Source organism: Rhodococcus globerulus NBRC 14531 (genome assembly GCF_001894805.1).
In the GTDB taxonomy this organism is placed as follows: domain Bacteria; phylum Actinomycetota; class Actinomycetes; order Mycobacteriales; family Mycobacteriaceae; genus Rhodococcus_F; species Rhodococcus_F globerula.
On record NZ_BCWX01000002.1, the window covers coordinates 1,268,156 to 1,383,498 of the forward strand.

At 62.0% G+C, this 115,343-nt stretch carries 100 protein-coding genes and 1 riboswitch (2 of these 101 running past the window's edge); of the genes, 36 read left to right on the top strand and 64 right to left on the bottom strand.

Annotated elements, in window-relative coordinates; genetic code table 11:
• From RG2_RS14400 to RG2_RS14430, 7 genes are all read right to left on the bottom strand, one after another.
• A protein-coding gene (locus RG2_RS14400) for an alpha/beta hydrolase (protein WP_033231999.1) crosses the window boundary here: on the bottom strand, positions 1-908 show its 5' portion. 235 nt of this gene lie to the left of the window's left edge; the window shows 908 of its 1,143 coding nt (coding positions 1-908); its start codon is at positions 906-908; the stop codon falls past the left edge of the window.
• A gap of 2 nt (positions 909-910) precedes the next feature.
• Positions 911-1,486 carry an NADPH-dependent FMN reductase gene (locus tag RG2_RS14405; protein ID WP_051730319.1) on the bottom strand — a complete coding sequence of 192 codons (576 nt, stop codon included), beginning with the start codon at positions 1,484-1,486 and terminating at the stop codon, positions 911-913.
• Complete coding sequence (locus RG2_RS14410) at positions 1,483-2,259, bottom strand: ABC transporter ATP-binding protein (protein ID WP_033231998.1); 777 nt, start codon at positions 2,257-2,259, stop codon at positions 1,483-1,485. Before RG2_RS14410 ends, RG2_RS14405 begins: the two co-directional genes overlap by 4 nt.
• On the bottom strand, positions 2,252-3,055 hold the full coding sequence (locus RG2_RS14415) for an ABC transporter ATP-binding protein (RefSeq protein ID WP_045067796.1): 804 nt from the start codon (positions 3,053-3,055) through the stop codon (positions 2,252-2,254). The genes RG2_RS14410 and RG2_RS14415 overlap by 8 nt, the downstream gene beginning before the upstream one ends.
• Positions 3,052-4,176: a branched-chain amino acid ABC transporter permease gene (locus RG2_RS14420; RefSeq protein WP_051730318.1), complete on the bottom strand. Its 1,125-nt coding sequence runs from the start codon at positions 4,174-4,176 to the stop codon at positions 3,052-3,054. The genes RG2_RS14415 and RG2_RS14420 overlap by 4 nt, the downstream gene beginning before the upstream one ends.
• 3 nt (positions 4,177-4,179) lie before the next feature.
• Entirely contained in the window at positions 4,180-5,061 is an 882-nt protein-coding gene (locus RG2_RS14425; protein WP_033231997.1) for a branched-chain amino acid ABC transporter permease, read from the bottom strand.
• A 93-nt stretch (positions 5,062-5,154) separates the two neighbouring features.
• Positions 5,155-6,402 carry an ABC transporter substrate-binding protein gene (locus tag RG2_RS14430; RefSeq protein WP_165826282.1) on the bottom strand — a complete coding sequence of 416 codons (1,248 nt, stop codon included), beginning with the start codon at positions 6,400-6,402 and terminating at the stop codon, positions 5,155-5,157.
• Between the two features lie 1,355 nt (positions 6,403-7,757).
• Here RG2_RS14430 and RG2_RS14435 point away from each other — a divergent pair.
• Positions 7,758-9,065: an MFS transporter gene (locus RG2_RS14435; protein ID WP_230590026.1), complete on the top strand. Its 1,308-nt coding sequence runs from the start codon at positions 7,758-7,760 to the stop codon at positions 9,063-9,065.
• 1,062 nt (positions 9,066-10,127) lie between these two features.
• On the opposite strand, the gene phtC is transcribed toward RG2_RS14435, so the two are convergent.
• The 8 genes from phtC to RG2_RS14480 all read right to left on the bottom strand — a co-directional run bounded on the left by phtC (position 10,128) and on the right by RG2_RS14480 (position 16,844).
• Complete coding sequence (phtC, locus tag RG2_RS14445) at positions 10,128-10,853, bottom strand: 3,4-dihydroxyphthalate decarboxylase (protein ID WP_033231994.1); 726 nt, start codon at positions 10,851-10,853, stop codon at positions 10,128-10,130.
• Complete coding sequence (locus tag RG2_RS14450; protein ID WP_033231993.1) at positions 10,853-12,055, bottom strand: NAD(P)/FAD-dependent oxidoreductase; 1,203 nt, start codon at positions 12,053-12,055, stop codon at positions 10,853-10,855. Before RG2_RS14450 ends, phtC begins: the two co-directional genes overlap by 1 nt.
• Positions 12,052-12,249, bottom strand: coding sequence for a ferredoxin (locus tag RG2_RS14455; RefSeq protein WP_033231992.1), 198 nt, complete (start codon positions 12,247-12,249; stop codon positions 12,052-12,054). Before RG2_RS14455 ends, RG2_RS14450 begins: the two co-directional genes overlap by 4 nt.
• A gap of 39 nt (positions 12,250-12,288) precedes the next feature.
• Positions 12,289-13,071 (bottom strand): 3-(cis-5,6-dihydroxycyclohexa-1,3-dien-1-yl)propanoate dehydrogenase, encoded by a 783-nt coding sequence (gene hcaB / locus RG2_RS14460; RefSeq protein ID WP_033231991.1) that lies wholly within the window; start codon positions 13,069-13,071, stop codon positions 12,289-12,291.
• Positions 13,068-13,379 (bottom strand): hypothetical protein, encoded by a 312-nt coding sequence (locus RG2_RS14465; protein WP_033231990.1) that lies wholly within the window; start codon positions 13,377-13,379, stop codon positions 13,068-13,070. The genes hcaB and RG2_RS14465 overlap by 4 nt, the downstream gene beginning before the upstream one ends.
• Positions 13,376-13,963 carry a 3-phenylpropionate/cinnamic acid dioxygenase subunit beta gene (locus RG2_RS14470; protein WP_033231989.1) on the bottom strand — a complete coding sequence of 196 codons (588 nt, stop codon included), beginning with the start codon at positions 13,961-13,963 and terminating at the stop codon, positions 13,376-13,378. The genes RG2_RS14465 and RG2_RS14470 overlap by 4 nt, the downstream gene beginning before the upstream one ends.
• Positions 13,964-13,966: 3 nt before the next feature.
• Entirely contained in the window at positions 13,967-15,394 is a 1,428-nt protein-coding gene (locus RG2_RS14475; RefSeq protein WP_051730317.1) for an aromatic ring-hydroxylating oxygenase subunit alpha, read from the bottom strand.
• A 286-nt stretch (positions 15,395-15,680) separates the two neighbouring features.
• On the bottom strand, positions 15,681-16,844 hold the full coding sequence (locus RG2_RS14480) for a sensor histidine kinase (RefSeq protein WP_033231988.1): 1,164 nt from the start codon (positions 16,842-16,844) through the stop codon (positions 15,681-15,683).
• An 87-nt stretch (positions 16,845-16,931) separates the two neighbouring features.
• Here RG2_RS14480 and RG2_RS14485 point away from each other — a divergent pair, with 87 nt between their 5' ends.
• The 3 genes from RG2_RS14485 to RG2_RS14495 are packed head-to-tail and all read left to right on the top strand — an operon-like array spanning position 16,932 to position 20,561.
• Positions 16,932-17,672, top strand: a complete 741-nt coding sequence (locus RG2_RS14485) for a TSUP family transporter (RefSeq protein ID WP_267951586.1) — start codon at positions 16,932-16,934, stop codon at positions 17,670-17,672.
• 4 nt (positions 17,673-17,676) lie between these two features.
• Positions 17,677-19,203 carry a TldD/PmbA family protein gene (locus RG2_RS14490; RefSeq protein ID WP_033231986.1) on the top strand — a complete coding sequence of 509 codons (1,527 nt, stop codon included), beginning with the start codon at positions 17,677-17,679 and terminating at the stop codon, positions 19,201-19,203.
• Complete coding sequence (locus RG2_RS14495) at positions 19,200-20,561, top strand: metallopeptidase TldD-related protein (RefSeq protein WP_033231985.1); 1,362 nt, start codon at positions 19,200-19,202, stop codon at positions 20,559-20,561. The genes RG2_RS14490 and RG2_RS14495 overlap by 4 nt, the downstream gene beginning before the upstream one ends.
• Positions 20,562-20,951: 390 nt before the next feature.
• On the opposite strand, the gene RG2_RS14505 is transcribed toward RG2_RS14495, so the two are convergent.
• Both RG2_RS14505 and RG2_RS14510 read right to left on the bottom strand, forming a co-directional pair.
• Complete coding sequence (locus RG2_RS14505; RefSeq protein WP_033231983.1) at positions 20,952-22,442, bottom strand: hypothetical protein; 1,491 nt, start codon at positions 22,440-22,442, stop codon at positions 20,952-20,954.
• A gap of 141 nt (positions 22,443-22,583) precedes the next feature.
• Positions 22,584-23,378 carry a beta-propeller domain-containing protein gene (locus RG2_RS14510; RefSeq protein WP_033231982.1) on the bottom strand — a complete coding sequence of 265 codons (795 nt, stop codon included), beginning with the start codon at positions 23,376-23,378 and terminating at the stop codon, positions 22,584-22,586.
• 278 nt (positions 23,379-23,656) lie between these two features.
• On the opposite strand from RG2_RS14510, the gene RG2_RS14515 reads away from it, so the two are divergent.
• The gene (locus tag RG2_RS14515) at positions 23,657-24,148 is read left to right on the top strand and encodes a hypothetical protein (RefSeq protein WP_033231981.1); all 492 of its coding nucleotides are present in this window, start codon (positions 23,657-23,659) and stop codon (positions 24,146-24,148) included.
• Positions 24,149-24,913: 765 nt separating this feature from the next.
• Positions 24,914-25,786, top strand: coding sequence for a TIGR03620 family F420-dependent LLM class oxidoreductase (locus RG2_RS14520; protein WP_033231980.1), 873 nt, complete (start codon positions 24,914-24,916; stop codon positions 25,784-25,786).
• A gap of 7 nt (positions 25,787-25,793) precedes the next feature.
• Here RG2_RS14520 and RG2_RS14525 read toward each other — a convergent pair whose 3' ends face one another.
• A complete protein-coding gene (locus RG2_RS14525) occupies positions 25,794-26,348 on the bottom strand; it encodes a hypothetical protein (protein WP_033231979.1) in 555 nt (184 codons plus the stop codon).
• 151 nt (positions 26,349-26,499) lie between these two features.
• Here RG2_RS14525 and RG2_RS14530 point away from each other — a divergent pair, with 151 nt between their 5' ends.
• The 3 genes from RG2_RS14530 to RG2_RS14540 all read left to right on the top strand — a co-directional run bounded on the left by RG2_RS14530 (position 26,500) and on the right by RG2_RS14540 (position 31,777).
• The gene (locus RG2_RS14530; protein ID WP_230590025.1) at positions 26,500-26,973 is read left to right on the top strand and encodes a carboxymuconolactone decarboxylase family protein; all 474 of its coding nucleotides are present in this window, start codon (positions 26,500-26,502) and stop codon (positions 26,971-26,973) included.
• A gap of 711 nt (positions 26,974-27,684) precedes the next feature.
• Entirely contained in the window at positions 27,685-30,909 is a 3,225-nt protein-coding gene (locus RG2_RS14535; protein ID WP_051730316.1) for an HAD-IA family hydrolase, read from the top strand.
• A gap of 13 nt (positions 30,910-30,922) precedes the next feature.
• Positions 30,923-31,777, top strand: coding sequence for a DUF1206 domain-containing protein (locus RG2_RS14540; RefSeq protein WP_051730315.1), 855 nt, complete (start codon positions 30,923-30,925; stop codon positions 31,775-31,777).
• Here RG2_RS14540 and RG2_RS14545 read toward each other — a convergent pair whose 3' ends face one another.
• The 3 genes from RG2_RS14545 to RG2_RS14555 form a co-directional block, all read right to left on the bottom strand.
• Positions 31,778-33,607 carry an AMP-dependent synthetase/ligase gene (locus RG2_RS14545; protein WP_371851318.1) on the bottom strand — a complete coding sequence of 610 codons (1,830 nt, stop codon included), beginning with the start codon at positions 33,605-33,607 and terminating at the stop codon, positions 31,778-31,780.
• 47 nt (positions 33,608-33,654) lie between these two features.
• Positions 33,655-35,064, bottom strand: a complete 1,410-nt coding sequence (locus tag RG2_RS14550) for an aldehyde dehydrogenase family protein (RefSeq protein ID WP_033232195.1) — start codon at positions 35,062-35,064, stop codon at positions 33,655-33,657.
• A 244-nt stretch (positions 35,065-35,308) separates the two neighbouring features.
• Positions 35,309-35,689, bottom strand: a complete 381-nt coding sequence (locus RG2_RS14555) for a PPOX class F420-dependent oxidoreductase (protein ID WP_033232194.1) — start codon at positions 35,687-35,689, stop codon at positions 35,309-35,311.
• Between the two features lie 191 nt (positions 35,690-35,880).
• Here RG2_RS14555 and RG2_RS14560 point away from each other — a divergent pair, with 191 nt between their 5' ends.
• Positions 35,881-37,515: a GMC oxidoreductase gene (locus tag RG2_RS14560; protein WP_033231977.1), complete on the top strand. Its 1,635-nt coding sequence runs from the start codon at positions 35,881-35,883 to the stop codon at positions 37,513-37,515.
• 6 nt (positions 37,516-37,521) lie between these two features.
• Here RG2_RS14560 and RG2_RS14565 read toward each other — a convergent pair whose 3' ends face one another.
• Positions 37,522-38,322 (bottom strand): hypothetical protein, encoded by an 801-nt coding sequence (locus tag RG2_RS14565; RefSeq protein WP_033231976.1) that lies wholly within the window; start codon positions 38,320-38,322, stop codon positions 37,522-37,524.
• A gap of 39 nt (positions 38,323-38,361) precedes the next feature.
• Positions 38,362-41,982, bottom strand: a complete 3,621-nt coding sequence (cobN, locus tag RG2_RS14570) for a cobaltochelatase subunit CobN (protein WP_033231975.1) — start codon at positions 41,980-41,982, stop codon at positions 38,362-38,364.
• Positions 41,983-42,021: 39 nt separating this feature from the next.
• Positions 42,022-42,152, bottom strand: a riboswitch (cobalamin riboswitch).
• 51 nt (positions 42,153-42,203) lie between these two features.
• On the opposite strand from cobN, the gene cobG reads away from it, so the two are divergent.
• The 3 genes from cobG to cobJ are packed head-to-tail and all read left to right on the top strand — an operon-like array spanning position 42,204 to position 45,473.
• Positions 42,204-43,346 carry a precorrin-3B synthase gene (gene cobG / locus RG2_RS14575; RefSeq protein WP_033231974.1) on the top strand — a complete coding sequence of 381 codons (1,143 nt, stop codon included), beginning with the start codon at positions 42,204-42,206 and terminating at the stop codon, positions 43,344-43,346.
• A gap of 19 nt (positions 43,347-43,365) precedes the next feature.
• Positions 43,366-43,992: a precorrin-8X methylmutase gene (locus RG2_RS14580; protein WP_033231973.1), complete on the top strand. Its 627-nt coding sequence runs from the start codon at positions 43,366-43,368 to the stop codon at positions 43,990-43,992.
• Positions 43,989-45,473, top strand: coding sequence for a precorrin-3B C(17)-methyltransferase (cobJ, locus tag RG2_RS14585; protein WP_033231972.1), 1,485 nt, complete (start codon positions 43,989-43,991; stop codon positions 45,471-45,473). Before RG2_RS14580 ends, cobJ begins: the two co-directional genes overlap by 4 nt.
• Before the next feature lie 25 nt (positions 45,474-45,498).
• On the opposite strand, the gene RG2_RS14590 is transcribed toward cobJ, so the two are convergent.
• From RG2_RS14590 to dprE2, 7 genes are all read right to left on the bottom strand, one after another.
• Positions 45,499-46,002 carry a DUF1990 domain-containing protein gene (locus RG2_RS14590; protein WP_230590024.1) on the bottom strand — a complete coding sequence of 168 codons (504 nt, stop codon included), beginning with the start codon at positions 46,000-46,002 and terminating at the stop codon, positions 45,499-45,501.
• Positions 46,003-46,020: 18 nt separating this feature from the next.
• Positions 46,021-46,662 (bottom strand): ScbR family autoregulator-binding transcription factor, encoded by a 642-nt coding sequence (locus RG2_RS14595; RefSeq protein ID WP_033231970.1) that lies wholly within the window; start codon positions 46,660-46,662, stop codon positions 46,021-46,023.
• Between the two features lie 155 nt (positions 46,663-46,817).
• Positions 46,818-47,720 (bottom strand): HAMP domain-containing protein, encoded by a 903-nt coding sequence (locus RG2_RS14600; protein ID WP_230590022.1) that lies wholly within the window; start codon positions 47,718-47,720, stop codon positions 46,818-46,820.
• A 163-nt stretch (positions 47,721-47,883) separates the two neighbouring features.
• Complete coding sequence (locus RG2_RS14605) at positions 47,884-48,639, bottom strand: cobalt-precorrin-6A reductase (protein ID WP_033231969.1); 756 nt, start codon at positions 48,637-48,639, stop codon at positions 47,884-47,886.
• A 2-nt stretch (positions 48,640-48,641) separates the two neighbouring features.
• Positions 48,642-49,391: a precorrin-4 C(11)-methyltransferase gene (gene cobM / locus RG2_RS14610; protein WP_033231968.1), complete on the bottom strand. Its 750-nt coding sequence runs from the start codon at positions 49,389-49,391 to the stop codon at positions 48,642-48,644.
• The gene (locus tag RG2_RS14615) at positions 49,388-50,665 is read right to left on the bottom strand and encodes a bifunctional cobalt-precorrin-7 (C(5))-methyltransferase/cobalt-precorrin-6B (C(15))-methyltransferase (protein ID WP_033231967.1); all 1,278 of its coding nucleotides are present in this window, start codon (positions 50,663-50,665) and stop codon (positions 49,388-49,390) included. Before RG2_RS14615 ends, cobM begins: the two co-directional genes overlap by 4 nt.
• Positions 50,662-51,423: a decaprenylphospho-beta-D-erythro-pentofuranosid-2-ulose 2-reductase gene (gene dprE2 / locus RG2_RS14620; RefSeq protein WP_033231966.1), complete on the bottom strand. Its 762-nt coding sequence runs from the start codon at positions 51,421-51,423 to the stop codon at positions 50,662-50,664. The genes RG2_RS14615 and dprE2 overlap by 4 nt, the downstream gene beginning before the upstream one ends.
• Before the next feature lie 30 nt (positions 51,424-51,453).
• On the opposite strand from dprE2, the gene RG2_RS14625 reads away from it, so the two are divergent.
• Complete coding sequence (locus RG2_RS14625) at positions 51,454-51,885, top strand: PPOX class F420-dependent oxidoreductase (RefSeq protein WP_033231965.1); 432 nt, start codon at positions 51,454-51,456, stop codon at positions 51,883-51,885.
• On the opposite strand, the gene RG2_RS14630 is transcribed toward RG2_RS14625, so the two are convergent.
• The gene (locus tag RG2_RS14630) at positions 51,882-53,015 is read right to left on the bottom strand and encodes a M24 family metallopeptidase (protein ID WP_033232192.1); all 1,134 of its coding nucleotides are present in this window, start codon (positions 53,013-53,015) and stop codon (positions 51,882-51,884) included. The two genes, RG2_RS14625 and RG2_RS14630, sit on opposite strands and share 4 nt — an antisense overlap.
• Before the next feature lie 37 nt (positions 53,016-53,052).
• Here RG2_RS14630 and RG2_RS14635 point away from each other — a divergent pair, with 37 nt between their 5' ends.
• On the top strand, positions 53,053-54,018 hold the full coding sequence (locus RG2_RS14635) for a 5'-3' exonuclease (RefSeq protein WP_033231964.1): 966 nt from the start codon (positions 53,053-53,055) through the stop codon (positions 54,016-54,018).
• Positions 54,019-54,022: 4 nt separating this feature from the next.
• On the opposite strand, the gene RG2_RS14640 is transcribed toward RG2_RS14635, so the two are convergent.
• From RG2_RS14640 to pafA, 7 genes are all read right to left on the bottom strand, one after another.
• A complete protein-coding gene (locus tag RG2_RS14640; RefSeq protein WP_033232191.1) occupies positions 54,023-54,790 on the bottom strand; it encodes a DUF4333 domain-containing protein in 768 nt (255 codons plus the stop codon).
• 105 nt (positions 54,791-54,895) lie between these two features.
• A complete protein-coding gene (locus tag RG2_RS14645) occupies positions 54,896-57,622 on the bottom strand; it encodes a DEAD/DEAH box helicase (RefSeq protein ID WP_033231963.1) in 2,727 nt (908 codons plus the stop codon).
• Between the two features lie 85 nt (positions 57,623-57,707).
• Positions 57,708-58,739, bottom strand: coding sequence for a twin-arginine translocase subunit TatC (gene tatC, locus RG2_RS14650; protein ID WP_033231962.1), 1,032 nt, complete (start codon positions 58,737-58,739; stop codon positions 57,708-57,710).
• An 89-nt stretch (positions 58,740-58,828) separates the two neighbouring features.
• Complete coding sequence (gene tatA, locus RG2_RS14655) at positions 58,829-59,095, bottom strand: Sec-independent protein translocase subunit TatA (protein ID WP_033231961.1); 267 nt, start codon at positions 59,093-59,095, stop codon at positions 58,829-58,831.
• 123 nt (positions 59,096-59,218) lie between these two features.
• Positions 59,219-60,196: a helix-turn-helix transcriptional regulator gene (locus RG2_RS14660; protein ID WP_033231960.1), complete on the bottom strand. Its 978-nt coding sequence runs from the start codon at positions 60,194-60,196 to the stop codon at positions 59,219-59,221.
• The gene (locus RG2_RS14665) at positions 60,196-61,206 is read right to left on the bottom strand and encodes a helix-turn-helix transcriptional regulator (protein WP_033231959.1); all 1,011 of its coding nucleotides are present in this window, start codon (positions 61,204-61,206) and stop codon (positions 60,196-60,198) included. The genes RG2_RS14660 and RG2_RS14665 overlap by 1 nt, the downstream gene beginning before the upstream one ends.
• Before the next feature lie 43 nt (positions 61,207-61,249).
• Positions 61,250-62,608, bottom strand: a complete 1,359-nt coding sequence (gene pafA / locus RG2_RS14670; protein WP_181317503.1) for a Pup--protein ligase — start codon at positions 62,606-62,608, stop codon at positions 61,250-61,252.
• A 143-nt stretch (positions 62,609-62,751) separates the two neighbouring features.
• On the opposite strand from pafA, the gene RG2_RS14675 reads away from it, so the two are divergent.
• Entirely contained in the window at positions 62,752-64,173 is a 1,422-nt protein-coding gene (locus tag RG2_RS14675; RefSeq protein ID WP_165826369.1) for a bifunctional phosphatase PAP2/diacylglycerol kinase family protein, read from the top strand.
• Positions 64,174-64,183: 10 nt separating this feature from the next.
• Here RG2_RS14675 and prcA read toward each other — a convergent pair whose 3' ends face one another.
• From prcA to dop, 4 genes are all read right to left on the bottom strand, one after another.
• Positions 64,184-64,972 carry a proteasome subunit alpha gene (gene prcA / locus RG2_RS14680; RefSeq protein WP_033231956.1) on the bottom strand — a complete coding sequence of 263 codons (789 nt, stop codon included), beginning with the start codon at positions 64,970-64,972 and terminating at the stop codon, positions 64,184-64,186.
• Positions 64,969-65,847 carry a proteasome subunit beta gene (gene prcB, locus RG2_RS14685; RefSeq protein WP_033231955.1) on the bottom strand — a complete coding sequence of 293 codons (879 nt, stop codon included), beginning with the start codon at positions 65,845-65,847 and terminating at the stop codon, positions 64,969-64,971. Before prcB ends, prcA begins: the two co-directional genes overlap by 4 nt.
• Positions 65,844-66,038 (bottom strand): ubiquitin-like protein Pup, encoded by a 195-nt coding sequence (locus tag RG2_RS14690; protein WP_033231954.1) that lies wholly within the window; start codon positions 66,036-66,038, stop codon positions 65,844-65,846. Before RG2_RS14690 ends, prcB begins: the two co-directional genes overlap by 4 nt.
• Positions 66,039-66,182: 144 nt before the next feature.
• Positions 66,183-67,682 (bottom strand): depupylase/deamidase Dop, encoded by a 1,500-nt coding sequence (dop, locus tag RG2_RS14695; protein WP_033231953.1) that lies wholly within the window; start codon positions 67,680-67,682, stop codon positions 66,183-66,185.
• 57 nt (positions 67,683-67,739) lie between these two features.
• Between dop and RG2_RS14700 the strand changes: the two genes are divergently transcribed.
• Positions 67,740-68,312 (top strand): NUDIX hydrolase, encoded by a 573-nt coding sequence (locus tag RG2_RS14700; protein ID WP_033231952.1) that lies wholly within the window; start codon positions 67,740-67,742, stop codon positions 68,310-68,312.
• A 169-nt stretch (positions 68,313-68,481) separates the two neighbouring features.
• On the opposite strand, the gene arc is transcribed toward RG2_RS14700, so the two are convergent.
• Positions 68,482-70,257 (bottom strand): proteasome ATPase, encoded by a 1,776-nt coding sequence (gene arc, locus RG2_RS14705; protein WP_033231951.1) that lies wholly within the window; start codon positions 70,255-70,257, stop codon positions 68,482-68,484.
• Between the two features lie 192 nt (positions 70,258-70,449).
• On the opposite strand from arc, the gene RG2_RS14710 reads away from it, so the two are divergent.
• Positions 70,450-70,968, top strand: coding sequence for a WKL family lipoprotein (locus tag RG2_RS14710; RefSeq protein WP_033231950.1), 519 nt, complete (start codon positions 70,450-70,452; stop codon positions 70,966-70,968).
• 71 nt (positions 70,969-71,039) lie between these two features.
• On the opposite strand, the gene RG2_RS14715 is transcribed toward RG2_RS14710, so the two are convergent.
• Positions 71,040-72,053, bottom strand: coding sequence for a tRNA (adenine-N1)-methyltransferase (locus RG2_RS14715; protein ID WP_045067830.1), 1,014 nt, complete (start codon positions 72,051-72,053; stop codon positions 71,040-71,042).
• Between the two features lie 87 nt (positions 72,054-72,140).
• On the opposite strand from RG2_RS14715, the gene RG2_RS14720 reads away from it, so the two are divergent.
• A complete protein-coding gene (locus RG2_RS14720) occupies positions 72,141-73,031 on the top strand; it encodes a RecB family exonuclease (RefSeq protein ID WP_080711627.1) in 891 nt (296 codons plus the stop codon).
• Positions 73,031-73,840, top strand: a complete 810-nt coding sequence (locus RG2_RS14725) for a thioesterase family protein (protein WP_033231949.1) — start codon at positions 73,031-73,033, stop codon at positions 73,838-73,840. Before RG2_RS14720 ends, RG2_RS14725 begins: the two co-directional genes overlap by 1 nt.
• A 208-nt stretch (positions 73,841-74,048) precedes the next feature.
• On the opposite strand, the gene RG2_RS14730 is transcribed toward RG2_RS14725, so the two are convergent.
• From RG2_RS14730 to metH, 11 genes are all read right to left on the bottom strand, one after another.
• Positions 74,049-74,636, bottom strand: a complete 588-nt coding sequence (locus tag RG2_RS14730; RefSeq protein WP_033231948.1) for a GTP-binding protein — start codon at positions 74,634-74,636, stop codon at positions 74,049-74,051.
• Positions 74,617-74,991: a DUF742 domain-containing protein gene (locus RG2_RS14735; protein ID WP_033231947.1), complete on the bottom strand. Its 375-nt coding sequence runs from the start codon at positions 74,989-74,991 to the stop codon at positions 74,617-74,619. The genes RG2_RS14730 and RG2_RS14735 overlap by 20 nt, the downstream gene beginning before the upstream one ends.
• A 5-nt stretch (positions 74,992-74,996) precedes the next feature.
• Positions 74,997-75,413: a roadblock/LC7 domain-containing protein gene (locus RG2_RS14740; RefSeq protein ID WP_033231946.1), complete on the bottom strand. Its 417-nt coding sequence runs from the start codon at positions 75,411-75,413 to the stop codon at positions 74,997-74,999.
• Entirely contained in the window at positions 75,410-78,232 is a 2,823-nt protein-coding gene (locus tag RG2_RS14745; protein ID WP_230590021.1) for a HAMP domain-containing sensor histidine kinase, read from the bottom strand. The genes RG2_RS14740 and RG2_RS14745 overlap by 4 nt, the downstream gene beginning before the upstream one ends.
• Positions 78,233-78,572: 340 nt before the next feature.
• Positions 78,573-79,367, bottom strand: coding sequence for an MHYT domain-containing protein (locus RG2_RS14750; protein ID WP_033231944.1), 795 nt, complete (start codon positions 79,365-79,367; stop codon positions 78,573-78,575).
• 993 nt (positions 79,368-80,360) lie between these two features.
• The gene (gene hisG, locus RG2_RS14755; protein WP_033231943.1) at positions 80,361-81,212 is read right to left on the bottom strand and encodes an ATP phosphoribosyltransferase; all 852 of its coding nucleotides are present in this window, start codon (positions 81,210-81,212) and stop codon (positions 80,361-80,363) included.
• Positions 81,213-81,284: 72 nt separating this feature from the next.
• Positions 81,285-81,548, bottom strand: coding sequence for a phosphoribosyl-ATP diphosphatase (locus RG2_RS14760; RefSeq protein WP_003944933.1), 264 nt, complete (start codon positions 81,546-81,548; stop codon positions 81,285-81,287).
• A gap of 58 nt (positions 81,549-81,606) precedes the next feature.
• Positions 81,607-82,521, bottom strand: a complete 915-nt coding sequence (locus RG2_RS14765; protein WP_033231942.1) for a pseudouridine synthase — start codon at positions 82,519-82,521, stop codon at positions 81,607-81,609.
• Between the two features lie 4 nt (positions 82,522-82,525).
• Positions 82,526-83,386 carry an oxygen-dependent tRNA uridine(34) hydroxylase TrhO gene (gene trhO, locus RG2_RS14770; RefSeq protein ID WP_033231941.1) on the bottom strand — a complete coding sequence of 287 codons (861 nt, stop codon included), beginning with the start codon at positions 83,384-83,386 and terminating at the stop codon, positions 82,526-82,528.
• Between the two features lie 15 nt (positions 83,387-83,401).
• Entirely contained in the window at positions 83,402-84,100 is a 699-nt protein-coding gene (locus RG2_RS14775; RefSeq protein ID WP_033231940.1) for an HAD family hydrolase, read from the bottom strand.
• Entirely contained in the window at positions 84,093-87,662 is a 3,570-nt protein-coding gene (metH, locus tag RG2_RS14780; RefSeq protein WP_072782539.1) for a methionine synthase, read from the bottom strand. The genes RG2_RS14775 and metH overlap by 8 nt, the downstream gene beginning before the upstream one ends.
• Before the next feature lie 51 nt (positions 87,663-87,713).
• On the opposite strand from metH, the gene RG2_RS14785 reads away from it, so the two are divergent.
• From RG2_RS14785 to RG2_RS14815, 7 genes are all read left to right on the top strand, one after another.
• A complete protein-coding gene (locus tag RG2_RS14785) occupies positions 87,714-88,661 on the top strand; it encodes a PAC2 family protein (RefSeq protein ID WP_033231939.1) in 948 nt (315 codons plus the stop codon).
• The gene (locus RG2_RS14790) at positions 88,658-89,839 is read left to right on the top strand and encodes an MFS transporter (RefSeq protein WP_033231938.1); all 1,182 of its coding nucleotides are present in this window, start codon (positions 88,658-88,660) and stop codon (positions 89,837-89,839) included. The genes RG2_RS14785 and RG2_RS14790 overlap by 4 nt, the downstream gene beginning before the upstream one ends.
• A 147-nt stretch (positions 89,840-89,986) precedes the next feature.
• The gene (locus tag RG2_RS14795) at positions 89,987-91,072 is read left to right on the top strand and encodes a helix-turn-helix domain-containing protein (RefSeq protein WP_033231937.1); all 1,086 of its coding nucleotides are present in this window, start codon (positions 89,987-89,989) and stop codon (positions 91,070-91,072) included.
• Between the two features lie 33 nt (positions 91,073-91,105).
• A complete protein-coding gene (locus RG2_RS14800) occupies positions 91,106-92,614 on the top strand; it encodes a TIGR02677 family protein (RefSeq protein WP_051730313.1) in 1,509 nt (502 codons plus the stop codon).
• Positions 92,611-94,041, top strand: a complete 1,431-nt coding sequence (locus tag RG2_RS14805) for a DUF2398 family protein (protein ID WP_033231936.1) — start codon at positions 92,611-92,613, stop codon at positions 94,039-94,041. Before RG2_RS14800 ends, RG2_RS14805 begins: the two co-directional genes overlap by 4 nt.
• Positions 94,038-98,213 (top strand): TIGR02680 family protein, encoded by a 4,176-nt coding sequence (locus RG2_RS14810; protein ID WP_033231935.1) that lies wholly within the window; start codon positions 94,038-94,040, stop codon positions 98,211-98,213. Before RG2_RS14805 ends, RG2_RS14810 begins: the two co-directional genes overlap by 4 nt.
• A gap of 104 nt (positions 98,214-98,317) precedes the next feature.
• Complete coding sequence (locus RG2_RS14815; protein ID WP_033232187.1) at positions 98,318-98,722, top strand: hypothetical protein; 405 nt, start codon at positions 98,318-98,320, stop codon at positions 98,720-98,722.
• A gap of 57 nt (positions 98,723-98,779) precedes the next feature.
• Here RG2_RS14815 and mshC read toward each other — a convergent pair whose 3' ends face one another.
• Both mshC and RG2_RS14825 read right to left on the bottom strand, forming a co-directional pair.
• Positions 98,780-100,021: a cysteine--1-D-myo-inosityl 2-amino-2-deoxy-alpha-D-glucopyranoside ligase gene (mshC, locus tag RG2_RS14820; protein ID WP_033231934.1), complete on the bottom strand. Its 1,242-nt coding sequence runs from the start codon at positions 100,019-100,021 to the stop codon at positions 98,780-98,782.
• A gap of 10 nt (positions 100,022-100,031) precedes the next feature.
• On the bottom strand, positions 100,032-102,161 hold the full coding sequence (locus tag RG2_RS14825) for an MMPL family transporter (RefSeq protein ID WP_033231933.1): 2,130 nt from the start codon (positions 102,159-102,161) through the stop codon (positions 100,032-100,034).
• Positions 102,162-102,248: 87 nt separating this feature from the next.
• Between RG2_RS14825 and RG2_RS14830 the strand changes: the two genes are divergently transcribed.
• A complete protein-coding gene (locus RG2_RS14830) occupies positions 102,249-102,692 on the top strand; it encodes a MarR family winged helix-turn-helix transcriptional regulator (RefSeq protein ID WP_033231932.1) in 444 nt (147 codons plus the stop codon).
• 11 nt (positions 102,693-102,703) lie between these two features.
• Here the strand turns inward: RG2_RS14830 and RG2_RS14835 are convergent, their stop codons facing one another.
• From RG2_RS14835 to RG2_RS14850, 4 genes are read right to left on the bottom strand one after another with little or no spacing between them, the layout of a single operon-like run.
• A complete protein-coding gene (locus RG2_RS14835) occupies positions 102,704-103,510 on the bottom strand; it encodes an SCO1664 family protein (RefSeq protein WP_033231931.1) in 807 nt (268 codons plus the stop codon).
• A gap of 3 nt (positions 103,511-103,513) precedes the next feature.
• The gene (locus RG2_RS14840; RefSeq protein ID WP_033231930.1) at positions 103,514-104,113 is read right to left on the bottom strand and encodes a DUF3090 domain-containing protein; all 600 of its coding nucleotides are present in this window, start codon (positions 104,111-104,113) and stop codon (positions 103,514-103,516) included.
• A gap of 54 nt (positions 104,114-104,167) precedes the next feature.
• A complete protein-coding gene (locus RG2_RS14845) occupies positions 104,168-104,863 on the bottom strand; it encodes a histidine phosphatase family protein (RefSeq protein ID WP_033231929.1) in 696 nt (231 codons plus the stop codon).
• Positions 104,864-104,921: 58 nt separating this feature from the next.
• Complete coding sequence (locus RG2_RS14850; RefSeq protein ID WP_080711626.1) at positions 104,922-105,767, bottom strand: undecaprenyl-diphosphate phosphatase; 846 nt, start codon at positions 105,765-105,767, stop codon at positions 104,922-104,924.
• 242 nt (positions 105,768-106,009) lie between these two features.
• Between RG2_RS14850 and RG2_RS14855 the strand changes: the two genes are divergently transcribed.
• The 5 genes from RG2_RS14855 (at position 106,010) to RG2_RS14875 (ending at position 110,702) form a co-directional block, all read left to right on the top strand.
• Positions 106,010-106,945, top strand: coding sequence for an aldo/keto reductase (locus tag RG2_RS14855; protein WP_033231928.1), 936 nt, complete (start codon positions 106,010-106,012; stop codon positions 106,943-106,945).
• 94 nt (positions 106,946-107,039) lie between these two features.
• A complete protein-coding gene (locus tag RG2_RS14860; RefSeq protein WP_033231927.1) occupies positions 107,040-107,723 on the top strand; it encodes a biliverdin-producing heme oxygenase in 684 nt (227 codons plus the stop codon).
• Entirely contained in the window at positions 107,720-108,730 is a 1,011-nt protein-coding gene (locus tag RG2_RS14865) for a heme/hemin ABC transporter substrate-binding protein (protein WP_033231926.1), read from the top strand. Before RG2_RS14860 ends, RG2_RS14865 begins: the two co-directional genes overlap by 4 nt.
• On the top strand, positions 108,727-109,812 hold the full coding sequence (locus RG2_RS14870; RefSeq protein ID WP_033231925.1) for a FecCD family ABC transporter permease: 1,086 nt from the start codon (positions 108,727-108,729) through the stop codon (positions 109,810-109,812). Before RG2_RS14865 ends, RG2_RS14870 begins: the two co-directional genes overlap by 4 nt.
• Positions 109,809-110,702, top strand: a complete 894-nt coding sequence (locus RG2_RS14875; protein ID WP_051730311.1) for a heme ABC transporter ATP-binding protein — start codon at positions 109,809-109,811, stop codon at positions 110,700-110,702. The genes RG2_RS14870 and RG2_RS14875 overlap by 4 nt, the downstream gene beginning before the upstream one ends.
• Here RG2_RS14875 and RG2_RS14880 read toward each other — a convergent pair.
• A complete protein-coding gene (locus tag RG2_RS14880) occupies positions 110,683-111,084 on the bottom strand; it encodes a hypothetical protein (protein ID WP_033232184.1) in 402 nt (133 codons plus the stop codon). The genes RG2_RS14875 and RG2_RS14880 overlap by 20 nt on opposite strands.
• 187 nt (positions 111,085-111,271) lie before the next feature.
• Here RG2_RS14880 and RG2_RS14885 point away from each other — a divergent pair, with 187 nt between their 5' ends.
• Genes RG2_RS14885 through RG2_RS14895 form a run of 3 tightly spaced genes read left to right on the top strand, consistent with a single transcriptional unit; the run spans position 111,272 to position 113,684 of the window.
• On the top strand, positions 111,272-112,297 hold the full coding sequence (locus RG2_RS14885) for an NHL repeat-containing protein (RefSeq protein WP_033231924.1): 1,026 nt from the start codon (positions 111,272-111,274) through the stop codon (positions 112,295-112,297).
• Positions 112,298-112,299: 2 nt separating this feature from the next.
• Positions 112,300-112,569, top strand: a complete 270-nt coding sequence (locus tag RG2_RS14890; protein ID WP_033231923.1) for a DUF5703 family protein — start codon at positions 112,300-112,302, stop codon at positions 112,567-112,569.
• Between the two features lie 44 nt (positions 112,570-112,613).
• Positions 112,614-113,684 (top strand): quinone-dependent dihydroorotate dehydrogenase, encoded by a 1,071-nt coding sequence (locus tag RG2_RS14895; RefSeq protein WP_033231922.1) that lies wholly within the window; start codon positions 112,614-112,616, stop codon positions 113,682-113,684.
• A 51-nt stretch (positions 113,685-113,735) separates the two neighbouring features.
• Here RG2_RS14895 and RG2_RS14900 read toward each other — a convergent pair whose 3' ends face one another.
• Both RG2_RS14900 and RG2_RS14905 read right to left on the bottom strand, forming a co-directional pair.
• Positions 113,736-114,272: a YbhB/YbcL family Raf kinase inhibitor-like protein gene (locus tag RG2_RS14900; protein ID WP_033231921.1), complete on the bottom strand. Its 537-nt coding sequence runs from the start codon at positions 114,270-114,272 to the stop codon at positions 113,736-113,738.
• A 43-nt stretch (positions 114,273-114,315) separates the two neighbouring features.
• Positions 114,316-115,343 carry the 3' portion of a M20/M25/M40 family metallo-hydrolase gene (locus tag RG2_RS14905; protein ID WP_033231920.1) on the bottom strand. Its footprint extends 325 nt past the window's final position, so only the last 1,028 of its 1,353 coding nucleotides appear in the window; the start codon falls outside the window, past its right edge; the stop codon is at positions 114,316-114,318.

The following is a 115,343-nucleotide window of genomic DNA, read 5'->3' on the forward strand; positions in this document are numbered from 1 at the left end:
CGGCACTGCGATTCTTCGAGACTCCACATGTGTAGCCAATTCCGCAGCGTGCTCCCGGCACCGATGCCGCGGTCCTCGCGGTTGGCTACCGAAGTCGGGCCGCGGTAGCACTCGCCTGCCGGCCGACTGCTGGGCTCGAGCGTCGCGTCCACCATCCGGGGGTCAGCCCACGTACGCGGGACTCCGAAGTGCCGGTCGTTGTAACCCGCGGCGGTAATCCGAGCCAGCTCTTCCTGCGCCCATGCGGTGATCCGGTGGTTGCGGGCAACCTGCGCAGCGCGGTACCGCTCGATGAATTCCGCGGAGTACGGCGGACCGTTCTCGGGGTTGAACAGATCAAGTTCGGGGTCGGTCAGAGTCGGGTCGTTTTCGTCGACGACTGCTGCGTCCAGCCACGCGGTCAGCACGTCGGGCCGACCGCCGTGCGCGGCGAGGGAGATGTAGGCAGCTCCGGGGATGAGGTCGTTAATTCCGACTGCGGGTTCCATGTCGCGGGCGGGACGGATGCACGGCGAGGTCGCTTGCGCCTGGTAGGCCGCCATCAGCGAGCCGCCTCCGGAATTGCCGAGCAGGATAACCTGATCCACACCTGCGTGCTCCTCGAGCCAGCGCACACCCACACCGATGTCGACCAAAGCCTGGTCGAGATTGAACAGCTCCTCGTAACCGCGGTAGCGAGTATTCCAACCCAGGAATCCAATACCTCGCGCAGCCATGAACTCGGCGATGTAATGCTCCGAGAAATCAATCTGGTAATGCGTAGCGATCATTGCGATGCGCGGCTTCTTACCGGCCGGCGTGTAGTAAATGCCCTGACACGGGTAGCCGCCGGCACCCGCGCGCTTAGCGCCTGGTGACTCGCTGCTGACAAATTCCTTGTGGACGGTCGGGCTGGTGGTGCCGGTCATGGTTAGACAACCTCGTATTCGTTGAGACTTGCGTATTTCTTCAGGTGCGTGAACATCAACTCGACCCGCTCGAGGACGATGGGATCCGTCAATCTGCCTTGCTCGTCAAAGTGATTGGGGGCAAAGCTGAGGAGAATCTCCGGCCCGGGCAACACTGGGGACCGGGAGAAGACGAAGGTGTGACGCAGTTCGAATTGGCTGCGCGCTGTGCCGAGGCGGCCAGGCGTCGCGCCCATCAGCGCCACCGGCTTACGCTCGAGCACCGAGCGTCCGAGTGGAAGTGAGAGCCAGTCGAGTGCGTTCTTCAGAACACCAGGGATGCCGCCGTTGTATTCGGGTGTCGCGATGAGCAGGGCATCAGCGGCTTCGACCTCGGCGCGCAGAGCATGGACGCTGTTCGCCTCGTTACCGAAATCGTCTTCGTTGAGCATCGGGATCTCGCCCAGCAGCTTCGTGATCCGCACCTCGACGTCGACCGGCGCCATTGCCGCCGTCGCCTCGAGAAGTTTGCGATTCCACGAGTCTGCGCGGAGACTGCCTGCAATCGCGCAGATTACAAATTTTCCGTCTTTCATCATGCAGCTCCCAGATAGGCCGCGACGACAGCGTCGTCGCGGATAACGTCGGCGGGCTTGCCGAGGGCGATTCGTTGACCGAAGTTGAGAACACAGACGCGGTTCGAGATGCCCATGACCATCTTCATGTCGTGCTCGACGAGCAAAATGGCAACGCCGAGATCTCGGTTCACCTGCACAATGGTCTCCGTCATCTCGGCGGACTCGTCGTGATTCATGCCGGCGACGGGCTCGTCGAGCATGATCAGCCGCGGTTCCATCGCTAGTGCCCGCGCCAACTCGATTCGCTTCTGCGTGCCGTGCGGTAGTGATCCGACAGGGGTGTCTGCCAGGTGCTCGATGTTCATCAGCGCAGCGACCTCGCGAACCTTTTCCACCGCGGCCTTCTCCTCCCGCGCTGCGCGGCCCAGCCACAGCATGTTCTCCAAGGCTCCCGCGCGCATCGCGTTGTGCCGCGAAAGCAAGAGGTTGTCCAGCACCGTCATCGCGGGAAAGACCTCCACGTTCTGGAAGGTCCGGGCGATGCCCTTTTTCGCGATCTTGTGAGCCGGCAAGCCCAGGATTTCGGCTCCCGCGAAGCGCACGGAACCGGACTGTGGTGCGTAGACACCGGAGATGCAGTTGAACAGCGAGGACTTGCCCGCACCGTTCGGGCCGATGACGGAGAACAGCTCGCCCTCAGCGATCGAAAAGCTCACGCCGTCAATGGCTTTTACCCCGGCGAAGCTCAGGGCCAGATCGTTGATCTCCAACAGATCGGCACGCGGATCAGACATGCTGGATCACCCCTTCGGTATCGATTCCCGTGGCCTGTGCCGGCGGCTCAGCTGCGCCCACTGCCGAAGCACCCAGGTACAGCTCTGCGATTTCTGCGTCGCCGCGCAGGTCCTCCGCCTTGCCCTCCTTGACGACGCGGCCACCTTCGAGGACATATCCGTACTGCGCAATTGCCATTGCCATGGCCGCGTTCTGTTCCACCAACAGGATGGATGTCCCTTCCTTGTTGATGTCGACGATCACGTCTCGGACATCAGCAACGATTTTCGGTGCCAGGCCGAGGCTCGGCTCGTCGAGAAGAAGCACCTTCGGCTGGGACATCATCGCCCGACCGATCGCGAGCATCTGCTGCTCTCCGCCCGAGAGGTAACCGGCTTTGCGCTGCATCAGGTCACCCAGACGCGGGAAGTGGTGCAGCACCCGCTCACGCGCTTCGAGTTCCTGGGCCTTGCGATAGCGACGGACAAAAGCGCCGCTCGCGAGATTCTCGGCAACGGTGAGTCCAGGGAACACCTGCCGACCCTCGAGGGCCTGCGCGAGGCCGAGTTTCACGCGCTTCGACGAGCGCTCGTTGGTGACGTCGTTGCCCAGCAGTTCGACCCTGCCCGAGGCAACGGTGCCGCCGTGCACGCCGAGCAGACCCGACACCGCCCGCATCAGCGTCGACTTGCCCGCACCGTTCGGCCCGAGGAGGCTGACGATCTGGCCTTGGGGAACCGTCAGGCTCACGTCCTCGAGCGCCAGCGAGGCTGCGCCGTAGCGGACACTGAGGCTGTCGATGACCAGCGAGTTCATTTGCTACCTCCGGAGATTCGGGCTCGGATCCAGTCGATGGGCCGCTTGAAGAGCGCGAGCAATCCTTTGGGCTCGAAGATGAGGACCAGCACGATCACAAGGCCGTACAAGAACTGTGAGAGCAGAGGCGCGGTAACGCCGCCGTCGGCGCTCGCGTCCTTCGAGACAAACGGAAGGTACGGCGACAGCACATTCACCATCTCAGGCATCGCCTTGATGAAGAATGCGCCGAGGATCGCGCCCGCGACCGTGCCCATACCACCGATGACAACCATCGCGATGAAGTCGACGGAGACCATCATCGTCCACTGACTCGGCGTGAAGTAGCCCATGTAGGACACGAGCAGCGCACCGGAGACACCGGCGAACGCCGAAGAGATGACAAAGGCCACGACCTTGGTTCTGGTCACAGGTATGCCGGCAACGCCCGCCGCGATGTCCCGGTCACGGACCGCCATGAAGGCGCGACCTAGGCGCGAACGCTTGAGGTTCCACGTCAGCACAGTGACGATGAGCAGCACTGCCAGGGCGAAATACCACCACGCCTGGAACGAGGTCAGGATCTCCTCGCCTCCCGACGACCAGTAGCCGTCCAGCAGGTCTTGCCCGTTGATCTCCACCGCAGGGGCCGTCCGACCATTGACTCCGCCGCTCAGGCTGGTCCAGGTTTCCCAGACATAGGTGCCGATGAAAATCAGGGCCAACGTCGCAACCGCCAGGTAGAGCCCGCGGATTCGGACTGCCGCCGGAGCGACCACCCCACCGGCGAGTCCGGCAACTACAGCGGCTGCGGGCAACCACACCCAGACTGGGAGTCCCTCGTCGACTCCGAGCCAGGCCGAGGTGTAAGCGCCGATCGCCATGAATACCGCGTGGCCCATCGAGATCTGACCGGCAAATCCGGTGATGACCTGCATGCCGAGTGCGCCGACCGCCGCGATCAGCGCAAAGATTCCCACGCCCATCCAGAGATCGGACTGCACCACCCACGGCACAACGAGCATCGCCACTACCCACACGGCAACCCACACCCGCGTGCTTCGCTTCTTGGTCCGCACGACTTCGGAGGGAACACCTGCGGTGTCGTCGTCGATGGGTGCGGGTTCGAGAGTTGTTGTCATCGGTCAGACCCTTTCAATGCTTTTACTGCCGAAGAGTCCGTAGGGCCGGACCACCAGCACGGCAAACATGACGATGTAGGGCAAGACCTCATGGAGTCGGCCGCCCCCGATGTCCGACAGGTAGTAAGAACCCATCACCTGAATCAGTCCGACGATCAGGCCGCCGACAATCGCACCTACCAGCGAGTCCATTCCGCCGATCACGATCGCGGGAATAGCAAGCAGCGCAACGATACCCAATGCCGGAGACACAACCCGAGGGAACGACGCCAAGAAGACACCGGCCACCACGGCAAGGAACGCCGCAAGTCCCCACGAGAGTGCGAACATCCGTCGCACATCGATTCCCTGCGCCAGTGCCGCTTCCTGGTGACTGGCGGTCGCACGAAGCGCCAGACCGTACGGTGTCTTCTGGAAAAAATAGGCCAGCCCCGCGAGAACCACCACGGAGGTGCCGATTGTCGCAATGCCACTCCACGGCAGCACTACCGAGCCGACAGTCACCGTGCCTGAACCGACAGGACCGGCCGAGCCATGTGTGCCGACGCCCCAGATCATCAAGATCGCCTGGTGAAGCATGATCGAGATACCCAGCGTCGCGAGAACCACGGTGGTAACAGATTTTCCGACCATGCGGCGCAAGAAGACCGCCTCGATCAGGACCGCGAGAACCACCATGATGACGACCGCGAAGAGGAACGCCAGCCCCCAGGGCATGAAGGCCATCAAGGCCAGCACCGTGTAGGCGCCTAGCGCCACGATCTCTCCGTGGGCAAAGTTGAATGTGTGTGAGCCCTTGTACATGATCACGAACCCGAGGGCGATCAGTCCGTAGACCATTCCTAGGGCTATCCCCTGGAAGCCGAGCTGCAAGAAGAGCGCCATAGCCCCTTCTACTCCTTTAGTCGAACAATAATTGTCCTGATGCGCCGCCAAGGCGCCCGCCGCCGTCCTGTAACGGGCGCCGAAGTGCGTCGATCAGAAACCGTTTGCCTCGCCCCAGGCGCGAGCCTGATCGGTCTCGGCCCAGTCAGTGGTGGGGATCAGCAGACCCTCGGCATTTACGGTGTTCATCCGGCTCTGGTAGCTGACGATCGAGTCGCCGGTACCGAGGTTGACTGTCGGCAGGATGCCACCGAAGTCGATGTCGAGATCCTGCATCGCGGCCAGAACACCTTCACGGGTGAGATCCTTGTTCGCGCAGGCCTTTTCCAGCACCGCCGCGGTGGCAGTGCCGCTCAACCAACCGGCAACCTGGAAGTTGCTCGGCTTCTCGTTCGGCGCGTACTGCGCCAGAGCGGCATTCATGTCCTTGATGCCCTGAACGTCATCGTTCAGCGCTCCGTAGCTCGCCGAAACGTAGAAGTTGTCGGTCAAGCCGGCCAGCGGCTTTGCCAGCGCGGCGTTCCAGGCGCCCGAGTAACCGATCCACTGCGGCGAATAACCGAGCTGGGCGGACTGTCCCACCAGCCCCGCGGTCTGGGCCATGGTGTTGGCCAGGATCACGACCGTGGCGCCGGAGTTCTTCAACTCGGTGGCCTGAGCGGTGAAGTCGTTGTCAGCGGGGCTGTACGTCGGGCTGGCGACGACCTCGACGCCGGGGATCTGTTCCGCGGCAAACTTGACGGAGTCTGCGTATCCCGTGCCGTACTCGTCCGCCGGTGCGACGACGGCGACCTTGAGCGGGTTGGTAGCGCTTGCACCCGCCTTCTGCGCGGCCCAGACCAGGCCGTTGATCAGCTCGACCTCGAAGGGCGGGGTGTAGATCGCGACATCCTCGAGCTTGAGCGCTGCTGTGTTGAGCGATGCCGAGAAGGTCGGCAGGTCGTCTTTCGCGATGCTGTCCTTGACCGCCATCAGCGAGGACGTGCCGATCAGCTGCGGGATCATCACAACCTTGTTCGCGATGGCGCGATACTGCTGGGTGGTGACCTGAGGGTCGTATTTGGTGTCCATCTTGTGCAGGACGAGTTGACGCCCGCAGATCCCGCCCGCGGCGTTGACCTGGTCCAGCTTGATTTCCAAGCCGATCGAACCCGAGGTTGCGGGCTGGGCAAGTGGCCCGGAGTAGTCGGTGAGGATCGCAAGATTGATCTCGCTGTCGCTGACGCCCTTTCCGGTCTTGACCCCATCCGCACTTGCGGAGTCTCCACTGGCCGACCCGCCGCAAGCAGTCAACGTGAGCATTGTGGCGATTGCGAGGGCTGGAGCAGCTTTCCTCAACATCTTCAGTACGTCCCTTCGGGGTTGTGACCTGACCCACATTGAAACTGTGGTCCTGAGCATTGAACAGGCATACATGGCGTCGAGTCAAGGGCAATCTATCGATCGCTAAGCCAGAAACGCAATCTCTTAAGCTGCGCTAATAGTAGAAACTTTCTCTCTGCAGAGACATGTTCTGCCGAACACGCAGGTACGGCACGCGGAATGAACGAGGTCGGACCGGCGCCGAAGCCGAGCCAGTTTCGGCGATTGACGAGAAAAAATACCCGAGGTGACGTCCGTCCAATCGCCCGCGAGGCCCATGAAACAGGCCATGCATCGACCAAGACCATAACGAGGTACATCCAGGCCTCCGCTCGGTCAAATTGTACACAATCAGCCGAAATTTCTCGATACTGATTGCAATAATTCGCTTTTCTGCATACAAAGACCTGAACCATCGTCACGCGGACTGCAGCCCTCGATCGAAGCTGCCCGGACATCGCTATCGACATCGCTGCCACCGGTCGGTCGATACACAGTCGACTTCTGCCCGATCCCGAAACATGCACTTCCAACGGCTACCAGCGCGCGCAACGTCCTCAGCGCCCTATCAGTTCCCGAGGCACTAATCCTGTGGTCACCAATCAACACATACCCTCAGAGTTCGGGAGTTGTTGCATGAGAAGCAATGTCGATGAATTGGTATCGGCACACATCGAGACGGACCGATATTGCAGACGGAGCCATTGTCGGTGGACTTCGCCACTGATCATGGCTGGACCCGCGTCGCCGACGAAATCGACCTGCCGATACCGGCGGGTCGATTGTCCGTATCGCAGGAGACTCCGGTCCGGCAAGGCGGTGACTCCTCTTGCGTGCGAGGGGATTACTGCCCTTGACGACATCGACGGCGCTGGGTCGATCCAGGTTGCAGGGCGGGATCGACTTCCAGTATCGGGCGACAATTGGCGAGCATCCGAACGTCGCAGGTCTTACGCTTCTCTTCCCAGAAGAACTTACTTCTGCTAACATAATCTCGAGTGATGCGGATCACCCGACGCGAGTGGGTGTTAATGGCCGGCGGGGACACTTCAAATGGTCCCTGAGGCCCGTTTGGGAGAACTGGCCGATCGCCCGTTAGCGGCCAAGTGAGCCTGCGGCTTTGGTGGAGTAGCTGTGATTACTCGGTTGATTCTTGAATCGGCCGCTCCTCATGCATTCGACGTTCTCACCAAGTCCAATTCTGACCATGACCCGACACTGCCTTGCATCCGGAACTGATCCAATTCCGTACCCATGCGGTCGAGCTATTGGCCGATCTACAGCCGAGCGCCGAAGCCTAAAATGTCAAAGCGCCTGTCCAAAGGAACGTCAAGATGACCACTGATCAAATACCTAACCCTGCCACCGTCAAGGCGGCAGTAAATATTAGAACAGCCTGGGGCATGACTGGACTAGTCGTATTCCTTTATGTTGTAAACTTTGCAGATAAAGCAATCCTGGGCATCATTGCGCAACCACTGAAACGTGAATTAGGGCTTACCTCCACGCAGATAGGAATGGTTGGATCGCTCTTCTTCCTAACTTTTACGATCGGCGGATTCTTGGCCGGTCCGATCAACAAGTACATGACTCTGCGTTGGGGGCTTCTACTCCTGGCAGCTATGTGGTCGGTCACTCTATTGCCACTCGTCATATCTGCGAGCATAGTGACACTCATCGCTGGCCGTATGGTGCTGGGCTTCGCCGAAGGGCCTAGTTCTGCGCTCATGCATACGGCGGCATACTCCTGGCATCCGCCGGCGAAGCGCGGACTGCCCGGGGCACTCCTGATGGGATCGGGGTCAATTGGAAAAATCCTACTCGCTCCAATCCTGACCGCGATTTCTGTTACCTTCGGCTGGCGATATGCCGTCATCACATTGACAATTCTTGGTCTTGCCTGGTCAGTCTGCTGGGCGATCGGCTGGAGGGAAGGACCCTTCACAGGTCGGACCCCGAAGACTCCGCACGCCGACCTGGTGAATATGGAGCCAAGCGTTCCCTGGCGAACAATTTTTCTGTCTCGTACCTTTGTTAGCTGCTGCATCTTGACCATCGTGGTTTATGCGCTGACAACGGTCGTTCTTACTTGGCTTCCGTCATATTTTGAACTCGGCCTCGGATACTCGGCAATGCAGGCTGGATCAATGTTCGCGATCCCATCAGTTATCGCACTCATCTTGATGATTGGGTCGAGTGTGACAACTGACCGCGTATTGTTGCGTGGTGGAAAGTCTCGGACATCGCGGATTATCGTTCCGTGCATCGGAGTGTTCATTGGTGGCACAATCTTGGCCGTGCTACCAATGATTAACGTGCCAATCGTCGCAGTGGCTGTTGTATCGGTTGGGTATGCCGCGGTAAGTATGGCATTTCCCCTTCTTAATGCTGCTATCTCAGAAATTTGCCCGCCCCAGCAGATTGCCGGCACCATGGGTGTATATCTCGCCGTGATGGCCATCGGCGGACTAATCGCTCCTTACGCAACCGGTGTAATCGTTGATAATGCAGTTAGTCCGGCCGTAGGGTACGGGCAGTCATTTCAGGCTATAGGAATTCTTGCATTCCTGGCCGCTATCGTGGTACTAATATTCGCTAATCCTGACCGCGACCGCGCAGCAATCCGGGGTGATATGCCCTAACATTAGCAATATCTGACCCTTGCCGATTTTAAGCTACTAATCCTAAGTTATCGGAAAGTGGACGTAGCGGCGAGTCGTTTAGGGCAGTGCCGTCACCAAAAGAAATCTGCTGTCACGTCGGCACAATCTGCGTGGACTTCCGATATCTGATGGTGATTGCACTGACGTCAATCTTTCATGAGGCGCCTCTGCCGGTCTGATCGGTGAAAGATCAGACCGGCAGAGGCTGACCCGGATATGGGCGTGATCGGTCGCCCATGTGTGCAGTTGAAACGCTGCCGGATTCCAATACTCCAGCGAGGTAGTCTTCCGCTCATGGCAACAAGTTCGATGTAATTCACATGGAAACCGTTAACGCCTCGAGGCCTTCGAACGTCGACGTGATCAGATTGAACCCTCCATCAGGCGCAGACCATTCCGGTCTTCGAAAATCGGGGGTGGAGGAATTTCGACTCCAGCCGGCCATCTGTGCAGGTCTGTATCTGCTGACCGAGCGCGGCGACCATGGGGATCCGGCGGATTGTGCTCGGCAGTGGGTTTTCGCCACGACTACATCCGTTCTGCCACGGCGGTGTCAGGCCGGTTTTTGGCGAATCGGATCAGCGTCGCATTCCGCCGTCGGACATGAGTACATTTCTGGTCGTGGCGCCTGAGAGTTTCGTCAACTTCCTCAGCGACAAACCGCCCACCTATTTCGATCAGAAGGCAAGCAGCACTATATTTTTCGGGATGCCGCGTCTGACGTGCGGTTGTTGACCGGTTGACGACAGCAAAGTCATTCCAGAGGACTTCAGGACAAGGGGGTCATGTACGCCGGGAGTTCAGTCGTCAACTGCTGCCCGCAGTACTCTCGTTCGGGAATCCCCCGCTACTCATGCGGTGCACCTTGGTCCTCAGTGGTTCAAACATTCGACCCTCGCAACGTCCACGCTCGCCGAACTGACCGCCCGCCTTCGCCACTCCTCCCAGGATTCACCTGGGCCAAGACCGTCACCGGGACTTTCCTATCCCAGATGCCGCACAAATCGCCCTTTCGGCACCAGTAGTAGCTGCAATCGCCTGCTACTGAGAGCCGAGCAGAGAAACCTCGTGGCGCCACGCGGCACCCAGATTGAGACCGGCACCAAGATTCGGCAAGTCGGCCAGATCCTCGGCACCGATCGGTTTCAACGTGCCGCCCGCCGAGACGATGGACAACGATAGTGACGCGATCGTGTCGACGGAGATTGCGCGAAGAACCGCCTCCTGCACCGAGGTGCCGGTGGACGTGAGTCCGTGTCCGCGCATGAGGACCACTGGCCGCTCGCCCAGGGAATCAGCGACATCGTCGCCAAGCGCAGAGTTGTGAATCAAAGCGGCCCTGGGGAATACAGGCACTCCCCCGTGCGCCAGTACGGCCCCGGGGATGTCATAGGCGCCGACAATGGGCAGGATAGTCAGCCCGGCGAGATCGGCTGCCACTACGTTGGCGGGATGCGCGTGCACCACCGACATGACATCGGGGCGACGCATGAGAATCCGGCTGTGAAGAGGCAGCTCGTACGGCACGGTATAGCCGTCGAGTTCGCCGGGAGCGCCTGGCTCACCAGTCAATTCGACCAACCGAATATCTTGTGGCGTCGTGTGCGCCAGCCCGCGCTCTTGGGCGCCGCGGCACCGAACCAGCAGCCTGGTCTCGTCGATCCGGTAGCTGATGTGCCCGAGAATGCCGGGCGCTAATTGACGAGCCGCCAAAACTCGGCAGCCCTCCGCCACCAGATGCCGTAGTTCATCCAATTCCCCGGACATCATCGCTTCACCGCCGGAGTCGAAAGCTGCGCGTGCACCGCATCGGCGGGTCCGCCGGCAGCGATAGTCCGCCGCAGCTGGACCGACGCCTTGGGCCAGTTGACGGTAAAACCGCCGCTTGCCCGGCCCTCGGAGTCCTGCCAGATCGCTGCCAAACGTAGCGGGTCGGACTGTTCCACCACTAGCGGGTCTGCCGCAACGTCACGGGTTCCGAACAACTGAATCTTCCAGTCGTACTGATCGCTCCACACATAGGCCACCGGGTCGTGCGCGAGCAGATCATCCGCGTGAACAATGTTGTGGGCCACCGTGTTTGCTTGCTCGACAGCGTTGGTCCAGTGTTCGACCCGCGCCGACGTGCCGAGCCGCGGTTGGTACCACTTCGAAATGTCACCGACAGCGTGGATGTTCGCAAAGTCGGGAGTGCGGCCGTATTCGTCACACACGACACCGTCGTCGAGCGTCAGGCCTGACGACTCCAACCACCCGAGTTCCAGAACCGCACCAATTCCCACCACGACAGCGTCGACGGGAAATTCTGAGCCGTCGGAAAGCGTCGCGCGCAGACTGTCGTCTACGCAGTCGAGTGCGCTGACGGTGGTGCCGAATTTGGCCTCAACACCATGCGCCCGATGCAGGTCCGACAGGCGTTCTCCCAGTTCAGTGCCGACAATACGGGCCATCGGGACAGGCGCGGGATCGACAATCGTGACGTCGATGCCCTGCTTGCGCGCGAGTGACGCGACTTCCGCACCGATGAACCCGGCACCGACGACGAGGAGACGGTTCGCGCCGTGCAGACTCTCGCGCAGCGCGCGAGCGTCGGCAAGAGTGCGAAGTACATGGATACCAGGGCCGCTCCACGGCGAGGGCCGAGCCGCGGCACCGGTAGCGATCACCAGCTCGTCGTAGTCGAGAACTGTGCCGTCGGCGAGTGCCAGCTGGTTGGCCTGCGCCCGCACTTCGATTGCGACAGCGCCTAACCTGAGCTCGATGTCGAGCTCTCGTGCCTCCGCCGCGGTGAGCAGTGGCACGTGCGCGTCGCCGTCGAGCGGAACCTTCGACAGCGGCGGCTTGTCGTACGGCAAGTGCGGCTCGGCCTCGACAACTGTTACCGCCCCGGTGTAGCCCTCATTGCGCAACGCCCGGGCCGTACGGATACCGCCGACCGAGCCGCCGACGACGAGAACCCCGCCGCTCACTCTTCCTCCAGCCAGAGGGCGTTGGCGGGGCAGCTCTTCGCTGCGGTCTCGACGCGCTGGCGGTCGGACTCGTCCACTCGGGTTTTGAGCAGCACCACGAGGCCGTCGTCGTCCATGTCGTAGACGTCGTCCGCCGCGACCACGCAGTTTGCATAGCCCTGGCACAGTTCGAGGTTCGCTTTGAGGATTGCCATTTCCAAGTTCTTCTTTCGGTAGGTCGCGCGGTGCGACTCTTAAACTTTGATGCCCATGCCGCCATCCGAGTGGACGACGCGGCCGGAAATGCCGCGTGATCGGTCGGAGGCGAGGAAGACGTAGCTCCACGCGTGGTCGATGCCGGAGAGTGCGACGCCCAACGGGTTACGGCCGGCGAGTTCCTTCGCGCGGTCCGGGCCGTCGAGTCGGTTCTCGGTCAGTCCCAGCGTCGTAAGCCCGCTCAGATCGGTGCCCAGGGTGCCGCCAGGGGCCACGCCGTTGACGCGGATGTCCGGTGCCAACTCGTACGCGAGGGTGGTGACCAATCCTCGTACGGCGAATTTGGAAGCGACATACAGGGTTCCGCCGCGGCCCGGGTAGTAGGCCGACGTCGACTCTGTGAGCACGATCGACCCACCCGACTCACGCAGCGCCGGCGTCGCGGCCTTGACGCTGTGCAGGTGCGACTTGACGTTAATTGCGAACATCTCGTCGAACGCCTGATCCAGCATGTCGGCGTCGATGCTCTCGAGCTTGCGGTAGAAGTCGAAGACGCCGACGCAGTTCACCAGAATATCCAGGCCGCCAAAGCGATCCACGACGGCAGAGACCGCAGCCTCATTCGCGGCAGCCTTGGTGGCGTCGCCCTGCACAACTTCGACCTCGGGGTGCTCGGCCGCAAGTGCCTCACACTTGGCAGTGTCGAGTTCGAGGACGCCGACCTTGGCGCCCTCGGAGAGGAAGGCGTCGACCACACCGCGCCCGATGCCGGAGCCCGCCCCGACGACAAGCGCACGCTTACCGTCGAGCCAGCCGGTCACGAGGCGTCCTCGGTGCCGAGGAGCGACTGGAACGGTTTCCCGACCATCGCAGACAGCGTGGTTTCGTTCTGCCACGTCAGCGCTTCGAGCTCGAGAGCGTCGAGAGTGATCCACTGGCCGGACTTCGGCGATTCGATGAGCAGCCGAACGCCGTTGCGGGTGTGGACCTTCGAAATTCGCATGTCGGCGAACTCATTTGCGACGACGATGGTCTCACCGTCGCGCTGGTCCTGCAGCACACCGAGCCGGGAACTCGCCCGGGCTGCCGCTGCGGCGTCCTCGGCTTCACCCTCCCATGCGAGCTTCACAGGAAGACCGCCAAGTTCTGCATGCGCAAAACCGACTCGTCGGCGGCGATGTGCCGACGGGCCAGGCGCCAGACGTCCTCCTCGAGACGCAGCAGGTCGACGCGACCAACCGAGAGCAGCGAGGGCTCCAGCACGTCACCGCGGCTGCGGAACAACAGGACTGCCGACTCGACGACGAGTTCGTTCTCGTTCTCCGTCGCGAAGGTGCGGACGTTGGACAGGTGGTGACGCAGTCGTGAGGGCGGATCCTCTGCCCACGCGTGGCCCGTGTCGAAACGCGCGACGCGACGGCTCAACGAGTACTTGTCCTCGTCGAAGTGCGCCATGTCCTTGGCCGTGTCATAGCCGGTTCCCAGCGCCGTGGTGACGCGGATCGGCATGAAGTAATGGATGTCCTCGGCGAGGGTATCGAGCCAGGCGTCGTAGTCCTGTCGATCGAGAATGTAGGTCTCCTCCACGAGCCAGCGATTCGCGGTCAGGTGCCGCGGATCGTCGAATGCCAGTGAGGAGCCAACGGCGGTGGTCTTCGACGCGGCCTGACCCAGCGGGGAGCTGGCGGAGTCGATGGGGATGTAGGTGCTCATGAGTTATACCTCCGCCTTCTCGCTGCTGCACTGCGCTGCCGTGTCACTGCTGCACTCACCATCGACATTGGGAGCACCGACGTGAATGTTCTCCGTCACCGGCGCCGGCTTCTCCAGATAGTCGGCCCACTCGTTGAGAAGGTGCCGCTGGTTGTATTCGCCGTAGCCGACGTGCGCCACGCCGGGACCGCAGAACTCGTCCTCCGTCAATGGCTGCACTACCGGGCTGTCGTCGTGCAGCATGCCCATGCGGCCGTTGAGCAGCAGGCGGCGAGCCATCGACCCACCGGCAGTGTTGGTCAGAGAAACCCAGTTCTCGACGTCATCCTGCTCGAACATGCCGCTGGAGCCGAAGCACATCAGGTAGGCCTTGTAGGAGAGCTTCTTGAACTCCTCCGGGGCTTCCTTGTCTACGACGAACCAGGACAGGACCTCGGTCTCGTCGGCGCTGATCGGCTGCCACTGCCGGATGGAGATGAAGGGCAGGACGTCGTCGCCTTCAGCGACCTTCGGCCAGTTGTGAACCAGGCTGATGTTCGGGAAGACCGAAGCGGCCGAGATCATGAAACCGTCGCGTCCGATGACGTCGACCTGCTCCTGGGACCACTGCTCCTTCATGCGCTCGACCATTTCGTCGGGGTAGCCCACGTAGTTCATCTTCTCTTCGAAGGTTCCCGGGGGCAGCTTGTACGTGGTGCCGCCGCCTTTGCCCGCCCAGTATGTGTTGCCGTCCTTACGCTTTTCCGCCTTCGGCTCGCGAAACAGGCCGATCTCGACGACGCTCGTGTGGGTCTGCGGCGTGTGGTACATGTCGCCGGCGAAGTTCTCGGCACCGATCTTCCAGTTGGCCTTGACTCGCCAGCGCTGGGGTCCGCGAACCTCGACGCCGCTCGCGCTCTGCTTGGTGTAGTAGTCGAGGTAGAACTTGAAGTCGCCGAGGAAGTCCTCCAGCGGCTCGGCGTCCGGGTCCATCGACACGAAGATCAGCCCGTTGTAGATGCCCAGACTGGGCGCCGGCAGCAGTCGCTGTCCCTTACGCGCGAAGCCCTCCTCGCCGCCGTATGCCTCCTTGTGGAACGGCATACCGACGATGCGGCCGTCGTTCTTGTACGACCAGCCGTGGTAGGGGCAACGGAAGTGCGAGGCATTGCCCTGCTCGGCGCGGCACACCTGCATACCGCGGTGCAGGCACATGTTGAACATCGCGTGGATCTCGCCGGACTGGTCACGGCTGACGATGAACGAATTCTCCATGACGCGGCGCACAACGTAGTCGCCAACCTGCGGCAATTCCGACTCGTGCGCAACAAACATCCATGCACGGCTGAACAGCCGCTCCTTCTCAGCCTCGAAAACCTCTGCGTCGTTGTAGATGTGCGCAGGGAGCATGCCTCGTCGGACGTTCGCTATAACGCCATCCGCGTCACGCATGAGAAGCCTCATTTCGATAGTTTTTCTGATGTACAGAAAGTTATTCTGCGTTCAGGAAGGAGCGATGTCAACCGTCGATTCACCGCACGGTTCGTTCAGCTTCACGGACTCGAATCTCCGCATAGAAGAATTATGGTCTGTTCAGCAGAGGTAATGTGGTGCCCAAGCAGCACAAATGCACCGGCCAGCCCGGTTGAATGCGAAACCCGTCGCGTCACGTTGTGCAGGTGAGCCTGGACAACTTCAGCCGGTGTCGGAAGTCGGAAACCGCGCCTGGCCCGGTCGGTCAATCCTGGATCGCGAGGGGAAGCTCGGCGTACACGCGCCAGCTGCCGTCCGGGCGTCGACCGGTCTCGAGAGTTCCCTGCAGAACTGCGACGCGCTCACGCATTCCGACCAAGCCGTTGCCGGAACCACCTGTGAAAGCAGACGTCGCCGTCCCCTTGTCGATGACTTCCACCAGGACTGCGGTGTCGGTGCGGCGCACGGTAACTCGCGCTTTCGGACTGTCACCGCCGTGACGCAGCACGTTGGTCAGTGACTCCTGAACGATCCGGTGAATACCCAAACTCACGGACGGCGTGATGTCGTCGAGTTCACCTGTCAACTCCAGTCGCACGTTCAAACCCGTCGCGCGCATCATCTCCACGACCTTTGCGATGCCGGCGGACCCGTGCTGCGGCATCGCGTCGTTGTTGACTTCGGTGCGCAACAGCGAGACCGTGCGTCGTAGTTCCGCCAGCGCGTCTCGCCCTGTGCTCGAGATGTTGCCAAGCGCTTTCTTCGCTAGCGCCGGATTCGTGTCGACGGCATAGCTCGCCCCGTCGGCTTGGACGATCATCACGCTCACCGCGTGGGCAACGACGTCGTGCAATTCGCGCGCGATGCGTGTTCGCTCCGCGGCAACGGCTTCCTCGGCCCGGCGGTCGCGGTCGTATTCGGCCACCTCCAGACGTGCCGCCACTTCTTCGTCATACGCGCGTCTGGCACTGACAAATTCGGCGCTGATCCAAGCCAGGGCGAACAGCATTGCGGTAACGATGAGATCCAGGACGATGTCTGTTCGCACCACAAGTATCGCCAGAGTCGAGTCGATGAGGAGAAAGCCGAGGTAAATCGCGGCGGTGCGCCGGTCCACGTACACGACCAGCGTGTAGAGAGCTACGCCTAGCGCCAGCAATCCGGGATGTTCGACTGATGCATTCCCACTCATCCACATGAGAAAAGTACTGGTGAACGACATCAGGAGGATCGCCACCGCAGACACTCGCGGGTACTTACGACGCCAGAGGACGGGAAGGCAGATCAGGAATCCGAGCGCCAGCTGTTGCCAATGTTCCTCGCGCTCAGAGCCTATGTACGAGACGATCTCCAGGGCAAAGAACAGCAACGCCAACGCGCCGTCGGCGATCATCGGCTTGCCTCGCAGCCACAGGCTGAACCTCCTCATGCGATCAAGACTCCCACACCGTCACCGCATCACCGCTCACTCTGTGAGAGAGTCACCGCCGTGGATATTGCGGACTGGGGCCTGCTCATGACGGCGGCGACGGCGGCCGGATGGGTTGATGCCGTTGTCGGCGGCGGCGGGCTGATTCTGCTGCCGGCACTGTTCCTGGTTGCACCCCAGTTGACGCCGCAGGCCGCATTGGCTACCAACAAGCTCACCGCGTTCACCGGGACCAGCGCTGCGGTGTGGACGTTCTCACGCCGAATTCCGATGCAATGGCGACAGTTGATCCCGGCGGCGATCTTGGCCGCGATTACTGCAGCGTGTGGCGCGGCAGCAGTGTCGTTGATCGACAAAAAGTACTTCATTCCGATCGTGATGGTTGTCCTGGTGGCCGTCGCCGTGTTCGTCACGATGCGTCCGAGCCTGGGTACGACGCTCGCCACGCACCGCCCGACTCAACGCAAGTCGGCTCTGGTGATCTTGCTGTCAGCGGGACTCATCGGGCTTTACGACGGTTTACTCGGCCCAGGCACGGGCACGTTCCTGATCATCAGCTTCGCGACGTTCCTCGGAACGGAGTTCGTCCGCAGCGCGGCGATGGCCAAGGTCATCAATCTCGGTTCCAATTTCGGCGCTTTGACGTACTTTGCCGTCACCGGCCACGTGTGGTGGAGCTTGGGATTGGCGATGGCCGTGTGCAATGTTCTCGGCGCGGTCGTCGGTTCGCGTATGGCACTGAGTAAAGGCTCCGGTTTTGTCCGGATCACACTGCTTGTTGTTGTGATTGCCATGGTGATTCGCCTGGGGTGGCAGCAGTTCGGCTAGCGTCATGACGGTGACCGTCACCCGAGATGTCGATACAGATTTCCTCGCCCTCCCTCTGAAGGCAGTAGCGGACGCCGCGCTGTCCGCAGCGCGCGCCGCCGGAGCCGAGCACGCGGATGTACGTGTGCACCGGTTGCTCACTCAGTCGATCCGGTTGCGCGACGGCAAAGTTCAATCGGTTTCGGACAGCGACGAAGTGGGTGTGGCTGTCCGCGTGATCGTGGACGGAACCTGGGGGTTTGCCTCCCACGCGGAGGTGTCACCCGCTGTTGCGTCGTCGTTGGCACGGCAAGCCGTCGAGGTGGCGAGGGCGTTGCGATCACTCAATCGCGATCCGGTGACTCTTGCCGACGAACCGATCTACGCCGACGCCACGTGGGTGTCTCCGTACGAGATAGATCCGTTCACCACTCCGACGTCCGACAAGGTCGATCTTCTCCTGGACTACTCGGGCCGACTTCAGGCGTCCGACGGCGTCGACCACGTCACCGCTGGGGTTCTCCAGGTCAAGGAGCAGACGTTCTACGCCGATATGGCGGGCTCGTCGATCATCCAGCAACGGGTGCGACTGCATCCCGAAATCGAGGCAACAGCCGTCGACAAATCAGCGGGCAGCTTCGAGTCGATGCGTACTTTGGCGCCGCCGGTCGCGCGGGGTTGGGAGTATCTCGGCACCGGTAGCACGTGGGACTGGGCTGAGGAGCTGGCGCAGATCCCGCAGTGGCTCACCGAGAAGGTCAAGGCGCCGTCGGCCACACCTGGCCCGACAGACCTCGTGATCGACCCGACCAACCTGTGGCTCACCATTCACGAATCCATCGGGCATGCAACCGAATACGATCGGGCAATCGGATACGAAGCCGCCTATGCCGGCACCTCCTTCGCGACCCCCGACAAGCTCGGCACACTGAAGTACGGCACCGACATCATGCACGTCACGGCCGACCGCAACGTCGCACACGGACTGGCCAGCGTCGGCTATGACGACGACGGCGTCGCCGCCCAGCGCTGGGACTTGGTCGCAGACGGCACGCTGGTCGGATATCAACTCGACCGCGCGTTTGCCCCGCGTCTGGGCCTGGAGCGCTCCAACGGGTGCTCGTACGCCGATTCGCCGCACCACGTTCCCATCCAGCGCATGGCCAACGTTTCCCTCTCCGCCGATCCGGAGACCGACACGTCGACGGCCGACTTGATCTCGAGAGTCGAAGACGGCATCTACATCGTCGGAGACAAGTCGTGGTCAATCGACATGCAGCGCTACAACTTCCAGTTCACGGGTCAGCGGTTCTTCAAAATCCGGGACGGCAAACTCGACGGCCAGGTCCGCGACGTCGCTTACCAGGCCACCACCACCGACTTCTGGGGCTCGATGGAAGCTGTAGGCGGAGCGTCGACGTGGAAACTCGGCGGCGCATTCAATTGCGGCAAGGCACAACCCGGGCAGGTCGCCGCTGTCAGTCACGGATGCCCGTCCGCTTTGTTCCGCGGCGTCAACATCCTCAACACCCGTTCGGAGGCCCAGCAGTGATCACGGCGCAGCAGGTAGTGGACCGCGCGCTGGCCGCGCGAACCGTCGACGAGTCGATCGTCATCGTCACCGACGCCAGCGAAGCGTCGTTGCGGTGGGCCAACAACTCCATGACCACGAACGGTGTCTCACTGTCTCGGACCTGGACCGTCATCTCGATCGTTCGGGACGGTGACACCGCCCGTGTCGGGACAGTGAGTTCCAGCAGTGTCGATCCCGCGCAGATCGAGACTGTCGTAAAGGCAAGCGAGGACGCCGCCCGAAGTGCAACACCCGCCGACGACGCCTCCGACCTTGTACCGGCAGGTCCAGCAGATTCTGAATGGGAATCCGGCCCTGCACTGACCGACATCGCTGTCTTCAGCCGCCTTGCTGCCGACCTCTCCGCCGGCTTCGACGGACAGGATCAACTGTTCGGCTTTGCGCATCATCAACTGCACACCACGTGGCTCGGAACCTCTACCGGCCTTCGCCGCCGCACCGTTCAGCCCACCGGCTCAGTCGAGATCAACGGCAAACGCGGCGACGCCAGCGCCTGGGTCGGATCCGGGACGGTCGACTTCAGCGACATCTCCATACCCAATCTTTTGTCCCAGTTGACTACTCGTCTCGACTGGGCAAAAAACTCGGTCGCGTTGCCGGCTGGACGGTACGAAACAATTCTTCCGCCGTCCGCGGTTGCAGACCTCATGATCTACCTGATGTGGACCATGGAAGGCCGCGGAGCCGAGGAAGGCCACACCGCACTGTCGAGGACAGGTGGCACGCGAATCGGGGAAACCCTCGGAACACTGGGATTGACTCTGACCTCGGACCCGGACGCCGACGGCTTGAAATCCGCGCCGTTCGTGGTGACCACGTCGTCGAGTGAATCCGTCTCGCTCTTCGACAACGGTATGGACATCGATCGTGTCGACTGGATCAAAGACGGCACGATCTCAGCCCTCGCGTATCCGCGTCATGCTGCCCGCGAATTCGACCGACCGGTTGCCGTGCCAGGTGACAACCTGATCCTCACCGGCGGCGATGACACCGGCATCGAGGACATGATCGCGAAAACCGAACGCGGTCTCCTCCTCACCACACTCTGGTACATCCGCGAGGTGGATCCGACAACGCTGCTGCTCACCGGGTTGACCCGCGACGGTGTGTACCTCATCGAGAACGGCACGATCGTCGGCGCGGTCAACAATTTCCGCTTCAACGAAAGCCCGCTGGACCTCCTTCGCCGTGTCACCGAAGCCGGACGAACCGAGATCACGCTCCCTCGCGAATGGAAAGACTGGTTCACCCGCACCGCCATGCCACCGCTGCGCATTGCCGATTTCCACATGTCGTCGGTCAGCGCGGCGCAGTAGAAACGTTTCCCTCCCACCCACTCTGGGTAGGCCGTCGATAGGACTACACGAAGAAGTTTTGTAATGGAGAAGTACAAGATCACCCTCCCGGAAGGCACCTCGACAGTTGGGGAATTCGAATCCGACCGGGATGCTATTGCCCACGCAGTGAAGTTGAATCACGGTTGCAGCGACAGTGTTTCGGTATCGAGGATCGACAACACCGGAAAACTGATACCGACCATGCTGCATTGCGATTCCTCCCCTCAGGCAGAGAATCATCGAAGGTCATCGAATTCCGCGCAGCACGCGTGAGATTGCCTGATACTGGGTGCCGAGACGCCGGTTACAGATGCACGGCTGTGCCCTTGCCGATAGTGGTGCAGAGTGCGTCGAGGTCGGCGGGCTGTGCTACCCGTCGACTCGGATTACTCCACTGATCGTCCCTTGAAGGTAGTCACCACTCGAATTGATCAGCGCGGACATCTGCAAGGTGTCGTTGACGATGGTTCCGGGTAGATCGCGCGACGCAAGCACCTCCCCGGTGTTCGGATCGATCACCGTGAACGCAAAGCCGTCGAGCGGGGTGGTGCTGTCGGATGAAAGCGGAAGCCCTTGACGAACGACGGTGTACAAATTTCCGTCGGCAGTCGACAGATGCGGCACGGCAGAACTACGAGCGTCGTTGTCCCACACTGTGTGGCATCCGGTTCCAGCATTATCGACATCGACTCGCGTCATGCCGCCGACAAACGGTGCACTCGCGGGTACCGCGGGCCCGGCGCCTTCGGGCACCGTCGGGTAGGGATAGCCGTACGTGCCGGCCACGAACACCGAGTTGCCGATACCAATCGGCGAGTTCTCGCTGCCTGGCCCTGCGGTACTGAGAACTTTTTGACTGCAGACCATTTCACCGGTCGCAGCTCGGTAGACCAAGAGATGCACCTGAGTGTCGGCATTGTCGACGATCGTCACGTAGTCGTCTCCGTTTGGGCCGAAATAGGTTGGCGTGGAACCGGTTCCCCAGCTGAGTTGACCTGGCTTGCGGGCACTGCCACGGTCGTACGGTGCACGCCAATCTATTGTCGGGGTGCCGTCCTGCGCGGCGCTGAGCTGGTACAGCGCGTGAGTAGTCGCGACGGCGGTGCCGAACGCCGAGGTAGAGATGCTGTTCTGCACTTCCTCGCCGGCCGGCAATTGCAGTGTGCGGGCGACTCCTCCCCCGTCGACGCTACCGACGCGACCGGCACCAGTCGCAAACCACACGTTGCCTTGCCAGTCCGGTGCGAGGCCGGTGACATTGTCGCCGTCGGGAATTGACGAGGTCAGATCAACTGATTGGTCGACGAAGAGTCGCCAACCGCCGTTTGGCTTCTGTTCGTGCTGCACCCGCACCAGCATGCGGTTACCATCCACCGCAACAAGCCGGTTGTCGTTGTCCAGGTACGCATAGACACCGCCGAGCAAGCTGCCTTTCGCAAGTTCAAGTTGCGCAACGGAAGCAGCAGGTGAGAATGATCCGACTGACGAACCCGCCGATCCGGTGCCGAGCGCCGACGTGTCGATCAGGTGCACCGTCGGAGTCTGGCCGAGGATGCTGGTACACAGCGCAAGAACCAATCCATCGGATCCCTCGAGCAGTGTCGGGCATGCTGCAGCCAAGGGAAGCGGATCAACGGTTAATTTCCCGGTGCCCGGACCGCTGAGTGGTGTCGCATCGGAGGAACCGGCGTCACCGTGCATCGTCGAGGTACCCGCGGGTCCGAGGAACGGGTTGGGAGCGGCGAGTGGACCCCAGGATGTGGGCTGAGCGGATGCGATGCCACCGCCTGTTGCAATCAGTACCGCGGTCAGAGCTGTCAGAACCAGTCGGCCCCTCGTCCCACTCGGCACCTTCTGCATCGCATCTCCGTTCCCCGTGGGAGTGTTTTTCGCGGACGACAGACAGAGACCCGCGCTATGTGCGGTTCGAGTCGACCACACATTTGTTTGCGGCCAGGCCTATTCCCGAAAAATTGCGACAATTACCCCAAAAGGTTGACGTTACGCATATCCGCCCCAACTGGGGGCTTGAGCGATCAGCGATTTCGAGGTCAACAGCCGTGGTTCGCTGCCGTCTGGGTTCATGACCCAGATACCCACCAGGGTGCGAGGTTCAGCTACCCCGTGCGTGTAGACGATTTTCGAGCCGTCTGGCGAATACACGGCTCCGACATCATGTTCCGTCGTAAGTGCGCGAATGTCCTTACCGTCGGCTGTCATCACATATGTCTCGGATTGGTTCTTCCCGCCACGGTTGCTCGAGAAGACGATCGTCGACCCATCCGGCGAATAGGCGGGATCGGAGTTCCAGTACTGGTCACGCAGCACCGGGAACCATCCGGTGCCGTCAGCCGAAAACCCTGCAATGTAGCCGTTTTCGTTGAAGATGATCTTCGTTCCGTCCGGGGAGAACGAAGGAAAAGACCTACTCGGGATGCTGCGATCGTCATTCACCTCCGGTGAGAGTTGTTGCCGATCGGAACCGTCAGCATTGATCAGGCAAATCCCGCCGACGCAGCCGAATACGATTTTCGAACCATCCGGCGAGAAATTGGGGGAACCGCCGCGGTCGGTCACGGTCGTCTGCTCGGTTCCGTCGACGTTCATCACCGCGATCCCAGATCCGCGGGTGTAAGCAATCTTGCTTCCATCCGGAGCGACAGCAGGGTCGGACGCGTATTCAGAGTAGTTGTCGTCAGTGATGGTGGTGGTGAGCTGGCGAAGGCCGCTCCCGTCCGGCTTCATCGTGTAAATCGAACCGTCGCCATCTGCAAAGGCAATGATTTCTGTCGCCACGTCATGTTCGGGTTCAGGGCTGCTACAAGCCGCGACGAAGAACATGGTAAGAGCCGCAACAACGAGGACTCTTGATTTGCTCGATCGAAGCCAACCGTAATTTCTGCGAACTCTCATCATCGACCTCAGCTCCCTAACCGTGAGGACCAGGAACCTGGCCAACTATTACTGCGAGTGTGCCAGGGCCGACGGGCCCTCAAGTCCCAGACAGCAATGACAACCCGACGATTTCTTGCCGCAGTCACGACGCGCGCAGGGCCAACTGCTCTAATCAACCAATGACGATCACGGGATTGATAGAGGTCGGGCACCACACGTTTCTCATCTCGGCGGCCGACGCCGATCCCACCGACACCTACACCACCGGCCAAGTTTTCGACGCCGGCAACCACCTCATCTCCGTTCACACCGGAATCGCCTACGGTCCCGTCAATGTCACACTTGAACTGTTGTCCGGTGAAGACCACATTTTCGAAAACGGTGGACCTTATATCGATCTCGACGCGTGGGACAACATCGAAGAAGTCACCGTGGTGTGCCGCGAACCCATGCTTTTCATCACCTTGGCAAACGAGATCGTCGAAGAATTCGGGAAGCTCACCTCCCACCGAGGTGCTCGGCACTTCCGCATCGCCACCCGTGGACGAGCATCGCACTGGGACCTCGACGTCGACACCCCCACCGAGGACTACCTCATCCAGACCTGGCCCACAGGCGGACCTTCGATGATCCGCGAGATCAAAGCCACCGATGGCGTCTGGAAAGAATGAGCGCATGCAGATTCGATCGCGGTTCGGCTTGCGCGAACTGAGACCGCTCTATGTTGTTCCGTCGCTGTACACGTCGGACCTCAAACGCAGCACCCAGACCGCTCGCCCTACCGGCGACAGTTCGGAATCGAGCTGCTTCTTCTCTCTGCTCTGCGTGAGGCGTATACCCCCCATAGTGGGTTGTGACGTCGCCGAGTTCGCTCGCCGATTATGCACACGCGCGGATGATCCCGCCTGCGCGTGCACAATTGCCACGCGGCGGTCGACCGGGTGATCTGTACTTTCGAATCGCGCCGGAAAGCTGTATCCAACGGTGACGGCCTGGATGCTGGACTCGGACCCGGCGCTGCGCCGGTGTCGGTGCCGACAAGATATCCCGTAGTCGACCGGATAGACGGCGTGGGGAATGCGCGGATGGGCATCGCTATCGTCTGGACTGAGGGCCGACAACGAGGTCAACGAGCTTCTCGATATCACACGCCGGTTCACTGTGTTGCGAAACTGCTGCAAGGCGAATTGGGGATACCAAGGCTGCAAGGACAGTGTCCGCCACCAGAGAGTTCCACCTACGCGAGATCGCCCCGGCTACCTATCTACTGACCTATCCACTCCAGCAAGACACCAAGCTCACACGCAGGGCAACTATTTGGCAACGGCGCGAACGTGATTGGACGGTCCTCTATCACCACGGAACTCTCGTCTCCGACCCAACACTGAACGTGGTGATTCATCACCCTCGAGTGGATCAATAGCTAGGCTCACGTTATGACACGACAAGTAAGTGCATGGGGTGGCGCGCTCTGGCTGAGTCCGCAACATCGCGAGGCAGCACTCGACGCAGCTCGCGAACTCGACGAGTTGGGTTACACGCGGTTGTGGACGTCAGGCGGTTTCGGAGAAGGCCTGCCTGCCGTGTACGGCGAAGTGCTATCTGCGACAACGCGAATCGGTGTCGCCAGCGGCATTGCCAGCATCTGGCATGCTGACCCCGCCGAAACCGCCCAAGCCGTCAGCGCCCTCGAGCGCGACTACCCTGGCCGCTTTCTCCTGGGAGTAGGAACCAGCCACGCACCGATCGTCGATGCGAAGGCGCAGCACACCTACACCAAGCCTTACACCCACATGGTCCAGTACCTGGACGCTTTGGACGCCGCACCTGAACCGGTCCCCGCTGGTCGCCGAGTCCTGGCAGCCCTCGGCCCTCGCATGCTGAAGCTGTCGGCTGCCAGATCGGCCGGAGCACACCCCTACTTCGTCCCGCCAGAACACACAGCGCTTGCCCGCGAGATTCTCGGAGCCGAGCCACTGCTCGCACCTGAAGTTGCCGTGGTCCTCGAAGAAGACGAAACCGCTGCCCGCGGGATCGCCCGCGAATACATGCGCGGCTACCTGTCGTTGCCGAACTACTCGGACAACCTCCGCCGTCTGGGGTACACCGACAAGGATTTGTTGGACGGAGGTAGCGACGCTCTGATGGACACGCTGATTCCGTGGGGTGACCTCGAACGTGTCTGTGCCGGCATCGAAGCGCACTACGAAGCGGGCGCCGACGAAGTAGCAATCCAAGTGCTCACTGCAGACCCGACTTCCTTCCCAGCGGCAGAATATCGGGATCTTGCCACGGCACTGATCGCCTGACAGGCACCTAGAACACTTGCACGAACGTGTACCAATCACCGTCGAATTCCTGGTAGCCGATGTCGCCGTCATGTCTGGGAACGCCGAGATACGGCGCCCCGCCCGGCAGGTACGCCAGACCAATCGAATTGATCAGCCCGCCTTCGATGAAGAACAGACACCCGTGCTCAACTGACTCGATCCGCCTGACCTGATACACACCTATTCGACGGTCAGTCGCCGACGTCGAGCATTCCTGGGCCTCGGCAGCCAGTGAGTCCTTCGACGCCATGAACGCAATTCGCGACGGCACCGACAGCGCTACAAGTGCACATGTGAGGAGAACGAGCGCCGGTGCAATCAAACTCCAGCGCCAGGCTCGAAATTTGAACCACCCAATCAGGCTGAGTATCAACCACACTGCACCCAGGGCAGCGAGCACGGCCATGGCGAGCGCGAAGTACACATACGAAGCGAGTGGCACAGCACTCCACAGGGCAACACCACAAGCGCCGGCAACGAGCAGCGCTGTGATCCCGACGAGCACAGTCCACCAAGCCTCAGGGCCCACCGCTTCGCTCATCTGGCGACTCTGGCCATACGACGATGCGCACGGTGCCGAAACAGGACACACCACTCGAGCGCCAGCGGTGTAAAAAGCAATTCCTCGTCACTAACGTGGAACTCGGAGCGATCACGGCTCGCTCCCCCAGCAGACGCAAAAGGAGGACCACGTGAGCACCATCGAAAGTCGACCCCACGCCACCCAACGACTGTCTGTCACCGACATAGACCCCGAGGCGTACAAAGGCATGCTGGCCATCGAGAAATATGTCCACGCCGGCGACCTCGAATCGAAAACACTCCATCTCCTGAAAATCCGTGCCTCGCAGATCAACGGCTGCGCCTACTGTCTGGACATGCACACAACCGAATCCCGAAAAGACGGCGAGGATCAACGCCGGCTGGACGTATTAGCGGCCTGGAGAGAAGCGTCGTCGTGGTTCAGCGAGGCCGAGCAGGCCGTGTTGGAATTGACGGAAGAAGTGACGCTCATCGGGAAAGGTGGCGTCTCGGATGAAGTCTGGGCGCGAGTGAAGGCGTCGTACTCCGAGAATCAGATCATTCGCCTGTTGATGGCAATCTCAGCGATCAACACTTGGAATCGGCTCGCCATCTCAACCCATCAGGAGCTCGCCCCGCTTTAACACTATGCGGACAAGGAATAGAACGGGACTGCATTCCGGGATGCAGATAATTTGATGAATAAATAGATTTCGTATTCAATCAGAGTCGAATACATGGTCGGCGCTGCACGTTCCGCAAACGACAGTTGGTGCTGCGTACGCACCCTAATAGGGCGTACGCAGCACCTTTCGTCACTTACATTATTCCACGGTCTCCGGCGAGTCCGATGAGAATGAATCCACGAATGCGATCAACTTTTGCAGCACTGCCGAGATATCGAAATCTTCCAAACTACCCATTTCAATCTTCCCTTCCGTGGTGAGGTTGAATCAATCCTTGCAACACCGAATGTAGATCATGTTTTGTCATCGCGCACAGCATCTCCACCGAAGAGTCGAAAATACGACAATCAGCAAGACATGGGTTAATTTCGCGTATACAGCCTGCTCAACCGACTGTAATGCGCATATTAATCCCACCTGAAATGCTGGTGAAAAAATTCAAGCTAATCTTCGGAAAAGTTATCGGAACCCGCGTGGCGAAATATTTTGCACACCAACACGCGATGGCATGCTGCGCATCGCCACTCTCTCCTGAATATCCGATACCGTGAAGGGAGCCGCATTTCCGAAGGGAGCGAGATTGGTAATCCACGTAGGCACTTCTAGTTTCGACGCGAGCGAAGCCCTCCCTACCTCGATCCATTCGCCCAGATCACCAGCGCTACTGCCATGACGATCTGGCGAGCAGATGAAACTCTTCGGGCGTCGATCGTCATCGACGGCAAGGTCTTGCGAGCCGTCTTGTTCGACATGGACGGTGTGGTCACCGACACCGCGAAAGTTCATCTCGCGGCCTGGCGGCGACTTTTCCACTACCTGACCGAGCGAGGCGAGGTCGGCGATGTGGAACTCAGCGACAACGACTACCGACGATATATCGACGGCAAAGCACGAGCTCAGGGCCTGCAGTCGTATCTCACGTCGCGCGATGTGGTTCTCCCGCTGGGAAATTCGGAAGGCTCCCCGAATGCGGTCACCATCACCGACCTTCTCGGGCGCAAGAATACGTACTTCCTCGAAGAGCTTGGTCGACACCGTGTCGAAGTGATTGTTCCCACGGTCCGGTGGATTCAGCAGTTGCGCTCGGCCGGCGTCCACACAGCGATTGTCTCGGCAAGCAGAAACGCGAAGTTCGTACTCGACAGCGCCCACTTGGCAAACCTCTTCGATATCCGCTGTGATGGCATCGACGCCGCAAAGCGCGGCCTTGCAGGGAAACCGAACCCCGACACCTATCTGGAAGCTGCAGCGCGCCTGTCAGTCCCACCATCTGAGTGTGTTGTCATCGAGGACGCGACCGCCGGAATCCGCGCTGCCAATTCCGGCGGCTTCGGCCTCAGTATCGGACTGGGCCCGGCGGAGAACGTTGCAGACCTGATCGGCAGCGGAGCCGACTTCGTGGTGTCCGACGTCAGCGAAATCGATTACCACTTCGTCACCTCTGCCTCGGCAGAGGGCGACAACGACGATGCTGCGTGCGAACTGTGTACCGACGGCGCCGACCCGTCCTGGTCCCTCGAATACCGCGGCCTCAGCCCCGACACTGCTGGGCTGCGGGAAACACTGTTGACACAGGGGAACGGCTATTTCGCCACCCGCGGAGCGCTCCCGGAATCACATGACGACGGCGTGCACTACCCCGGCACATACATCGCCGGGTGCTACAACAGATTGACTTCGGAGGCAGCGGGTAGGTCTCGCGACGACGAAAGTGCCGTCAATATTCCGGATTGGACGGTATTCACCGTGGCCGGACCCGACGGCCAGTGGCTTGGGAGCGGGTCCCATCTGATCGATCATCACCATGAAGAATTCGATCTACGCTGCGGGACGGTTCGGCGTGAGACGACTTTCCGCGACATCACCGGCCGAGTGACCAGAATTCGTCAACAACGATTCGTATCGATGGACGATCCTCACCTCGCAGCAATCTGCACGACGATCATCCCCGAGAACTGGGACGGCACTGTCCATGTGCGCTCGGGAATCAATGCAGCCGTGTCCAACAACAACGTCCCGGACTATTCCTTACTGGCGAATCACCACCTCACCGTCATTTCCGCAGAAGCGGTTGATCACGAACGTGTTTCGACGACAGTCGAAACGTCGACCTCACATATCCGTGTGTCGCAGTGTGAACGGTTGAGAGTCCGGTTCGATGACGGGTCGACGCCGCAACACACACGGCGCGTGGACGTCAGCGAAAATTCCGTCGCACAGTTGGTCACATACACGGCAACATCGGGTCAGCCCGTAGTTTTCGAAAAAACCATGTCGCTCTTCACATCTCGTGACCACGCAATAGCGGAACCCGACCATGCTGCACGGGAACACGCAATCGATGCGGCCGACCATCGCGAATTGTTCCGCCGGCATTGCATCGCGTGGGAGCTTCTGTGGCACAAATTTGCCATCACTCTGGGCTCCGATGTCACAACATCTTTGGCCGCCAACGTCCAGCTCGTTCACGCACTGCAGACCCTGTCCGCGCACACCATCGATCTCGACGTGGGCGTTCCGGCGCGAGGACTACACGGCGAGGCCTATCGCGGGCACGTGTTCTGGGACGAATTGTTTGTCACGCCAATCCTTACTCTGCGCCTACCCGAATTGACACGATCATTGCTGCTGTATCGAAGTCGCCGACTTCGACAGGCAAAGAGCAATGCCGGAAAGACAGGACACGATGGCGCACTGTTCCCCTGGCAGAGCGGTAGCGATGGGCGCGAGGAAACGCCGACTGCACTGTTCAATCCGCGATCCAAGCGCTGGATGCCCGACAATTCCCGACGTCAGCATCACGTGAACCTCGCCGTCGCATACAACGTATGGCACTACTGGCAAACAACCACCGACCTCGAATTTCTCAGGAATCACGCGGTCGAACTTCTAGTCGAAAATGCGCGCTTTTGGATCAGCCGGGCTGACTACGACGCCACCGATGACCGATACGACGTCCGGGGCATCATGGGCCCGGACGAATTTCATGACGGCTATCCAGGTCGCCCTGGCGAAGGCATCGACAACAATACGTACGTCAACATCATGACGGAGTGGTCACTGATGCGAGCGCTCGACGCCGTCGAGATTCTCGGCCGCACAAGCCGATCCATCACCGAAGACCTCGAGGTCACAGAATCCGAGTTGGCGGCCTGGGACAAGATGAGTCGTCGTCTGCGCCTCACCTTCCTTCCGAATGGCCTGCTCGCGCAATTCGAGGGTTTCGATACCCTCAAAGAACTGGATTGGGCAGACTACCGATCCCGGTACCTCGATATCGGTCGGCTCGATCTCATCCTCGAAGCTGAAGGCGACTCGACCGTCCACTACAAGGCATCCAAGCAAGCAGACTTACTCATGCTGCTGTATGTATTTTCCGCGGAGGAACTGACCGATCTGATCGCACGGTTGGGTTACCACTTCGATCCGTCGTCGATTCCGTCCATGATCGATTACTATCTGTCCCGCACCACGCACGGATCGACTCTCAGCCGAATCGCGCACACCTGGGTGCTCGTCCGCGGTAATCGTTCGCAATCATGGGACATGCTTCGCAGCGCGCTCGCGTCGGATCTCTCGGACTCCCAGCATGGCCGTACGCGAGAGGGCATTCACCTCGCTGCGATGGCGGGCGCGATCGATATTCTCGAACGCTGTTACACCGGCCTCGACTTCCGTGACGATGTTGTGTGGTTGCATCCGCAATTGCCGATCGAACTGAGCGAACTTGCCTTCACGATCTACTACCGTGGCCATCGATTGCAGATCCAATGCACACATTCTTCAGTGACCGTATCGTCGGAGACGAAAGATGCTGCACCGATCGAACTTTCGATCGACGGCAGCAGTCACATAGTATTACCAGGATCGTCCGTAACCGTTTCCGCCCAGTAACTGGAGATCCAACATGCCTCACACCAACCCGGACGATCCAAATTCCGCGTCGACGGGATACAACAACTCATCCTCTACCGCCGGCCAAGTCGCCCAGAACAGCATCTTCGAGCGTATTGCCCGAGCAGGCTTCGTCGGGAGCGGCATCGTTCACCTGATCATCGGCTACATCGCCATCCGCCTCGCTCTCGGGGGCGGCGGCGGAACCGCAGACCAGTCCGGGGCGATGACAGAACTGGCGAACAAGCCGGGTGGCGGCTTGGCGCTCTGGATCGGCGTCGTCGTATTTGCAGCTATGGGCCTGTGGCGGGTGGTTGAAGGTGTACTCGGCAGTTCGTCCAGGCCCGATGCCAATAAGAAATTGTCGCGGATATTCGATCGAATCAAGGCGTTCTCCCTGGCCGCGGTCTACTTTGCATTTGCGTTCACCGCGTGGGGTTTTGCACGCGGAATCGGCAAATCCAGCAGCAGCCAGAGCACCGGGATCACCGCGCGTCTGATGCAATCCGGTGTCGGTTCGGTCGCACTCGTTGTCGGCGCTCTCGTCATTGTCGCGATCGGCGGTTACCACGTGTACAAGGGAGCCAGCCAGAACTTCCTCGACGACCTAGAGGGGCCCACCAGTGATCTGGTTCGACGCCTCGGCACGGTTGGGTATATCGCCAAGGGATTGGCCATTGCGGCAGTGGGTGTGCTTGTGATCGTTGCGGTGATCCAATCGGCCCCCGATAAGTCCTCCGGCCTCGACGGTGCCCTGAAAACCCTCGGCGCCCAACCTTACGGAGTCGCACTCCTGGTGGCCGCGGGACTTGGCATCATCACCTACGGTCTCTACTCCTTCGCTATGGCCCGATCGGCCAAGATGTGATCAACCCACGTTGATGACACCGTCATTCCTGCGTTCTGCGTAGAGTGCTTTGATCGTGTCAGCATACTTACTCGCGATCGGTGTGCGCCGCAACTTCATCGTCGGCGTCAGTTCATCACCGCCTGGAACCCACGCCGATGGAATAATCGAAAAGCGTTTCACCTGTTCAACTCTGGATAATTTTGCGTTTCCAGCCCTGACTGCCAGTGTTGCCTCTTCCACGATCTTCGGGTGTGCTGCCAAATCCGCGAGTTGCGCTCCGGGCACCCCTAGAGCCTCTGCTCGCAGATCAGTGACGTCCGGATCCAGCGTCACCAGCGCGGTGACGTACCTCTGGTTGTTACCGATCGCGACAACTTGAGCGATCAACGACGAGGATGCCTTGACAGCATTCTCGATATTGTTGGGCGCCAGGTTCTTTCCCGACGAATTGACGATGAGTTCTTTCTTGCGGTCGACGATGGTCAGGTTGCCGTTGTCATCGCACTTTCCGATATCGCCAGTCGCCATCCAGCCGTCCGAATCGATTGTTTCAGCGGTCTTCTCGGGCTGATTGCGGTATCCGCGCATCACGATCGGTCCTCGTACCAGAACTTCACCGTCAGCTGCGAGTCTGATTTCTACGCCCGTGACGGGTTTACCCACTGTCCCGATCTTCAGATTGTCGGCTGTGGTCATCGCACCGAGGCCGATAGTTTCCGACATCCCCCAGATCTCGAGCAACGGGATACCCAAGCCGGTGAAGTACTCGAGGATCTCGACAGGAATAGCCGCTGCGCCTGTGAAAGCCAACCTGAGCTGATCGAACCCCAACGCGGTCCGCACCTTCGAAAACACCAAGGTGTCGGCGACCCGGTATTGCAGTTGCGACGCCCGCCCCCGTGGTGTCCCGTTCAGAGTCGCTCTCGCCGCTCGCGCACCCACAGCGAAAGACCACGCCGCCAACTTAGACGTGATCGGGTTTGTTTCCGCTGCCAGCTTTGCCTCAATTCCGGCCTTGATCTTCATCCAGACCCGTGGGACACCGACGAATGTGGTCGGCCGGACATCGGACAGCGCGGACATCAAGTCGCGCAGATCTCCGACCGCCGTGATTTGCACACCAAAGATCTGGTTGGCGCCGTGCGTGGAAATCCGATCCGCAATGTGCGCCGACGGCAGGTACGAGATCGCCCGGTCCTCGAACCCGAGGTCGAAGCCGGCTATCGCCCTGGCGGCAGCGATTGCGTTGCGCTGCGTGACCTCCACACCTTTAGGGGGACCGGTGGTGCCCGAGGTGTAGACAAGGGTCACCAAATCGTCCGGTCTCACCGCTCGCCACGACGCCTCGAAATCGAAGTTCGCGGCCGGATTCGATTCGATCTCCGCCAACTCGAGTGCTCCATCCGCCGGGCCGTCCACGGTGACGATGTGCTCGAATGTCACGCGAGATGCTGCGATCGGCGCCAGGAACACCTGCTCGGTGACGACCACCTTGTTGCCCGCATCGGTAAACAGAAATTGGAGTTGTTCTGGCGCGCTGGTGTTGTACACCGAAAACGGAATAGCTCCTAGATGCGTGATTGCAGTATCAACGAGATTGAATTCCGGCCGGTTGGTGAGCATGAGCCCGACGGTGTCGCCGCGCCGAACGCCTAGTTCGGCCAGTCCACCGGCGATGGCCTCGACACGCCGCGCGTATTCACGCCAGGTCACCTCCTGATGTCCGCCAGGAGTCCGCAACGCGACTTTGTCGGGGTGCATCCGCGCGGTGTGCTGGAACGCCTCTACTGCGGTACGCACTTCGTTTCCCGACGGATGGACAAGAACTATGTCATCGGTGCCATCGATCATCACTTCTCCTGCCGACATCGAAATCGATTGCCGAAGTCGAGGATTCAGAACAGTCTGCGCATGATCTTCACGGAACGCGCGGAATACGGAGGATAGACGAACTTCAGATCAGGCTTGAATGGCTTGACCAGCACAGACTTACGATGACTGAACGCTTCAAAGCCCCACTTTCCGTGGTAGGCGCCCATCCCGCTGTCACCGACACCACCGAACGGCAATTGCGGCACCATCGCGTGCACGGTCACATGATTCACCACTGCCCCACCAGAACTGATCGCATTGACCAGCTTCGTCGCCACGGTTCGCGAACTCGTGAAGTAATACGCAGCAAGTGGTTTGGGTCGCGCGTTGACGAACGTGATCGCCTCGTCGATCGAATCCACGGCGAGCACAGGAAGAATCGGCCCGAAGATCTCCTCCTGCATCACTGCGTCGTCAGGATCGGGGTCGATGATCACCGTCGGTTCTATCGTGAGGGCATCACGATCCGATCCACCCCCGAACACGATCCGCCCGGAAGTGTCGGCCAGGCTTGCAGCGAGCCTGTCGAACTGCCGCTCGTTGACGATCTGCAATCCCTGGCCGTGCTGATCGGCGCGAAACTGCGTGAGAGTGTCGATGATGCGATGCACCAATTGTTCGTGGATCGACCGTTCCGCGAGCACATAGTCGGGCGCAAGGCATGTCTGTCCCGAGTTGAACAACTTCGCCCACGCAACGCGTCTGGCTACGACATCCATTTCGGCGTCGGCAGCGACGACGACCGGGCTCTTGCCACCAAGTTCGAGCAGTACCGGCGTCAAGTCCGGCGCCGCTCTTGCCAGGATCTTGCGCCCGATCTCGGTACCGCCCGTGAACAACACCTTGTCAGGGCCTTGGGACAACAGTTCCTGCGTCACCTGTGCATCGCCTTCGACAACCACAACGGCCTCTGGATCGACGTACCGCGGCAGCCAATGAGCCAGCAGTGCGGACGTCGCAGGAGCCCCTTCCGACGGTTTGACGATGACTACGTTGCCCGCAGCAAGTGCTGCAACAAGTGGGACGAGAGTGAGATAGACGGGATAGTTCCAGGCTCCGATCACCAGCACGACACCGCGCGGCTCGTACTGGACCCAGCCGACTGCCGGCAGTTGGTTCAGCGGGAGCGGTTGTGGTCGCCGACGCATCCACCAGCGCAGACGTTTTCGCGCGTAGGTCGCCTCTGCCTTGACGAGTGCGACGTCAGCGAGCCACGCCTCCATCTCACTGCGTCCGAGATCTGCCGCAAGAGCCGCCGCTATCTCCTGCTCGCGTTCGTCGAGAAATCGTTCGATTCCCTCGATCTGGCCTTTGCGCCAGTCTGCTTTACGGGTCCGGCCACCTGCATACACTTCCCGAAGCTGAGCCACGATAGGCGCGACATCAGATTCTGCGGACGAACCCTTGGAATGTGATTGATTGGTGAGTGTCATGGGAAACTCCGTCAGATCGAAGATCTGGACATGCCGATGAGGGAGAGCACCCATTGTGATGGTGCGTCTGTGCTGGTGCGTCGCACACACCGACATGTCCAGCGTATCGACCCGAGCCACACCATTCGATGGCTAGGAATGGATCTCCACATTCGCTACACTGCGGCACGTTAGCCGTCAGCTCGATTGATCAGTTCATCCAATCATGTTGTCCACAAACACTATTCATCGAATAGACACCCGACTATGTTTCGGAAATCGCGATTCCGACAGTTCCGGTCTTGCCGCGACGGAGGAGACTGCCCTTCATGGTGAGCCAGCCGATGATTCCGTAGCGACGAGCAATCGCATCGCGGGCATGATCGGTTCCAGGCCCGTCGAGGATTTCTGCCTTCGCGGCGACCGGGTCACCCTTGGGGTTTCCGCGAGCATCGCACACTACAACGGTCACGGACGGGTTCCGCCTGATCCGCTTCACCTTGTAGGAATCGGTCACCGTCCACACCAGCAACCGCTCACCGTCGAGGGCAGCCCATAGCGGCGTTGCGACGGGTGTGCCGTCTTTACGGAATGTGGTGAGCAGGACGTACTTGGATTCTGTCACTCGCTTGAAGTCTGGGGTCACCTGTCGAGGATAGGTGCGAATCGTGGTTATCACGCGGCCGGCATTTCAGACACCGTTCCGCGATCAATCAATATGTCCGGATTGCCGCACTTTAGGGGCTCCAAGCTATGCATGATCCCCAACCGAATTCTCACTCGAGCTATTCTGTCGTTACCTATGTCTTCGAGGTATCGGGAGTTGAGCTTTTCATCATGCAGCGTCGAAGTTTCTTGAAGGCGGCCGGTGTTGGCGCAGCGGTTGCCGCCACGACAACGGTGACGTCCACTGCCGTGAGCCACGCGACGCCGCGGCACACCCTCCCGATGGGCATGGACCACTACCGCAACCTCGTTCCCGAACTATTTGACCCCTCACCAGTCCCCCAGCAGCATTCGGAAGCCATTGTCATCGGCTCCGGATTCGGTGCCAGTGCCACCGCGCTTCGACTCGCGCAGAGCGGGACTCAGGTCACGGTATTGGAACGGGGACTTCGATGGCCTCATGATCCGTATCGCGAAATCCATACCTCGGACCTGCTCGCTGACGGCCGAGGCGTGTTTCGCCGGACGTCGTTCACCAACCTCACCGGGATTCCCGTTGCGTGCGATTACTTCAGTGGAGTTCTCGACGCCACCGATTACGAAAACATGTCGGTATGGCGCGGAGCCGCAGTCGGCGGCGGGTCCGTCATCTTCACCGGCGTGATGATCGCACCCGAACGTAGATTCTTCGACGCCGTGTTCGGCAACTCGTTGAACTACGACGAGATGTCCGCTACCTGGTACCCCAAGGTCCGCCAGATGTTGCGCCTGAGCCCGCTGCCCGAGGATCTCTACCGAACGGCGAACTTCGGGCATTCGCGTCGGTGGGATCAGGATGCCCGCCGTGCCGGCTTCGATCCGCATCGCATCGACGGCATCTGGAACTGGGACGTCGTTCGCTCCGAACTGAGCGGCGGCTCCCGCCCGTCCGCAACCGTGGGCGACACCAACATGGGCAATTCCAACGGAGCAAAATTCGATCTCACTCAGAACTACATTCCTGCGGCTGAAGCCACGGGCAAGACCACGGTGTGCTTCGGGCATCAGGTGTTGAGCATCGGCCGCGAGAAGGACGGACGATACGTTGTCGACGTCGAATCGAGTGATCCCACCGGCGCCGTGCTGACCAGGCGCACCATTACGTGCGATCGTCTTTTTCTCGGCGCTGGGTCGATCGGAACGTCCGAACTGCTTGTCCGCGCGCAGGCGACCGGCGCCCTGCCGAAGCTCAACGAACACATCGGTAAAGGGTGGGGCACCAACGGCGACGGCGCGATGGTGCGATCCTTCGGGTTCAGCGACGGCTCAGCGCAGGCAGCACCTTCCGCATCGCGCATCGTCGACGAAACGGGACTGCCTCTGTCTCTCGAGAACTGGCATGCGGCAGGAGTTCCGGTGAACATCGGCATGCTTGCCAGCCTGGGTATGACCCTCGATCCGCAGCGCGCCGATTTCAGCTTCGACGCGCGCGCAGACCGTGTTGTTCTCAACTGGCCGCACAATGGCAGCGCGGCCACGATCGAGGCCTTGCGTGCTGTGCAGAACAAAATGGCCTTTGCAGGTTCGACGCTGCCGTCGGCATTGCCGTTTGCGCAGGACGTCAACTGCTCGTTCACAGCGCATCCACTCGGCGGCGCAGTCTTGGGCAAAGCCACCGACGGTTACGGCCGGGTCAAGGGGTACGACGGTCTGTACGTCATGGACGGAGCGGCGATCCCCGGAAGCACAGGCACGGTCAATCCGTCGTTGACCATCACAGCTCTGGCCGAGCGAAACATCGCGGAGATCATCAACTCGAAGCGCTGAGGCGATCTACCTGCTGAACGGATGGTCCCGGACCCCGATCAGCACACGGCAATCAGGTGAGACCAGCCAGAAATTGTTGTCAGCCTGGATTTCGAACAGCCCTTCATCGATGCTGACCAGCGTCCGTGGGTCCCATTGCGCGAGGGACTGCCGAATTGTGGTGTCGACGTCGGAAGTCAGCGCATGGAAACGCGCAAACGCCTGACGGACCCGCACCGTCAGATGCACGGAAGCCGGGTCGAAGGTGTTGGCAAAGTCCTCCGCCAACACCGGCGGACCGATTTCCGGGCGTGGCACTCCCGGACCGCCATGACTACGACCCGAGAAACGCGACTTGACCCCGCTCTTGACCTGCTCCCACGTCCGCTCACGGTGGATCGTCGAATATCCCGTAATCGTGCCTCGATCGGGCGAGAGCACGACGTCGAAACCGTTGCGCGAGAGCCGCAGGTAACCGCCACTCGACGGTCTGCGAGCAGACTTCAGCAGGAAATCCTCGAGCATGTTGCGCAGTTGAAACTCCGCTGCCCGCTCGTCTCCGCCGTGGTGGTAGCGAAAGCTGTCCGTGGCGCGCACCGTAACCCGCACGTCGTGGACATCCTCGACCGAGATGTCGCCGACCGGCAAGTCTCGAGACATGCGGATGTGTTTGGCCGTGCCGTGTGGAACACCGACCGATTCGGGCGCGCCAGACTGCTCGGCCCGCAGAAATCCGTCACACTCATCCGCGCGGCACCAACCGTCGACGTACTCGGTCTGGTTGGTGCAGCGGACGCCGTCCCGTCGGAAACGTGTGCAAACTGACATTCCGCCATTATGGGTCGAAGGACCGACAAACTCGGGTAACTACTCCCCTTCGAGCTCACCTTCAGTTTCGAGATACACCTGACGCAACCCGTCGAGCGTCTTCTGCTCCGGATGCTCCCACATCTTGCGCTCAGCAGCTTCGAGAAGTCGTTCGGCGATACCGTGCAATGCCCACGGATTGGACTGCGTCATGAACTTCTGGTTCTGCTCGTCCAGGACGTAGGTTTCGGCCAGCTTCTCGTACATCCAGTCCGCAACAACATTGGTGGTGGCGTCGTATCCGAAGAGGTAGTCGACGGTGGCTGCCATTTCGAACGCACCCTTGTAGCCGTGACGGCGCATCGCGTCGAGCCACCGCGGATTGACAACGCGAGCGCGGAACACGCGCGCCGTTTCCTCCGAAAGTGTTCGTGTGCGAACCGATTCCGGGCGGGTGCTGTCGCCGATGTATGCCTCGGGCGACTTTCCGGTCAGCGCACGCACGGTTGCGACCATGCCGCCGTGGTACTGGAAATAGTCGTCGGAATCCGCGATGTCATGCTCACGCGTGTCAGTGTTCTTGGCCGCCACGTTGATTCGACGGTACGCGCTGCGCATGTCGTCGGCGGCGGGGATCCCGTCGAGGCCGCGGCCGTACGCAAAGCCGCCCCACGTGGTGTACACATCGGCCAGGTCGTCGTCGCCGCGCCACGTCTTGGAGTCGATGAGTTGCAGCAGACCAGCGCCGTAGGTTCCGGGCTTGGAGCCGAAAATACGCGTGGTTGCACGTCGCGCGTCTCCGTGTTCGGCGAGGTCTGCCTGGGCGTGGGCGCGGATGTAGTTCTGTTCATCCGTTTCGTCCAGCGCTGCGACCAACTGGACAGCGTCGTCGAGGAGCGCCAGGACGTGTGGGAACGCGTCGCGGAAGAAGCCGGAGATGCGGACTGTGACATCGATGCGCGGGCGGCCGAGTTCTTCGAGATCGATGACCTCGAGGCTGACGACGCGTCGGCTGGCTTCGTCCCAGACGGGGCGAACACCGAGGAGTGCAAACACTTCTGCGATGTCGTCGCCTGAGGTACGCATGGCGGCGGTACCCCACACGGACAGCCCCACCGAGCGCGGGTACTCGCCGTGATCGGCCAGGTAGCGCGCGGCGAGAGACTCCGCCATTGCCTGGCCGGTCTCCCACGCCAGTCGCGAGGGAACTGCTTTGGGATCGACCGAGTAGAAGTTGCGACCAGTGGGGAGCACGTTGATCAATCCGCGCAGCGGTGAGCCACTCGGACCGGCCGCGATGAAACCGCCGTCGAGCGCGTGCAGGACCTGCTTGATCTCGTTGTTCGTCTGTCGCAGCCGCGGAACCACTTCAGTGGCGGCGAACTGAAGGATCTTCACGACGGTGGGGTCGTCGCTGAGTCCTTCTGCGGCAGCTGGATTCCACTCGGCGTCCGACATCGCGCGGACCAGAGCGTGCGCCTTTTCTTCGATGTCGTCGACGCGATTACGTGATTCGTCGCCGTCTTCGCTGAGTCCGAGAGCCTCGCGCAGACCTGGGACGCTCTGCTCGCCGCCCCACATCTGTCGTGCCCGCAGCATTGCGAGGACCAGTTCGATCTCGGCGTCGCCCTCGGGTGCGCGGCCGAGAATGTGCAGACCGTCGCGGATCTGGACGTCCTTGATCTCGCACAGCCAGCCGTCGACGTGCAGGAGCATGTCGTCGAACACGTCTTCTTCGGGACGTTCGGCAAGTCCGAGGTCGTGGTCCATCTTGGCGGCACGCATCAGGGTCCAGATCTGCTGGCGGATGGCCGGGAGCTTGGACGGGTCCAGCGCGGAGATGTTGGAGTGCTCGTCGAGTAGTTGTTCGAGGCGGGAAATGTCGCCGTAGCTTTCGGCGCGGGCCATCGGTGGGATCAGGTGATCGACGAGCGTCGCGTGCGCCCGACGCTTTGCCTGGGTTCCCTCCCCCGGGTCGTTGACCAGGAACGGGTAGATGAGGGGCAGGTCACCGAGAGCGGCGTCGGTGCCGCAGTTGCTGGACATGCCGAGCGTCTTGCCTGGCAGCCATTCGAGGTTTCCGTGCTTGCCCAGGTGAACAACAGCGTCGGCACCAAATCCGCCGTTGTCCGCGCTTGCAGCGATCCAGCGGTACGCGGCGAGGTAGTGGTGGCTCGGCGGCAGATCCGGATCGTGGTAGATCGCGACGGGCTTTTCACCGAATCCCCGAGGCGGCTGGACCATGAGCACGATGTTGTTGAATCGCAGTGCCGCGATGACGATTTCGCCGTCCGGGTCCTGCGAGCGATCGACGTACAGCTCGCCGGGCGCTTCGCCCCAGTGCTCCTCGACACCACTGCGCAGATCTTCAGGCAGGGTGGCGAACCACTCGCGGTATCGCGCCGCCGAAATGCGGATCGGGTTGCCCTCGAGCTGCTCGGCCGTGAGCCAGTCGGGATCCTGCCCGCCCGCGGCGATCAACGCGTGAATCAGCGCGTCGCCATCCTTGGCGGCCAACCCGGGAACCGAGTCCGGTCCGTCAATGGGTCCGAGATCGTAACCAGCGCTACGCATTTCGGTGAGCAGGTCGATCGCGCTGGCTGGTGTATCGAGGCCTACGGCATTGCCGATGCGAGCGTGCTTGGTGGGGTACGCCGACAGCATCAACGCAACACGGCGCTCCGGCGTCGGAATATGACGCAACTTGCCGTGACGCACCGCGATGCCGGCCACGCGGGCTGCGCGCTCCGGATCAGGCATGTACGTGGACAGTCCGTCGGAATCGATTTCCTTGAACGAGAACGGCACCGTGATGATGCGTCCGTCGAATTCGGGGACCGCAACCTGCGTCGCGACATCGAGCGGCGACAATCCGTCGTCGTTGGCATCCCAGGTGGCGCGGCTGCTGGTCAGGCACAGTCCCTGCAAGATCGGAACGTCCAAAGCGGCGAGTGCTGCCACGTCCCACGCTTCGTCGTCGCCGCCCGCCGATGCGGTGGCCGGCTTCGTTCCGCCGGCCGCGAGAACCGTCACGACCATGGCGTCGGCGCGGCGAAGTGTGGTCAGCAATTCGGCTTCGGCGCTGCGCAGCGAGGCGCAGTAGATCGGGAGCGCGGTGCCGCCGGCATCGGCAATCGCGTCGCAGAGCGCCTGGACGTAGCGGGTATTCCCGGCGAGGTGCTGGGCGCGGTAGTAGAGAACCGCGATGACGGGACCACTGTTGTCGCTGATGTCGGGGGCAAATTCAGCGATTCCCCACGACGGCAGCCGCGTCGGGGCCTCGAAGCCGTGACCGGTGAGCAGCACTGTGTCGGACAGGAAGTGGTGCAGCTGCGCCAGGTTGTCTGCGCCGCCCTCGGCCAGGTAATTGTGCGCTTCAGCCGCAACGCCCGGGGAGACAGTCGAGCACTCCATGAGGTCGGCATCAGGCGCGTGTTCGCCGCCGAGCACCACGACGGGCAGGCCACTGGCCAGGACCATGTCCAGACCGTCTTCCCAGCTCCGACGGCTGCCGAGGATGCGCACGATCACAAGATCGACGCCGTCGAGCAAGCCGGGTAGATCCTCGGAAACCAGCAGCCTGGACGGGTTTGCCCAGCGATATGAAACGCCGTCTCCGTTGTCCTGGCTTGCGCGAGCGCTCAGCAGATCGGTGTCGGACGTCGAGAGCAGAAGAATCACAGGTGAAACCTTCCTGGGGTTTCGCGCCCCGTGAAAAAGATCTTTCATGGACAGCAGTTGAGGGTCTGACTCGTGTTTACGAACGGAAACACTTCCGCTTGTACACACTCACAGTGGCGCGACCGCACCGGAATCTCACCGGTTTCCTCACCTGCTGTCACTGGTTGACCGTGATGCTACCGGTCGCGGGTCCGTGCTCTGCACGGTCGTACCCTTGAACCATGTCCACAGACCGTTCTCAGCCAGACGCGTGCCCTGGAGCGCTGCAGGTCCACCAGGCCGCAGACGGCCCGTTGGCGCGCGTGCGCCTACCCGGCGGCGCTTTGGCTCCACACCAGTTGCTGACGTTGGCCGAGGCTGCCCGCGACGTGGGCAACGGCCAGATGGAACTCACCTCACGTGGGAATATTCAACTCCGAGCCGTCAAGGACCCCCACGTATTTGCCGAACGGATCGCGTCCGCTGGTTTGCTCCCCTCGGCAACGCATGAGCGGGTTCGCAACATTCTGGCGTCGCCGCTGTCCGGCCGAATCGGGGGTGTCGCCGATGTGCGTGAGCTGGTTCGCACTCTTGACGCGGCGGTGCAGTCGGACCCCGCGTTGGCGCAGCTGCCAGGACGAACACTTTTCACACTCGACGACGGCCGCGGCGACATCAGCGGTCTGCACGGCGATTTCGGACTACACGCCCACAGCGAATCCGAGCACTCACTCGTCCTCGCAGGGCATCGCACGAACCACCTCGTCCACGTCGACGACGCTGTGCCGTTGCTCCTCGGCGCTGCGCACGCGTTCCTGAATCTTCGAGACAAGCACTGGCGACTGGCCGAAGTGCCAGACGGAATCGCTCGAACCATCGATCATCTGGGCCTTTCGGCGGAATTTGCCGGTGCCGTCGACCTCGCCCCGGATGCGGGGCCGTCGATCGGATGGCTCGAACAACGCGACGGAACCGTCGCATTGGGCGGCGGACTCCGCTTCGGACTCCTGGATGCACGACTCGCCGAATTCCTCGCCGCAATCGAAAAGCCCGTGGTCGTGACGCCGTGGCGCTCGATCATGATCTTCGATCTCGACGAAGGCGCAGCCGAGCAGGTGGTGCGAGTTCTCGCTCCGATGGGCTTGATCTTCGACGAGAATTCGCCGTGGCTCGACGTCACAGCCTGCACCGGAAGCCCTGGATGCGAGAAGTCGCTCGCCGATGTCCGGGCGGACGCCATCGAAGCCGTCGAGCAGGGCTCACTACCGATCGAAGGCCGGCAGCACTGGGCGGGCTGTGACCGTTCCTGCGGGCGCCCCCGCGCGAAAGTAGCCGACGTGATTGCGACGACCGACGGTTACCGGGTGAATCAGACCGATCGGTGATACCTCTATCCTGTGCCCCATGATCGAGTACATCCGTGACGGCGCAGAAATTTATCGCCAGTCCTTTGCCACAATTCGGGCCGAAGCCGACCTGAGCCGTTTTCCGGCGGATGTCTCGCAAGCTGTTGTGCGGATGATCCATGCGAGTGGTCAGGTCGACCTGGTCGACGACATCGCGTTCACACCGAACGTCGTCACCGTCGCGAGGGCTGCCCTGCGAGCGGGTGCGCCGATCTTCTGTGATGCGAACATGGTCGCCGCCGGCATTACCCGTAAGCGTCTGCCCGCCGACAACGACGTGATCTGCACACTGCGCGATCCGCAGGTTCCCTTGCTGGCGAACACAATCGACAACACACGCTCTGCGGCGGCTATCGAACTGTGGGGCCCGAAACTCGAAGGCGCCGTGGTCGCGATCGGCAATGCGCCGACCGCGCTGTTCCATCTCCTCAACCTGATCGAGGCGGGCGGACCGCGGCCTGCTGCTATCGTCGGCGGACCCGTGGGATTCATCGGATCCGCAGAATCCAAAGAAGCGCTGATCGGACACCCCAGCGGCATAGAACATTTGATACTGAGAGGCCGACGCGGCGGCAGTGCCGTCACCGCGGCTGTCGTCAATGCGATTGCGAGCGAACAAGAATGAGCGAAGGCAAGTTGTGGGGAGTCGGCATCGGACCCGGCGATCCGGAGTTGGTGACCGTCAAAGCTGCCCGAGTGATCGGCGAGGCCGACGTCATCGCATTCCATTCCGCGCGGCACGGTAAGAGCATTTCCCGCGGGGTTGCTGCTCCGTACATGCGCGAGGGCCAGATCGAGGAACACCTCGTGTATCCCGTCACGACCGAAACCATCGACCATCCGGGTGGGTACCAGGGTGCGATGGACGAATTCTACGAAGCCGCAGCCGAAAGGTTGGCCGTCCACTTGGCAGCCGGACGCACTGTGGCACTACTCGCCGCGGGCGACCCGCTGTTCTACAGCTCGTACATGCACATGCACAAACGCCTGGCGGATCGTTTCGAGGCCGAGGTCATCCCCGGTGTCACCTCCGTCAGTGCCGCGTCGGCCGCACTCGGAAAACCCCTGGTCGAAGGTGACGAAATCCTCACCATCCTGCCCGGAACCTTGCCGCAAGCGGAGCTCACGCGACGCTTGAAGGAAACAGACGCCGCAGCGATCCTCAAGTTGGGCCGCACCTTCCCTCCGGTTCTGCGCTCACTCGAGGACGCCGGCCGACTCGGCGAAGCGCACTATGTCGAGCGAGCCAGCACACCTCGCCAGCGCGTCGACGCTGCCGCCGACGTCGATCCAGCGGGCGTGCCGTACTTCTCCATCGCCATAGTTCCCAGCCCGTCGAACAATGCAGCGACGCGCGAAAACACCGCGGGTGAAGTGGTTGTCGTCGGCCTCGGACCTGGCGACACGGCATGGACCACACCTGAAGTGGCGCATGAACTTTCACTGGCCACAGACCTTGTGGGATACGGCCCGTACGTCGACCGCGTGCCAACCCGCCCCGGACAGCGCCGCCATTCCAGCGACAATCGCGTCGAATCGGAGCGGGCAGCGATGGCCCTCGACCTCGCCAAGAACGGCGCCCGCGTGGCCGTCGTCTCGTCCGGCGATCCCGGTGTATTTGCCATGGCTGCAGCGGTACTCGAGGTGGCAGCCGAAGATCAGTGGAGCGGCGTTCCCGTCCGAATCCTGCCCGGCATGACAGCGGCAAATGCCGTGGCCAGTCGCGTCGGAGCCCCCCTGGGTCATGATTACGCCGTGCTCTCCCTCTCGGATCGGCTCAAGCCCTGGGAAGTGGTGTCGCGTCGCATCTCAGCGGTCGCCGCGGCAGATATGGCTTTTGCCGTCTACAACCCGGCGTCAAAATCCCGAACGTGGCAGGTCCAGGCCATGAAGGATTTGGTACTCGAGCACCGCTCCCCCGAAACTCCGGTCATCATCGGCCGAGATGTTGCCGGTGCGGAGGAATCGGTGCGCATCGTCACGCTCGGCGATCTCGAACCGTCCGAGATCGATATGCGCACGTTGCTGATCGTCGGATCGTCCATGACAAAGGTTGTGGATACCGGTTCCGGCCGACAGGTGTTCACGCCGCGTCGCTACCCCTAACCTGATTGTGAAGGATTTTGTTCGCTCAGCGAACAGAATCCTTCACAATCACTGCGCGGATGTAGCGCCGGGTCACCCATCCCTGCACCAGACGCCCGATCGGAGCACCCAAGCGCACCCACCAAGTACCGGGCTTGGAGAATGCCGTGATCTCGAGGCGAACCTGATTGCCGAGTTCGTCGAAATGGACAATGAACGACTCTTCACCGCACTCGGGATGACCACGGCGCGTGCCGTACGCAAATCCGGCCCGGTTCGGCTCGTCGACCACGTAAACAACGCGGACGGGCACCAATATCGGTCCGAAACCGAAAGTTGCGTCTTCGCCGGTCCTGGCGGTGTCACCGGCAGCTTTCACCGTCAATCCAGCGCCGCGATGCATCCCCCACGTCATGACAGTATTGGCCGCTGCCTCGAAATCGGCGCGGGTAGTACCGACCACCGCACGCTCGCGCACGTGGTGATAGCCAACGGGCAGTAGGCCACCTGTTGCTCCGATTTCGGAGTAGGTCAGCGGTTCCTGGTCCACGTCAGCAGTGTGGCACAGCTAGGCGGCAGCGGGTTCCCATCGCGCCTTCACGAGTCGGTCGATGTCACCAACGGCCGGCCCGGACACGATTCCCGGTAGGAGCAACTGCCACATCTCATCGACACGTTCGGTGAGATCAGTGCGCCGGGTGATCACGTTGGACACCAGTTGAACTCCGGTGAACGCAGCCGGAATGAATCGCCCCAAAGCGGCGACGTCCACCGACGGCTTGATCTGACCGCTGTCCTTCGCTTGCTGCACGAGTTCGGTGCATGCATTGATCCAGTCTGCGTACGGCTCGACGGGACCTTCGAATGTGCTCAGTTCCAAGGTCAATCGAATTCCGGCTCGGACGATGGGCTCCTCGACGATCTGCCGTGCCATCTCATGGGTGAGCATGACCGTTTTTTCGAGTGGCGTCGCCGACGTTGCGGATATCGCCTCGACCGACTCGATGGACATGCGGTGCTGTTCTGCGATGACAAACTGTGCCAGTTCGTCTTTCGATGCAAAGTGGAAGTACAGGGCGCCCTTCGTGGTGCCGGCGCCCTCCACGATGTCACTCATGCTTGTGCTGCCGTACCCGGTCTTTTCGAATTGTGCTGCCGCGCCGGCGACGATCTGCTGCCGCGTCAGCTCGGCGCGTGCTTGCTTGACCACGAGAACTCCTCTCTCACTCGAGGGTCCCCCGCAAACCCTCTTCCGGTTTGCACCCCAATCGGGCTATACCCAGAATGATCTCAACTCCCCCAACTAACCAGCAGTGAATTGTCAGAAAATATTTCGCAAATACATAACTCCAGGTGAGGGATGAATCACAGGTGAGATTCGATTCGTCCGGAAGCGCTTTCGTCAACCCGGGCACGGTCGACAAGCTCGCCGACCAGGGCAGTCAATTCCATCATCTGATGTGTAATCTCGTCTCGCAGTAGTGCTGTCTCGGCTTCCGACACAGTTCCGGAGGCGGTGTCGATCGACATCAACAGTTCGATATTCGTTCGCAATGCCGTCAGGGGTGCCAGCAAATCCTGTCCGGCATCAGTGATCAATCTACGCTGACGCGCCCGTGATTCCGACAGGGTGCCCAGCATTCGGTTGAAACTGACAGTCAGCGAGGCCAACTCGTCGTCGCCCGTGACTGGTATCGGTGTGAGATCGTCCGTTGCGGCAACACGTTGTGTCGCCGCGGTCAATCGTGCGATCGGCCGTAATCCTGTGCGCGCCACAGCATCTCCTGCGGCATAGGCCAACGCGATACCCGCGGCACCGAGCGCAGCCAGCACTACCGCAAGTCGCTTCAAGACGGAATTTGTCGGCCCGAGCGATTGCGCGACGATCAAAGTCTGACCCGCGACCGACGGCGTAACCAACACCCGATACGAATCCAAGGTCGCAATGGTGGACCCGGAAGCTTTGTGGGCCAGGGATTTGATTGCCTCACCGCTGGTACTGAATGGTGGCAATCCCGGTGTTGCCGTCACCAATGCTCCATCGGTCGTCACCAATCCGACAGCTTGGATCACTGCGGTATCGGCGCCGGCTGTCAGTCCCAAAACCGGTGTGACACCACCGAAGTTGACGGTATCGGCAATTGCGTCGGCTGTTCGCTCCAACTGACGATCGACGTTGCCTTGAAGGTAGGCGTTGAATACGAAATACACCGAAGCAGCAGACGCGATCACAGCAATCGCCACCAAGCCCGCAGTGAGTACTTTCACGCGGGCGTGGAGAGTCCGGACACGAATTGTCGAACGCTTCCGACGCCCGAGTGCGGGGACGGACACCCTCATAGGCACCCTCGGCGTGTTGGACGCGTTCCTGACATAGGTCCAGTATGTTCCGCGAACCTTAGACGAACCTGAACCGCGTGCCCCCGAACTTTCACGTTACTGTCGATTCGAGCCACGCTGCGGCGGCAGAAGGCGAGTTGAAGCTTTCCACGCCCTCCGGTGCCGGTGGGCGCTCCACCACGATCACCGGCAAGCCCAGTTGCCGAGCGGCAACAATCTTGGCGTACGTCTGGTCACCCCCGCTGCTCTTGGTCACTACAACGTCGATACCGCGGCGGCGCATGAGTTCGCGCTCCGATTCGACGTCGAACGGCCCGCGCGCCAGGATCAGTTCGTGGGGCGCAGGCATGGCGCCCGTCGGTGGATCAATGGACCTCACGAGAAAACTCACGCCGCTGACCTCGGCAAACGCAGAAACTCCCTGCCTACCAATGGTCAAGAACGCTCTAGTGCCCAACACAGGGACCAATTCCGCAGCATGGCTGAGATCGCGAGCCGGAAACCATCGGTCCTGTGGGTGCTGCGCCCACGACGGCCGCTGGCAGACAGCAAACGGAATCTCGCAGGTGCGAGCCGCCAGATGAGCATTAGCCGTGATGCGGGACGCAAATGGGTGCGTCGCGTCGAGCACGGCACGAATATCGTTTTCCGCTAACCACCCCGCGAGGCCCTCGGCGCCACCGAAGCCCCCGACGCGAACCTCGCCCTCAGGCCAGCGCGGGTCGCGGACTCGGCCGGCGAGCGACGTGACCACCTCGAGATCCACCGAATCCGCGAGGCGGGCGGCAATCTCGCGTCCCTCGCCGGTTCCTCCGAGCACAAGAACGCGGGGGCGGGCGTTGTGCACGGTCAGTGTGTGACCCGCTCACGTGCGGCCGAGTACAGGTAACTATCCGGGAACCCCTCGGCTGTGAGCACGCGTCCGACGATGACTACGGCAGTCTTTGTGATGCCGGCCTCGTGAACCTGACGCACTATTGAACTCAACGTTCCACGCACCACGATCTCGTCGGGGCGCGACGCAAATGCGACCACCGCGACCGGGCAGTCGACCCCGTAGTTCTCGGCAAGCTCGTCGGCGATCTGCTCGATGCGGTGCGCGCCGAGATGAATCACCATGGTCGAACCACTGCGTCCGAGTGACCGGAGATCCTCACCTTCGGGCATCGCTGTCGACAGCGTCGACACTCGGGTCAGCACGATGGTCTGCGATACGCCTGGAACCGTCAATTCACGGCCCAGTGCGGCCGCTGCCGCGGTAAACGCCGGAACACCCGGCACCATGTCGTATCGGACTCCGGCAGCATCCAGCCGTCGCGCCTGCTCGGCTACCGCACTGAAGATCGACGGGTCACCGGAATGCAACCGTGCTACGTCGTGTCCCGCCGAATCCGCTGCGACGAGCAGCGCGGTGATTTCGTCGAGGCTCAATCGAGCGGTATCGACCACCTGCGCGCCGGCCGGGCAGTATTCGAGCAGTTCCGCGGGGACGAGGCTGCCCGCGTACAAGCACACCGGACTTGCCGCGATGATGCGCTGGGCGCGCACCGTGATCAAGTCGGCAGCACCGGGACCAGCACCGATGAAATGAACGGTCATTGAGCGTCTTCCTCTGTGTGATCGGCATCTGCACCGGCAGTTGCCTCCGTTTTTGTGACCGACCACTGCACGACGGGCAGTTGGGGTCGCCACACGTTGAATGTTCCCAAGGGCTCGGCCCGCTGGATCTGCAACCGACGCAACGTGCCGCCGAATCGGGTGAACCACTCCAGGAGCAACGCTTCCGATTCTGCGGTGACGGCGTTGGCCACCAGTCTTCCGCCGGCCTCGAGGTGATCCCAGCAGGCGTCGAGCATTCCGGGTTGCGTCACACCTCCGCCGATAAAGATGGCATCGGGTGTGCGGGTCACCTCGGCAAACGATTCGGGCGCGCGCCCGAGGACATCGAGGCTCGGCACACCCAAGGCCCGCGCGTTACCCACGATTTGGGAGATCCGCGATGCCGTCTGCTCGAATGACGTTGCGGTGCAACGTGGGTGGGTGCGCATCCATTCGATCGCGACAGTGCCGGACCCGCCGCCGACATCCCACAAGTATTCACCGGGAGCCGGGGCCAGCGCGCAGATCGTCAGCGCGCGGATCTCCTGCTTCGTCATCTGACCGTCACCACTGTATGCCGCGTCGGGCAATCCGGGAACGCGCGTCAGACGGTGCGGAGCGCCCGACACAACACATTCCACGGCAAGAACATTCAACGGGTCGACATCTGCGGCGTCGACATCCCACTGGTCAGCCCTGGCAACGGTTCGTGATTCGTGCGCTCCACCCAACTGTCCGAGGACAGTGATCATGGACCGACCGAAACCGGTGGAGGTCAGTATTTCTGCCACCTCACCGGGTGTGGCCCTGCCGTTACTCAGCACCAACAACCGCGCACCGTTGGTGACGGACGGCAAGACGGTGGTGGCATCACGGTTGACCAGGCTCACCAACTCCGCATCGGCCGACGCCCATCCCATGCGAGCACTCGCCAGAGCAATCGACGACGGGTACGAGATCACCCGAAGGTTGTCAGCACCCAACACACGCACGAGTGTGGCGCCGATCCCGTGGAACATCGGATCGCCGCTGGCCAGCACGCAGATACGGCGGCCCGCGTGAGCGTCGAACAGTCCGGGGAGCGCCGGGAGCATCGGTGTGGGCCAGGCGATCCGATCGGCCGAGGAGCCGTCTACCAATGGGATCAGGTCCAGTTGACGCGAGGAACCCATCAACACCTGAGCGCCGAGCACAGCGCTCTTCGCCGAGTCCGACAAGCCCTCCCAACCGTCAGCGCCGAGACCGACGACAACAACGGGTTCGTCGGCGGTCATCGCGGCATCCGCCGCCAGATCGATTGTGGGAGAAGTCGCATCATGAAGAAAACTGGTTGGAGGATTCGCGGAACCCACACCCGCGTTGCGCCGGACTGCAATCCCCGAACTACCGCGTCGGCGACCTGCGCCGGTGTGCTCGACATCGGCGCCGGCTTCATGCCCTCGGTCATCGAGCCGATCACAAAACCAGGCCGGACAAGCAGTAGTTGAATTCCGCTGCCGTGCAACGCATCTCCGAGGCCGCTGGCAAAGCCGTCCAGGCCGGCCTTTGCAGAACCGTAGACGTAATTTGCGCGGCGCACCCGGACACCGGCCACGGACGAGAAGACAGCGATCTTGCCGCGGCCTTGTCGTTTCATCAAGTCCGCGAGAAGAGTCAGGATGCTGACCTGCGCCACGTAATCGGTGTGAACAATTGCAACGGCATGAGCGGCGTCGGTTTCCGCGCGGGCCTGATCACCCAGGATTCCGAACGCCAGCACCGCGACGTCGATCCGGCCGTGCGCTCGGGCAACCCGTGCGAGGAAGTCTGCATGAGTGTCGGTTGCATCGGCATCGAATTCGACGGCTGTCACGGCTAGGGCGCCCGCGTTCGTCAGCATCGTGCGTTGCTGTTCGAGGTCGTTGCTGCGCCGCGCCGCCAGCACGATTCTTCTGCCGGGGGCCAACCGGACGGCAATCTCCAGACCGATTTCGCTTCGCCCTCCCAGCAGGAGGACCGTCTCGGCATCTTCAGTGTTCGCACCCGCAGTCACTGCACTAGTGTCCTCGATTACCGTCGTGGCATGACCATCACCCCCTCCGCACCCGCCGCGCTCTCCGACGACGGTCTGGCGTTCGTGCGCGAATACCATCTCGCCACCCTGACAACTCTGCGCCCGAACGGCACACCGCACGTCGTGGCCGTGGGATTCACGTGGGATCAGGAAGCAGGAAAAGCACGTGTCATCACCAGCGGCGGATCACAGAAAGCCGTCAACGCCGCCCGGGGTGGTTACGGCGCCATCAGTTCTGTCGACGGTGGACGCTGGCTCACCCTCGAAGGTCCGGCGCGCGTGCTCGACGACCCTGAATCCGTGGCCGACGCCGTTCAGCGCTACGCCGAGCGGTACCGCCAGCCACGGATCAATCCGGCGCGGGTGGTCATCGAAATCGACGTCACCCGCATTCTGGGAACGGCCGCATTCAAACCTGCGGCCGAAGAGCTGACCAGCTAAAGGATCGTCAAACCGTGCGGACGGTTGTTGAACGACTCGCAACCGTCCGCGGTGACAACAACGATGTCCTCGATCCGGGCACCCCAGTTGCCCCGGAAATAGATTCCCGGTTCGATGCTGAAAGCCATACCCTCGGCCAGTTCGATGCTGTTGCCCTCCACGATGTACGGCTCCTCGTGGACCGACAAGCCGATCCCGTGGCCTGTGCGGTGAACGAACACCTCGGCCAACCCTTGTGCAGCGAGCACGTCGCGCGCAGCGGCATCCACGAATTCCGCCGACACGCCGGGGCGAACAGAGTCCACAGCCGCCTGCTGAGCCGCTTCGAGCACGGCAAACTGGGCAGCAACCTCGATTGACGGCTTCCCCATGCTGTACGTGCGAGTGGAATCGGAGTTGTATCCGGGCTCCACCGGCCCGCCGATGTCGATCACCACAATGTCGCCGCTCTCGATCACCCGATCGGATACCTCGTGATGCGGATCGGCGCCGTGCGGACCCGACCCCACGATGACAAATGCCGCCTCGGTGTGACCTTCCTCGAGAATCGCTGCTGAAATCGCCTCGCCGACTTCGGCTTCCGTCCGTCCCACAACGAGAAACTCGGCCATCCGTGCATGCACACGGTCGATGGCCTGACCGGCGCGACGGAGCGCGTCGACTTCCGCGGCGTCCTTGACCATCCGCAGCTCACGCAGCACGCCCGTAGCAAGAATCGGCAACGAACCCACAGCATCCGCCAACGGAATCAAATGCAGCGCGGGCATCGCATCCGTGACCGCGACCTTCGCCCCCGTCGGCAATTGACCAGCGACAATGGCATACGGATCAACACCGTCCACCCAGTCCAGCACGTCGAGACCAAGATCCCCGACCGCCGATTCCTTCAACGACGCCAGTTCCAGCCGAGGAAGCACCACCGACGCCCTTGCTCCGTCGGCAGCGATCACCAGGGCCGTCAACCGTTCGAACGAATCCGCTCGGGAGCCCGTCAGATAGCGCAAATCCGGCCCCGGCGTGACCACAAGACCGTCCAGACCAGCCGCGCTCGCCAACTCTGCGGCGCGGGCAATACGAGATTCGTAGACGGCTGAGGGGAAACGTGAACCATATTCGGCGGGAGAGGTCATGGCTTCCAGATTAGTGCCGACTGGCAGGATGGTGACCATGAGTGGGCCTTTGCTTCTCCTTGACGGTGCCAGCCTGTGGTTTCGTGCGTTCCACGCACTACCCGAGTCCTTTGTCGGCGATGACGGCAGACCCGTCAACGCTGTCCGCGGATTCACCGACATGGTCGCGTCGCTGATCACCAAGCACCAACCGAGTCGCCTCGCCGTATGCCTGGATCTGGATTGGCGACCGCAGTTCCGCGTCGACGCCATCCCCACCTACAAAGCTCACCGCGTTGCCGAGGGATCCGACGGTTCGTCCGAGGAAGTGCCCGATACCCTCACCCCGCAGGTCGACATGATCATGGATGTCCTCGCGGCAGCGGGAATCGCCACCGCCGGTGCGGTCGGTCTCGAAGCCGACGACGTCCTGGGCACGCTGGCCGCCACGGAACGCGATGATCTCACCGTCGTGGTCAGCGGAGATCGCGACCTGTTGCAGGTTGTCACCGACGACTACGTTCCCGTTCGCGTTCTGTACGTCGGCCGCGGGTTGGCCAAGGCCGAACTCTTCGGGCCGGCCGAGGTAGCCGAGAAATACGGTGTGCCCGCCGATCGCGCCGGTGACGCCTACGCGGAACTGGCTGCGCTGCGCGGAGATTCGTCCGACGGACTTCCTGGCATCAAGGGGGTCGGCGAAAAGACCGCGTCGACGCTCATGCTCAGGTATGGATCGCTCGACGGCATCCGCACGGCTGCCGAAGATCCCGAATCCGATATGGCCAAAGGTCTGCGAGCGAAACTGACGTCACCCGAGGCGAAGGCATACCTCGACGCCGCGTTACCCGTTGTGCGTGTCGTGCGTGACGCAGATGTGCAGTTCTCGAGGTCCGACGTACTTCCCGACGCACCGATCGATCAAGCCCGCTTCGACGAACTGGCTGAAACCTTGAGAATCGAGCGTTCGGCCGGCCGTCTTGCCGCGGCACTCAAAGCTGCGGCAAGCCGACCGGCTGACAACTGACAACTCAGCTGGGGCGCGAGACTTCGTAGGTTCCGGTGTCGTCGACAAACGTCAGCGTCACCGACTTCTTCTCACCCGAGACGGAGAGGGTGCACGTGAACTTTGCACCGGACTTGATTTCCTGACCCGACGGGCAGGAAACGTCGCTGACGTTCTTGGCGCCGTACGACTCGGTGACGATTTTCTCGACACCCTTGGCCGCAGCATTTGCGTCCAGCGTGTCCTTCGACGTGAATACGAAGAGGCCGATGACGACGGCTGCCAGAACGACCAGTACACCGATCGCACCGAAGATCAGCGGCTTCTTGGACTTTGCACCCTGCGGCGGTCCCTGATTCCACTGAACCGGCGCGCCGGGCTGAACACCGGGCTGCGCGCCCCACGCCTGTTGCGGTTGCTGGGCCGTTGGCTGCCCCCAGACCTGAGTCTGGTCGCCGCCTGGCTGTTGACCCCACTGCTGCTGACCCGGCTGACCGGGCTGCTGAGGCTGACCCCACGGCTGCTGACCGTATCCGGGCTGACCGGGCTGCCCCTGTGGCTGGCCTGGCTGGCCGTATCCGGGTTGCCCGTACGCAGGCTGGCCTTGAGGCTGGCCTGGCTGGCCGTATCCGGGTTGCCCGTACGCAGGCTGGCCCTGTGGCTGACCGTAACCCGGTTGCCCCTGGGGCTGACCCGGCTGCCCGTATCCAGGCTGTCCCCACGGCTGCTGCGGTGGTTGTTCACCGTTGCCCCACTGCCCATTCGGATCATTCGGTCCGTAAGGCCCGCTCATCTTCGCCTCCACTCGAAACACCAGTCTTCAGTTACCGCGTACGTCACGCATGCCAGATGCCGCGTGCACACGCAACTCCTGGGAATCCAACCACACAGTCCGCGCTCAAGCTGCGTCGAGAGCGACCACTCCGCGACGAATCGACCCCACAGCCTTCGCCGCGACCTTCGCGACGACGGGATCCGTAGCCGTCAGCCGCACCTGATCGAGGAGATCGATTACCTGTCGGCACCAGCGGACAAAATCGCCCGCCGACAACGCGCGCCCCTGCACACCGGCAGCCAGCAACGCTTCGACCAGCGAATTGTCGCTCGCCCAGTGATAGACCGCCGTGACAAAACCCAGATCAGGCTCACGCGTCGGCGGCAATTTGTGGCGAATTTCGTCCGCTCGCAGTTCACTCCACAGCCGCTGGGTGTCTGTGAGCGCATGACGGATCGCCTGCGTCGGCACTCGACTCGTCGTGTCGCCGTCCCTACGGGATTCGTACACGACCGAGGACACGACCGCCGCAAGCTCGGGCGGAGTCAGACCCTGCCACGCACCAGTACGTAGGCACTCGGCCACCAGCAAGTCGCTCTCGCTGTAGATCCGGCTCAGACGTTGCCCGGCTTCTGTCACTTGGGGCACGGACTCGGCGCTCATGTAACCGCGCTCCTTGAGCAACGACACGATGCGGTCGAACGTACGCGCCAAGGAATTGGTGGTGGCTGCCGCTTTTTGTCGCAGTGCCTGTGTTTCCCGAGCCAGCCGGTTGTACTTCTCCCCGATACGACCGAGATGGTCACGATCGGGCCAACTGTGGCACGGGTGCGACCGAATCGCGCGACGCAACGACGCCACCTCGGCGTCCTCGGACGCGCCGCCCTTGTGCCGCTTCTTCCGGCGCGGCGCGGTGAATCCGGTGCTGCGCAACGCCGACGCCAGATCGCGCCGCGACCGTCCGGTGTGGTGATCGACGAACTTCGGCAACCGCATCACACCGAGCGTTTCGGCAGCTTCGGGGAAATCCGCGGCGGACAGCTTTCCGGCCCACTGATCTTCGGCGAGAACCAACGGCCGTGGATCCTTCGGATCGTTGTCCGGCACAAGCACAACGGCGGTACCCGAATGCCGTCCGATCGGAATCGCGATGACGTCACCGCGTCGCAGCGTCCGCAGCGACGCGACGGCCTGATCGCGGCGATCCTCACGACTTTCTCGTTCGAGTTTGCGTTCCCGATCGCTCAGTCGATCACGCAACGACGCGTACTCGTAGTACTCACCGTCTGGACCACCGAGCTTGTCCTGCAACGCTTTCAGCGCGGTCTCGTTGCGTTCGATGCTCCGCACCACGCCTACCACGGAGCGGTCCGCCTGGAATTGGGCGAACGAGCGCTCGAGCAGCGTGCGGGATTCCTTGACGCCCATGCGATCCACCAGATTGATCGACATGTTGTATGACGGCCGAAAAGAGCTGCGCAGCGGGAATGTTCGGGTGGACGCCAAGCCGGCGACGTCGGTCGGTTCGACACCTGGCTGCCACAGGACGACTGCATGCCCCTCGATATCGATGCCGCGTCGGCCAGCTCTACCGGTGAGCTGTGTGTACTCACCCGGCGTCAGCTCGGCGTGAGTTTCGCCGTTGTACTTGACCAGCCGTTCGAGAACCACGGTGCGGGCCGGCATGTTGATGCCCAGTGCCAGAGTTTCAGTGGCGAATACAGCGCGGACGAGGCCCTTGACGAACAACTCCTCGACCGTCTGCCGGAAAGCGGGCAGCATCCCGGCGTGGTGGGCTGCCAGACCGCGCTGCAACGCCTTACGCCACTCCCAGTAACCGAGCACCTCCAAGTCCTCTTTGGGGAGGCCACCGATGTGTTTGTCGATGATCGTGTCGATCTCGCGCACCTGTTCGGGAGTCGTCAGATCCAGCCTCGAGCGAACGCACTGAGTCAGCGCGGCATCGCACCCGGCGCGCGAGAAGATGAAGGTGATTGCCGGCAGCAAACCTTCCTTGTCCAGTTGTGCGATCACGTCAGGCCTGGGAAGTGGCCGGAAATCGTTGGCACTCTGGTAGCGACTACGGCCACGACCGCGCGGCTGCCAGCTTTCCACCCGGTCGAGGGCCTGACGTTGTTTGACATGCCGAACCAGATCCTGGTTGACAACAAACTTCGAGGGTCCGGCCGAAGGATTGCTACGGCTGTCGAAGAGATCGAAGATCCGGCGCCCCACCATGATGTGCTGCCACAACGGAATCGGCCGCGTCTCGTCGACCACAACGGTGGTGTCGCCGCGGACAGTCTCCATCCAGGCGCCGAATTCCTCGGCATTGCTCACGGTGGCGGACAAACTCACCAACCGCACGTCCTCGGACAGGTGCAGGATCACTTCTTCCCACACTGCGCCGCGGAAACGGTCGGCCAGGTAGTGAACCTCGTCCATGACAACGTGTGACAGACCGCGCAACGCCTCCGAATTGGCGTACAGCATGTTGCGAAGCACCTCGGTGGTCATGACAACAACAGGAGCGTCCGAGTTGATGCTGGTGTCTCCGGTGAGCAAACCGACTTCACTGGGGCCGTATCGCTCGCTCAGTTCGGCGTACTTCTGATTGCTCAATGCTTTGATGGGCGTGGTGTAGAAGCACTTTCGCCCAGCAGCCAACGCCAGGTGGACGGCGAATTCGCCGACCACAGTCTTTCCCGCACCTGTCGGCGCGCACACCAGCACACCGTGACCCTCTTCGAGGGCGCGGCAGGCGTTGATCTGGAACGGATCGAGGTCGAACTTCAGCCCCGAAGCAAATTTGCTGAGCTCAACATCAGAACTCGTTTCACTACTACTCATAACCACCTCGTCAGCGTGTCACACGCCGGCGACACGGGAACCCCAGCACCCTGGAGACACGCCTCACAAGGTACCGGGGAACGCCTCACAGGGTGTCGGTAAAGTCCTGGCCCGACGTGTTGCCGGCAGCACCGGAACCGGCTTCGGTCGCGGCAGTTGCCTTCGCCTTCGACTTCCGGCCGAACAATCCGCGTGACTCCGCCTTCGGCTTCGCGGGTTCATCCAAAGCTTCGTTCAAGTCGGTCGGCGCCGAGATCGACGACGCTTCCTCGTCCGACAGCGCGCCCCAGTCTTCGCCGGACTTCCTGGCCTTGCGCTTGTCGTTGATGCGCGCAATCTGCACTGCGAACTCGAACAGCAGAGTGAGCGAGAGCGCAAGCGCGAGCATCGAGAACGGGTCCGAACCCGGAGTTGCGATGGCCGCGAACACGAACAAGCCGAAGATCAAGCCGCGACGCCACGCCTTGAGCCGCTCGTAGGTAAGGATTCCCGCAAAGTTCAGTACGACGACCAGTAGCGGAATCTCGAAACTGACGCCGAAAATCAGCAGCAGGTTGATGATGAATCCGAAGTACTCGGAACCACTGAGCGCGGTGATCTGAACGTTGTCACCGATGGTGAGAAGGAAGTGCAAAGCCTTCGACACGACCAGGTACGCAAGAACGGCACCGAGGATGAAGAGGCCGGCACCGGCGGTGACAAACGCCACGGCGTAGCGGCGTTCCTTCGAATACAGGCCCGGAGTGATGAATGCCCACAACTGGTACAACCAGATCGGACTGGCAAGCACGATTCCCGCGGTGAGGGCCACCTTGAATCGCAGCATGAACTGCTCGAACGGACCGGTTGCGAGCAAACGACACGCATCGTCGACGCTGAGGTTTGCGCGGCTTTCGACCGGAAGCTCACAGTACGGTCCGCGCAATAGGTCGCCGAGGCTTTCGATCCCGAAAATCGACGCGGAGTACCAGAAGAATCCGAAGGCGGTGGTAATGATGACACCGAGGAACGCGAACAGCAGTCGAGTTCGTAATTCGTACAGGTGGTCGATCAACGACATGGTGCCGTCGGGGTTGACCTTCCGCTGGCGGTTACGCGGGTCTAACGGAATTCGCACTGGTACATCCTGCTCTTGGCAAACTGGTTTTGGTCAGCACACAACCGGGGTGAATACAGATTTCACCCCGGTTGGACAGCGGCATGTAGCTAGAGCGGCTTAACTTCGGTCGGCTGCGCGATCGGAGCAGCAGCGCCGGTAGCGGTCACCTGTGCGGTCGGCAGCTGAGCCGGGGCCTGAGCAACGACGGGCGCAGCAGGAGCCGCGTCGTCATTCTGCATTTCCTTGACTTCACTCTTGAAGATGCGCAGTGAACGGCCGAGTCCTCGAGCTGCGTCGGGCAGTTTCTTCGACCCGAACAGAATGACAACGACAACAGCAACAATCAGCCAATGCATCGGCTGCATTGCACCCATAATGACCTCCCATGATCAGATTCCTCGATGCTACCGGACACAACCGGCGTAAGGAGGCTTCCAAGTCCTTACTTCAGCTACCGTTTACCTGTTTGTTTCATGCGCGGTTGCTGTGAAGCCCGCTCACGATCCGATCGTGTCGTAAGCGTCCAACGCCGTCACCGCCCGATTATGCACTTCGGCAACCAGTTCCGGCGGTGCAAGCACCCGAACACCCTCGCCGAACCCGAGAACCAACCGTGCCATCCACTCGAGTGTCCCGAAACTCATTGTTGCCTCGACGGAACCGTCGTCGTTCACCTTCTGGACGTCCATCGGGTAGTAATCGAGCATCCAGACACAGTTCTGAGCTACGAACAATCGGGCTTCGGGCAGTGATCCGTCGCCACTGAACAATTCCAGACTGGAATCCTCGTCGAGCGCGTGCGGTGGCGGAGTGGACGGCTCGTCGAGTTCGATTGCCGCATCGATCCGATCGAATCGGAACAACCGCACACCCTCGGCCTGGCGGCACCAGCCCTGGAGATAGCTGAAATTGTCGACCAACACGATTCGCACCGGATCGACCACCCGCTCGGACACCGCGTCCCGCGAAGCCGAGTAGTAGGTCAGCTTCAGTGCGCGCCGATCAGCCAGCGCCGACCGGACCGTCGCCGTTACCGGATCTTCGGCGACGTCGTCTTCCGGTTCGGCCTCATGCCCGTTACCCGTGGCGCGCGCTGCCGCAGAGCCTGCCGCCGCTTCGATCTTGGCAATTGCTCGTTGCGCCGCGGACGGATCGACCATGCCCGGCATCTCCACCAGCGAGCGCAACGCGATGAGCAACGCGGTCGCTTCGGTCGACGTCAACCGAAGGGGGCGGTCGATACCAGCGGAGAACGTGACGTCGATGCTCTCCTCGGAAAATGACAGGTCGATCAGATCGCCCGGGCCGTACCCGGGCAGCCCGCACACCCACAACTGATTGAGATCGTTCATCAACTGCGTTGTGCTGACACCGAGTTCGGCGGCAGCCTCCGCGGCGCTCATTCCAGGGTTCGCGATGAAAAACGGAACAAGATTCAGCAATCGAGCAAGCCTCGACGACAGGCGATTGTTCATCAGTGAGTTTCCTTCTGCTCGGCAATCTCCGAGCGTGCCGCAGCACCTTGAAGTTTGGTGATCACGTCAGCCCGCAGGTCCGGCGGATCAAGCACCAACGCATCTGCCCCGTGTCCGGCGATCAATCTGGCAGTCCACTCCCACGATCGAACCGGGATCGACAGAACGCTTCCCTCGCGTTCGGTCAGCGTCCGATCCGTCATCGACGACGCCAACCTGCGCAGCTCGTGTGCGCGGTTCGCCGCCACCCAGACAGTCGCGGTACCGGTCACGACACCGGATCCGGTTACTCGGTCCACAACCTCGCGAAGATCAAGACCCTCCGGTTTGTGCACCGCGCCGGCTGGGCCGAATTCGCGAACATCGTCACCGATGCGGGACAGGCGGAACGTGCGGACAGCGTCCCGATCGACATCATGACCGACCAGATACCACTTGCCGTTATGCGTGACCACGCCCCACGGCTCCACTGTCCGCTCGATGAACGGTTCGTTGAGCGCAGCGCGATGCTGGAAATGAACGGCCCGGCCCGCGTCGACTGCGGCGAGCAGCTTCCCGAGAGCCGGTTCGGAACCACGTGAGCGAGCCGGAATCGCGGTAATCGGCGCGGCGGAAACATCCCCGTCGACCTGTACACCGGCAGCACGCAGTTTGAGCAAGGCACTCTGTGCGGCGGAAATCAGCTCGGGCGATTCCCACAGCTGCACGGCAACGGCAACGGCCGCCGACTCTTCGCTGGTCAAATCGACATCAGGAAGCTCATACGCATTGCGATTGATCCGATATCCCTCGACCGTCGAAAACCGCCCAGCCGGTCCCGTCTCCAACGGAACTCCGAGGTCACGAAGCTCGTTCTTGTCCCGCTCGAACATCCGGGAGAACGCCTCGTAGTTGGCGGAATCGCTGTAACCGGCTACTGAATCACGGATTTTCTCCGCAGTGAGGAACTGCCTGGTGGAGAGCAATGCAATCACCAAGTTCATCAACCGCTCGATTTTCGATGTCGCCACGCCGAAATCCTAGTGGCTCTGCGGTTGCCGACACGTCAGCGCACTACATCGACGCGATGAGTCGCTCAACTCTCTCGTCGACCGAACGGAACGGGTCCTTGCACAGGACTGTTCGCTGAGCTTGATCGTTGAGCTTGAGATGCACCCAGTCGACGGTGAAGTCACGCCCCGCGGCCTGCGCTGCAGTGATGAAATCGCCGCGAAGTTTCGCGCGTGTCGTCTGCGGTGGGTTGTCGACGGCGTCGTCGATCGTTTCGTCCTCCGTGACGCGCTTGACCAAGCCCTTCTTCTGCAACACGTCGAACACTCCGCGCCCACGCTTGATGTCGTGATACGCAAGATCGAGCTGCGCGATCTTCGGGTCGGACAGATCAAATCCGTGACGATCCTGGTAGCGCTGGAACAACTTACGCTTGATCACCCAGTCGATCTCGGTGTCGACCTTCGCAAAATCCTGGGCTTCGACGGCGTCGAGCATGCGGCCCCACAAATCGACAACTTGCTCTACCTGCGGATCCGGTTCGCGATTGCGCAGGTGCTCCACAGCCTTCGAGTGATACTCACGCTGGATGTCGAGAGCACTGGCCTGGCGGCCGCCGGCCAACCGGACCGGACGCTTTCCGGTGACGTCGTGGCTGACCTCTCGGATGGCACGAATCGGATTGTCGAGGGCGAAGTCGCGGAAGGAGACTCCAGCCTCGATCATCTCGAGCACCAAGGCGGCAGAGCCGACCTTCAGCATCGTGCTGGTCTCGGCCATGTTGGAGTCGCCCACGATGACGTGCAGGCGACGGTACTTCTCGGCGTCGGCATGAGGTTCGTCGCGGGTGTTGATGATCGGACGCGAACGTGTGGTGGCCGACGAGACGCCTTCCCAGATGTGCTCGGCACGCTGGGAGAGACAGAACGTGGCTGCCTTCGGTGTCTGCAGAACCTTTCCGGCACCGCAGATCAACTGACGCGTCACGAGGAACGGCAACAGCACGTCGGAGATGCGGGAGAACTCGCCAGCTCGCGCGACCAGGAAGTTCTCGTGGCAACCGTACGAGTTTCCGGCGGAGTCGGTGTTGTTCTTGAAGAGGTAGATGTCGCCACCGATTCCCTCTTCTGCCAACCGCTCTTCCGCATCGATGAGCAGTTCCTCGAGAACTCGCTCACCGGCCCGGTCGTGGTTGACCAGTTGGATGAGGCTGTCGCACTCGGCGGTTGCGTACTCCGGATGAGAACCAACATCCAAGTACAGGCGCGCTCCGTTGCGGAGGAAGACGTTGGAACTACGACCCCACGACACGACACGACGGAAGAGGTAACGAGCAACCTCGTCGGGGCTCAGTCGCCTGTGCCCGTGAAAGGTGCAGGTAACGCCGAATTCCGTCTCGATACCCATGATTCGTCTCTGCACACTTCGACAGTACAACCAGAATGCCCGCTTCACCCGTGTTGACGAACTCCCGTGGCGTCACGACTCGACAACATCTCGAGTCGGCATAGTGTGGCGGGGTGAGCTACCTGCACCGAAAACTTGTCCGAACCGACGTCAAATGGATGGAAAGCACTGGCGCACTGAAGCCTTCCACGCTCGATTCCGTGATGCGGCGGCTCTCGCGAGCAGCCAACCACGGGTTCCTGTGGATGGCTATCGCCGGTGTCCTCGCGCTGATCGGCGGACAACCGCGCCGCGCGGCTGCCCGCGGAATGCTCGCATTGGCCGGATCGAGCGCACTGGCAAACGGTGTGTTGAAACCGCTTTTTCCCCGTCGGCGCCCACCCGTTCGCGCGTGGATCAACCCGAAGCGCGGAGTCGAGTTCCCGACGTCCTCGTCGTTCCCGTCGGGTCATAGCGCCTCCGCAGCCGCATTCACTACCGCGGTAGCAATGGAATCTCCGACAACCGGCGCAGTACTCGCTCCATTGGCCGCGGCCGTCGCCTATTCACGCGTGCACAACGGGGTGCACTGGCCTTCGGACGTGTTCGCCGGAATAGCCGTCGGAGGTGCCGTGGCAGCGGGAACGCGCAGGTGGTGGGCAGTACGCGACGAAGAACCCGCGGATCTTGGTCCCGAGTGTGTGGTACCTGCGCTGCCTGGAGGCGACGGACTGGTTGTCTTCACCAATCCCGGATCCGGCAGCGAAGACGACGGCATCGTGGATGCGATCCGGGAAGCCCTGCCCGCAGCAGTCATTATCGAATTCAACCCGGACATAGATTTCGACAAGCAGATCGAAGCGAAGCTTCGTGAGTCGAAACCGCGAGCGGTAGGTGTGTGCGGCGGCGACGGCACCGTCGTCACGGTCGCGGACGCGGCAACACGACACAATCTTCCGCTCGCAGTTTTCCCAGGTGGAACCCTCAACCACTTTGCCCGCGACGTCGGTGTCGCGGACGTCGCTGAAACCGTGACGGCGGTCGAGTCCGGACAAGCAGCGTTTGTCGATCATGCCGTGGTGACAACCGATACCGGGGTTACCGCTCGTTTTCTCAACACAGCCAGTCTGGGCGGCTATCCGGATGCGGTACGGCTACGTGAAAAGTGGGAACCGCGATTCGGCAAGTGGCCGGCGGCCGCCGCGGCGATGATCCGCGTGCTAGCCGCCGCAGAGCCGATGAGTGTCACCATCGACGGCACCAAGGCTAGTATCTGGATGCTCTTCGTCGGAAACGGCCGGTACTCCCCCGGCGACCAGGTCCCGATGTCGCGGCCCGAACTCAACCGTGGGCTGCTCGACGTCCGGTACTTGCGAGCCGACCGGAAATTCTCCCGCGCCCGGTTGCTGTTTGCCGCTGCCACAGGAACATTGGGCAGCTCACCGGTCTACATCCACTCCCTGGCGCCGACGCTCTCGGTTCAGGTGAATGCTGAGTCTGTAGCGATTGCCACCGACGGTGAAGTTGTGGCAGACGCGCGCCGGTTCGATTTCACCACCGAACCGGCCGCGGTTGCCGTCTACAGAATTTCGAAGGACTGAAAAACAGTTGCTATTGGGGTGCGTCGCCGTTTGACGGCGGCGCATCCTCAGTCTTCTCAGCCTTGCTCTGTGGCTCTGCTGCCGATGGCAGCATGGCTTCGAGTGCTGCTCCCGAGATTCGCTTGAACGCACGGCGCGGACGGTTGTTGTCGAGAACTGCAACTTCCAGTGCCTCGACAGTCAGCACCCGGGGCTCGGCCTCGGTTGTTCCGACGGGCGCCGGCCCACCCTTCTGCAATGCTCCAACTGCGATACGTACAGCGGACTCCAGATCGAGGTCTCGCTGATACGACTCGCGCATCGCGGTAACGATTGGCTCTGTGGTGCCGCCCATGACCACAAATTCCTGCTCGTCGGCAATCGAACCGTCGTACGTGATCCGATACAGCTGAGCCGGCGTGTTGCTACCGAAGCGGCCGATTTCCGCAACGCAGATCTCGACCTCGTACGGTTTGGGTTGCTCGGTGAAAATTGTGCCCAGAGTCTGGGCGTACGCATTGGCGAGCGAACGGCCTGTGACGTCACGACGGTCGTACGAGTACCCACGCATGTCCGCGTGCACAATGCCCGCACGACGGAGATTTTCGAATTCGTTGTACTTGCCGACGGCCGCAAAACCGAGACGGTCGTACAACTCACTGACCTTGTGCAACGCCGTCGACGGATTCTCCGCGACAAACACCACACCGTCGCGATACGTCAGTACGACGACGCTTCGTCCACGGGCAATTCCTTTGCGCGCCAATTCCGAACGATCGCGCATGATCTGTTCGGCTGATGCGTAATACGGCATCGTCATAGCGCAGAACCCCCTTCCGGATTACCGAGCGCCGTACGCGCCGCAACAATGTCCCTGGCGATTTCGGCCGCCCGCTCCGTGGACAGTTCCACGGCTCCTGCTGCGGTGATCGTGACTGCGGTCGGATAAATTCCGCGCGTAACGTCTGGTCCACCAGTCGCCGAATCGTCGTCGGCGGCGTCGTACAGAGCCTCTACCGCCAAACGAAGCGCAGTGGCCTCGTCGATGCCCGGTGAATACAACTTCTTGAGCGCCGACTTCGCGAACAATGATCCCGATCCGACAGCGTGATAGCCGGCACGTTCCTCGTACCGCCCACCCACGACGTCGTACGAGACGATGCGACCCGCCGTCGTAGGGTCGACGGCGTCCACGTCGTAGCCGACCAGCAGCGGTACAACTGCGAGTCCCTGCATTGCGGCGCCGAGATTGCCACGCACCATCGACGACAGACGATTTGCCTTGCCGTCGAACGTGAGTGAAACGCCTTCGATCTTCTCGTAATGCTCGAGTTCAACCGCGAACAGGCGCACCAGTTCGATCGCGATGCCGGCGGTCCCGGCAATCCCCGCAGCCGAGTAGTCGTCCGTGATGTACACCTTCTGCACGTCACGGCTGGCGATAAGATTGCCCATGGTCGCCCGGCGATCGCCGGCAAGCAACACGCCACCGGCGTAACTGATCGCGACGATGGTGGTCCCGTGCGGAGCAACATCACCCCCGCCCATGGTTACACCTCCCCTGTCAGCGAATCGGTTCTGCGGAAGATGCTCCGGTGCGTGCACTCGAAGATATTCCGAGAATGACGACAGATTGGAGCCGAAGCTCAACCGTGTGTCCCCGTCGGTTATCCGGGGCGCGCGATCCACCGTCACTGGCCGCCCTTCTGCACGTAAGCGCGGACGAAGTCCTCGGCGTTCTCTTCCAGCACGTCGTCGATTTCGTCGAGTAGGTCGTCGGTTTCTGCAGCGAGCTTCTCGCGACGTTCCTGGCCGGCACTACCGTCGCCGCCAGTGGTGTCGTCGTCTTCGCCGCCACCGGCACGCTGCGTCTGTTCTTGAGCCATCGCCGTCGACCTCCTTGTGTGAAGGGAGCTCTCACGAGCATCCTGTTCTGCCCAGCAGTCTCGGTTACTGATCCGCTCGGACCTTTACCCTACCGAGCGACACCGTCACGCGCCGGGAGACTCGGCCGCGATTCGGCACCAAAATCAATGTGTCAGCTGATCCACCAACTCCGCAGCGCTGTCGACGGAGTCGAGCAGAGCACCCACATGAGCCTTACTGCCGCGCAGTGGTTCCAGGGTCGGTATCCGGATCAGCGATTCACCACCGAGGTCGAATATCACCGAATCCCAGCTGGCAGCAGCAATATCGCCACCGAATCGCCGTAGGCATTCACCACGGAAATACGCACGCGTATCGGTGGGCGGATTGGACACCGCGTCGAGCACCTGTTGCTCGGTGACCAGTCGTTCCATCGATCCGCGGGCAACCAATCGGTTGTACAAACCCTTGTCCAAACGGACATCGGAATACTGCAAATCGACCAAATGCAGGCGCGGAGCCGACCACGCGAGACCTTCGCGGTTGCGGAAACCTTCGAGCAGGCGCAGCTTTGCCGGCCAGTCCAGGATGTGTGCGCAGTCCATCGGATCGCGTTCGAGAAGATCGAGAACCATGGCCCACTTGGACACGATGTCGTCGGCGCGCGCATCCCGATCAGTTTCCCGATCGAGGAACTTGGCGACGCGTTCGAGGTAAATACGTTGCAGCGCAAGCCCAGTCAACTCGCGCCCGTCGGACAAGGCGACGGTCTTGCGCAGGGTCGGATCATGGCTGATGTGGTGAACCGCGGTGACGGGGCGCGCCAACTGCAGATCCGTCAGATCGACGCCCGCTTCGATCAGATCGAGAACCAGCGCCGTGGTCCCCACCTTGAGGTACGTGGACATCTCCGCAAGGTTCGCGTCACCGATAATGACGTGCAGACGGCGGTACTTGTCCGCGTCGGCGTGCGGTTCGTCGCGGGTGTTGATGATTCCGCGTTTGAGAGTCGTCTCCAGCCCGACCTCGACCTCGATGTAATCGGCTCGCTGCGACAGCTGGAAACCTGCCTCGTCCCCGGACTGGCCGATGCCCACGCGACCGGAACCGCAAATGACCTGGCGTGACGCGAAGAAGGGCGTCAAACCGGCAACGATGTCCGTGAACGGGGTCGCCCGGGAGCACAGGTAGTTCTCGTGGGTGCCGTACGAGGCCCCCTTGCCGTCGACGTTGTTCTTGTACAACTGCAGGCGCGGCGCGCCGGGAACACTCGAGGCGTGGCGAGCAGCTGCTTCCATGACCCGCTCACCGGCCTTGTCCCAGATCACCGCGTCGAGTGGATCGGCCACTTCAGGTGCCGAATACTCGGGATGTGCGTGATCGACGTACAAGCGGGCACCGTTGGTGAGAATCATGTTTGCCGCACCGATTTCGTCGGCGTCGATCACCGGAGCCGGCCCGCTGAGTCGCCCCAGGTCGAACCCACGGGCGTCACGCAGGGGCGATTCCACCTCATAGTCCCAGCGTGTACGCCTCGCTCGGGGTACACCCGCGGCGGCGGCGTACGCCAGTACCGCCTGGGTTGATGTGAGTATCGGATTCGCCGAAGGCTCACTGGGTGAAGATATTCCGTACTCGACCTCGACACCGATAATCCGCTGCATACGTTCGAGACTATGCGATCGAGCGTCAGTACTTGCAGTGGTGGCACAGTAGGAGGAATGCAGCATCCACCTGACACCGACACAAAACGATCAGATGAGGTTGTTGCGGTATACGACCAGTTCGGTAAACCGATCGGCCAGGCGCCTCGCAGCCTTGTCTATCGAGACGGACTCTGGCACGCCAGTTCAGGAGTTCTCGTGCGCTCAACGGACGGCGAGCGCGTGTACGTTCATCGCCGCACTACAAGCAAAGCGGTCTTCGGTGGCCATCACGACTGCATCGCCGGCGGCGTCGTCGACCCCGGTGAATCACCACTCGACACGGCTGTGCGTGAAGTGGGTGAAGAACTCGGAATCTTCGGCACCGAGGACACTCCGTTGGCGCTGACGGAAATCGCCAGAATCTCCTGGGACGGAGAATGGGGCGGTCACGCATTGCGATGTCATTTGTTTGCATTCGAGCTCCGCTACGACGGTCCCGTCATACATCAACCGAGCGAAATTTCCGACGGAGGGTGGTGGACCCTGGCTGAGCTCGACGCGCATCTGAAGGACCCGTCGTGGCCCTTCGTGCCCGATACCCGGGTGTTGTTGGCCGACTACCGATGGAGCCAACTCAGCAGCGAATGATCGGGACAGGTTCGGGTTGGGCGTGCGTATCGGCACACGACCAGCGCTGAGATGTCACATCTGGCCATTTTCGACGCGGTTGTGTGCAGTCAGGATCGAGTTGGCATGCGCTCGAATACAGATCGGGCCGGCACTCTTGCGAGTGCCGGCCCGATTCTGCTGCGGCGTCCTACAGGTACTGGCCCGTGTTGGACTCGGTGTCGATAGCGCGGCTGGCACTGGCGTTCTTGCCGGTGACAAGGGTGCGAATGTAGACGATCCGTTCACCCTTCTTACCCGAAATGCGGGCCCAGTCATCAGGATTGGTGGTGTTCGGCAGGTCTTCGTTCTCGGCGAACTCGTCGACGATCGAATCGAAGAGATGCTGAACCCGCAATCCCGGTGCACCGGTATCGAGTACCGATTTGATGGCGTACTTCTTCGCCCGGTCGACGATGTTCTGGATCATGGCACCGGAGTTGAAGTCCTTGAAGAACAGGACTTCCTTGTCACCGTTTGCGTAGGTGACTTCGAGGAAACGGTTCTCCTCGCTCTCCGCGTACATGCGATCCACAACGCGAACGATCATCGCCTTGAGGCATGCTGCGCGATCGCCACCGAACTCGGCGAGGTCGTCGGCATTGATCGGCAGACCGTCGACCAGGTACTTCGAGAAGATGTCCTGCGCGGATTCGGCGTCGGGACGCTCGATCTTGATCTTCACGTCCAGACGACCCGGCCGCAGAATGGCAGGGTCGATCATGTCCTCGCGGTTGGACGCACCAATCACGATGACGTTCTCTAGGCCTTCCACTCCGTCGATCTCACTGAGCAACTGCGGAACCACTGTCGTTTCCACATCCGAGGAGACTCCTGAACCGCGGGTACGGAAAATGGAGTCCATCTCGTCGAAGAACACGATGACCGGGGTGCCTTCGGACGCCTTTTCGCGGGCCCGCTGGAAAATCATCCGAATGTGGCGTTCGGTTTCGCCGACGAACTTGTTCAGAAGCTCGGGGCCCTTGATGTTGAGGAAGTAGGACTTTGCGTCCTTGCTGTCCTGCCCCCGGGCTTCGGCGATCTTCTTCGCCAACGAATTGGCGACTGCCTTCGCGATCAGGGTCTTACCGCAACCGGGCGGACCGTAAAGCAGTACACCCTTCGGTGGACGCAGTGAGTACTCGTGGAACAGGTCCTTGTGCAGGAAGGGCAGTTCGACGGCGTCCCGGATCTGTTCGATCTGCCGACCGAGGCCACCGATGTCGTCGTAATGCACGTCCGGCACCTCTTCGAGGACCAGATCTTCGACCTCGGCCTTGGGAATACGCTCGAACGCATAACCGGCTTTGGCGTCGACCAGCAGGGAGTCGCCCGGGCGCAGCTTCCTGGTCGGGGAATCGGCGTCATAGGCGATGATGTCGGCCTGGGGATCGGCGAACACCGCTGCCAGGGGCGCAGCGAGCCACACGATTCGCTCTTCGTCGGCGTGCCCGACTACCAGCGCCCGCAAGCCGTCGTCGAGTACCTCACGCAGAGTGCTGATTTCGCCGACCTGCTCGTAACCACCGGCTTCCACGATGGTGAGGGCCTCGTTGAGCCGCACGGTCTGACCCTGAGTGAGCGTGTCGGTGTCGATATTCGGTGAACACGTCAGTCGCATTTTGCGGCCGGACGTGAAAACGTCCACCGTTTTGTCTTCGTGAACTGCGAGCAGCACGCCGTAGCCACTCGGCGGCTGACCGAGTCTGTCGACCTCTTCGCGTAAAGCGATCAGTTGTTGACGGGCCTCCTTGAGAGTGTCCATCAACTTGCCGTTTCGGATTGCGAGCGAGTCAAGTTTCGACTCCAACTCCCGCACCTGCTCCGGCGACTGTGCGAGTTGACGCCGCAGAACCTGCAATTCCACTCGTAACGCGTGAAGCTCTTCTGCTGCCGCAACCGAATCCGGGTTCTCTGTCGAGCTCATATGCGTCTCCTCCCAGTGCGATAGATCAACGCTACCGGCATCGCGGCCCAAGTGTCGCCAGACACGGTGCGCGAGTTCGATTTCACAGCCGCGACTGCCACACCGAGACCGCTCCTGAACCAAAAGTAAGCCATGTTAGCCTTGCCTACAATGCCGAGACAGTGCCTGTCTCCCCCAACGAAAGGTCACGCTGTGATCATCCGCAAGACACTCGTCAGCGCCTGTGCCGTCGCCGCTGTCCTCGCCCTCGGAGCCTGCAGCTCGGACGACAGCTCCGACTCGTCGGCCACGTCCACCTCTGTTGCTGCAACGTCGAGCGCTTCTGCCGCCTCGAGTGCAACGACGTCCGCAGCCGCGGCCGCAGCAGCTCCGACGGCAGACGAGCTGAATGCACAGCTGGTTGCGCTTATCGATCCGGCCAAGCCGATCGCCGAGAAGACCGCCCTGGTGGTCGACGGAACGAACCGTCAGGCCAACATCGAGACCATGGGTACCGCTCTGGGTGGCAACCCGGCGTACAAGATCACCTTCACCGTCGAGAACGTCAAGGTCGACGGCGAGACGGCCACCGCCGACGTTGCAGTGGTGAGCCCGCACGGCGCGATGCCTGCCGCTCCGTGGACGTGGGAACTCGAAGACGGCACCTGGAAGCTGTCCGACACCTCCGCCTGCGTGCTCCTGGAAATGGGCCGCGCTTCCTGCGCCGGATAATTTCTCCGCAAACAAAACGAGCGGCGATCCGATTTTTTCGGATCGCCGCTCGTTTTGTTTGGAGTCAGTGGTTACTTGGCGGCAGTGTTCGAGCCCTTGCCGGCCCGGCGCTGAGGCTTCGGGGTCACAGTGCCCTCGGCCAGACGACGCGCACTGATCAGGAATGCGGTGTGCCCCTGCATGCGGTGCTCGGGACGAACGGCCAATCCGACGACGTGCCAGCCGCGGACGATGGATTCCCACGAGCGCGGCTCGGTCCAGCATTCCTGCTCACGCATCGCCTCGACCACCTTGGACAGCTGCGTCACCGTCGCGACGTACACGATCAGAACGCCGCCGGGAACCAATGCCTTCGACACGGCGGGCAGAACATCCCACGGCGCGAGCATGTCGAGAACCACCCGGTCGACCTTGCCGCCGTGCGCTTCCGGATCGAACTCTGCGAGATCCGCGATCGTCAGTTCCCAGTTCGGCGGACGCTCACCGAAGAACGTCTCGACGTTGCGAACCGCGTGTTCGGCATGATCGTCGCGCACCTCGTACGAGATGACCTTGCCCTCGGGCCCGACCGCACGAAGCAGTGAACACGTCAACGCGCCGGAACCGGCGCCTGCCTCGAGTACCCGGGCACCCGGAAACACGTCGCCCTCGTGGACGATCTGCGCCGCGTCCTTGGGGTAGATAACCTGCGCGCCTCGTGGCATCGACAGCACGTAGTCGACGAGCAGTGGACGCAAGGCGAGGTACGGCGTCCCGTTGACGGACTTGACGACGCTGCCCTCGTCCGCGCCGATGAGGTCGTTGTGCACGATCCCACCCTTGTGGGTGTGGTACTCGCGGTTGGCCTCGAGCACGATCGTGTAGTGCCGTCCCTTGCCGTCGGTCAGCTGGACGCGGTCGCCGACACGGAACGGCCCGGAGGGGCGCTTACCGGGTGCTGTTTCCTCGACCTCTGCAACGACCTCGGCTACTGCCTGGTCGTCTGCTACAGCTACTACAGCGTCGAGTTCCGGTTCGGTGACGGCAGACTGCGCAACCTCATCCAACTCGGTCGTGATTTCTTCGGGTTGCGTATCGTTCACCATGCGTGAGTAATCCCTGTTCGTTTTGCTCCGGCGTCCTCGCCACCGGCCCCGACGGAGTTGTCGGGCCAAGCGTCTAGCCTGCCAGGTGTGAGCTCTGTAGAACTGCCAGCCCCCTCGTTAGCGGGTGGAACATCACACGATCGCCCGCGTAGTCGGCCGGCGCTGTCGCCTTCTCGTGCGGGTGACTACAAACAGTGTCCGCTGCTCTATCGGTTCAGAGCCATCGATCGAATCCCGGAAACACCGACAAGAGCACAGGTCAGAGGCACTGTCGTCCATGCTGCCCTGGAAGCGTTATTTGCGCTACCCACCGGTCAACGGGTTCCGGATCGAGCTGCGGAGTTGGTTCGCCCCGCTTGGGAGCGGGTGAGCGCCGACTCCCCCGACGCGGCCGAGTTGATTACCGACGAGGACCTCGACGGTTTTCTCTCCGAAGTGGGCAAGCTGGTTCAGACTTATTACAGCCTCGAGGATCCGACGCGGTTCGACGCACAAGCCTGCGAGGTGTACGTCGAGACCGAACTCGAGAACGGCGTTCGACTTCGCGGATTTGTCGATCGCATCGACGTCGCCCCCACCGGCGAAGTGCGCGTCGTCGATTACAAGACCGGCAAGGCCCCGCGAGAATTCACGGAGTCCAAAGCGCTGTTCCAGATGAAGTTCTACGCACTGGTCCTACTGCGTACTCGCAAGATCGTGCCCGCTCAACTCAAGCTGATCTACCTGGCGTCGGGATCGATCCTCACATACACCCCCGATCACGACGAACTGGTGCGTTTCGAGCGGACATTGTCCGCTATCTGGAAGGCAATACTGGCGGCAGGTGCAACGGGAGACTTCCGACCCAAGCCTGGCAAACTGTGCGACTGGTGCGATCACAAGGCCCTCTGCCCCTCGTTCGGCGGCACACCGCCGCCGTATCCTGGGTGGCCGGACTTGCGGGACGCAGAAGTTGTTGCGGCAAAGGAGAATACGTAATGGCAGACACTTCGTACTACCAGTTCTTGGGCACTACCGCTGAAGGCCACGAACGCTTCGCGACTACGCAGGCAACGGTCAGTATCTGGGGTCCGACGCTCCAACACGGCGCTCCCCCGTCGGCACTGTTGGTGCGTGCACTCGAGCGCTGTGGCGCCCGCGAGGGAACTCGTCTGACTCGGGTGGTCGTGGAGATTCTCGGGCCGATCCCGATTGCCGACATCGAGGTTCGCTCGTGGATCGAACGACCCGGTCGCAGAATCGAATTGATCGTCGCCGAATTGTGGGCAACCGCGCCCGACGGATCGTCACGGGCCGTGGCACGTGGTACGGCGTGGCGCATGGAAACCGCAGACACCACCGACGTTCTCCACGTGGTCGATCCACCGCTGGAACCGCGCGAAACCGGCACGCCGGGTGTACTGGGCGGCATGTGGAACATCGGCTATCTCGAGACTCTCGATTGGTCGTGGATTGCCGAAATTGGTTGCGAGGGAACAGGAAAGGTGTGGGCACGGCCGAAGCCCGTATTGGTCGAGGGTGAAGAGATGACAGCCCTGGAGAGGCTGTTTGCGATTGCCGACATCTCCAACGGCGTCGGAGCGAAACTCGACCCCGCGCACTGGACGTTCCTGAACACCGATCTGACGGTGCACATCTTCCGGGTTCCCGAGGGCGAATGGGTCGGGGTTTCCGCGGAAACCACCACCGGACCCGATGGCGTCGGAATGTGCGCCGGAGTGCTCTACGACGAGCAGGGTGCAGTCGGGCGCATCGCCCAGACCTTGCAGATTCGTGCCCGCTCCTGATTGCCGCAAGCGAGACAGCGGCGCGTCGACTATCTACGCCGGTCGACTTCGACGGCCACACAAATTAGGGGACCGACGACGCCGGCAAAACGCCAACTGCAACATCGACACTTACATATCGATCATACATGTAAACATTGCGATGTGGTAACCAACTGGTCAGTAACCTCTGACGCCGGTCACTCCGTTCGGGAGCGATAGCGCAAAGTTAAGCGGGCGCAGTGGCAGCAAGACGTGCGAGCGAGTATTCCGTGACGGTGATCAATGCCTGCACCGCGGACGCGCGGTCGCGGGCATCAATCTCGATCATGGGGATTTGGTCGGATAACGCCAGCGCCTGACGAAGATCGTGTGCCGAGTGAATCGGGGCTCCGTCGAAACGGTTGACTGCCACGATGAACGGCAAGCCGCGGGCTTCGAAGAAGTCGACAGCAGCAAAGCTGTCTTCGAGACGACGCGTGTCGATGAGGATGACTGCTCCGATAGCGCCGGTGATCAGGTCGTCCCACATGAACCAGAATCGCCGCTGGCCCGGTGTGCCGAACAGATAGAGAACCAGGTCGTCGGCCAGCGTAATGCGGCCGAAATCCATTGCGACTGTTGTGGTGTCCTTGTTCGGTGTCGCGCCGAGGTGGTCGATGCCGTCACTGGCGTCGGTCACCATCGCTTCCGTGCGCAGGGGGACGATTTCGGAGACCGTCCCGACAAGCGTGGTCTTTCCGACGCCGAATCCTCCGGCAACTACTATTTTTGTCGATGTGACGCGAGATGGCGCGTCAGAGTGCCCGAAGTCCACGGAGGGTCCTTTCGATCAGGTCGAGGCGTTCGACCGCAGTCGCATCGCTTCGCAGAGTGGCTTGCACTTCCAATGCCCCGGCAACAACAAGATCTGCGACCAGGACCCGAGCCACCCCGATCGGAACCCCGAGGTATGCCCCGATTTCCGCGATCGAGATTCGCTGCCCGCAGAGAGCGACAATCGACGCGCGAATGTCCTCGGGTGCAAGGCTTTTTGCGATGGCATCCTCTACCGTTGCGACGATCGCTTCGAGCGGAAGGTCGATGGACGGCTTCGTCCTGCCTTCGGTGAGTGCGTACGGTCGAACGAGACTCGGTTCAGGATCAACGTGCTCGGAGTGATGATGTGGCATTGAGTTCACATATCCCGACCTGATCTGGGAGCGATGTCCATGGTTGTTCCGACGCGATCGACCAGGGTTGCCATTTCGTAACCGATCTGACCGATGTCGCATCCCGCAACGGCAAGTGCAGCGAGGTAGGCCCCGCTACCGACGCCCATGAGGAGGAGGTACCCGTTCTCCATCTCGACCACCGATTGCAGAACGGCACCGCCGTCGAACAACCGTGATGCACCGGCGGAGAGGCTGGCGAGTCCCGAAGTCACAGCGGCCAATTGATCAGCTCGATCGAGCGGAAGGTGGGTGCTCGCAGCACTCAACAATCCGTCAGCCGAGACGATGATCGCGTGGCTCACTCCCGGCACGTCTCGGGCGAAACCCGACACCAACCAGTCGAGTGCGCGAGGAGTTTCTGGGGCTCCGACAGTACTCACTGTTCTCCTTCGTCTTCCTGCACATGCGTGGTCGAGTGCAGGGATGTGGTGTTCTCACTGTTAGCGTGCCGCCGTCCGCGGCTGACGCCGGATTGGTAGTCGCTCCATCCCCGTCTGATGTACTCCGGCTCGGTGCTCTTACGGTGGGATCCGGAACGGAAAGTGGCAGTAGTGGTTCCAACCGTTCCGGGAACCAACCGCGCACCGCGGTCCCTCATCGGGAGACCCGAATCGGAGATCCTGGTGACGGGCATGTCCGTTGACGCGCGGGCAGCAACCCAACCCTCGTCTGCTTCGGTTGTCCAGATGATTCCGCTTGCGGCACTGGAGTTGTCGTCTGTGGGATCGACCAGCCACTCGGACACCATCCGGGCAAAGATCGGGGATGCAATCGGTGGAGTCTCGGAGGTAGCGTCGGGAGCATCCGCGCCGAATACACCCACACGCGGCGGTGTCGAATCGCGCGGGCGGGAGGAGAAGAACGCCGCCGTGTTGGTCGGATTGGGGGCGCCGAACAGGTGCCTCGGCGCAGGTTCTCGGGCGGCGGACACGCTGGTATCCGGTTGAGTGGCAGTAGTTTCCGGGCCGGCTGGCGTTGTAGCTGCCGGTTCGGTGGCGAGGGTGCTACCAATGCCGGGTACCCCACTGTTCCCTGGAGTGCGGCGAGGAAGCGTATTCCCCGCGGGAAGCGCACTGGCGTGCGGCTGTGAAACGACTGCAGCGGGAGCGCCTGAAACAGGTGGCGGCAAGGTGACCGCACTGATGTTTCGAGGTTGACTGTTTCGAGGTTGGCTGTTTCGAGGTTGACTGTTTCGAGGTTGGCGCTGCGGCAACCCGCTCGCTGATACTGCCGGTGCATCAGCCGCCGGACTTTCGGGGCGATCGACAGTCACCTGAGAAGCTGTACGGACCGGAGCAACACGCGGCGCCATCGGCGTTCGAACCACATTGTCGCGTGGTGCGTCGAGCAGTGCCACCGGCAAGTGAACCATGGCGGTAATGCCACTGTGTTCGGATGTGCTGCCCGACGGGCGTAGACGCACTGAAATATTGTATCGACGGCTGATACGACTGATGACAAAAAGTCCCATGTGGCGGGCGGTATCTGGGCTCATCTCGCCTCCCGAAGACAGGCGCCTATTGGCGTCGAGTAGTTCGGCCGACGACATTCCGATACCGAGATCGGCAATCTCCACCAGCACGGAACCGTCGTTCGTGCGTGCGGCGTCGATCGTCACCGTTGTTTCGGGCGGCGAGTAGCGCAGAGCATTATCGAGGAGTTCGGTGATGAGGTGCACGACATCTGCACTGGCCTGGCCACTGACAACAGCAGACAGAATCTGTCCGAGTTCGACACGCAGATAGTCTTCGACTCCGGAAACCGAAGCGCGTAGAGCGTCGGCAAGAGCGATCGGTGCGGTTCGTACGCGTCGCCCTTCGGTGCCGGACAGGATCAGGAGATTGTCGCTGTTGCGTCGCATTCGGGCGGCAATGTGGTCGAGACGAAAGAGATTCTCGAGGCGATTCGGGTCGTCTTCGTCTTGTTCAAGTTGCTCGATGAGACCGAGTTGCTGTTCGACGAGGGACTTGTTGCGGCGGGAGAGCGTTTCGAACATGTCGTTGACCTGGCGACGGAGTGTTGCCTGCTCGCCGGCCAAAGTGATGGCCTGCCCGTGCATGTCGTCTACAGCGCGTGCGAGTTGCCCGATTTCCTCGTGGGTGTGAACAGGTACTCGAGGTACTTCGAGGTCGCTTACCTTCTCGCCGGCGCGGATTCTTTCGATCGCCTCGGGTAGTCCCCGTCGCGCTGCGTGGAGAGCGGCAAATCGCAGGCGTCGGATGGGTTCGACCAGCGAGCGGCTGATGATCAGCGCGAGAACAAGGGCTGCGAGGACAGCGCCGAGAACGAGCGCGGTGTCTCGAAGGGCGGCGGATCGGGCCGAGTTGGCTTCGGTGCCCACTGTCGCGGCGAACTTGCTTGATGCCGCGTTGGCCAACGTGTCGTAATGATCACGACTTGTCTGCAGCCCGACGTCGATCTGGCTGCTCAGCGGGGACGTCGATACTGTGGCACCGATTTCGTCGACGCGCCCCTGTGCGGACGCGCGAAGTGCGTTCACAGCGGCGACGGTATTCAGAGAGCTCTCCGAATCATCGCGCGGGAGCACTACACCGCGCAGCGCCGCGAGTTCTGCGCCCGCAACGCCAACCAAAGCGGTTCGAGCTTGCTGATCGAGGCGCCCGGAACCGAACAGAATGCGCTGGTCGGCGAATGCTCGGCGAGCTGACCACAAGGCAGAGAACTCGCCTCCACTCTGACGCATGACCGGCTGCGGGGAATCGCGCATGATGTCGGCGAATATGGTCCAGATGTCGATGGATGCTTCGTTGACGCGGGTGACCAGTCGAGCGGGTGCGACTGCGCCGGCGGAAACTTCGTCGATGATCGACTGGCTGTTCTCCAGAGCGCGGGTGACCTGGTCACCGATTTCCCCGTCGGTGTGGAACATTCGACCGGCCGCGGCGAACTCTGCCATGGCCGCTGTCGTTGCTGCCGTGGCGGTCTCGAGTTCGGTGCCGGAGGAGGACGCGACTGCAAGGTCGTCGAGAGCCTCTTCGAGCCGGAGAGCCGCAGGGGAAGCAAGCACGCGTTCCGAGGACGACGTCAGTTTTGCAGCAGTGGAAAGCTCGCCCTGGATCCGAAGTGCGCCGAGCAGGATGGCAACGAGCATCGGAACTGCAAAGACGGCGACAACCTTCCAACCTAGGCGCCATTCGCCGATCGACCACCACGAGGTTGTGTGTGCATCGTGTTTCATGCGGACCAATGCCTCTTCGCGTCTGCTATTAAAGTCTGTCAACCCCCCGATCAGGGAATCGCCCGAGCTCCTTCGACTACGTGCAATCGAAGGAAAGCGATTGAACGGTAACAGAATGATCTTTATCGCATTGCGCCGATAGTCCCTATTGTCCAGATTTTTTGTCTGCTATGTAGGTTTTATGTCCATTTTCAAGGCACGACGATAGGGATCAGCGGGCGACACCGACATTGAGATTGAAATCAACCTCATGTCAGCACCGCCCGACTAAAGATGGATGAGGCCCGAAAAGTCACATCCGAAAATCTGTTCGGCGAGGCCCTGACCTGAATCCTTCGGTTCAGTCTCTCACTGCAAATTCCCGCGCTTCCGATGCCAATTCATCGGCAGCGGAATCCATATGTGCGGTCACAGGATCCGGAGCGGTCAAGACTGCCACAATCGGAATAGCCAGTGCCAAGAGACCGAGCACGAAGACGGGAAACAGAAACGAGAACACCTCGAGACCCTCGGGAGTAGTTGCCGACGGATCGTGAACAACTTCTACAGCGGCCATTCCCGTGTAGTGCATGCTGACTACTGCAACGCCCATGATCACGCCGGCGAATAAACGCAGCACCGTGGATTCCACAATCATCGTGAACCACAACGCAACGGTGCCGGCAACGACGGCAATCAGGAGCGAGAGTGCGACAAAGTACACGTCGTAGTGAATCTCGCCCTGAAAGCGCAAGGCGCGCATACCTGTGTAGTGCATGACATTGACCGCGACGCCCATGACGAGGCCACCGGCGAGGAGTCGACTCAACCGGAACTCGGTGCCGATGATCACCAATCCGACGAAAACCGCGGTCACGGAAATCAGTGCCGAGACCACTGTCCACATCAGGCTGTATCGAATGGGGCTTCCCGGCACGGAGAACCCGAGCATCGCGATGAAGTGCATCAACCATATGGCGACACCACCGATCGACAGTGCAGCCATGAACAACCAGCGCATCCGCGATTCGCGGGTCGTGGCATTCATGGAATGACGCGTGCACGCCAAGCCGATAACCGATCCGGCGACGGAAACAACGAAGGCGAGTGCGAGCAGCCAGATTCCCATCGAGAAGTGGTGCATTTCATCCGACATGCCAGATCCTTAGGATTGTTGTTGACACTTTCAATTGATGCACTCTCTCACAGAGATTTCAGGTGGCAGCAGTACCACTACCAGACGAGGCGCAGCGTGCAGGACAATCACGATGTGCTGATTCGATAATCGATTGTCGAAGAAACGAGCAATACCGATGCCGCTTCGTAACGACTTCTCGCCCACGCGGACAAATTGCGGCGAATTCGCCCGCTACTCGTGGACTCAATGCTCGAATGTTTGAGTGTGATTGGCACCACATTCCGTTGTGGCTATCGAATTCCAATTTCTGCACGTATATCGAATCGTCCGAAGGCTATTACTCACGCCCAATTCTGCTCAACTGGAACGAAGAGCAACGACCATTTGTGATAACGACCGCCGCCGTGATGGTGCGGCTAATTCAAACGACGGAAGAGAATTGGGGATGACCACGATAGAGACTGCGGCCACACGCCCACCACATCTATCGGGCGCTCGAACATGGCATTGGCCAATTCGATCCCTGCTTCTCAAGCCTTCCATCAAGATCTTGAATTGCGTTCAGCCCCATAGCGATTCGACGCCGATCATTGGTCTAGTTGGTCACATCCGGCACTGGGTGGCCGTGACTACAGACCGGATGGCCGTTAGACAGCCACCGATCGACCCGGCAACACGTCAAGTCTCGAACAGTGGGCGATGCAGACTCTCGGCGACCTCCGGATTCGAGTGGCGTTACCGCCTGCTCCACATCGCAAGCCTAGGATTGCGGGTCGAGTCGGATACGCCCAATGGCGACAAGACCCGTCGCCCGGCCGCGCGACGCGACAACGCACTGCATGCTTGTTGTAAGACCATTCTCGTAGACAAGATGGACGCTCTCAGTTTGCTGCGTTGAATGACCTGACACACACAGGCACTACAGACGAGGGCGGTATGCGTCCAGGCGATACAGATTCGCGCCCGTTCCCGATGTTCCGGAACGGGCGCGAATACACGAGAACTAACTGATCAGAACGCGCGTACCGAACGAATGTTGGACGCAAGAATGGCCCGGGCGCCAAGTTCAGCGAGAGCATCCATTACCTGGTTGTGTCCCTTGATGGGAACCATGGCGCGCACGGCGACCCATTCCGGATCGGCCAGCGGAGACAGAGTCGGAGATTCCATGCCCGGCGTCATCTTGATTGCTTCGTCGAGAATGCCGCGCGGGCAGTCGTAGTCGATCATCAGGTTCTGCTGAGCGAACACGATTCCGCGAACCCGCTCGATCAACTGGTTACGGGCCGCGTCGTCCTGCGGGGCGCCGGTGCGCTCGATCAGGACACCTTCCGAGTCGCACAGAGAATCGCCGAAGGCAACAAGGTTGTGCTGACGAAGCGTGCGGCCGGAACCGACCACGTCGGCGATGGCGTCGGCGACACCGAGCTGGATCGAGATCTCCACGGCGCCGTCGAGGCGGATGACGGAAGCGTCGATGCCGCGAGCGGCGAGGTCACTGCGAACCAGGTTCGGGTACGACGTCGCAATACGGAGGCCGGCAAGATCTTCGACGGTCCAGTCCTTGCCGGCAGGTGCGGCGTAACGGAAGGACGAGCGACCGAAACCGAGCGCCAAACGCTCCGAAACCGGTGCACCGGAATCTCCGGCGAGGTCACGACCGGTGATGCCCAGATCGAGTTCACCCGATCCGACGTAGATGGCAATGTCCTTGGGGCGCAGGAAGAAGAACTCGACCTGGTTGGAGGGGTCCAGAACAGTCAGGTCGCGGGAATCGGTGCGACGACGGTAGCCCGCTTCGCTGAGGATTTCGGCGGCGGACTCGGACAGCGAACCCTTGTTGGGAACTGCGACGCGCAACATCAGTGAACGTCCTTTCGGAAGGTGTGGTCAGACGTGGGAAAAGGGAACCGGAATTGTCGGGTCAGATCCTCTTCACAGATGTCGGTACACGTCTTCGAGGGTCAGCCCGCGGCCGACCATCAACACCTGAGTCCAGTACAAGAGCTGAGAAATTTCTTCGGCTAGCTGCTCATCGCTCTGGTACTCCGCAGCGATCCACACTTCACCGGCTTCCTCGATGACCTTTTTGCCCTGTGCGTGAACACCGGCATCGAGGGCGGCGACGGTGCCGGACCCCTCGGGACGGGTGGCAGCACGCTCGGTCAACTCGGCGAACAAGGATTCGAAGGTCTTCACAGGTAGCTATTCTTTCACGAGTGCGGAACGGATTTTCACAGGCCTACAGGCTGGCCCGTCACAAGCCCTGATCGAGAGCGCGTGTGCTGACGAACCGGCGAGTGTGGCCGGTGATCGGGTCCGGGTATTCCAGTGCCCGGGCGAGGAGTCGCAACGGTGTGGAGAAGTCACCAGGTACCGCCGGACGGTAGTGCGGGTAGTAGTTGTCACCGACGATGGGAATGCCCATCGAGTTCAGATGCAGTCGCAGTTGGTGGGTGCGCCCGGTTTTCGGGAACATCCGGTATCGACCGAGCGTGCTACCAGCAGAATCAGTGAGTAGCTCGACCAACTCGACTCGGGTTTCACTGTTCGGTTCGCCCTCGACTTCGGTGGCGGTCATCTCCCCGTGCACCTTGTTGATCCGGCTACGGACGATGCGTGGAAACGTCAATTCGGGATCGAATCCCGCGATGGCTTCGTACTCCTTGACGATCTTCTGCTCCGCGAAGAGTTCCTGATAAGGCCGTCGCAGGTCCGGAGTCACGGTGAACACGATGACACCGGCGGTCATGCGGTCCAGTCGATGTACCGGCGCCAGATCAGGGAGATGAAGGTCACGACGCAGACGGACGACCGCGCTTTCGACGATGTGCGCGCCGCGCGGGATGGTCGCGAGGAAGTGCGGTTTGTCGATGACCAGGATCTGCTCGTCGCGGTACAGGATCTCGATCTCGTGCGGGACCGGGATTTCGGGTGGTGGTTCGCGGTAGAAGTAGACGAAGCGGGTGGGCTGATACGGAGTCTCGCTCGAAATGATCCGCCCGTGCTCGTCGACAACGTCACCAGCAGCGACGAGGGCGTTCCACAGCTCGTGCTCGCCGGGAAACTCACCGACCAGAAACTCGAGGACGGTACGCGCGTCGGATGTCCGGGGCATCCGCAACCGATCCGGCCCGAGCCCGTCTCGGATCGGTAGCGGAGCCTTTGGCACGCCTCTAGACCTGTTCGAGATCGGGTGAGCAACTCTCGCACAGCAATTCGAGGGTCCTTCCGTCTCCGTCGATTCTGTTACGGAAGCGCGGCGTCGGCGTTCCACAGTCGACACACACACCGAGAACCTTTGCCTCGGGCGAGAATTCGATGTTCATCCGCTTGTCGAAGACGTACAACGATCCGTCCCACAGGCCCTTGTCGCCGAACGTCTCGCCGTAACGCACGATCCCGCCGTCAAGTTGGTACACCTCACCGAAACCGCGTGAGCGCATCAACGACGACAACACTTCGCAGCGCACTCCCCCAGTGCAATAGGTGACCACTGCCTTGTCCTTGAGGTGGTCGTACTTGCCGCTGTCGAGTTCGCTGACAAAATCCCGTGTTGTTGTCACGTCCGGAACAACGGCGTCGCGGAAGCGTCCGATTTCGGCCTCGAAGGCATTACGGCCGTCGAAGAAGACAACATCGTCACCGCGGTTGTCGACCAGTTCGTGCAGTTCCTTCGGTGCCAGGTGGACGCCGCCGCCCACCACACCCTTCTCATCGACCGCGAGTTCGTCGGGCGCACCGAACGTCACGATCTCGCTGCGCACCTTGACGGACAAGCGCGGGAAATCGTTGCCGAGTCCGTCCGACCACTTGATGTCGGCCATGCGGAACGGTTCGTACCCGCGGGTGCCACGCACATACCGCTTGACGTCCTCGATATCGCCGCCCACCGTCGCGTTGATTCCGTGCTGCGAGATCAGGATTCGGCCGGTCAGATTGTTCGACTCGGCGAGGCTGTGCTGCCACAACCTGATCGCTTCGGGATCGGCCAACGGCGTGAACTGGTAGAACAGAACAATTTTCGGAATGGACACTTTTGCTACACCAGCCTAACGTGCCGCACGCGCATGAACGTCGTGGAGATGATGAATCGACAAGTCCGTCAACGACTCCCGGAAGATACGTCCCGGCCCCGCCGGAACATCGACTTCACAGGGAACAACAAGCACGCCGCAGCCCGCAGCGGTGGCCGCAGCCGTGCCTGTCGGCGAATCCTCGATCGCCAGACATTGTGACGGTTCCAAACCGAGAAGCGCAGCACCCCTCAGATACGGATCCGCGGCAGGCTTGCCGTTGGCTACCTCGTCGCCGCAGACGCTGTGGTCGAAGAACTCTCGTCCGAGCATCCCGAGTGCGCGATCGACCAGTACCCGCTCGGTATTGGTGACCAGAGCCGAGAGAAGTCCCCCGTCGCGAACAATCGCCAGTGCATCCTGCGCGCCGGGACGCCAGGTCACACCGTCCTCGAACAGATCGCCGACGCGGGCGTACATCCAGTCCTTGGCCTCGGCGACTGCCTCCGGGTGCTGCTCGAGCCCCAGCGAATCGAACACCGTTGCCAGGGCAAACGGGCTCGACGCGCCGATGACGGCAACGCGCGTCGCCTCCGTCATCGGCCCGCCCAGGCGTAGCGACAGCTCACGCAGCGCAACGTCCCACAACTTCTCCGAATCGAGCAAGGTGCCGTCCATGTCCCACAGGACACCACCCAGCGTCGTCTCGGATACCTCGGTCAACAACTCAGACATTGAAGTACTTGGCTTCCGGGTGGTGCAGGACAAATGCGTCGGTGGACTGTTCCGGATGCAACTGCAGTTCCTCCGAGAGGTGGACGCCGATGCGCTCCGGCTCGAGCAACGCGACCAACTTGGCGCGGTCCTCGAGATCCGGGCAGGCCCCGTATCCGAAGGAGTAACGCGCGCCGCGGTATTCGAGGTCGAAGTAGCCGGACACGTCGGTGGGATCCTGCTCGGCAACCGAATGGCCGCCAGGCAGAACCAGTTCTTCACGAACCCGGCGATGCCAGTACTCGGCAAGCGATTCCGTCAGCTGAACTCCGATGCCGTGAACTTCGAGGTAGTCACGGTACGAATTCGACGCGAACAGCTCGTTCGCGAAGTCCGCGATCGGCTGCCCCATCGTGACCAACTGGAACGGGAGAACGTCGACCTGGCCGGTCGCTTCTGCTTCCTTACGCGAGCGCACGAAGTCCGCGATGCACAGGAAACGGTCCCGGTGCTGACGCGGGTACGTGAACCGGAATCGTTCCGGCGCATCCGGTTTCGGCTCGGTGAGCACGATGACGTCATCACCCTCGGACACCGCCGGGAAGTAGCCGTAGACCACGGCGGCGTGCGCGAGAATGCCCTCGGCCGTCAACCGGTCCAGCCAGTACCGCAGTCGCGGCTTGCCTTCGGTTTCGACCAACTCTTCGTACGTCGGACCGTCGCCCTTACGCTGACCACGAAGTCCCCACTGCCCCAGGAACAGTGCGCGCTCGTCGAGCAGACCGGCGTACTCGGACAGTGCCACGCCCTTGACGATGCGGCTCCCCCAGAACGGCGGGGCCGGAACAGGGATGTCGACTGCAACATCGGACCGTTCCGGCAGAACAACGGGAGCTGCTTCGGCCTTACGCTTTTCGGCGATCCGCTTGGAACGCTCATGACGAGCCTTCCGCTCGGCAACCTTCTCGCGCGCGGCGATCGCCTCAGGGCTGTCCGGCGCGGGTCCGCCGCCACGCTTTTCGGTCATGATCTGATCCATCAGATTCAAACCCTCGAAAGCGTCGCGTGCGTAACTCACGGTTCCGTCGTACACCTCTTGAAGGTCGTTCTCGACGTACGAACGCGTCAGCGCGGCACCGCCCAGCAACACCGGGAACTGTTCCGAGACACCGCGAGAGTTCAGTTCCTTGAGGTTGTCCTTCATGACCACTGTCGACTTCACGAGCAGTCCGGACATGCCGATGACATCGGCCTTGTGCTCGATCGCAGCATCGAGAATGGTCGCGATGGGCTGCTTGATGCCGAGGTTCACGACGTCGTAACCGTTGTTACTCAAGATGATGTCGACAAGGTTCTTGCCGATATCGTGGACGTCGCCCTTGACCGTCGCAATGACGAGGCGACCCTTGCCGTCGTCGTCCGTCGCTTCCATGTGGGGCTCGAGGAACGCAACTGCCGCCTTCATGACCTCGGCGGACTGCAGAACGAACGGCAACTGCATCTGTCCGGAACCGAACAGTTCACCGACGGTCTTCATGCCCGAAAGCAGTGTCTCGTTGATGATTTCGATCGGGGACTTGACCGTCATCGCTTCGGTGAGATCGTCGTCGAGGCCATTGCGCTCGCCGTCGACGATGCGACGCTCGAGGCGATCGAACAATGGCAGACCGGCAAGTTCCTGAGCGCGTGACTCACGGGCAGACGCTGCCGAGACACCCTCGAACAGTTCCATCAACTTCTGCAGGGGGTCGTACCCTTCGCTGCGACGGTCGTAAACCAGGTCGAGTGCGGTCACACGCTGTTCTTCCGGGATCCGTGCCATCGGCAGGATCTTGGAGGCGTGCACGATCGCGGTGTCGAGGCCGGCCTCGGTGCATTCGTGCAGGAACACCGAGTTGAGCACCTGCCGGGCGGCGGGGTTCAAGCCGAAGGAAATGTTGGAAATACCCAGTGTGAAGTGCAGTTCCGGGTACGCGGCCTTGAGCTGACGGATCGCTTCGATGGTCTCGATGCCGTCGCGGCGCACTTCTTCCTGACCGGTGGAGATCGGGAAGGTGAGAGCGTCGACGATGATGTCGGACTCTGCGAGACCCCAGTTGCCTGTGATGTCCTCGATCAGGCGCTTGGCGATCGCGACCTTGGTCTCGGCCGTACGCGCCTGGCCCTCCTCGTCGATGGTCAACGCGACAACGGCTGCGCCGTGCTCCTTGACCAGCGTCATGATCTTGTGGAAACGAGACTCGGGACCGGCGCCGTCCTCGTAGTTGACGGAGTTGACGGCACAACGTCCACCGAGGTGCTCGAGTCCGGCCTGCAGAACCGCAGGTTCGGTGGAGTCGAGCATGATCGGCAGCGTCGACGCCGTTGCCAACCGGCTGGCGAGTGCGGACATGTCGGCAGCGCCGTCGCGGCCCACGTAGTCGACGTTGAGGTCGAGCATGTGCGCGCCGTCGCGAGTCTGATCCTTCGCGATGTCCAGGCACTTCTGGTAATCCTCGGACAGCATTGCTTCACGGAAAGCCTTGGAGCCGTTGGAGTTCGTGCGCTCACCGATCATCAGGATGCTGGCGTCCTGTTCGAACGGGACAGCCGAGTACAACGACGACGTGCTGGCCTCGTGAATCGGGGTGCGCTGCGCCTTCTCCACGAGGCGAACCGCGTCGGCGACTGCCCTGATGTGGTCTGGGGTGGTTCCGCAGCAGCCACCAACCATGCCGAGACCGAATTCGGAGACGAATCCGCTGAGGGCTTCGGCCAATTCGTCTGCGGTCAGCGGGTACTCGGCACCATTGGGGCCGAGCTGCGGCAAGCCGGCGTTCGGCATGACGGAGACCGGCAGCGTCGAGTACTTGGACAGATGGCGAAGGTGCTCGCTCATCTCTGCCGGACCGGTTGCGCAGTTGAGTCCGATCATGTCGATGCCGAGCGGCTCGAGTGCCGTCAACGCGGCACCGATCTCGCTGCCGAGGAGCATGGTTCCGGTGGTCTCGACCGTCACGTGCGTGATGATCGGAATCCGCAAGCCCAACTGTTCCATCGCCCGCTGACTGCCGAGAATCGCAGCCTTGACCTGAAGGAGGTCCTGGCAGGTCTCGACGAGGATGGCGTCGGCGCCGCCTTCGATCATGCCGAGGGCGGATTCGGTGTACGCGTCACGCAGGATGGCAAACGGGGCGTGGCCCAGGCTGGGCAGCTTGGTTCCCGGGCCCATCGAGCCGAGAACAAAGCGGGCCATACCGTCGCGGCCTGGCCCCATCTCGTCAGCTACCTCACGAGCGAGGGCAGTGCCCTTCTCGGAAAGCTCACGGATTCGATGCGAGATGTCGTAGTCGGCGAGGTTGGGCAGGTTGCACCCGAAAGTGTTGGTCTCGACAGCATCGGCACCGGCGGCAAAGTACGCGCGGTGGATGTCTTTGAGCACGTCGGGGCGGGTGTCGTTGAGGATCTCATTGCACCCCTCGAGTCCGAGGAAATCATCTAGTGTGAGGTCCGCGGCCTGCAACATGGTGCCCATCGCTCCGTCGCCGATGACAACGCGCTGATTCAACGCATCAAGCAGGGCAGAGTTAAATGGGGCAGACATGCCGTCCAGAGTAGTGGGCGCTCTCCGATGCTCTGGCCGTAGGCTGGGTGGGTGAGTCCAAGTGAGTTCCCCGTCACTCCCGACGGCCCGGTCGATTTCGATGATTCCGCGGCCTTCGAGAGCCCTGATCGCCCCCAAGGCGATATCCCCGTGCTCCGCGATCCCATTCTCGTGGCAGCCTTCGAAGGCTGGAACGACGCAGGTGACGCCGCCAGCGGCGCCGTCGAGCACCTCGAACTGATCTGGGATGCCCAACCGCTCGCGGAACTCGATTCGGAGGACTACTACGACTATCAGGTCAACCGCCCGACCGTACGGCAGGTCGACGGCGTCACCCGAGAAATCGTGTGGCCTGCCACACGTTTGTCCGTCTGCTCACCGCCTGGCAGCGAGAGCGACATCGTTCTGCTTCACGGTATCGAGCCGAACATGCGTTGGCGCAGCTTCTGCGAGGATCTCCTCGAGCTGATCGACCAACTGAACGTCAAGACGGTGGTCATCCTCGGAGCACTTCTCGCGGACACACCGCACACCCGTCCGGTACCGGTGACCGGAACCGCATACAGCAGCGAATCCGCAGCTCGATTCAACCTCGAGCAGACTCGCTACGAAGGCCCCACCGGCATCACCGGAGTTCTTCAGGACGAGTGCGTCCGGGCCGGCGTACCAGCCATCTCGTTCTGGGCAGCGGTGCCGCACTACGTGTCTCAGCCGCCCAACCCCAAAGCCACGGTGGCACTGCTGCAGCGCGTCGAAGACGTTCTCGACATCGAGGTTCCCCTGGGCGAGCTCCCCTCTCAATCCGAGGACTGGGAAGAAGCGGTCAACGAAATGACTGCAGACGACGAGGAGATCGGCGAATACGTACGGACTTTGGAAGAGCGCGGCGACGCTGAGACAGACATCACAGAAGCAATCGCCAAGATCGACGGCGATGCGATCGCTGCCGAATTCGAGCGTTACCTGCGGCGGCGAGGCCCCGGTAGCTTCGGGCTGTGAGCAACACTTCTCCCGACGAAAACACGCACAACCCCAGACCGCTTCGCCTTCGCCTCCAGTTGATCGCGCTGTACGCCGGCGGGTTTCTCGGCCCGTTCGGCGGCGGCGTGGTGGCGTCCGTTCTCCCCGAGATCGGCGACGACCTGGGGGTCGGGGCGTCCGCGGCCGCGTCGTCGCTCACTGCGTACCTTCTACCTTTTGCGGCATTGATGTTGGTGTCGGGAACTCTCGGCTCCCGGTGGGGAAAAGTGCGGACCGTCCGCATCGCGTATGGCGTGTACGTGGCCGCGTCGTTGGCATGTTTCCTGGCTCCGACGCTGGACATCTTCCTTGCAGCTCGGGTCCTGCAAGGTAGCGCCAATGCCTTCACAACTCCCCTCTTGCTTGCATCATTGGCAGCAGCGACGCCACAGGCCCACCTCGGCCGCGCACTGGGCGCCTTCGGTGCGTTTCAGGCCGCCGGTCAGTCGTCCGCTCCCCTGATCGGCGGCCTCGCGGCCGAATTCGATTGGCGCCTTGCATTTCTCGTCATCGCGGTTGTAGCTGGAGTTCTGGGCGCCGTCGGGTTACCCAAAACCACGGCGCCTCCGTCTGCCGCGCCCGCCAGACTCCGTGACGCACTGCGTCCGGAAGTGCTGCGGATCGGCGTTGCCGCCCTCCTCGGTTGGGGCGCACTCGGCGGTCTGAGCTTCCTCCTGGCATTCCGGTTCGAGGACGAGTTCGGTCTCTCGCCCACAGCCCGCGGTCTGATGCTGACGCTGTTCGGTTTGGCCGGCATTATCGCCGCCCGACGAGCGGGAATCCTGATCGACCGCATCGGCGCCCGGAAGGCAGTGACCATCGGCGCAATCAGCGGCGCTGTACTCGTTGCAGTCGTAGGACTCGCGTCCGCTATCCCGGCGATTGCGATCGCCTGGTTTATTGCCGGTGTGTCCAGCCAGTTCGTACTCGTCGGCGTCAACGCGGCGGTGCTCGGCTCGCAGGGTCCGAATCGCGGCGGCGCGGTATCCGTCGTCCAGGCAATGCGCTTCGGCGGCGCGGCACTCGCTCCCCTCGCTCTCACTCCGATCTACGACGCCTCGTCCATCGCAAGTTTCCTGATACCCGCCGCTCTACTTGCTGTTGTGGCTCCGCTGATCATGCCTCGGCAGAAACCGTCGAATACCGCGGAGGCTTAACCCCCTCCGTCGATGATTTCTTGATCCTTTGGGTTACTGAAGTGCGGTGACTTGGTGAATTGAGGCCGTTGGTTCGGATAGAACTGACGACAAATATTCGGAAAATTTGGCGTTTCCGTCAGCGACAGATATTGATACAATGGAACAATGAGCGAATCCGAGTCGGAACCCGAGCGCCCCATCGACATTTTTCGGCGATCCGTCGCGATCATCGAAGAAAATCTGCCCGCCACCTGGTCACTGTCGACGCAACGCTCCCCCGACCTGTCCGAAGCACCCATTCGCCTCGACCTGCGCTCCCCTGACGGGTCGGTCGCGAAGTTCGGCGTCTACGCCGCACATGGAGTTCTCAGCAGCGACGTTCCCGGTATCGCCGACCGCTTCCCCACCGGGCAAACCGGGTTCGTCTGCGCCAAATATCTGTCCGAACCGGTGCGCCGCCAACTCGACGCCCATGCACTCTCCTACGCCGATGCGACGGGCAACGTCTCTCTCACCGCCGATCGCCCTGCCGTCTGGGTGCGAGGCAGGGGCGCCGACGCCGATCCGTGGCGCGGCCCCGGCCGGCCGTCGGGCCAGCTGGCCGGCGATCCGTCGGCGCGGGTCGTGCGGGCGCTCGCAGATTTTGCCCCGCCCCTGGCGATCACAGCGCTGGTCCGTTTGGCCGGGGCATCAACGGGCGCAACGTATCGAGTGGTGCAAACCCTCGCCGATCGGGAATTGGTGACCAGACTCCCCCGGGGCGGCATCGCCGACGCCAACTGGCAGAAGATGCTCCGGGAGTGGGCACAGGAATCCATCGCCAAAGCACCCACACCGCACGGCTTTCACGCTCCAGACGGACTTGAAGCGCTCTTCGATCAGCTCCGCCAACTCAGCGGACACATCTATGCGGCAACGGCATCCGTCGCTGCCGCGCCGTTCGCCCGGTATGCGCCCACTCAGCGGGCTCATTTCCACGCCGACAACGTCGACCAATTTGCCGACGCGTTGGGCCTGCGGCGCGTCGAGACCGGTGCCGATGTGTGGGTCACCGCTCCCCTGTCACCGTCGGTGTTCGACCGAATTCTCACCCGCGACGGCATCCGGATCGTGTCTCCGAGTCAGGCCTACGCCGATCTTCTCGTCGGTCCGGATGCCGACGAAGCAGCGGCCGATCACCTCATGGGCTGGATGATCGAGAACGAATCGCAGTGGCGACGCGCCGCCTCCCCAGCCAAGGATCGACCGTAGGGAAATTCGGACGACACTCTCGCCTACGCTGTCATGGTGAATGAAACGCATATCGCGGGCGTAGCGACGGCGTACGCGGATACCCATCGACTGAAATTGTTTTCGTTCACGGTCGCCGAGAAGCGCGCCGAGTACCTGTGGGTACTTCGCGCATTCGACCACGCGCGCGCCAATTACACAGTCCTGCTCCATGCGGGGACGGTCGCTCAGATCCTCGAGAAGATCGGTGGCTCGGATCCCGCCGCTCAGCTGTCGTCAACCGAGATTGCGCCTCTGCTGGACCAGTTGCACGTGTGGGAGATTCTCGAACGCAGCTACGACGGCACACGCGCCGCGTCGTTGGCCGAGTATCGGAACCGCCATTTTGTGTACCAGTTCGGCCAGGCCGGGTATCAGGTGTACCGGTCCGTCGAGGACGTACTTGCCGCCAGGCTCGACAATTCGTCCCTCTCACGACTGGCGCTGGCGGACCTTCTGGCCGACATGTCGGAACTGGCCGAAGCCAATCGAACGGCAGACGGCGACCTCATCTTCCGCAAACTCAAACGCCTCGACTCGACACTGTCCGACATGGCCGATCGTGCCGCGCACTTCTATCTCACGCTCGGCGATCTGGTTCGGACGACGGAAGTGACGCCGCAGGCATTCCTGAACCACAAGGACGCCCTGCTGACGCACATGCGCGAATTCAGCTCCGACCTCGCGCGGTACGCCCCGAAACTCAAGGAAGCCATCGAGCACGTCGAATCGACAGGGGTCGACCGGATGATCCGGCTCGCTGCCGCCAGCGACGAGCGAGTGTTCGTTCCGATCGCCGAACGCGAAGACGACTGGATGGCCCGCTGGCGCGGTTTGACCGCGTGGTTCGTCTCCGCCGAGACCGGGATCAGCGAGTCCGAGCGACTGCGCGAAGGCACCATGAGCGCGATTGCCGCAGTGCTTGCTCTGTTGCGCCGCGTCACGGAAACCCGTCGAGGCGGGGTCAGCCGCGAAAGTCAGCTGCGCCATCTCGCGGGGTGGTTTGCCGCGACACCGTCCGAAGACGCGGCTCATGCACTGTTCCAGGCCGTGTTCGACCTCGGTCGCCCGCGCCACCTGTCGATGGTCCACCCGGACGCCGACATTATTTCCCACCACCGATCCTGGTGGGAGGCACCGCCCGTCGAGATCGCCCGCACCCTGGCGGAAACAGGGCGCCCACCGTCGCCCGGCTTGCCCAGCAAGGTCGCCCGCAACGACGGAAGTATCCGACGGCTGCGCGAAGAACAGCTCGCGGCGCAGCGAACCCGCAGTGCCGCAGCACAATCCCTGGCCACCAACGGTGTGTATCAACGTGAGCTCAATGAGCAGGAGACCGAAGTTTTGCTGAGTTTGCTCAATGCCGCACTCACGGCCCGCGTGCCGGTCGTCGGCCGCGTCAAGAGTTCCACCGGTAGCGAGAACGGGGTGAAATTGACGCTGAGCCCGTCGGACGGTTCCACCACCATCACCACCGCGCGTGGCCGGATGCACCTCGACGGCATCGAGGTCAGCGTTCGATGAGAGCTCGCGAGATCACTCCCCTTGCGCTCGATTCGTATCAACGCGCGGCAAGGGTCATCCTGTCGAATCACCTGGTCACCACGTCGTATCCGGATCGGGCGGCGTTGCCACTGCTACGCCGGTGGGCCACCGAACTGCGAGATGACCTCCTCGACCTCTTCGGTTACCGCCTCGAGGTCACCGAGACAACGGCTCGGTTGTTCACGGTCTCCGATCGCCTCAACCCGTCGGCACCCGCCCAGACGGCAACCGAGCGCACGTTCGACCGCACCCGGTACTCGTATTTGGCTCTGTGCCTCGCGGCATTGGGCCGCGCCGGCAACCAGATCACGTTGTCGGAGTTGGCAGATCACGTGGCCGCCGACGCCGCGCAGGTGGACGGCGTCGAACTGTCCACCGATCGCGGTGCCGATCGCGACGCGTTTGTCGACGCCGTCGGCTGGCTCGGCGTGCGTGGCGCCATCGCACTCGCCGACGGTGACGCCAACGGCTGGGCATCCAATCCCGAAGCGGGAGAAGCGCTCTACGACATCGACCGATCCGTCGTCGTGGCACTGTTCCGCCCACCGCGCGCGCTGCAGCACCTGCATTCCATTCGCGGACTCCTTGCTGCCGAAACATCCCAGGCGGCTGAGGAAGACGGGGTTCCCGTGGACGCCAAGGCAATCGGGCGGCGAGTGCGTCGGGCTCTCGTCGAACGCCCAGTGGTGTTGGCCGGTGAACTCGATCAGCATGAACTGATCGCGTTGGCCCAACCCAAGACCGCGTCCGACGTCGAAATGTTGACCGGACTCGTTGCCGAGCGCCGGGCCGAGGGAATCGCGATGATCGACCCCACCGGGCGCCTGTCTGACGTGCGTTTTCCCAGCACCGGCACGATCGCCCAGGTCGCACTGCTGCTGGCCGGCGAAATCGCCGACCGGATACTCGACGTCGACGCGCCGGAACTGCCGAAACTCCCGCTTCCTCCCGAGTCCGACGACCACCTCATCGAGCAACTCGATGCAGCGATCCCCGAGGCCGGAATCTTCGAGGATCTTGCCGACGAGGATGCCGAGCCCGTCGAACCTGCTGCGGAGCCTGCCGATCCCGAGGAACCGGCGACATATCCCCTGATCGACGACACGTGGCTGGCCGACAAGATCACCGAATTGGTGGATCAGTTCGGCCGAACGTTTGCGGCGCAGTGGCAGGCGGACCACAACGGACTGCGTAAACAGTCACTCGGCCTGCTGCAGCGACTGCGCCTGACACACGCGGTACCCGGCGGAGTGCTCGTTCTGCCCGTACTCGCGCGCTACCGCGACGTTGTGGTCAATGTCCGCGAACGCGATCCCCTCATCGACTTTGCGGTCGACAACTCCGCACCCGAGCCCAGTTCCGAATTTTCCGGCAGCACAGAAGAACCAGAGGTAGAAAACGCATGAACAGCGCCCGTTTCCGACCTACCCGGGCCGGCATCATCAACCTCTGGGACTACCGCGACCAGGAATTCTCCTTCGCCGACGGCCGCCTTGTCCTGCGCGGACCCAACGGATCCGGCAAGACCAAGGCACTCGAGGTGCTGTTCCCGTTTGTCTTCGACGGCCGCATCGAACCGCGTCGCCTCAATCCGTTTGCCGGCGAAGAACGCACCATGAAGTCGAACCTGCTCTATCGCGGGCAGGACACCGCACACTCCTATGTGTGGATGGAGTTCTGCCGCGGCTCACTCGACGACCCCGAAGCCGTCACCGTCGGCATCGGCATGCGTGCGAGCCGAACCAACGACAAGGTCACACGCTGGTACTTCGTCGCCGACGGCCGAGTGGGTGTCGACTTCTCGCTGATCGGCGCCGACGATCGCCCGCTGACAAAGAAGCAGTTGGCCGAGCAACTGGGCAGTGACGCGATCACGGACCGTCCCCTCGACTACCGCACCGCCATCGACGCGCGCATGTTCGGCCTCGGCGTGCAGCGTTACGACCAGCTGATCAACCTGATCCTGACACTGCGCCGTCCGCAGTTAGCGAAGAACCTTGACCCGAAGGGTCTTTCGCAGGCCCTCACCGACGGACTGCGCCCCCTCGACGATCAATTGGTGCTCGAAGCTGCCCGCTCGTTCAGCGACATGGAAGAAGTGGGCCGCGCGCTCGAGGGGCTGGCCGCTGCCGACGGCGCGGCCCAGACTTTCATCGGCGTCTACACCAAGTATCTGCGCCAGCAGTCGCGGGGCGAGATCGAACAGGTCGGGGCCCGCCTGGCCGCGGTCACCAAAGGTGTTGCCGCCATGGACGAATCGGCTGTTGCCCAGCTGCGGAGCCGAGAAGCGCGCACAGCAGCCGAAGAACGGTTCAATGCCGCCGAACAGGCACTCGATCACGCCCGCGCCAATGTCGAAGCGCTGCAACGCTCGAGCGCGTACGAAGGCAAGCAGCAGCTCGACGACCTCGCGCAGGCCGTCGCAACGCTGAAACTGTCCACCGAGCAGCAGGCCGACAAGTCCCGCAAGGCGCAGGCAACATTGGCGCAGCGCGGCGACGAAGCCGAAAAGGCCACCGCGTCGGTACGCCGCGGTGCCGAAGCGCTCTCGCGGGCCGAGGACGAACTGCGCGTCGCCGCCGAAGACGCCGGTATCGTCTGGACACCGCTGCCGGACGGTTCCCGCAGCGATCAGATCACCGCTGCCGTGCGTGGCCACGCCGAAGAGCGCGACGGAGACGTTCGTGTTGTGCGCGCCGCCCTCGCCACCGTGGAGAAAGCCACCACCGAGCGGACCCGCGCCGAGAATTCGTCGCGTCGTGGCCAAGAACTGCTGGAATCAGCCAAAGCTGCGGTGCTCGAAGGCGAAGCCGCCGTCGAGTTGGCTCGCAGTGAATGTGCGACCGGCCTTCGCTCGTGGTGGACCGGGCATTCGGAGCGCTACGCCGCTGCCGGCGCCGATACCTCACTGTTCGAGGCACTGGACGGTGCACTGTCGGCAGTCGGTGACGAAGACGCTCCGACGCTGGCTGCCGTACTCGCCGAACACACCGAGGCCGGAATCGAAGCCTTGCGGGAGCGTCGACGCAGTGCGGAAGCGGAAATCTCAGCCGCCCGCGCCTCAGTCACCGCACTGAAAGCCGAACGCAAGGCCGTCTCGGCCGAGCACGACGATGCTCCGCCCGCATTCCACGCCCGCACCGACAGCCGCAAGGACCTACCAGGTGCGCCCTTCTGGAGCCTTGTTCGGTTCGCCGAGTCTGTCGAACCCGACGTGGCCACGGGAATCGAATCCGCACTACAAGCGGCAAATATGTTGGACGGCTGGGTAGTGCCAGGCGAGCAACTGCCCGAATTCGTCAGCGAGCAATTCCTCACAGCACTCCCGACAAAGCAGCGGCCCAAGGGACGCACCCTCGCCGATGTTCTCGAGGTCGAGGGCAACTCCGACGTCCCCGACGCACAGGTCAGGGGAATTCTCGCCTCGATCAGCCTGGTCGAGAACGCGGACACCACCACCGCCGCAGTTGCTATCGGCGTCGACGGCCGATTCTGGCAGGGTGTTGTCCACGGACGGCACGTCAAGACCGATGCCGAGTACATCGGCACGACGGCCCGCGCGCGTCGTCGCGCTACCCGGATCGCCGAAATCGACGTCGCCCTCGACGAACTTGCCACGGCAATCGACACCGGCACAGCACTCGTGGCGCAGACCAACGAGCAGTTGGCTCAACTTGCCGCGGCCGCAAAAGAACTCCCCAAGACCGGCTCGATTCTGCGCGCGCTCAAAGCCGTCGCCGAATCGGCGGGCGCTCTGCGCACACGGTCCGAAGCAACAGACAGCGCGCAGCGTGAACTCGACGCCGCGATAGCGGATCTCGCGGCCAAGGAAAAGCAGTTGCGCGCGACGGCGTCGACGCATCGCACCCCGCACGCCGGCCGGGAACTCGACTCGTTGGCGGCGGCGATCCGTCACTTCGAGAAGCAAGGCGACGTCGCCCTGCGATGCCGACGCGAGTACGCCAAAGAGGTGGAACTCGAACGCGAATCGATCGACCGCCTCGACGAATCACGCACCAACGCCGAGGAATTTGCCGAAGAAGCGGCCATCGCGGAGGAGAGCCTGCTCCAGCAGGTCCAACGCCTGGAAACCCTGCGCGACACCCTCGGCGCGAGTGCCGAGCAAATCGATCTCGACCTCGCCAAGGCGCGCGCCAAGATCGAGGAATGCAAAGTCGACCAACGCGCCGCCCGTAAGGCCTACGACGCGGCCGTGCTTCACATCGGCACCGCCGAAGGCGCCTACAACACCGCCGTCGAGACCTTGCGGCACACCCTCACCGAAACGCGTAGCGACGCAGAGCAACTCGCGCCGTACGCGCGACCCGATCTGCTCGAGCTGCTCGGCATCACCGAACCGCTGAGTTGGCCTGCCAGTTCCGCGGCGTGGATGAGCCCCGATCAACTCGTCTACCGGATCCAGAACGAGGACCGCACCGACGACGCCCCGCACCCGCCGGTACTGCCCGAAGACGTGGACAAGCTGTACCGGGCACTCGACGCGGCAACCTCGACGGTTCGCGTCACCGACGGTGCGCGCAAGGCAACCCGCACGGCCCTGACGTCCGCGCTGCAGGAATTCGACGCCCAACTCGCTGCCGCCGGCCAGGATTACCGCCTGCAGTGGGACGCACCGGACGGGCTCACCGTCGTCCGCGTGCAGGACGAGCAGGGACACTCTTCGATCGGCGAGTTCGCAACCCGCATCCACGAAGCACGCGGAGATCAGGAGCAGCTGCTCACCGAATCCGAGCGCCGTATTCTCGAAGATGCACTGCTCACCGGTCTGGCCCAACAGATCCACGAGCGTACCGTCGACGCCCGCGAACTCATCGCGCAGATGGGCACCGAGATGCGCGAGCGGCACATGTCGTCCGGCAACACCATCGGCGTCCACTGGGTTCTGGCCGACAACCTCGACGACAGCTCCCGCGCCATCTCCAAACTGCTCGATCGAGACGCGTCGGCGCTGGGCGTGGACGAGTTGGCGACACTGCGCGCACATTTTGCGACGCAGATTCGCACTGCCCGGGCGGCGCATCCCGAGCGGTCGTACCCGGAGATCCTGTCGTCGGCACTCGACTACCGGCAGTGGCGGTTCTTCTCCTTCACCCTCATCAGCGGCGAAGGCAAGGAAGACAGACTCACCGTCGCCCGGCACAGCGCGCTGTCCGGCGGCGAGCAGTCGGTGTCGCTGCATCTGCCACTCTTCGCGGCAGCGCACGTCATGCTCGATTCAGCCGATCCGCATGCGCCGCGGCTACTTGCACTCGACGAGGCATTTGCCGGCGTCGACGACAACGGTCGAAGCGAGTTGTTGGGATTGAGCGTCCAGTTCGATCTCGACCTCTTCATGACGGGATACGACCTCTGGATCACGTACGCCGACGTCCCCGGGTGCGCACACTACGACCTGGCTCACTCGACGGCCGAGCAAGCCGTCAGCGCCGCGCTGCTGGTGTGGTCGAACGGTGAACTGCTCGCCGAACACGACGGAACGGACTTGGCCAGAGCGCTCGGATCTCCGCTGCGCCGTAGGGTGCCCACCCCGGCCGAAGGTGCGCTCGACTACGCCTAACACCGTGCGCCTCGAGGTCGATGGAATGGGAAGCGCCCGGGTTGGGTACCACCGCACCACCCGCGCTTTTCATCCATGGGCCGAAACTTGCGAGCGGAGACGACATGAAGAAAGCCATCGCGACAATCATGATCGCGGGCGCAGCGTCGATGATGTGCGCCTGCGGAAACGACGACGGTGACCAGAACCAGGGCAACGGTCACACCACCGGTCAAGAAACCATGCGAATGCCCGCCGGAACGTCGACGGGCGAGATGAGCGCTGTCGATCAGGGAAAACTGACTGCATTTGTTGTGGCGTTTCGCACCCGCTACCCGGATCTTTCACAGGATCGAGACGATGCTGACATCAAAGAGATCGTGCTCGATACGTGCGACGACATCGCCGAGGGTGCCTCGGAGCAACAAGTCAGCGACGAAATCCGCGATCAGGCCGAACACAACGGCGTTATCCCGACCCAAGCCCAGGTCGACGAGATCTACGACATGGTGACGCCGGCGTGCCCGTGAAAGCACTGTGCGCCTTTGTTAACCGCCCGCGGTTGACAAAGGCGCACAGCTAGTACATCAGCGCAGCGAAATCCCCAACAGGGCGTCGACGGCATCGGCGAACTCGCCCGGTGCCTGTGCGTCGGATCCGCCACCTTCGAGTGCACGACGCGCCCAACCGTCGAGGGCGTCAAGAGCCTTCGGGGTGTCGAGGTCGTCGGCGAGATGCTGACGCAACCGTGCAACTGTGTCGGTGACGGACGCAGCGGAACTCAGGGCCGCGGCAGCACGCCACACCTTGAGACGATCCTGCGCATCCTCGAGGACCTGTTCGGTCCACGCCCGGTCCTGACGGTAATGGCCGGACAGCAGTCCGAGACGGATCGCTGCGGGGTCGACCCCTTCGCCACGAAGCTTCGAGACGAACACGAGGTTGCCGCGACTCTTCGACATCTTCTCGCCGTCCAGACCGATCATGCCGGTGTGAACGTAGTGACGCGCGAAACGACGGTCACCCGTGGCACATTCGGCGTGCGCTGCCGAGAACTCGTGGTGCGGGAAGATGAGGTCGCTGCCGCCGCCCTGGAGGTCGAAACCCGAGCCGATGCGGTTGAGTGCGATAGCCGCGCACTCGATGTGCCACCCGGGGCGGCCCGGTCCGAACGGTGACGGCCAGGACGGCTCACCCGGGCGCACAGCCCGCCACACCAGTGCGTCGAGCGGATTGCGCTTGCCGGCGCGATCCGGATCGCCGCCGCGCTCGGCGAAGAACTTCTCCATGGTCTCGCGGTCGTAGCCGGACTCGTAACCGAACTGTTCGGTGGCGTCGGCCCGGAAGTAGACGTCGGGGAACTCGGCGTCCTCGACGATGTAGGCCGCGCCGGATGCGACGAACTTCTCGACGAGTTCGACAACTTCGTTGATCGATTCGACAGCGCCGATGTAGTCCTTGGGAGGAAGCACGCGCAGCGCCTCCATGTCTTCACGGAAGAGCGCCGTCTCGCGCATTCCGAGAACAACCCAGTCTTCACCGTCGCGGTTGGCGCGTTCGAAGAGCGGGTCGTCCACGTCGGTCACGTTCTGGACGTAGTGAACGTCGTGTCCGGCGTCGCGCCAGATACGGTTCACGAGGTCGAAGGTGAGGTACGTGGCGGCGTGCCCGAGGTGGGTCGCGTCGTACGGTGTGATGCCACAGACGTACATCGTGGCGGTCTTCCCGGGGGTGACTGGACGAACCTGACGGTCGGCCGTGTCGTACAGCCGCAACGGCGGCCCCTGACCGGGTACGGACGGGAGTGCGGTATCGGACCAAGACTGCATACTGGCGAGCCTAGTGGAGACTGGTCGAGGGCTCGGAAGGTGCTGGCTGATCCGGTGTCGGTTCCGGCGTGGACGCCAGCTTGCTCGGCCACCAGATCTTCTGCCCGATGTCGTACGTCAACGCCGGGACCAGCAGTGATCGGACAATCAACGCGTCGAGCAGCACACCGAACGCAACGATGAAGGCAATCTGCGCGAGGAACAACAGCGGAATCACAGCCAACGCCGAGAAGGTTGCTGCCAGAACAACTCCGGCTGAGGTGATGACGCCGCCGGTGACGGTCAGTCCCCGGAGCGCGCCTGCCCGTGTACCGATCTTCTGTGCCTCCTCCCGAACCCGGGTCATCAGGAAGATGTTGTAATCGATCCCGAGTGCGACGAGGAACACGAACGCGAACAACGGCACCACCGGATCTGCGCCGGGGAATCCGAAGACATGCTCGAATACGAGCGACGAAATACCCAGTGTCGCAGCAAAAGAGAGCACTACGGTGCCCATGAGCAGCAGCGGCGCAAGGAGTGATCGAAGCAACAGCGCGAGGATCGCGAAGACCACGAGCACTACCACCGGGATGATCAGCGTGCGGTCGCGCGTCGACGTGGTCTTGGTGTCGAGATCCGTAGCGGTGACACCACCGACCAAGGCGTTGGCCCCCTCGACGGAGTGGACTGAATCACGTAGTCGCACAATCGTGTTTTCGGCCTCGATCGAATCAGCGGCATCGGTCAGCGTCGCCTCGAGCGAGACACGGCCGTCGACGACAAGCGGCACTCCCCCGTTCTGAACAACAGTGACGTCACTGACGCCGTCGACTCGGCTTGCCGCGACAACGGCATCCATCTGGTCTGCATCAGCGATCACAATCGCCGGGGAACCTGATCCGGCGTCGAAATGCTCGCCGAGAATCTCCTGACCCGCAACCGAGTCGACCTCGAGCAGAAAGACGTCAGACGACGCCACTCCGCTGGCCTTGAACTGCGGCATCATCAGCGCGAAGATCACCAGCACCAGCGTCGACGCCACCCAGAAACGACGCGGATGCCGCCCGATGCGAGCGGCAAGTCCGGCCCAGAAACGGTGATCGTCTGCCTCGTCGTGGTGGGCGACGTCGGCGTCGAATTTCGGCTTGGTCGGCCAGTACGCGGTACGGCCGAACAATACGAGAATGGCAGGCAGGAACGTCATCGATGCGAGGAACGATGCGGCGATACCGATGGCCGCGACGGGTCCCAATCCGCGGTTCGAGTTCAGATCCGACAACAGCAGGCACAGAACGCCCGCGATCACGGTACCGGCTGACGCTGCGACGGGTTCCAGCGTGGCACGCCACGCCACCCGCATCGCCGAGTATTTGTCCTGCTCGATGCGCAGTTCCTCGCGATAGCGTGAGACCAGAAGCAGCGCATAGTCTGTCGCGGCGCCGAACACCAGGATGAACAAAATGCCCTGGCTCTGACCGTTCAACGCGATGACGTCGGCGTCGGCCAGCGCGTACACCAACAGACTCGACAAGCCGAGCGCAAAGACCGCCGAGAAAATAACCACGAACGGCAGGATGGGACTGCGATACACCACGATCAAGATCAGAATCACCACTGATCCGGCCACCAGCAACAAGAGACCGTCGATGCCCGCAAAAGCGGCGGACAAGTCGGCGACCTGACCGGCCGGACCGGTCACCAGGACGGTCATTCCCTCCGGCGCGGATTCGAGCGCGGCACGCAGTTCCTTCACCGAGGTCTTGACCTCGACTGTGCTGTCGATCGGGAGGAACAGCTGCAACGCCTGACCGTCCGCCGACGGAATCGCGGGCGAGCTCGCGTCACCGAATCCTTCGGTTCCGACAAACTCTGCGACCGTGTCCGTCAGGAAGGCACTGTCGCCGCCCTGCAGCCCACCCGAACGTTCTGCGACGATGATCGCCGGAACAAATCGTGTGTCGGTGAAACCTTCCTGGAGCTTGCCGACCTCGGTCGCTTCCGCCGATGCGGGCAGGAAGGACGTGTTGTCGTTCTGCTGCACTGTGCTCAGTTTTCCGGCAAACGGTCCACCGAAGCCGCCGATAGCCAACCAGCCGATTACCAGCAGAGCTGGCACAATCCATCTCAGGCGACGACGCGTACTCGTGGGTGTGCTCACGGTTTCTCCAGAGTTCGGTTTGGCTGATGCGTGATGGTCCCCTATTTTGTTCAGCAAGCTGAACAATTGCAAACGGAAGGCAGGAGCGTGACCGAGGATGGGCTCGAAAACTGGCCGACAGGCCGCTTGCTGTCGACTGCGGCGCGCCTCGTCGAACACTCGTGGGAGCAGGTCCTACGCAGCCAGGACATGACGCACGCCGGACTTATCGTCTTACATTCCATCGCCATGTCCCCCGCGTCGCAGCGAGACATCGCCAAGAAGGCTCGGGTAACCGACCAGACCATGAGTCGGACCGTCGATCGCCTCGAGCGTGCCGGCTACGTCACCCGGGATACCGATCCGCGCGACGAACGACGACGCCTCATAGCCATCACGGCGTCCGGGCAAGCGACCTATGAACGCCTACTCGAACTCGAAAAGGACGAAGCCGCTCTGGCCTTCGGCGCCGGAGATGTGTCGGCATTGCGCGAACAGCTACTACGGCTGGTTCGGTCACCGGAACTCAATCCCAAGTACAACGAAAACTAGTACAACGAAAACTAGAAAGCCGGCCACGGGATCGTTCGATGCCCGTTCGGCACAGGCATGACTGCTGACAACGTCAGCTCACGCGCCCGCTGCGCCAGCGCCGCAATTTCGTCGTCGGTAACCAGTTCCGACAGTTCATCACCGAAACTGCCGTCGACAGTTGCCGCAAATTCCGCGACATCCGCGATCAAGGGCCCGGGAACTTGTTGGCCTGCCCATCCCCACAGGACAGTGCGTAGTTTGTTGTCCGTGTGCATGCAGATTCCGTGATCCACGCCGTAGACGGAGCCGTCGATCCCTTCGAGTGCATGACCACCCTTGCGATCCGCGTTGTTGATGAGGACATCGAGCACTGCCATCCGCTGAAGCCGCGGATCATCGGCGTGAATGAGCGAAACCGGTTCCCCCGCAGAATCGAACGCCTGAAGAACCTCGAACCATCCTGACGGGACATTGTCCGGGCTGCAGAGATCGACGATGTCCGGCGTACCGAGCACGTCAGCGTGGCGGTCGACGGTGTCGATCCATTTCTGCACCATTCCTGGCCCAAAAGGTCCGTCGCGCAACACTGTTCGCGGGATGACACCCCACCCCAGCGCCTCCGACACCCGATACGACGCCACTTCGCGCCCCGCCAAGGTGCCGTCCGGGAAGTCCCACAACGGGCGCTCGCCGCGCACCGGCTTGTAGACGACCCGCATCGACTCGTCGCCGAGAACAGCGTCGCAGACCAAAGTTGCGTTGCTGGCAGTGGTGATCTGACCGATCACCGTCAGCTCACCTTCGAGCTGGACATCAGGGCCAGGCGAGCTCGACACCGCTCAGTCCTCGTCGGTGTCGGCGTCGTCGATCGCGAACCCGAACGAATCACCGCGGCGATATCCGTTGGTCCGGACACAGATATGTCCGTCCGGAGCGAGGGGTTCGCCGCACAGCGGACATGGCGCACGGCCGGCGGCAATCACTCGCTCGGATCGCAGTGAGAATTCGCGCGCCTGCTCCGGAGTCAAGAACACGCGGACCGCGTCGGGTCCGTCGTCCGAATCGTCGAGCACGACCGACTCGTCGAACTCGGTTTCGCTCACTGCAAGAAGTTCCACCACAACGGCGCCGGCATCTGCATCCCAGCCCAAACCCATCGTCCCGACCCGGAATTCGGCATCCAACGGAGTAACAAGCGGACTGAGGTCGGTGATATCACCGGCTTCCGGCGGAACCTCGGTGCCGAAACGGCGATGTACCTCTTCGAGGAGTAGACCCATCCGGTCTGCCAGTACCTGAACCTGCTGCTTTTCGAGCAGCACGCTCACTACTCGCGCCTCGTGCACGGCTTGGAGATAAAAAGACCTGTCACCGGGTTCTCCCACGGTCCCTGCGACAAATCGGTCAGGGGTGCGAAATACGTGAATCGCGCGCGACATTGCACCTCCTCGAATTCGAGCGGAACTTCCCTGGGTACCCATTATCCGTCACGATCACACTCCGACCTCGCCGCCAGGCACGGATTCCTGTTCGGGAGCGGAGCCATTGGTCGACGCCTTGGCCTGACCGATCGCCGCCAGCGCATCTCCGGTGTCGTTGACCCGCAGCACGAAGGGCGAGGTCGCGGAATATCGGATCACACTCATCGACGCCGGTTCGGCAACGATGCGCTGGAACGAATCGAGATGCATCGCGTACGCGTCCGCCAGTACGGATTTGATGACGTCGCCGTGTGTACAGGCAATCCACACGACGTCTTTGCCGTGCTCCTCGGCAAGCCTTCTGTCGTGTTCACGAATCGCGGCAACGGCCCGCGCTTGCACTTGCGCCAGCCCTTCACCATCGGGGAAGACGGCACCCGACGCGTGCCGCTGCACAACTTTCCACAGCGGTTCCTCGAGCAAATCCTTGAGGGGGCGGCCCGTCCACTGCCCGTAGTCCACCTCGACGAGGCGTTCCTCGACAACGGGAGTCAATCCACGGTCCGCAGCGATGGGACCCACCGTCTGCTCACATCGCAGCAGCGGAGACCGCACGATCTCGGCAATGTCGAGACCCACCAACCTGTCTACGACGGCCGCTGCCTGTTTCCGGCCGTGATCGTCGAGTTCGACGCCCGGCGTGCGACCGGCAAGTGTGTGGGCCGTGTTGGACGTCGACCGCCCGTGCCGCAGAAGGACAACTGTCATGCCATAACCCTAATGGGGCGGCGCAGAGCGCGGCGGGCGGTCGACGTCGAAACCGGCGTTATGTCGCGGACACAACCCCTGTGGCCAGCAACGCAAGGACGACTACGCCGAGAGCGATTCTGTAGCCGACAAACCAGTACATCGAGTGATTGACCACAAACTTGAGCAACCACGCGATGGCCGCATAGCCGACCGCAAACGCGATCACCGTCGCGACGAACAGCTGGGGGCCACTGGCGTTCAGTCCCTCACCCGCAGGTTCGAAGGCATCGGGAAGGCTGAACAGTCCCGACGCCAGCACCGCCGGGATCGCCAGCAGGAACGAATAGCGTGCGGCGGCCTCACGTGTCAGTCCGAGAAACAGACCGGCGCTGATGGTTCCACCAGAACGCGACACTCCGGGGATGAGGGCGAGCGCCTGCGCCGAACCCATGATGATGCCGTCACGCGCTGTGAGGGACTCGATGGGTCGGGACTTACGTCCGTAGTACTCGGCGGCGGCGATCACGAGCGCAAACACGATCAGCATTGTGGCGATCAGCCACAGATTTCGTGCGCCGGTACGGATTTGGTCCTTGAACAGGAACCCGAGAATACCGACGGGCAGCGTGCCGATGATGACGTACCAGCCCATCCGGTAGTCGAGGTCGCCGCGATGCTCGGCGTGGAACAACCCTCGGAACCACGCGGTGATGATCCTCACGATATCGCGCGCAAAATAGATCAGGACCGCGAGTTCGGTGCCGAGCTGAGTCACCGCGGTGAAGGACGCACCGGCATCACTTCCGAAGAAGATCTCCGAGACGATGCGCAGATGCCCCGACGACGAGACGGGAAGAAATTCGGTCAATCCCTGCACGAGCCCCAGGACCATGGCCTGTAGCCATGTCATCGCCTCACCCATCAGAGAACCGCCCGGACTGATGCGAACTGCACTGATTCGAATGGGATTACTACACAACAGTTTCGTGGGGCGAGTTCACTTTTCACTGGCGTCACGCTACCGGTGCACCGCCAGACGTGCCGCGCCCGGCACGCTGATGCCCGAATCCCCCGAGTTCGGTCGGGTGACCACTAGTCTGCACGTGGTGAGAACTCCCGGGTGCGACGTACGCTCCCGGGTCGGGCGTGAGATGGACGGCATTGATGAAACACAGATCAGTCGGAACGAGCGGACTTCGGGTGTCGCGACTTGGACTCGGCACGCTCACCTGGGGACGCGACACCGACGGGGACGAGGCCGCCGCACAACTTCTGGCATTTGCGGAAGCCGGCGGAACCCTGGTGGACAGCTCCCCCGCGTACGGTGACGGCGCGGCTCAACGACTCCTCTCCGAACTTCTCGACGACGTCGTCCCCCGCGACGAACTGATCGTCAGCTCGAGCGCGGGGATCCATCCCAACCCGATCGGCACGGATCGCGTCGACTGCTCGCGGCGAGGCCTGCTCCGCCAATTGGACGCCACACTGCGCGAACTCGGCACCGACTACCTCGACATGTGGCAAGTCGCGACTTGGGATCCGCTGACCCCGGTCGACGAGGTCGCTGCAACTCTCGACTACGCGGTCTCGAGCGGCAAAGTGCGCTATGTCGGCGTGCGCGGCTACCTCGGGTGGCAGTTGGCTACGGCCGTCGGCGCCTGTGGCACAACATCTCTCACCGCCACTCAGGCGGAGTACTCCCTTTTGGCGCGAGGCGTCGAAGAGGAATTGTTTGCTGCCGCATCACACCACGGCGTCGGAGTCTTTGCCGCTGTCCCCCTCGCCGGCGGTGTCCTCACCGGTAAATACCGCGGCGGGATTCCCGTCGATTCCCGCGGCGCCGACGACGCTCATTCCCACCACGTGCAGAGCTACCTCACGGATTCGTCGGTCCGGGTTGTCGACGCCGTCGTTACAGCCGCCGACGGTCTGGGTACCTCACCGTTGGCTGTTGCTCTCGCCTGGGCTCGCGATCGCCCCGGAGTTGCCAGCGCCGTCGTCGGTACTCGGGATCTCGCGCAATTGACGGGTGTACTGGTAGCCGAGGAGTTGGAGTTGCCTGCGGCGATCGCTGCTGCACTCGACGACGTGAGCGCGTAACTTGCGGTCTCACTCGACGAAATACCCGAATTACCCATTTAGCGAGGGCAGGCTAACCTAGTAGATAACACGTTCCTTAGCTAGAGGAGAACCTATGACCACGCTTGACGTAGACCACAGTCCCGCCGACGCGTCGGCCTTCTCCGAACGCATCAAGGCGGAGACCGATGCAGCGCACCGCGAAACCGAGCAGTCACGGTTTGTCGGCGCTCTCCTCGGCGGCGAACTGACCACCGCCGGATACGCGGCGCTACTGGGACAGACGTACCTGGTCTACACAAGCCTCGAAGAAGCCGGCCGTGCACACGCGGACAACGCGCTGGTCAACCCGTTCCTCTCCGACGATCTTCTCCGCGTCGCGGCGCTCGAAGCCGATCTCGAGTTCCTGAGCGGACCGAACTGGCGTGAGAGCCTGGAGGCCCTGCCGGCAACGCAGCGTTACGTGGCGCGTTTGCAGGAAGTTGCCTTCGACTCGCCGGCCGACTTCGTCGCGCACCACTACCTCCGGTACATGGGCGACCTGTCCGGCGGCCAGATCATCCGCCGCATGCTCGAGCGTGCGTACGGTTTCGAGACCGACGGCCTGCGTTTCTACATCTTCGACGGCATCCCCAAGCCCAAGCCGTTCAAGGACACGTACCGCGCAAATCTCGACGCGCTCTCGATTTCTCCCGAAGACCAGCAGAAGTTCATCGACGAGGTCAACCTGGCCTACCGCCTCAACGGTGATCTGTTTGCCGACCTCGAGGGCAACATCGAGAGCTACCTCGTCAAATGAGCAAGCGGTGGGCCGCTGCCGCACTGGTTGCGGTTGCCGGTTTCGGATTGGTCGCATGTGGGTCGGCGGAAAACGACGGGGACGGCTCGACGCAGGCCCGCACGGCGGTACTCGAGGATTCCAGCCCCACACCGGTAAGTGAAAATCCGGTCGCCGCGTTGCCCACCACAGTCACCGGCTTCGACGGCGTCCCCGTCACGATCACGGACAACAGTCGAATCATCGCTGCCGACAGGTACGGAACCTTTGCCGCAACCACGGTCGCACTCGGACTCGGGGACAACCTGGTCGGGCGTGACACGTCCGCCAAGTTCCCGGCTGTCGAAGACGTACCGGTAGTGACCGTAGGTGGTTCGTCGCTCAGCGCCGAAGCGATCCTCGATCTCAACCCGACCGTCGTTCTCACCGATACCAGCATCGGCCCACAGAGTGTGCAGGACCAACTGCGGGCAGCCGGGATTCCGGTCGTCTTCTTCGATCCCACCCGCACCCTCGAAGGTGTCCCGGCACAAATCCAGGCAGTCGCCGACGCCCTCGGTGTACCGGAACAGGGCAAGGCCTTGGTCAACCGGACCGAAGGCGAAATCGCCGCTGCGCGCGACCTGGTCCCCGATGACAGAGATCCCCTGAAGATCGCGTTCCTCTACCTCCGCGGATCGGCGATCACCATGATCGGCGGTGACGGATCCGGAGCCGATTCACTCATCGAAGCACTCGGCGCCGTCGACGCCGGAACAGCGTCGGCCATCACGCAGAAATTTGCTCCCATCACCAGCGAAGCACTCATCGCGGCAGCGCCCGACGCGTTCTTGATGATGACCGACGGTCTCGCGTCCATCGGCGGGATCGACGGTCTCGAGAAGATCCCGGGCATCGCCCAGACCCCGGCCGGAAAGAACCAGCGGGTCGTCGACATGGAAGACGGCGTGCTGCTCAGCTTCGGCCCCAACACCGGGCGAGTGATGCAATCGCTCGCCGAAGCAATCTACGGACCCGCTGATTCGTGAGTACAGAAACAGATAAAGCAGTCGAGAAATCGGCACCACGACCGACATCGCGCTCACGGGTGAGCGGGGTGTTGATCGGGCTCACAGTCGCTTTGGTTATCGTCGCCGTGCTCTCCGCGTGTATCGGTCAGGTGCCGACCTCGCCGCTCGAGGTACTCGGCAGCATCATGCACCGCATCGGTCTGGACATCGGCCCGATGCCCGCCCACCCCAGCGGTGAAGTCACGCTCTGGGAAGTGCGCTTCCCTCGCGTCGTTCTGGCTATTTGCGTCGGCGCAGCTCTCGGATGTTCCGGCGCCCTGCTTCAAGGCGTCTTTGCCAATCCATTGGCCGAGCCGGGTGTGATCGGCGTGTCCTCCGGCGCAGCGGTAGGCGCCAGCGCGGTCATCGTGGTCGGCGGCAATTTCGTCGCAGGCTGGGCCATTGCAGCCGCAGCGTTTGTCTGCGGACTCCTGACCACGGCAATCGTCTACCTGTTCGCGCGCCACGAAGGCCGGACCGAAGTGGTCACCCTGGTCCTGACCGGTGTGGCGGTCAACGCGTTTGCCGGCGGACTCATCGCCTTCTTCACCTTCATCGCCAGCCCGTCGGCACGCGATCAGATCGTGTTCTGGCAACTCGGCAGCCTCAACGGCGCCACGTGGAATTCGGTCTTGGTGGTCGCACCGATGACCGTTGTCGGAATCGCCGCGACTATGGCGATCGCATCGCGTCTCGATCTCCTCGCCCTCGGCGAACATGCCGCCAGGCACCTGGGCGTCAACGTCGAACGGCTGCGGCAGCTGGCGGTCTTGATCGTCGCCCTACTGGTGTCGGCGAGCGTTGCCTTCACCGGCATCATCCTGTTTGTCGGACTGGTTGTCCCCCACCTCATGCGCATCGTCGTCGGTCCAGGTCACCGCGCGCTCATCCCGGCAAGCGCACTGACCGGCGCGTTGGTTCTCCTACTTGCCGACCTCGGATCACGGTCCCTGATCGACAACGCCGACCTTCCGCTCGGCATGCTCACGGCACTGGTCGGCGGACCCTTCTTCTTCTGGCTCCTCCGACGCACCCGTTCACAACAAGGTGGGTGGGCATGAGCAGCATCGCCCGGAACTGGCGCGAACTGTTCGGACGAACGTCACCCGAACCGTCGAGTCCGCAGAGCGGTGACATCACGCTGCAAGCGCGGGACATCACTGTCGAGCGCGGTGGCAGGAACATCCTCGAAGGCGTCAGCGTCGACGTTCGCGCCGGCGAGGTAGTTGTTCTCGTGGGCCCGAACGGCGCAGGCAAGTCGACGCTCCTCGCGGCACTGTCGGGCGATCAGCCCGTCGTCGCCGGCCGCGTCGACGTCGATGGAACCGACCTGAATCACTGGACACCCTTGGACATGGCCAGGCGACGCGCCGTACTCCCCCAGAAACACACCATTGGCTTCTCGTTCACCGCTGCGCAGGTTGTCACGATGGGCAGGGCGCCGTGGGCCGGCACCGCCCGCGAGGAACGCGACGGCGACGCCATCGCGGCGGCAATGAAAACCTGTGACGTCGAAGCGTTTGCCCATCGGCCGTTTGCGGCGCTGTCCGGCGGCGAACAGGCGAGGGTTGCACTCGCCCGCGTTCTGGCGCAGGAAACGTCGACGGTTCTGCTCGACGAGCCCACGGCCGCACTTGATCTCGGGCATCAGGAAGCCGTCATGTCCGTTGCACGCAGCCGCGCGGCCGACGGTGACGCCGTCGTTGTCGTTCTCCACGATCTGGCGTTGGCCGCCGCCTACGCGGACCGGATAGTCGTCCTCGAGAACGGCCGCATTGCCGCCGACGGTCCACCTGCGTCGGTTCTACGTGAAGATCTGCTCACCCGCGTCTACGGCTATCCCGTCGAAGTGTTCGCCCACCCACGGAGCGGCGCGACGCTGGTGATCCCGCGGCGCGATTCCCGCAGCGCGCAGCATCAGCAAGCCGGCGTCAACGAACGGAATCGATGATCGAACCGAGCCGATCGAGCACTCCGCGCAACGTGGTCACACCGGAACCACGAGCCGGAGAATGTGACGAATCCGACTCAGCAGAATGTACTGCGTCACGCACCACAGCAGAAATGCTGCGTTCATCGGTCAGGTCGATATCGGTCACCGAACGATTAGCCGTGGCAATCACGTCGTCAGAACTCGGCACGGTGCGCTCGCAATAATCGCGATACACCTCGACGTACAGCACACTCTTGCGGACACGAAACGCAAAAGTTCTCCCCTCCGACCTGCCGAAACCGTGGGCATATGGTCCTACCGAAATATCTTCGATCTCGAAATCGCCGAAAGATCCGCCGGGTCGTTCCGCAGCGGATTCGGTGGGTTCGACAGGAATCACAGTGATCTCCTCGAGGATTACCGCGTGGGCGGAAATCCGTATTTGTACGGTATCGCGTGCGAACAGCAGACGGAATGACCGTTGCACTTCGATGCAATGAAAACCGATTCGCAGCGATCAGGGATGATCGAGTGCAGGCGCGTTCCGCTGAAACACCGTCTCGAGTAGAAAACGAGGATTCAACACCATGACTCGCATTGGGCTCCGCACCACCACAGCAGCGATGGGGGCGGCGTTGATGCTGGTGACAGGATGTTCTTCCGAAAGCGACGGCACCAAGCTCCAGACAATTGATCCGGCCACCGCCGTCGTATCGCCTGCCACGACAAGTTCTCTGGACGGCGTCGTTCATCCGTATTCGGGTCGGATCGATTCCATCACATTTGATCCGGTTACGCGCAACGTACTTCTCGTATCGCAGGATCCGCCCGCCGTTCGGATCGTCGCGGCCGACGAGGTCGAGTCCGCAGGCCCGGCTGCGGCCGGTCGCGACATCAGCATCGACGGCAACATCCGAGACGTGTCGATCGCGTCCGACGGAAACGCACTGCTGTCCATGGACAACCAGGTTGTGAAGCTGAATCTGACGTCCGGCGAACAGACGTCCTTCGCCTCCCCCGACCCGGCCAACTCCGCTGTCGAGTTGCCCGACGGCCGCATCGCGATCGGAACCGAGCGAGGCACAGTTCACGTTGTCGATCCGAGTTCTGATAAGTCACAAACTATTTCAGGCCTTGCATCGGTCGACGAACTTGCCGTCACCGGCGACAACCTGAGCGCCCTCGATCATCGTCAGACCTCACTGACGGACATCAACCTCGACGAAGACCGACTCGGCGCAGCCCTGCGCGCCGGAGAAGGTGCGACGCACCTCGTGACCGACCATTTCGGTCGCATTCTCGTCACCGACACCACCGGCGACGAACTGCTGGTCTTCACCGCCGATTCCCTCATCCTGCGCCAGCGATTCCCGGTCGGCGATTCGCCGTACGCAGTGGCATACGACGAGACCGCCGATCGTGTGTGGGTGAGCTTGACCGGGACCAACGAAGTTGTCGGACTCGACCTCTCGTCGGGCATCCCGGTCGAAACGAACCGATTCAACACCGTTCGTCAGCCCAACTCTCTCGCGGTCGATTCGAGCACCGGAACTCTCGTCGTCGGTTCCGCAACCGGGGACGGCGTGCAGGTCATCCCCACTCGGAACGGCTGACGATGCAGCGGCACAACGGTGGATCGCCACATCTGCGACGCACTCCGTCACCACAGTGGGACATGTCCGACGATGTGTTCGACTATCTGCCGCTGCAACTTCCGCCCCACGTCTCACGAGTGACGGCGTCGATGCGCCTGGCAATTTCCGCGGAGTTCGGCGGTTGGGAACTCTCGCAGGTGCGGCTCTATCCCGACGGCAGCCGTCGGGTCCTTCTGCGGCGCAAGAAGACACCGTTGCACGTGGACAACCCGGACGGCATTGCTCACTGAGCCGCCCGTTTCATCGAAGATCTCACCAGACAAGCAGGAGAATCGTGTACCAACTGCTCTTGAGCCTGATGTTTCGGCTACCCCCGGAGCGCATCCACCACCTGGCCTTCACCGCGATGAAACTGGTGACTCGGTTTGCACCGATCCGGTGGCTCGTGGCGAAGGTTCTTGTTCTCGACGATCCGGTACTACGTAGTCAGGCATTCGGACTGACATTTCCCGCCCCACTCGGTTTGGCCGCGGGCTTCGACAAGGATGCAACCGGCGTCGACGCCTGGGGTCCGCTCGGTTTCGGATTCGCTGAAATCGGCACCGTCACCGCTCAGGCTCAGCCCGGCAATCCGCAGCCACGACTGTTCCGACTGCCTGCCGACCGTGCACTGATCAACCGGATGGGATTCAACAATCACGGCGCCGGACATGCCGCGAACTTCCTCCGTCAGCGCCGAGTCACTGTGCCGATCGGCGCGAACATCGGCAAGACCAAGATCGTCGACGCCGCGGACGCGCCCGCCGATTACACCGCCAGCGCCCAATTGCTCGGGCCGCTCGCCGATTTCATGGTCGTCAATGTCAGCTCACCGAACACCCCCGGGTTGCGTGACCTGCAAGCCGTCGAGTCGCTGCGCCCGCTCCTGCAGGCCGTACTCGATACGGTCCATATCCCGGTGCTGGTGAAGATCGCGCCTGATCTGTCCGACGAGGACGTCGACGCCGTCGCCGACCTGGCGATCGAACTCGGGTTGGCCGGCATCGTGGCCACGAACACCACAATTCGCCGTGACGGTTTGAAAACCCCGGACGCGGAGGTAGCCGCGATCGGCGCCGGTGGACTCTCGGGCGCTCCCGTCGCGGACCGTTCACTCGAGGTACTTCGCCGGCTGTACGCGCGGGTTGGCGACAAGCTCACCATCATCTCTGTCGGCGGTATCGAAACAGCTGATCAGGCGTGGGAGCGGATTCTTGCAGGTGCAACCTTGGTGCAGGGCTACACCGGCTTCATCTACGGCGGCCCGTTCTGGGCGCGCAGCATTCACAAGGGAATCGCGAAGCGTGTCCGCGCGGCTGGTTTCTCGTCGATCAGCCAGGCCGTCGGGGCGGAAAACCCCCGCTGAACGCTGTGCGCCTTTGTTAACCGCGGGCGGTTAACAAAGGCGCACAGTGCGTTATGCGACCTCGAACGTCCCGGTCAGCGTTGCACGCGCAATTGCGTGCTGGAACACGTTGAACCCGAGGAATGCCGGCGAGGAATCAGCCGTGACTCCGTCGAGCTTGTCCACGTCGAGCGCGTGTACCGCGACGATGTAGCGATGCGGGCCGTGCCCGGGAGGCGGGCCTGCACCGATGAAACCGAATCCGCCGCCGTCGTGGCGCAGAGTCACGGTTCCCGCGGGAAGGTCAGTGCTGTCCGCACTGCCGATACCGGCAGGCAGTGCGGTGACCGAAGCGGGAATGTTCGCTACGGCCCAATGCCAGAATCCCGACGCCGTCGGAGCATCCGGATCGAACACGGTGACCACAAAGCTCTTCGTCTCAGCGGGGAAACCCGACCAGGAGAGCTGCGGCGAGATGTCCTGCCCACCGGGGACGCCGAAAGCGCCACTCGCCTGCGCAAGTTTCAGCGGCTCACCGGCCGTGATGTCTTCACTGGTCAGCTCGAAGCTCGGGAGCTTCGGCAATGGTTCGTACGGATCGTAAGCCATGCGAATCCTCTCTGTTTCTTGTACTCGGTGACTGTCCACGCGTTCAGGAATTGCGGAGAAAATGTTCCAGCACGCGTGTTCCGAACAGTAGTGCGTCCACCGGCACCCGCTCGTCGACGCCGTGGAACAGCGCGGTGAAATCGAGTTCCGGCGGCAACTGCAGCGGCGCAAACCCGAAGCACCGAATCCCGAGCTTCGCGAAGGCCTTTGCGTCGGTGCCCGCGGAGAGCATGTAAGGCACGGTGCGCGCGCCTGGGTCATGGGCCAGGATTGCGTCGTTCATCGCGTCGACAAGATGACCGTCGAACGTTGTCTCGTACGAGTCGAGTTTCGTGATCCACTCTCGGGTGACGTCGGGTCCGATCAGGGCGTCGACGGTGCGCTCGAACTCGGCTTGACGGCCGGGAAGCACACGGCAGTCGAAGACAGCCTCGGCTGTCTGAGGAATGACATTCGCCTTGTAACCGGCTTTGAGCATGGTCGGATTGGCGGTGTCGCGGAACGTTGCACCGATGATGTTGGAGATGCTCCCCAGCTTCGCGAGTGTCCCGTCGATGTCCGGTGACGTCGGGCCGAAGTCGAGCCCGGTTTCCTCGCCGACCGCGGTCAGGAACTCCGCGACCGAATCGGAGATCACGATCGGGAATTCATGCGCGCTCAGGCGGGCCACCGCACCGGCCAACGTTGCCACTGCGTTGTCGTCGTGCAGGAAGGAGCCGTGTCCGGCTCGGCCTTTTGCGGTGAGCCGCATCCAGCCAAGTCCCTTTTCCGCGGTCTCCACGACATACAGCCGACGGTCGGTTCCGTCCGGACGCGGAACGGTCAGCGAGAATCCGCCCACTTCACCGACTGCTTCAGTGACGCCCTCGAACAGATCCGGACGGTGCTCCACAAGCCACTGGCAGCCGTACTTGCCGCCTGCCTCTTCATCGGCAACAAAGGCAAACACAAGATCACGCGGCGGCACTGTTCCCTCTGCCTTGAACTGCCGCGCCAGGGCCAGGATCATCCCGACCATGTCCTTCATGTCGACGGCGCCACGTCCCCAGATGTAACCGTCCTGCACGGTGC

Bases quoted from the DNA above. Each gene is read 5' to 3' on its own strand.
- cobJ (WP_033231972.1), top strand. From the start codon at position 43,989: ATGAGCGAAGGCAAGTTGTGGGGAGTCGGCATCGGACCCGGCGATCCG.
- RG2_RS14535 (WP_051730316.1), top strand. From the start codon at position 27,685: ATGACGATCTGGCGAGCAGATGAAACTCTTCGGGCGTCGATCGTCATC.
- RG2_RS14690 (WP_033231954.1), bottom strand. From the start codon at position 66,038: ATGGCTCAAGAACAGACGCAGCGTGCCGGTGGCGGCGAAGACGACGAC.
- RG2_RS14455 (WP_033231992.1), bottom strand. From the start codon at position 12,249: ATGGCAATCCTCAAAGCGAACCTCGAACTGTGCCAGGGCTATGCAAAC.
- RG2_RS14700 (WP_033231952.1), top strand. From the start codon at position 67,740: ATGCAGCATCCACCTGACACCGACACAAAACGATCAGATGAGGTTGTT.
- RG2_RS14800 (WP_051730313.1), top strand. From the start codon at position 91,106: ATGGTGAATGAAACGCATATCGCGGGCGTAGCGACGGCGTACGCGGAT.
- RG2_RS14520 (WP_033231980.1), top strand. From the start codon at position 24,914: ATGACACGACAAGTAAGTGCATGGGGTGGCGCGCTCTGGCTGAGTCCG.
- RG2_RS14795 (WP_033231937.1), top strand. From the start codon at position 89,987: ATGAGCGAATCCGAGTCGGAACCCGAGCGCCCCATCGACATTTTTCGG.
- RG2_RS14630 (WP_033232192.1), bottom strand. From the start codon at position 53,015: ATGACCTCTCCCGCCGAATATGGTTCACGTTTCCCCTCAGCCGTCTAC.
- RG2_RS14735 (WP_033231947.1), bottom strand. From the start codon at position 74,991: ATGCCACATCATCACTCCGAGCACGTTGATCCTGAACCGAGTCTCGTT.
- prcA (WP_033231956.1), bottom strand. From the start codon at position 64,972: ATGACGATGCCGTATTACGCATCAGCCGAACAGATCATGCGCGATCGT.
- RG2_RS14675 (WP_165826369.1), top strand. From the start codon at position 62,752: ATGGAAAGCACTGGCGCACTGAAGCCTTCCACGCTCGATTCCGTGATG.
- RG2_RS14860 (WP_033231927.1), top strand. From the start codon at position 107,040: ATGACCACGCTTGACGTAGACCACAGTCCCGCCGACGCGTCGGCCTTC.
- RG2_RS14810 (WP_033231935.1), top strand. From the start codon at position 94,038: ATGAACAGCGCCCGTTTCCGACCTACCCGGGCCGGCATCATCAACCTC.
- cobG (WP_033231974.1), top strand. From the start codon at position 42,204: ATGTCCACAGACCGTTCTCAGCCAGACGCGTGCCCTGGAGCGCTGCAG.
- RG2_RS14875 (WP_051730311.1), top strand. From the start codon at position 109,809: ATGAGCAGCATCGCCCGGAACTGGCGCGAACTGTTCGGACGAACGTCA.
- tatA (WP_033231961.1), bottom strand. From the start codon at position 59,095: ATGGGTGCAATGCAGCCGATGCATTGGCTGATTGTTGCTGTTGTCGTT.
- RG2_RS14470 (WP_033231989.1), bottom strand. From the start codon at position 13,963: ATGAGCACCTACATCCCCATCGACTCCGCCAGCTCCCCGCTGGGTCAG.
- RG2_RS14430 (WP_165826282.1), bottom strand. From the start codon at position 6,402: ATGTTGAGGAAAGCTGCTCCAGCCCTCGCAATCGCCACAATGCTCACG.
- RG2_RS14615 (WP_033231967.1), bottom strand. From the start codon at position 50,665: ATGACCGCCGACGAACCCGTTGTTGTCGTCGGTCTCGGCGCTGACGGT.
- RG2_RS14435 (WP_230590026.1), top strand. From the start codon at position 7,758: ATGACCACTGATCAAATACCTAACCCTGCCACCGTCAAGGCGGCAGTA.
- RG2_RS14560 (WP_033231977.1), top strand. From the start codon at position 35,881: ATGCAGCGTCGAAGTTTCTTGAAGGCGGCCGGTGTTGGCGCAGCGGTT.
- RG2_RS14635 (WP_033231964.1), top strand. From the start codon at position 53,053: ATGAGTGGGCCTTTGCTTCTCCTTGACGGTGCCAGCCTGTGGTTTCGT.
- RG2_RS14515 (WP_033231981.1), top strand. From the start codon at position 23,657: ATGACGATCACGGGATTGATAGAGGTCGGGCACCACACGTTTCTCATC.
- RG2_RS14645 (WP_033231963.1), bottom strand. From the start codon at position 57,622: ATGAGTAGTAGTGAAACGAGTTCTGATGTTGAGCTCAGCAAATTTGCT.
- dop (WP_033231953.1), bottom strand. From the start codon at position 67,682: ATGCAGCGGATTATCGGTGTCGAGGTCGAGTACGGAATATCTTCACCC.
- RG2_RS14525 (WP_033231979.1), bottom strand. From the start codon at position 26,348: ATGAGCGAAGCGGTGGGCCCTGAGGCTTGGTGGACTGTGCTCGTCGGG.
- RG2_RS14490 (WP_033231986.1), top strand. From the start codon at position 17,677: ATGACGGTGACCGTCACCCGAGATGTCGATACAGATTTCCTCGCCCTC.
- RG2_RS14410 (WP_033231998.1), bottom strand. From the start codon at position 2,259: ATGTCTGATCCGCGTGCCGATCTGTTGGAGATCAACGATCTGGCCCTG.
- arc (WP_033231951.1), bottom strand. From the start codon at position 70,257: ATGAGCTCGACAGAGAACCCGGATTCGGTTGCGGCAGCAGAAGAGCTT.
- RG2_RS14475 (WP_051730317.1), bottom strand. From the start codon at position 15,394: ATGCGTGACGCGGATGGCGTTATAGCGAACGTCCGACGAGGCATGCTC.
- RG2_RS14885 (WP_033231924.1), top strand. From the start codon at position 111,272: ATGACTCGCATTGGGCTCCGCACCACCACAGCAGCGATGGGGGCGGCG.
- RG2_RS14415 (WP_045067796.1), bottom strand. From the start codon at position 3,055: ATGAACTCGCTGGTCATCGACAGCCTCAGTGTCCGCTACGGCGCAGCC.
- RG2_RS14865 (WP_033231926.1), top strand. From the start codon at position 107,720: ATGAGCAAGCGGTGGGCCGCTGCCGCACTGGTTGCGGTTGCCGGTTTC.
- RG2_RS14640 (WP_033232191.1), bottom strand. From the start codon at position 54,790: ATGAGCGGGCCTTACGGACCGAATGATCCGAATGGGCAGTGGGGCAAC.
- RG2_RS14805 (WP_033231936.1), top strand. From the start codon at position 92,611: ATGAGAGCTCGCGAGATCACTCCCCTTGCGCTCGATTCGTATCAACGC.
- RG2_RS14725 (WP_033231949.1), top strand. From the start codon at position 73,031: ATGGCAGACACTTCGTACTACCAGTTCTTGGGCACTACCGCTGAAGGC.
- RG2_RS14425 (WP_033231997.1), bottom strand. From the start codon at position 5,061: ATGGCGCTCTTCTTGCAGCTCGGCTTCCAGGGGATAGCCCTAGGAATG.
- RG2_RS14845 (WP_033231929.1), bottom strand. From the start codon at position 104,863: ATGACAGTTGTCCTTCTGCGGCACGGGCGGTCGACGTCCAACACGGCC.
- RG2_RS14580 (WP_033231973.1), top strand. From the start codon at position 43,366: ATGATCGAGTACATCCGTGACGGCGCAGAAATTTATCGCCAGTCCTTT.
- RG2_RS14745 (WP_230590021.1), bottom strand. From the start codon at position 78,232: ATGAAACACGATGCACACACAACCTCGTGGTGGTCGATCGGCGAATGG.
- RG2_RS14505 (WP_033231983.1), bottom strand. From the start codon at position 22,442: ATGCAGAAGGTGCCGAGTGGGACGAGGGGCCGACTGGTTCTGACAGCT.
- RG2_RS14420 (WP_051730318.1), bottom strand. From the start codon at position 4,176: ATGACAACAACTCTCGAACCCGCACCCATCGACGACGACACCGCAGGT.
- RG2_RS14850 (WP_080711626.1), bottom strand. From the start codon at position 105,767: ATGGGTGAGGCGATGACATGGCTACAGGCCATGGTCCTGGGGCTCGTG.
- RG2_RS14550 (WP_033232195.1), bottom strand. From the start codon at position 35,064: ATGACACTCACCAATCAATCACATTCCAAGGGTTCGTCCGCAGAATCT.
- RG2_RS14855 (WP_033231928.1), top strand. From the start codon at position 106,010: ATGAAACACAGATCAGTCGGAACGAGCGGACTTCGGGTGTCGCGACTT.
- RG2_RS14540 (WP_051730315.1), top strand. From the start codon at position 30,923: ATGCCTCACACCAACCCGGACGATCCAAATTCCGCGTCGACGGGATAC.
- RG2_RS14565 (WP_033231976.1), bottom strand. From the start codon at position 38,322: ATGTCAGTTTGCACACGTTTCCGACGGGACGGCGTCCGCTGCACCAAC.
- RG2_RS14715 (WP_045067830.1), bottom strand. From the start codon at position 72,053: ATGGTGAACGATACGCAACCCGAAGAAATCACGACCGAGTTGGATGAG.
- metH (WP_072782539.1), bottom strand. From the start codon at position 87,662: ATGTCTGCCCCATTTAACTCTGCCCTGCTTGATGCGTTGAATCAGCGC.
- RG2_RS14480 (WP_033231988.1), bottom strand. From the start codon at position 16,844: ATGAGGAGGTTCAGCCTGTGGCTGCGAGGCAAGCCGATGATCGCCGAC.
- mshC (WP_033231934.1), bottom strand. From the start codon at position 100,021: ATGCAGTCTTGGTCCGATACCGCACTCCCGTCCGTACCCGGTCAGGGG.
- RG2_RS14900 (WP_033231921.1), bottom strand. From the start codon at position 114,272: ATGGCTTACGATCCGTACGAACCATTGCCGAAGCTCCCGAGCTTCGAG.
- phtC (WP_033231994.1), bottom strand. From the start codon at position 10,853: ATGTCCGGGGAATTGGATGAACTACGGCATCTGGTGGCGGAGGGCTGC.
- RG2_RS14815 (WP_033232187.1), top strand. From the start codon at position 98,318: ATGAAGAAAGCCATCGCGACAATCATGATCGCGGGCGCAGCGTCGATG.
- RG2_RS14890 (WP_033231923.1), top strand. From the start codon at position 112,300: ATGCAGCGGCACAACGGTGGATCGCCACATCTGCGACGCACTCCGTCA.
- RG2_RS14660 (WP_033231960.1), bottom strand. From the start codon at position 60,196: ATGAACAATCGCCTGTCGTCGAGGCTTGCTCGATTGCTGAATCTTGTT.
- RG2_RS14405 (WP_051730319.1), bottom strand. From the start codon at position 1,486: ATGATGAAAGACGGAAAATTTGTAATCTGCGCGATTGCAGGCAGTCTC.
- RG2_RS14625 (WP_033231965.1), top strand. From the start codon at position 51,454: ATGACCATCACCCCCTCCGCACCCGCCGCGCTCTCCGACGACGGTCTG.
- cobM (WP_033231968.1), bottom strand. From the start codon at position 49,391: ATGACCGTTCATTTCATCGGTGCTGGTCCCGGTGCTGCCGACTTGATC.
- RG2_RS14485 (WP_267951586.1), top strand. From the start codon at position 16,932: ATGACGGCGGCGACGGCGGCCGGATGGGTTGATGCCGTTGTCGGCGGC.
- hisG (WP_033231943.1), bottom strand. From the start codon at position 81,212: ATGTTGCGCGTCGCAGTTCCCAACAAGGGTTCGCTGTCCGAGTCCGCC.
- RG2_RS14750 (WP_033231944.1), bottom strand. From the start codon at position 79,367: ATGTCGGATGAAATGCACCACTTCTCGATGGGAATCTGGCTGCTCGCA.
- RG2_RS14775 (WP_033231940.1), bottom strand. From the start codon at position 84,100: ATGTCTGAGTTGTTGACCGAGGTATCCGAGACGACGCTGGGTGGTGTC.
- RG2_RS14840 (WP_033231930.1), bottom strand. From the start codon at position 104,113: ATGTCGCGCGCGATTCACGTATTTCGCACCCCTGACCGATTTGTCGCA.